112 protein-coding genes, 1 tRNA gene and 3 pseudogenes (1 of these 116 running past the window's edge) are annotated in these 115,343 nt (G+C 48.4%); 40 read left to right on the top strand and 76 right to left on the bottom strand.

The window, feature by feature from the left end; translation table 11 throughout:
• The first annotated feature begins 111 nt into the window (after positions 1-111).
• Positions 112-1,167 (top strand): IS30 family transposase, encoded by a 1,056-nt coding sequence (locus tag DS742_RS03915; protein WP_117415730.1) that lies wholly within the window; start codon positions 112-114, stop codon positions 1,165-1,167.
• Between the two features lie 208 nt (positions 1,168-1,375).
• On the opposite strand, the gene DS742_RS03920 is transcribed toward DS742_RS03915, so the two are convergent.
• Complete coding sequence (locus tag DS742_RS03920; protein ID WP_117415731.1) at positions 1,376-1,708, bottom strand: helix-turn-helix domain-containing protein; 333 nt, start codon at positions 1,706-1,708, stop codon at positions 1,376-1,378.
• A 789-nt stretch (positions 1,709-2,497) separates the two neighbouring features.
• On the bottom strand, positions 2,498-2,812 hold the full coding sequence (locus DS742_RS03925) for a helix-turn-helix domain-containing protein (protein WP_117415732.1): 315 nt from the start codon (positions 2,810-2,812) through the stop codon (positions 2,498-2,500).
• A gap of 578 nt (positions 2,813-3,390) precedes the next feature.
• Here DS742_RS03925 and DS742_RS03930 point away from each other — a divergent pair.
• The 5 genes from DS742_RS03930 (at position 3,391) to DS742_RS03950 (ending at position 9,895) form a co-directional block, all read left to right on the top strand.
• A complete protein-coding gene (locus DS742_RS03930; protein ID WP_117415733.1) occupies positions 3,391-5,175 on the top strand; it encodes a HAMP domain-containing methyl-accepting chemotaxis protein in 1,785 nt (594 codons plus the stop codon).
• Positions 5,176-5,193: 18 nt separating this feature from the next.
• Entirely contained in the window at positions 5,194-5,745 is a 552-nt protein-coding gene (locus DS742_RS03935; RefSeq protein WP_117415734.1) for a chemotaxis protein CheW, read from the top strand.
• 182 nt (positions 5,746-5,927) lie between these two features.
• A complete protein-coding gene (locus tag DS742_RS03940) occupies positions 5,928-7,367 on the top strand; it encodes a GGDEF domain-containing protein (protein WP_117415735.1) in 1,440 nt (479 codons plus the stop codon).
• A gap of 58 nt (positions 7,368-7,425) precedes the next feature.
• Positions 7,426-9,555 carry a bifunctional diguanylate cyclase/phosphohydrolase gene (locus tag DS742_RS03945; protein WP_117415736.1) on the top strand — a complete coding sequence of 710 codons (2,130 nt, stop codon included), beginning with the start codon at positions 7,426-7,428 and terminating at the stop codon, positions 9,553-9,555.
• A gap of 28 nt (positions 9,556-9,583) precedes the next feature.
• Positions 9,584-9,895 carry a hypothetical protein gene (locus DS742_RS03950; RefSeq protein ID WP_117415737.1) on the top strand — a complete coding sequence of 104 codons (312 nt, stop codon included), beginning with the start codon at positions 9,584-9,586 and terminating at the stop codon, positions 9,893-9,895.
• A gap of 95 nt (positions 9,896-9,990) precedes the next feature.
• Here DS742_RS03950 and DS742_RS03955 read toward each other — a convergent pair whose 3' ends face one another.
• From DS742_RS03955 to DS742_RS03975, 5 genes are all read right to left on the bottom strand, one after another.
• Positions 9,991-11,301, bottom strand: coding sequence for an IS3 family transposase (locus tag DS742_RS03955; protein ID WP_117415738.1), 1,311 nt, complete (start codon positions 11,299-11,301; stop codon positions 9,991-9,993).
• 17 nt (positions 11,302-11,318) lie between these two features.
• Positions 11,319-11,765, bottom strand: coding sequence for a hypothetical protein (locus tag DS742_RS03960; RefSeq protein WP_018306616.1), 447 nt, complete (start codon positions 11,763-11,765; stop codon positions 11,319-11,321).
• Between the two features lie 24 nt (positions 11,766-11,789).
• Entirely contained in the window at positions 11,790-13,721 is a 1,932-nt protein-coding gene (locus DS742_RS03965; RefSeq protein ID WP_117415835.1) for an IS3 family transposase, read from the bottom strand.
• 309 nt (positions 13,722-14,030) lie between these two features.
• Positions 14,031-14,297 carry a helix-turn-helix domain-containing protein gene (locus DS742_RS03970; RefSeq protein ID WP_117415739.1) on the bottom strand — a complete coding sequence of 89 codons (267 nt, stop codon included), beginning with the start codon at positions 14,295-14,297 and terminating at the stop codon, positions 14,031-14,033.
• 15 nt (positions 14,298-14,312) lie between these two features.
• Entirely contained in the window at positions 14,313-16,136 is a 1,824-nt protein-coding gene (locus DS742_RS03975) for a VirD4-like conjugal transfer protein, CD1115 family (RefSeq protein WP_117415740.1), read from the bottom strand.
• 82 nt (positions 16,137-16,218) lie between these two features.
• On the opposite strand from DS742_RS03975, the gene DS742_RS03980 reads away from it, so the two are divergent.
• On the top strand, positions 16,219-16,764 hold the full coding sequence (locus tag DS742_RS03980; protein ID WP_117415741.1) for a ClpX C4-type zinc finger protein: 546 nt from the start codon (positions 16,219-16,221) through the stop codon (positions 16,762-16,764).
• Positions 16,765-16,795: 31 nt separating this feature from the next.
• Here DS742_RS03980 and DS742_RS03985 read toward each other — a convergent pair whose 3' ends face one another.
• The 11 genes from DS742_RS03985 to DS742_RS04035 form a co-directional block, all read right to left on the bottom strand.
• The gene (locus DS742_RS03985) at positions 16,796-17,740 is read right to left on the bottom strand and encodes a DUF3991 and toprim domain-containing protein (RefSeq protein WP_117415742.1); all 945 of its coding nucleotides are present in this window, start codon (positions 17,738-17,740) and stop codon (positions 16,796-16,798) included.
• Between the two features lie 148 nt (positions 17,741-17,888).
• Positions 17,889-20,771, bottom strand: coding sequence for a MobP3 family relaxase (gene mobP3, locus DS742_RS03990; RefSeq protein ID WP_117415743.1), 2,883 nt, complete (start codon positions 20,769-20,771; stop codon positions 17,889-17,891).
• A complete protein-coding gene (locus DS742_RS03995) occupies positions 20,771-21,256 on the bottom strand; it encodes a hypothetical protein (protein ID WP_367575493.1) in 486 nt (161 codons plus the stop codon). The genes mobP3 and DS742_RS03995 overlap by 1 nt, the downstream gene beginning before the upstream one ends.
• Before the next feature lie 319 nt (positions 21,257-21,575).
• Positions 21,576-21,848 carry a hypothetical protein gene (locus tag DS742_RS04000; protein WP_240082207.1) on the bottom strand — a complete coding sequence of 91 codons (273 nt, stop codon included), beginning with the start codon at positions 21,846-21,848 and terminating at the stop codon, positions 21,576-21,578.
• Positions 21,845-22,102: a DUF6103 family protein gene (locus DS742_RS04005; protein ID WP_089608640.1), complete on the bottom strand. Its 258-nt coding sequence runs from the start codon at positions 22,100-22,102 to the stop codon at positions 21,845-21,847. Before DS742_RS04005 ends, DS742_RS04000 begins: the two co-directional genes overlap by 4 nt.
• 13 nt (positions 22,103-22,115) lie before the next feature.
• Entirely contained in the window at positions 22,116-22,490 is a 375-nt protein-coding gene (locus tag DS742_RS04010) for a DUF3846 domain-containing protein (protein WP_117415745.1), read from the bottom strand.
• Between the two features lie 23 nt (positions 22,491-22,513).
• Positions 22,514-24,022 carry a peptidoglycan DD-metalloendopeptidase family protein gene (locus DS742_RS04015; RefSeq protein WP_117415746.1) on the bottom strand — a complete coding sequence of 503 codons (1,509 nt, stop codon included), beginning with the start codon at positions 24,020-24,022 and terminating at the stop codon, positions 22,514-22,516.
• A 4-nt stretch (positions 24,023-24,026) separates the two neighbouring features.
• Positions 24,027-24,530, bottom strand: a complete 504-nt coding sequence (locus DS742_RS04020; RefSeq protein WP_117415747.1) for a gamma-glutamylcyclotransferase family protein — start codon at positions 24,528-24,530, stop codon at positions 24,027-24,029.
• A gap of 12 nt (positions 24,531-24,542) precedes the next feature.
• Positions 24,543-25,580 carry an amidoligase family protein gene (locus DS742_RS04025; protein WP_089608644.1) on the bottom strand — a complete coding sequence of 346 codons (1,038 nt, stop codon included), beginning with the start codon at positions 25,578-25,580 and terminating at the stop codon, positions 24,543-24,545.
• Positions 25,581-25,592: 12 nt separating this feature from the next.
• A complete protein-coding gene (locus DS742_RS04030; RefSeq protein ID WP_170313359.1) occupies positions 25,593-26,093 on the bottom strand; it encodes a hypothetical protein in 501 nt (166 codons plus the stop codon).
• Positions 26,093-27,922, bottom strand: a complete 1,830-nt coding sequence (locus tag DS742_RS04035; protein WP_377141484.1) for a VirB4 family type IV secretion system protein — start codon at positions 27,920-27,922, stop codon at positions 26,093-26,095. Before DS742_RS04035 ends, DS742_RS04030 begins: the two co-directional genes overlap by 1 nt.
• Before the next feature lie 144 nt (positions 27,923-28,066).
• On the opposite strand from DS742_RS04035, the gene DS742_RS04040 reads away from it, so the two are divergent.
• Positions 28,067-28,504 (top strand): hypothetical protein, encoded by a 438-nt coding sequence (locus DS742_RS04040; RefSeq protein ID WP_089608645.1) that lies wholly within the window; start codon positions 28,067-28,069, stop codon positions 28,502-28,504.
• Positions 28,505-28,551: 47 nt separating this feature from the next.
• On the opposite strand, the gene DS742_RS04045 is transcribed toward DS742_RS04040, so the two are convergent.
• From DS742_RS04045 to DS742_RS30125, 9 genes and pseudogenes are all read right to left on the bottom strand, one after another.
• Positions 28,552-29,139: a hypothetical protein gene (locus DS742_RS04045; RefSeq protein ID WP_117415748.1), complete on the bottom strand. Its 588-nt coding sequence runs from the start codon at positions 29,137-29,139 to the stop codon at positions 28,552-28,554.
• Between the two features lie 2 nt (positions 29,140-29,141).
• On the bottom strand, positions 29,142-29,399 hold the full coding sequence (locus DS742_RS04050) for a hypothetical protein (protein WP_089608647.1): 258 nt from the start codon (positions 29,397-29,399) through the stop codon (positions 29,142-29,144).
• Positions 29,375-29,569 (bottom strand): annotated as a pseudogene (locus DS742_RS04055) (DNA cytosine methyltransferase); the annotation flags it as partial. The gene DS742_RS04050 and the pseudogene DS742_RS04055, both read right to left, overlap by 25 nt.
• 183 nt (positions 29,570-29,752) lie before the next feature.
• Complete coding sequence (locus DS742_RS04060; protein WP_018213978.1) at positions 29,753-29,962, bottom strand: hypothetical protein; 210 nt, start codon at positions 29,960-29,962, stop codon at positions 29,753-29,755.
• Positions 29,959-30,387 carry a DUF6262 family protein gene (locus DS742_RS04065; protein ID WP_018213979.1) on the bottom strand — a complete coding sequence of 143 codons (429 nt, stop codon included), beginning with the start codon at positions 30,385-30,387 and terminating at the stop codon, positions 29,959-29,961. Before DS742_RS04065 ends, DS742_RS04060 begins: the two co-directional genes overlap by 4 nt.
• Positions 30,371-31,918: a tyrosine-type recombinase/integrase gene (locus DS742_RS04070; protein WP_117415749.1), complete on the bottom strand. Its 1,548-nt coding sequence runs from the start codon at positions 31,916-31,918 to the stop codon at positions 30,371-30,373. Before DS742_RS04070 ends, DS742_RS04065 begins: the two co-directional genes overlap by 17 nt.
• Positions 31,908-33,725 (bottom strand): site-specific integrase, encoded by a 1,818-nt coding sequence (locus tag DS742_RS04075; RefSeq protein ID WP_117415750.1) that lies wholly within the window; start codon positions 33,723-33,725, stop codon positions 31,908-31,910. The genes DS742_RS04070 and DS742_RS04075 overlap by 11 nt, the downstream gene beginning before the upstream one ends.
• On the bottom strand, positions 33,722-34,840 hold the full coding sequence (locus DS742_RS04080; RefSeq protein WP_170313360.1) for a tyrosine-type recombinase/integrase: 1,119 nt from the start codon (positions 34,838-34,840) through the stop codon (positions 33,722-33,724). Before DS742_RS04080 ends, DS742_RS04075 begins: the two co-directional genes overlap by 4 nt.
• 566 nt (positions 34,841-35,406) lie before the next feature.
• Positions 35,407-36,933 (bottom strand): annotated as a pseudogene (locus DS742_RS30125) (DNA cytosine methyltransferase); the annotation flags it as partial.
• A 176-nt stretch (positions 36,934-37,109) separates the two neighbouring features.
• Here DS742_RS30125 and DS742_RS04090 point away from each other — a divergent pair.
• From DS742_RS04090 to DS742_RS04100, 3 genes are read left to right on the top strand one after another with little or no spacing between them, the layout of a single operon-like run.
• On the top strand, positions 37,110-38,723 hold the full coding sequence (locus DS742_RS04090; protein WP_117415753.1) for a tyrosine-type recombinase/integrase: 1,614 nt from the start codon (positions 37,110-37,112) through the stop codon (positions 38,721-38,723).
• A complete protein-coding gene (locus DS742_RS04095) occupies positions 38,720-39,688 on the top strand; it encodes a tyrosine-type recombinase/integrase (RefSeq protein ID WP_117415754.1) in 969 nt (322 codons plus the stop codon). Before DS742_RS04090 ends, DS742_RS04095 begins: the two co-directional genes overlap by 4 nt.
• Positions 39,681-40,706: a tyrosine-type recombinase/integrase gene (locus tag DS742_RS04100; RefSeq protein WP_117415755.1), complete on the top strand. Its 1,026-nt coding sequence runs from the start codon at positions 39,681-39,683 to the stop codon at positions 40,704-40,706. Before DS742_RS04095 ends, DS742_RS04100 begins: the two co-directional genes overlap by 8 nt.
• A gap of 98 nt (positions 40,707-40,804) precedes the next feature.
• Here the strand turns inward: DS742_RS04100 and DS742_RS04105 are convergent.
• The 3 genes and pseudogenes from DS742_RS04105 to DS742_RS04115 form a co-directional block, all read right to left on the bottom strand.
• Positions 40,805-41,017, bottom strand: a pseudogene (locus DS742_RS04105) (DNA cytosine methyltransferase); the annotation flags it as partial.
• A gap of 8 nt (positions 41,018-41,025) precedes the next feature.
• Entirely contained in the window at positions 41,026-41,409 is a 384-nt protein-coding gene (locus tag DS742_RS04110; protein WP_117415757.1) for a DUF7768 domain-containing protein, read from the bottom strand.
• Between the two features lie 19 nt (positions 41,410-41,428).
• The gene (locus DS742_RS04115) at positions 41,429-42,334 is read right to left on the bottom strand and encodes a conjugal transfer protein TrbL family protein (protein ID WP_117415758.1); all 906 of its coding nucleotides are present in this window, start codon (positions 42,332-42,334) and stop codon (positions 41,429-41,431) included.
• Between the two features lie 200 nt (positions 42,335-42,534).
• Here DS742_RS04115 and DS742_RS28700 point away from each other — a divergent pair, with 200 nt between their 5' ends.
• A complete protein-coding gene (locus DS742_RS28700; protein WP_169008498.1) occupies positions 42,535-42,702 on the top strand; it encodes a hypothetical protein in 168 nt (55 codons plus the stop codon).
• A 100-nt stretch (positions 42,703-42,802) separates the two neighbouring features.
• Here DS742_RS28700 and DS742_RS04120 read toward each other — a convergent pair whose 3' ends face one another.
• The 10 genes from DS742_RS04120 to DS742_RS04160 all read right to left on the bottom strand — a co-directional run bounded on the left by DS742_RS04120 (position 42,803) and on the right by DS742_RS04160 (position 51,104).
• Complete coding sequence (locus DS742_RS04120) at positions 42,803-43,225, bottom strand: hypothetical protein (RefSeq protein ID WP_089608650.1); 423 nt, start codon at positions 43,223-43,225, stop codon at positions 42,803-42,805.
• A gap of 18 nt (positions 43,226-43,243) precedes the next feature.
• The gene (locus DS742_RS04125) at positions 43,244-44,251 is read right to left on the bottom strand and encodes a nucleotidyl transferase AbiEii/AbiGii toxin family protein (RefSeq protein WP_117415759.1); all 1,008 of its coding nucleotides are present in this window, start codon (positions 44,249-44,251) and stop codon (positions 43,244-43,246) included.
• On the bottom strand, positions 44,232-44,945 hold the full coding sequence (locus DS742_RS04130; RefSeq protein WP_242996386.1) for a DUF6088 family protein: 714 nt from the start codon (positions 44,943-44,945) through the stop codon (positions 44,232-44,234). Before DS742_RS04130 ends, DS742_RS04125 begins: the two co-directional genes overlap by 20 nt.
• A gap of 100 nt (positions 44,946-45,045) precedes the next feature.
• Positions 45,046-46,650, bottom strand: a complete 1,605-nt coding sequence (locus DS742_RS04135) for a recombinase family protein (RefSeq protein WP_117415760.1) — start codon at positions 46,648-46,650, stop codon at positions 45,046-45,048.
• A 95-nt stretch (positions 46,651-46,745) separates the two neighbouring features.
• The gene (locus DS742_RS28705) at positions 46,746-46,916 is read right to left on the bottom strand and encodes a hypothetical protein (protein WP_170313361.1); all 171 of its coding nucleotides are present in this window, start codon (positions 46,914-46,916) and stop codon (positions 46,746-46,748) included.
• A gap of 61 nt (positions 46,917-46,977) precedes the next feature.
• A complete protein-coding gene (locus DS742_RS04140) occupies positions 46,978-48,279 on the bottom strand; it encodes a relaxase/mobilization nuclease domain-containing protein (protein ID WP_117415761.1) in 1,302 nt (433 codons plus the stop codon).
• The gene (locus tag DS742_RS04145; protein WP_117415762.1) at positions 48,267-48,581 is read right to left on the bottom strand and encodes a MobC family plasmid mobilization relaxosome protein; all 315 of its coding nucleotides are present in this window, start codon (positions 48,579-48,581) and stop codon (positions 48,267-48,269) included. Before DS742_RS04145 ends, DS742_RS04140 begins: the two co-directional genes overlap by 13 nt.
• Positions 48,582-48,943: 362 nt before the next feature.
• A complete protein-coding gene (locus DS742_RS04150) occupies positions 48,944-49,906 on the bottom strand; it encodes an AAA family ATPase (protein ID WP_242996387.1) in 963 nt (320 codons plus the stop codon).
• A 537-nt stretch (positions 49,907-50,443) separates the two neighbouring features.
• Positions 50,444-50,746 carry a DUF6809 family protein gene (locus DS742_RS04155; protein WP_117415763.1) on the bottom strand — a complete coding sequence of 101 codons (303 nt, stop codon included), beginning with the start codon at positions 50,744-50,746 and terminating at the stop codon, positions 50,444-50,446.
• A gap of 58 nt (positions 50,747-50,804) precedes the next feature.
• Complete coding sequence (locus DS742_RS04160; RefSeq protein WP_117415764.1) at positions 50,805-51,104, bottom strand: helix-turn-helix domain-containing protein; 300 nt, start codon at positions 51,102-51,104, stop codon at positions 50,805-50,807.
• A 155-nt stretch (positions 51,105-51,259) separates the two neighbouring features.
• Between DS742_RS04160 and DS742_RS04165 the strand changes: the two genes are divergently transcribed.
• Complete coding sequence (locus DS742_RS04165) at positions 51,260-52,228, top strand: hypothetical protein (protein WP_117415765.1); 969 nt, start codon at positions 51,260-51,262, stop codon at positions 52,226-52,228.
• A 66-nt stretch (positions 52,229-52,294) separates the two neighbouring features.
• Here DS742_RS04165 and DS742_RS04170 read toward each other — a convergent pair whose 3' ends face one another.
• The 28 genes from DS742_RS04170 to DS742_RS04310 all read right to left on the bottom strand — a co-directional run bounded on the left by DS742_RS04170 (position 52,295) and on the right by DS742_RS04310 (position 76,077).
• Positions 52,295-52,630 (bottom strand): DUF3852 domain-containing protein, encoded by a 336-nt coding sequence (locus tag DS742_RS04170; RefSeq protein WP_117415766.1) that lies wholly within the window; start codon positions 52,628-52,630, stop codon positions 52,295-52,297.
• Positions 52,631-52,705: 75 nt separating this feature from the next.
• Positions 52,706-54,391, bottom strand: a complete 1,686-nt coding sequence (locus tag DS742_RS04175; protein ID WP_117415767.1) for a DUF8193 domain-containing protein — start codon at positions 54,389-54,391, stop codon at positions 52,706-52,708.
• A gap of 75 nt (positions 54,392-54,466) precedes the next feature.
• Positions 54,467-55,024, bottom strand: a complete 558-nt coding sequence (locus DS742_RS04180; RefSeq protein ID WP_117415768.1) for a DUF6550 family protein — start codon at positions 55,022-55,024, stop codon at positions 54,467-54,469.
• 109 nt (positions 55,025-55,133) lie between these two features.
• Positions 55,134-55,682, bottom strand: a complete 549-nt coding sequence (locus DS742_RS04185; RefSeq protein WP_089608659.1) for a hypothetical protein — start codon at positions 55,680-55,682, stop codon at positions 55,134-55,136.
• On the bottom strand, positions 55,679-56,077 hold the full coding sequence (locus DS742_RS04190) for a DUF4320 family protein (RefSeq protein WP_367575494.1): 399 nt from the start codon (positions 56,075-56,077) through the stop codon (positions 55,679-55,681). The genes DS742_RS04185 and DS742_RS04190 overlap by 4 nt, the downstream gene beginning before the upstream one ends.
• Complete coding sequence (locus DS742_RS04195; RefSeq protein WP_117415769.1) at positions 56,071-56,727, bottom strand: DUF3848 domain-containing protein; 657 nt, start codon at positions 56,725-56,727, stop codon at positions 56,071-56,073. Before DS742_RS04195 ends, DS742_RS04190 begins: the two co-directional genes overlap by 7 nt.
• 16 nt (positions 56,728-56,743) lie before the next feature.
• Entirely contained in the window at positions 56,744-57,616 is an 873-nt protein-coding gene (locus tag DS742_RS04200; RefSeq protein ID WP_089608661.1) for a type II secretion system F family protein, read from the bottom strand.
• A gap of 10 nt (positions 57,617-57,626) precedes the next feature.
• Positions 57,627-58,556, bottom strand: coding sequence for a type II secretion system F family protein (locus DS742_RS04205; RefSeq protein WP_117415770.1), 930 nt, complete (start codon positions 58,554-58,556; stop codon positions 57,627-57,629).
• The gene (locus DS742_RS04210) at positions 58,553-60,130 is read right to left on the bottom strand and encodes a type II/IV secretion system ATPase subunit (RefSeq protein WP_117415771.1); all 1,578 of its coding nucleotides are present in this window, start codon (positions 60,128-60,130) and stop codon (positions 58,553-58,555) included. Before DS742_RS04210 ends, DS742_RS04205 begins: the two co-directional genes overlap by 4 nt.
• Positions 60,127-60,942 carry a CpaE/TadZ family protein gene (locus DS742_RS04215; protein WP_117415772.1) on the bottom strand — a complete coding sequence of 272 codons (816 nt, stop codon included), beginning with the start codon at positions 60,940-60,942 and terminating at the stop codon, positions 60,127-60,129. The genes DS742_RS04210 and DS742_RS04215 overlap by 4 nt, the downstream gene beginning before the upstream one ends.
• Positions 60,942-61,766, bottom strand: coding sequence for a Flp pilus assembly protein CpaB (gene cpaB / locus DS742_RS04220; protein ID WP_117415773.1), 825 nt, complete (start codon positions 61,764-61,766; stop codon positions 60,942-60,944). Before cpaB ends, DS742_RS04215 begins: the two co-directional genes overlap by 1 nt.
• A gap of 28 nt (positions 61,767-61,794) precedes the next feature.
• A complete protein-coding gene (locus tag DS742_RS29735; RefSeq protein ID WP_278335922.1) occupies positions 61,795-61,929 on the bottom strand; it encodes a hypothetical protein in 135 nt (44 codons plus the stop codon).
• The gene (locus DS742_RS04225) at positions 61,926-62,378 is read right to left on the bottom strand and encodes a prepilin peptidase (RefSeq protein WP_117415774.1); all 453 of its coding nucleotides are present in this window, start codon (positions 62,376-62,378) and stop codon (positions 61,926-61,928) included. Before DS742_RS04225 ends, DS742_RS29735 begins: the two co-directional genes overlap by 4 nt.
• The gene (locus DS742_RS04230; RefSeq protein ID WP_437126106.1) at positions 62,368-62,559 is read right to left on the bottom strand and encodes a DUF6133 family protein; all 192 of its coding nucleotides are present in this window, start codon (positions 62,557-62,559) and stop codon (positions 62,368-62,370) included. Before DS742_RS04230 ends, DS742_RS04225 begins: the two co-directional genes overlap by 11 nt.
• A gap of 362 nt (positions 62,560-62,921) precedes the next feature.
• Entirely contained in the window at positions 62,922-63,770 is an 849-nt protein-coding gene (locus tag DS742_RS04235; protein ID WP_050753489.1) for a zinc-ribbon domain-containing protein, read from the bottom strand.
• Entirely contained in the window at positions 63,763-64,410 is a 648-nt protein-coding gene (locus DS742_RS04240) for a hypothetical protein (RefSeq protein ID WP_117415776.1), read from the bottom strand. Before DS742_RS04240 ends, DS742_RS04235 begins: the two co-directional genes overlap by 8 nt.
• Positions 64,394-65,722, bottom strand: coding sequence for a site-specific integrase (locus DS742_RS04245; RefSeq protein ID WP_036945716.1), 1,329 nt, complete (start codon positions 65,720-65,722; stop codon positions 64,394-64,396). The genes DS742_RS04240 and DS742_RS04245 overlap by 17 nt, the downstream gene beginning before the upstream one ends.
• A 228-nt stretch (positions 65,723-65,950) precedes the next feature.
• Entirely contained in the window at positions 65,951-69,910 is a 3,960-nt protein-coding gene (locus DS742_RS04250) for an S-layer homology domain-containing protein (protein WP_117415778.1), read from the bottom strand.
• Between the two features lie 9 nt (positions 69,911-69,919).
• Entirely contained in the window at positions 69,920-70,276 is a 357-nt protein-coding gene (locus DS742_RS04255; RefSeq protein ID WP_117415779.1) for a SpoVG family protein, read from the bottom strand.
• A gap of 33 nt (positions 70,277-70,309) precedes the next feature.
• On the bottom strand, positions 70,310-70,540 hold the full coding sequence (locus DS742_RS04260) for a DUF6133 family protein (RefSeq protein WP_089608670.1): 231 nt from the start codon (positions 70,538-70,540) through the stop codon (positions 70,310-70,312).
• Between the two features lie 53 nt (positions 70,541-70,593).
• Positions 70,594-71,151 carry a YodL domain-containing protein gene (locus DS742_RS04265; RefSeq protein ID WP_089608671.1) on the bottom strand — a complete coding sequence of 186 codons (558 nt, stop codon included), beginning with the start codon at positions 71,149-71,151 and terminating at the stop codon, positions 70,594-70,596.
• A 41-nt stretch (positions 71,152-71,192) separates the two neighbouring features.
• Positions 71,193-71,732 carry a hypothetical protein gene (locus DS742_RS04270; protein WP_089608672.1) on the bottom strand — a complete coding sequence of 180 codons (540 nt, stop codon included), beginning with the start codon at positions 71,730-71,732 and terminating at the stop codon, positions 71,193-71,195.
• A gap of 66 nt (positions 71,733-71,798) precedes the next feature.
• Positions 71,799-72,629 carry a DNA adenine methylase gene (locus DS742_RS04275; protein ID WP_117415780.1) on the bottom strand — a complete coding sequence of 277 codons (831 nt, stop codon included), beginning with the start codon at positions 72,627-72,629 and terminating at the stop codon, positions 71,799-71,801.
• Positions 72,630-72,637: 8 nt separating this feature from the next.
• Positions 72,638-72,970, bottom strand: a complete 333-nt coding sequence (locus DS742_RS04280) for a hypothetical protein (RefSeq protein ID WP_117415838.1) — start codon at positions 72,968-72,970, stop codon at positions 72,638-72,640.
• A 131-nt stretch (positions 72,971-73,101) separates the two neighbouring features.
• Positions 73,102-73,392: a hypothetical protein gene (locus tag DS742_RS04285; protein ID WP_117415781.1), complete on the bottom strand. Its 291-nt coding sequence runs from the start codon at positions 73,390-73,392 to the stop codon at positions 73,102-73,104.
• Positions 73,393-73,469: 77 nt separating this feature from the next.
• Positions 73,470-74,705: an antirestriction protein ArdA gene (locus DS742_RS04290; RefSeq protein ID WP_117415782.1), complete on the bottom strand. Its 1,236-nt coding sequence runs from the start codon at positions 74,703-74,705 to the stop codon at positions 73,470-73,472.
• A gap of 45 nt (positions 74,706-74,750) precedes the next feature.
• Positions 74,751-75,365 (bottom strand): hypothetical protein, encoded by a 615-nt coding sequence (locus DS742_RS04295; protein ID WP_242996388.1) that lies wholly within the window; start codon positions 75,363-75,365, stop codon positions 74,751-74,753.
• A gap of 626 nt (positions 75,366-75,991) precedes the next feature.
• Positions 75,992-76,077: transfer RNA gene (locus tag DS742_RS04310), tRNA-Ser, on the bottom strand.
• Positions 76,078-76,284: 207 nt separating this feature from the next.
• On the opposite strand from DS742_RS04310, the gene DS742_RS04315 reads away from it, so the two are divergent.
• The 9 genes from DS742_RS04315 (at position 76,285) to DS742_RS04355 (ending at position 86,397) form a co-directional block, all read left to right on the top strand.
• Positions 76,285-76,506: an HPr family phosphocarrier protein gene (locus DS742_RS04315; RefSeq protein ID WP_117415841.1), complete on the top strand. Its 222-nt coding sequence runs from the start codon at positions 76,285-76,287 to the stop codon at positions 76,504-76,506.
• Between the two features lie 175 nt (positions 76,507-76,681).
• Positions 76,682-78,277, top strand: coding sequence for a ClC family H(+)/Cl(-) exchange transporter (locus DS742_RS04320; protein ID WP_117415783.1), 1,596 nt, complete (start codon positions 76,682-76,684; stop codon positions 78,275-78,277).
• 68 nt (positions 78,278-78,345) lie between these two features.
• Positions 78,346-79,077, top strand: a complete 732-nt coding sequence (locus DS742_RS04325; protein WP_117415784.1) for a peptidoglycan recognition protein family protein — start codon at positions 78,346-78,348, stop codon at positions 79,075-79,077.
• Positions 79,078-79,101: 24 nt separating this feature from the next.
• A complete protein-coding gene (locus DS742_RS04330) occupies positions 79,102-79,932 on the top strand; it encodes a response regulator transcription factor (RefSeq protein ID WP_117415785.1) in 831 nt (276 codons plus the stop codon).
• Positions 79,929-81,668 carry a sensor histidine kinase gene (locus DS742_RS04335; RefSeq protein ID WP_117415786.1) on the top strand — a complete coding sequence of 580 codons (1,740 nt, stop codon included), beginning with the start codon at positions 79,929-79,931 and terminating at the stop codon, positions 81,666-81,668. The genes DS742_RS04330 and DS742_RS04335 overlap by 4 nt, the downstream gene beginning before the upstream one ends.
• Before the next feature lie 216 nt (positions 81,669-81,884).
• Positions 81,885-83,246 (top strand): ABC transporter substrate-binding protein, encoded by a 1,362-nt coding sequence (locus tag DS742_RS04340; RefSeq protein WP_117415787.1) that lies wholly within the window; start codon positions 81,885-81,887, stop codon positions 83,244-83,246.
• A gap of 69 nt (positions 83,247-83,315) precedes the next feature.
• Positions 83,316-84,188 (top strand): carbohydrate ABC transporter permease, encoded by an 873-nt coding sequence (locus tag DS742_RS04345; protein ID WP_117415788.1) that lies wholly within the window; start codon positions 83,316-83,318, stop codon positions 84,186-84,188.
• A gap of 65 nt (positions 84,189-84,253) precedes the next feature.
• A complete protein-coding gene (locus tag DS742_RS04350; protein WP_375340375.1) occupies positions 84,254-85,042 on the top strand; it encodes a carbohydrate ABC transporter permease in 789 nt (262 codons plus the stop codon).
• 17 nt (positions 85,043-85,059) lie between these two features.
• The gene (locus tag DS742_RS04355) at positions 85,060-86,397 is read left to right on the top strand and encodes a glycoside hydrolase family 30 protein (RefSeq protein WP_242996389.1); all 1,338 of its coding nucleotides are present in this window, start codon (positions 85,060-85,062) and stop codon (positions 86,395-86,397) included.
• Positions 86,398-86,407: 10 nt separating this feature from the next.
• Here DS742_RS04355 and DS742_RS04360 read toward each other — a convergent pair whose 3' ends face one another.
• Both DS742_RS04360 and DS742_RS04365 read right to left on the bottom strand, forming a co-directional pair.
• On the bottom strand, positions 86,408-86,842 hold the full coding sequence (locus DS742_RS04360; protein WP_117415790.1) for a C-GCAxxG-C-C family protein: 435 nt from the start codon (positions 86,840-86,842) through the stop codon (positions 86,408-86,410).
• 42 nt (positions 86,843-86,884) lie between these two features.
• On the bottom strand, positions 86,885-87,661 hold the full coding sequence (locus tag DS742_RS04365; protein ID WP_117415843.1) for a TMEM164 family acyltransferase: 777 nt from the start codon (positions 87,659-87,661) through the stop codon (positions 86,885-86,887).
• Between the two features lie 181 nt (positions 87,662-87,842).
• On the opposite strand from DS742_RS04365, the gene DS742_RS04370 reads away from it, so the two are divergent.
• The 3 genes from DS742_RS04370 to DS742_RS04380 are packed head-to-tail and all read left to right on the top strand — an operon-like array spanning position 87,843 to position 90,132.
• Entirely contained in the window at positions 87,843-88,682 is an 840-nt protein-coding gene (locus DS742_RS04370) for a basic amino acid ABC transporter substrate-binding protein (protein ID WP_117415791.1), read from the top strand.
• Between the two features lie 18 nt (positions 88,683-88,700).
• Positions 88,701-89,393, top strand: a complete 693-nt coding sequence (locus DS742_RS04375) for an amino acid ABC transporter permease (RefSeq protein ID WP_117415792.1) — start codon at positions 88,701-88,703, stop codon at positions 89,391-89,393.
• A 4-nt stretch (positions 89,394-89,397) separates the two neighbouring features.
• The gene (locus tag DS742_RS04380) at positions 89,398-90,132 is read left to right on the top strand and encodes an amino acid ABC transporter ATP-binding protein (protein WP_117415844.1); all 735 of its coding nucleotides are present in this window, start codon (positions 89,398-89,400) and stop codon (positions 90,130-90,132) included.
• A gap of 247 nt (positions 90,133-90,379) precedes the next feature.
• Here the strand turns inward: DS742_RS04380 and DS742_RS04385 are convergent, their stop codons facing one another.
• Positions 90,380-90,793 (bottom strand): GNAT family N-acetyltransferase, encoded by a 414-nt coding sequence (locus DS742_RS04385; RefSeq protein ID WP_341457602.1) that lies wholly within the window; start codon positions 90,791-90,793, stop codon positions 90,380-90,382.
• 239 nt (positions 90,794-91,032) lie between these two features.
• Here DS742_RS04385 and hemA point away from each other — a divergent pair, with 239 nt between their 5' ends.
• From hemA to ftsH, 7 genes are all read left to right on the top strand, one after another.
• Entirely contained in the window at positions 91,033-92,193 is a 1,161-nt protein-coding gene (hemA, locus tag DS742_RS04390; protein WP_117415793.1) for a glutamyl-tRNA reductase, read from the top strand.
• 2 nt (positions 92,194-92,195) lie between these two features.
• The gene (locus DS742_RS04395) at positions 92,196-92,837 is read left to right on the top strand and encodes a precorrin-2 dehydrogenase/sirohydrochlorin ferrochelatase family protein (RefSeq protein ID WP_117415794.1); all 642 of its coding nucleotides are present in this window, start codon (positions 92,196-92,198) and stop codon (positions 92,835-92,837) included.
• Positions 92,827-93,729 (top strand): hydroxymethylbilane synthase, encoded by a 903-nt coding sequence (gene hemC / locus DS742_RS04400; RefSeq protein ID WP_117415795.1) that lies wholly within the window; start codon positions 92,827-92,829, stop codon positions 93,727-93,729. Before DS742_RS04395 ends, hemC begins: the two co-directional genes overlap by 11 nt.
• Before the next feature lie 14 nt (positions 93,730-93,743).
• A complete protein-coding gene (cobA, locus tag DS742_RS04405; RefSeq protein WP_117415845.1) occupies positions 93,744-95,261 on the top strand; it encodes a uroporphyrinogen-III C-methyltransferase in 1,518 nt (505 codons plus the stop codon).
• 6 nt (positions 95,262-95,267) lie between these two features.
• A complete protein-coding gene (gene hemL / locus DS742_RS04410) occupies positions 95,268-96,542 on the top strand; it encodes a glutamate-1-semialdehyde 2,1-aminomutase (protein ID WP_117415796.1) in 1,275 nt (424 codons plus the stop codon).
• 173 nt (positions 96,543-96,715) lie between these two features.
• Positions 96,716-97,258 carry a flavodoxin family protein BilS gene (gene bilS / locus DS742_RS04415; protein ID WP_117415797.1) on the top strand — a complete coding sequence of 181 codons (543 nt, stop codon included), beginning with the start codon at positions 96,716-96,718 and terminating at the stop codon, positions 97,256-97,258.
• Complete coding sequence (ftsH, locus tag DS742_RS04420) at positions 97,242-99,107, top strand: ATP-dependent zinc metalloprotease FtsH (RefSeq protein ID WP_117415798.1); 1,866 nt, start codon at positions 97,242-97,244, stop codon at positions 99,105-99,107. Before bilS ends, ftsH begins: the two co-directional genes overlap by 17 nt.
• A gap of 108 nt (positions 99,108-99,215) precedes the next feature.
• Here ftsH and DS742_RS04425 read toward each other — a convergent pair whose 3' ends face one another.
• The 4 genes from DS742_RS04425 to DS742_RS04440 all read right to left on the bottom strand — a co-directional run bounded on the left by DS742_RS04425 (position 99,216) and on the right by DS742_RS04440 (position 104,238).
• Positions 99,216-101,810, bottom strand: a complete 2,595-nt coding sequence (locus DS742_RS04425) for an ABC transporter permease (protein WP_117415799.1) — start codon at positions 101,808-101,810, stop codon at positions 99,216-99,218.
• The gene (locus DS742_RS04430) at positions 101,807-102,493 is read right to left on the bottom strand and encodes an ABC transporter ATP-binding protein (RefSeq protein WP_117415800.1); all 687 of its coding nucleotides are present in this window, start codon (positions 102,491-102,493) and stop codon (positions 101,807-101,809) included. The genes DS742_RS04425 and DS742_RS04430 overlap by 4 nt, the downstream gene beginning before the upstream one ends.
• Before the next feature lie 82 nt (positions 102,494-102,575).
• On the bottom strand, positions 102,576-103,565 hold the full coding sequence (locus DS742_RS04435; RefSeq protein WP_117415801.1) for a sensor histidine kinase: 990 nt from the start codon (positions 103,563-103,565) through the stop codon (positions 102,576-102,578).
• Positions 103,552-104,238, bottom strand: a complete 687-nt coding sequence (locus DS742_RS04440; protein WP_117415802.1) for a response regulator — start codon at positions 104,236-104,238, stop codon at positions 103,552-103,554. The genes DS742_RS04435 and DS742_RS04440 overlap by 14 nt, the downstream gene beginning before the upstream one ends.
• Before the next feature lie 166 nt (positions 104,239-104,404).
• On the opposite strand from DS742_RS04440, the gene DS742_RS04445 reads away from it, so the two are divergent.
• Together DS742_RS04445 and DS742_RS04450 are read left to right on the top strand one after the other, a co-directional pair.
• Positions 104,405-105,022 (top strand): RNA polymerase sigma factor, encoded by a 618-nt coding sequence (locus tag DS742_RS04445; RefSeq protein WP_117415803.1) that lies wholly within the window; start codon positions 104,405-104,407, stop codon positions 105,020-105,022.
• A complete protein-coding gene (locus tag DS742_RS04450; RefSeq protein WP_117415804.1) occupies positions 105,015-105,788 on the top strand; it encodes a hypothetical protein in 774 nt (257 codons plus the stop codon). Before DS742_RS04445 ends, DS742_RS04450 begins: the two co-directional genes overlap by 8 nt.
• On the opposite strand, the gene DS742_RS04455 is transcribed toward DS742_RS04450, so the two are convergent.
• Entirely contained in the window at positions 105,789-106,736 is a 948-nt protein-coding gene (locus DS742_RS04455; protein ID WP_117415805.1) for a helix-turn-helix domain-containing protein, read from the bottom strand.
• A 285-nt stretch (positions 106,737-107,021) separates the two neighbouring features.
• Here DS742_RS04455 and DS742_RS04460 point away from each other — a divergent pair, with 285 nt between their 5' ends.
• The 6 genes from DS742_RS04460 to DS742_RS04485 all read left to right on the top strand — a co-directional run.
• Positions 107,022-107,978, top strand: a complete 957-nt coding sequence (locus DS742_RS04460; RefSeq protein WP_117415806.1) for an ABC transporter permease — start codon at positions 107,022-107,024, stop codon at positions 107,976-107,978.
• 10 nt (positions 107,979-107,988) lie between these two features.
• Positions 107,989-108,885, top strand: a complete 897-nt coding sequence (locus DS742_RS04465; RefSeq protein WP_117415807.1) for a carbohydrate ABC transporter permease — start codon at positions 107,989-107,991, stop codon at positions 108,883-108,885.
• Between the two features lie 33 nt (positions 108,886-108,918).
• A complete protein-coding gene (locus DS742_RS04470) occupies positions 108,919-110,592 on the top strand; it encodes an extracellular solute-binding protein (RefSeq protein WP_117415808.1) in 1,674 nt (557 codons plus the stop codon).
• 84 nt (positions 110,593-110,676) lie between these two features.
• Complete coding sequence (locus tag DS742_RS04475; protein WP_117415809.1) at positions 110,677-111,912, top strand: rhamnogalacturonan acetylesterase; 1,236 nt, start codon at positions 110,677-110,679, stop codon at positions 111,910-111,912.
• Entirely contained in the window at positions 111,909-114,065 is a 2,157-nt protein-coding gene (gnpA, locus tag DS742_RS04480; RefSeq protein WP_117415810.1) for a 1,3-beta-galactosyl-N-acetylhexosamine phosphorylase, read from the top strand. The genes DS742_RS04475 and gnpA overlap by 4 nt, the downstream gene beginning before the upstream one ends.
• Before the next feature lie 143 nt (positions 114,066-114,208).
• Positions 114,209-115,343, top strand: partial view of a methyl-accepting chemotaxis protein gene (locus DS742_RS04485; RefSeq protein ID WP_170313362.1) — the 5' portion only. 1,025 nt of this gene lie beyond the right edge of the window; 1,135 of the gene's 2,160 nt are visible here — the first part of the coding sequence; it begins with the start codon at positions 114,209-114,211; the stop codon falls past the right edge of the window.

A 115,343-nucleotide genomic window follows, 5' to 3' on the forward strand; every position in this document is an offset into this window, starting at 1 on the left:
GGTCGGTTGTAAAATGAAGTTGGACACTTGAACAGAAAAATCCACAGTGATTTTCCTACATGGTAGAATGGAGTTATCACACACTCAAACTGCCAGAGGAGGACAATCACTATGGACTGCCCAGATTATATCACAGTGGAGCCAGAACGCAAGCCGGGACAGCATTTACAGCGAGAAGATAGAGGCGCAATTGAGCGGCTGCGCCGCCTTGGCTACTCAAATCGTGCAATCGCCAGAGAGCTTAACTGCTCACCAAGCACTGTAGGAAACGAGCTGCGTCGGGGCACACCGCCCCGCAAGAGCAACAAAGGCCGAGTGCCGGGCTATTCCGCAAAGCGAGGACAGGCGGTGTACAGGTCAAACAGGAGCCGGTGCCATAAGCCCCATAAGGTGGATAGCTGCACTGCTTTCATCGACTGGGTCGTGCAGCGGGTCAGAGAGCATCGCTGGTCTTTGGATGCCTGCGTGGGTTATGCAAGGCTTCACATGTTATTCAAGGAAAATGAGATGATGAGCACTAAGACTCTCTACAACGAACTGTGGGCTGGAGGCTTGTCATTATCTCTGTTTGAGGTGCCGGATGCCCTGAAACGCCGTAACACCAGAGGAAAGAGCCGAATCAACAAGCGTCCCAAGGGTCGTAGTATTGAGGAACGTCCCGATGAGGTCACTGCCCGTACTGTGCCGGGTCACTGGGAAGCCGATACTGTCGTTGGCCTACGAAACGGCAAAGAAGCGGTTGTATTTACTCTCGTTGAAAGAGTGACTGACAACTACATTGCCATGCAGATTGCCGGAAAGACCAGCGAGGATGTACAAGCCGCTATGCAGGCGCTTCACGCCGAGTTTGGCGACCATTTCAGCAGTGTTTTCAAAACCATCACTGCCGATAACGGCTCAGAGTTTGAGAACTTCGCTCAGACTGAACAGTGGGGCACAATGATTTACTTTACACATCCGTATTCGTCATGGGAGCGCCCTGTAAACGAGCGCCACAATGGCCTGCTGCGGGACTTCATTCCCAAGGGAACCTCCATTGAAAAGTTCTCCCCGGCGCAGGTCCTGACCTTTGCTGACGAGCTAAATGGGCGCCCACGCAGGCGGCTTGGATACCAGACACCGGAGGAGCTTTTTGATGCTTTCTTGGACGGCGTCTACGCTGCATGAACCCTCGCTACCATTCTACCGGGGGTGTCCAACTTGCACTTGCAATTTACGATCAGTTTTCTTTTTTCAGTTGGTGTCATACCTATCCCTCTTTAATGTAACTTATAATTTTTATATGTATCATTATAAGTTACACTTTGCGTAAAATCAAGTTGAAGAAAGCACAAAAAGAGCCTCCTTTCGGAGACTCTCATTGACTAACTTAAAATTATTCCTTTTCGGTAATATGGCGAATCAATACTTCTATCATTTCATTGACCATATCAACTTGATCCGGTTCCAGATGCTTTAGCTGTTTGCCGAGTTGCTCCACGCTGTCAGGTATCACTGGATGTTCCAGGAGATCCCCTAAGAGATAATCAGCAGAAGTTCCAAGCACATTGCATATCTTCAGAAAAAGAGAAAAGCTGGGCAGGCTGCCACCGCTTTCAATTCTGCGGATATGCACGGCGTTTACTCCGCACAGCTCCGAAAGCTGCTCAGAAGTTAACCCCTTGCTTTTACGCAATTGGTTTATTCTCTTTCCCAATGCCTGCCGCATTCTATTCTCACCTCTCTTTGTAACATTAAATTTTTATTTGTATATTTATAGTTTACAGAAGTAGCATTTCCATAAATAGCGCTTTGAATGTTACTGAAAAACATATAAAGATACATTTTAAACTGGTTCCAAAGTCAAGGACAGTTTTCTGACAGCTATATCAACGAAAACGAAAACCCATATTTATATTCTAACAAAACGAAAACACAGCATGGTCGGCGCATTTGCGCCGACCATGCTGTGTTTATAGGTAGGATATCCCTGATTTTAATAAATATGCTGCAATAAATTACTTTATTAGTCGGCAGGTTCACGTGCTTCTTTGCTGACGTCACTCATACGCCGATTTCTTTTATTAAAAAAGTTCGCGCATATCGTAAATGTATGCAAGCTCCGGATATCTGCTCCAGTTTTGTCCGTTACTCAGTTCTGTGGTTTGGCCGGTGCCGACAGCAGATAGAGCTCTATTTTTTTGCTTTCTCAAGTACTTCCTTTAAATGAGATACCCGTAGAATGGCGGTTTTCTCAGAGCGTGTCCATTTAGCTATTTCGCGCTTAAAATACGTTGATCCCTTGCTACAACCATTGCAGTGCTTTTCCTGACTTTCTGTGCGTTTTCTCGCTTCCTTGCATTAGCGGCTCTTAATTTTCTGTTTTTCTCCGCTGCTGCACTGTGCCGTGCTGTTACCAAGGCTCCGATCGGCATAAGCTCTGTGGCGTTGATTCCATAGACCCTCGTCTATGCCGGGCGTGAATCAGTTCAAGCAGATCTCTTGCTTTATGGATCTACTATTTACCTTCCTTGAGCCTATCAATCAAGCCAATTAGGGTGAGCATGTCTTTGTCCGATAAGGTGCGCATGCCATCAAGCGCCTTTTGTATTAAAATAGGTTCCCCTTCTCCTTCGTCAAAAAAAGCTTTCGGTGTTACGCTTAGATATTCGCAGATGTAGAGGAATTCCTCGATGGAAGGCTTCGAGCGACCGGCGGCAATATTTTGCACATAACTTCTGCTATGCCCCAGATCAAGGCTCATTTGATATTCGGACACACCCTTTTTCAGGCGCAACTCGGTTATCCTATGCCGAATAAAGTCGTAATCCATAAATTTCACCTCGCTATCTGTGCAAATTCAATTCTATACTTTTGACAGCATGAATTCGCACACCACGGGTGTCTATATATGTTGATATATGCCGCTTACGGTGTTATAATTAGAGAAGCAATACTATTGAGGGCAGTTATTATGAATAAATCTAGGCTTAAAGTCACACGACACCTACTTAAAAGAACGTTTAAGCAAGATAGCAAAAGTATCAACTATGTGTACTGATGTGGCTCCCATATTGAGCGGTTAGTGCCGGCCCGCAGATTAAATGTGCTCGTGCGATTTGCCCAAAAGTGTGGAATATCGTTCAAGGGAGAGATAGTGCCTTACATCGCTGCAGCTACAGAACAGGTTAAATCAAGGTGATGGAGGATAAGTATCTCAAAAATAGCGGAAACACATATTAACTTTTGTCGAAATCAGTCGATATATAAGATATAGGGAGTACCCTAACACCACGACAAGATACGACCTCTGGAAAATTGAGTTTTAACAAAATAATGGATAGGGGGAATCAAAATCACTTTCATTTGTCTTGCATAATAAAATCAATATAATTACTTGGAGGGAAAATTGTGAAAAACCTGTCTATCAGCAAGAAACTTATTGTTGGCTTCGGCGCCATTCTGGTCATGCTCCTGATTGCCATTGGAGTGGCCATTTTCAGCATCAGCAACATCAATGGACAAATCCAGTCTTATGCAAAATATACATTGCCCAACAGCACAAGCATTTGGATTCTTCGGCGCAATGATGTATCCATTCAGCGAGATATATCCAGAGCCTTGAATGAAACAGACAGCCAGAAAATCGCAGAATTGTTCGCAACAGCGCAAACGGATTGCGATGCGCGTATGAGTGAGCTTGATAAATATGCTGCCAACCAGAGGGATACCAGCCGAGACGCACATATAGCAGAACTGCGGGAGTTGTGGGCAGAATCTGGCAAGATAAGATTACAAATAGCTGAGCTCATGAAAAACCCCACGGAAGCCAATGTCCAGCAAGCAAGAAAAATGCTTGACAATAACTATTTGCCGATCGCGGATCAGGCAACAGAAATTTTAGTCGAATTTACTAAAACGGCAGACGAACGCGCCGTACGCCAGGAGCAGGACGCTGAGGCTTCGGTTCGGTTTGCCTTGATTTCACTGATCGTGTGCGCAATTGTGTCCGTTGTGCTTTCCGTACTGTTGGCGGGGATTATTCGCAAATCCATCCTTGCCCCGGTCAATGAAATTGTAGGCGCTTATGGTGAAATATCCAAAGGCAATATGAAAACTGCAATCAATTATCAAAGCCGCGACGAGCTGGGGCAGATGGCTGCGCTTATTCAAAAAACCAATGCGATGCAAAGCACAATTGTCGGAGATGTCATTGACAAATTTACAAAAATATCCCATGGCGATTTGCGGCTTCGTGTGGATTTGGATTATCCGGGAGATTATGCGGTTCTTAAGCAGACTATAGAAGACACAGTATCTACCCTCAACAATACCATGCTGCAGATCAACTCAGCCGCCGAGCAGGTAGCGACAGGCTCCGACCAGGTATCCAGCGGAGCACAGGCCCTGGCAGCCGGCTCCACAGAGCAGGCTGCATCTGTGGAAGAGCTTGCTGCCTCTGTGGATACCATTGCAAAACAGGCGGAAGAAAACTTGACAGAAGTTGCCACTGCCGCCAAGGCGGTTGATCAGACAGGGGCAAGAGTTACCGATGGGAATGAGCATATGAACCATCTGGAACAGGCGATGACAGAGATCAGTTCTACCTCCAACCAGATCGCTAGCATTACAAAGGTGATTGAGGATATTGCTTTCCAGACCAATATTCTTGCGCTTAACGCCGCTATTGAAGCGGCACGGGCCGGCAACGCCGGAAAGGGCTTTGCCGTCGTTGCGGATGAGGTTCGCAATCTTGCCGCGAAATCGGCCGAGGCCGCCAAGCAGACCAGTGAGCTGATACAGTCCTCCGTTACAGCCGTGGAAAAAGGCGCTGAGATTACCCAGCAAACAACCAAAATCCTTCGTGATGTCGGCACAGGCGCAGCCGAAGTAACCGGTAGCTTCAGAAAGATTGAACAGTCTATCACAGAACAGACCGTTGCCATCGAGCAAATCAAGGACGGACTTTCCCAGATTTCCTCCGTTGTGCAGACCAACGCTGCCACCGCTGAAGAAAACTCCGCCACCAGTGAAGAAATGTCTGCCCAGGCGGTCACCCTGCGGGAAGAGGTTGGTAAGTTTAAGCTGGCCGATAAATCCGCTAAATCTGCATCGGGGTTGCCCCTTCTCTCCGCAAGCGAACGGAATCTTGAAAATCGCTTGCCTGAATCTGCATTCAGCTTGGGGAAATATTAAGCGAGGAGGATAGAATATATGGAACTACAAGATAAACTTTATATAGACGAGCGGTTAGATGAATCCCATATGCGCTATCTCACCTTCCTCACGGATCAGCAACTGTTCGGTCTGCCTATTACGGAAGTTGTTCAGATTACGCAGATGCAGGAGATTATACCGCTGCCAGAGCAGTCACATTATGTAAAGGGGATCATCAATCTGCGGGGGCAGATTGTTCCTGTCATTGATGTGCGCCTGCGCTTTGGAAAAGAAGCAGTGGCCCCCACCGAACGAACCTGCATCATCATCGCTCATGTGCAGGGAAGCGACTTCGGCCTGCTTGTCGATGAGGTGGATGAAGTTGTTGATATTGAGGCGGAGCAGATTTCTACACCGCCAAAAATAGGAGCGGATTCGAATACGGTAAATGATTACCTTACCGGAATCGCCCAACTAAAGAAGTGTGAGAACCAAAAGGATCGAGTGGTGCTTCTCCTTCATGCGGGGAAAATCCTCGGAGAAGGTGAGGTCGCCTCTCTTTCACAGAGTGCGGAGGATTTGAGAGCCGCAAGCATGGACAGGCTTTAAGCTGCAAATAACCTGCCCTTTATCATTGAGATACCGCAAGAATGGAGATTGACATTGATTCCATAAAACAGGGTATACCGATGGTGAAATGATTCTATTCATGTGCCGTGCAGAGCGATGCTTCTTCTGCACGGCACATCTGCAAATATTCCTATTTTGGAAGGGTATTCGGAGGAAATAACATGGACGTAGGCTTTCGTGAAAAAAAGAGAATAGAACGCCACATCTATTCTGTACAGGGATTTATTAAGTGGGTGATTCTAACGCTTACCGCATTGGTAGCCGTTTCTTCGGTTGTCCTTTTTCTTCTTCTCTATCTGCCGCTGAAAACAGAGTTGGAAAAAAGCCTGATGGATAACTTTGAGCAGGTTTCCTTTATCCGCTACGCTTCCCTTCAAAACCACATGGATCGCGACTTGGAGGGTGCAAGGAGTTTATCCAGCAGAACCGTGATACAGAATGCCATCCTCGAATATAGAAATGGCGATATGGATATGGATGAGCTGATGGCAGCTACCCAATTACGGTATGAGGACGGTGCAAAGGCCCTTGAATACCTAATCCGTGCCGAGCGTTTTGTGGATGGTACGATCATTGCCAGTTATATCTCTGAAGAGTATAAAGAGCATTCCTGTACGACGGACGATAGACTTGTAAAAAACAATGAAATATCCACCGCACTATGCTTGGTGGAGGATCATTCGTATTTTGTGGTACTGTCCCCTCTTCTTTCAGAGGGGCAGGTGCTCGGCTACGACAAGCTTATTTTTGACCTGAGCGGCCAGATTCATACGCTTCACACCGATACAATCAAGACAGAGCTTATTGCCCAAGATGAATTTGCGGGATTGATTTCGGGTGCGACCTTAATGCGTCGCAGCGATACTGCCTCTCTTTTCTGCAAGGAGGGCTTTTACCATCAGGCATTTCATATGCAGGACAACACCCACTTTGTTTCCAAGCAAAGCGAAGCTTCTTTATTAGACCCCGTTCGGCGGTTGAGCCAGCAGACCCTGCTGGTGGGAATCGGTATTCTGCTTAGCTTTACAGCGGCAGTCTACTTTTTAGTGATTCAATATGCAAAAGATGAGCTGAAGGACAGCCACTGTACCGCAATGGATGCCATGTCTGAAGCCAATACCGATCCCCTTACAAAAGCGGGATCCCGAAGGTTTGGAGAAGAATTTCTCTCAACAGCGTTTGAAGTCTTTCAAAAGGGCGAAACATCCCCTGCCGTTTTACTGTTCGATATTGACTCTCTCAAACAGGTCAATGATACATATGGCCATTCTGTAGGGGATTTGGTCATCCGTTCGGTTGCTGGGGCCGTTCAGATGAGCGTTCGCAGCGGAGATGTGCTGTTGCGCTGGGGCGGAGACGAGTTTATTGGAGTCTTTGCCGGGCTAAGCAAAGAAAATGCCATGCCCTTCGCCAAAAAGCTGCTGAATGCCGTGTCTGACCTGCAAATTGAAACCGGTTCGAAAGCAATAAAACCGACAATATCCATAGGAATATCCTTCTTCCATACGGATGATCGAAATTTTATTGATGCGGTTAACAGGGCGGACCGTGCCATGTATCAATCAAAGGCCGAGGGCAAAAACAGAGTGCATGAGCTATAGATGTTGGATTGCCATCAAGGCTTTAGTTAATTGACCTCTTAAAGAAGGGGGATAGGTCATGAAACAGAAAAAAACATCGGGAATTTCATCCCAAAAAATGAAAGCACGTATAATCATCCCCATAATCTCCATGCTTCTAATTGCGGTTATACTAGCTGGGCTTTATCTGCGCTTTTCTTGGAACCGGTATCACCAAATGGCTGAATCAGAGGCCTTGCAGATGGCGCAATCCGTAGAATCGCTTTTGCATGCTGAGCATATAGAAACATTGATATTTGATGATTCTACACAGGCAATATCTGATGCCAGCTTAGTAGAGCAATCACTGGTGCGGCTGGTTGAGGCTACGGATTCGATCTATTATGCCTATATTCTAAAACAGCAACACGGGAATATCGTTGTCATTGCGGATTCCTCCGCTGCCGACTCCGGTACATTTAGCCCGATGATACGTAGCTGTGAAGAGACATCTGAAATCAATCGTCTGATCTTTGAAACTGGTCGAAGCATGGTAACAGAATCCATCTCTGCTCCCTGCGGCGATTGGATCAGGACGCTTGTTCCGATTTTCGGCACAGAGAATAACAACGTAATCGCTGCCCTTGGGCTGAGCTATTCTGCTTCAGAATGGCAAACAAACTTGCGGACGAAGATGATTCCTGATATCGCAGTCGTTACCTGTCTGGCAGTAATTATTTTGGTATTAGCTAATCTATTTCGCAAGAACTTGGAGTTTAAAGAAGCGGAGAAATCCCGGCAGGAAAGTGAATGCAGCAAGGAAGTGTTTTTCTCTCATCTACCTGGCATGGCTTACCGGTGTAAATACGACCAAAACTGGACCATGGATTATGTATCGGAGGGTTGCTATGCACTGACCGGTTACCCCGCAGGGGGGCTTATTGCGAACCGCGAGCTTTCTTATAATGAGATTATTCTGCCTGAATATCGTAGCATTGTTCAATCTGAATGGGAAAGAGTATTAGTTAAGCATGAGCGTTATCATGGTGAATATGAAATTATCACGAAAACCGGCGAACGAAAGTGGGTCATGGAACTTGGTCAAGGCATTTACAATGCTGAAGGTAATGTAGAAGCACTCGAGGGCCTTGTGCTGGATATCTCTGACCGAAAAAAGAAAGAACATCAGATTGCCTACCTGCGCGAACACGATTTCTTGACCGGTCTTTTTAATCGCAATTATTTAGAACAAGAAAAAAAGCGCCTCGATCAGTCTGAATATTTGCCGCTATCGATTCTTATATGTGATATTGATGGGTTACGGGTGATTAACGATACCTACGGCCATGAAGAAGGTGATCAGCTGATTATAAAAACAGCCAAGCTGATCCAAGGATGCCTGCACAACGACTATGTATTAGGCCATACAGGCGGTGGTGAATTTGTTCTGCTTTTACCATATACAGATAGTCATAAGGCCCACCAAGTAAAAATTGATATCGAAAATACAATTGCAAATTACAATAGGGCCCAAAAGGATGCGCTTTATGCAATCAGTGTCTCCATTGGGCACAGCACAAAAGACACCGTAGAGCAGCCTATTCAAGATATAACAAAGGCTGCGGAAGAATACCTAAACCGGCGCAAATTGCTGAACCAAAACAGCTCACACTCAGCCATTGTCTCTTCTATTATGGCAACATTGTATGCAAAAAGCCAAGAGACTGAAAAGCATGGACAAAGATTGGGAATGATTTGCCAGATCATCGGAGAACAACTGGGCCTAACTCCAAATGAGTTAGGTGACTTACAGTTATTGTCCAAGCTCCATGATATTGGTAAGATTGGTATTGATGATCGCATTCTCAACAAGCCGGGTAAGTTGAGTGAAGAAGAATGGCAGCTCATGAAGCAGCACCCTGAAATAGGGCGCAAAATTGCCATGTCTACGCCACAGCTGGAGCATATTGCCGAGTATATCTTATGCCATCATGAGCGCTGGGACGGGGCAGGCTACCCCATGGGGTTAAAGGGGCAAGAGATTCCGGTTCTTTCGCGTATTCTCTCCATAGCTGATGCCTTTGACGCCATGACTGAAGATAGGGTATATCGCAAGGCCATGACCTATGAAGCGGCAATACGAGAAATTGAGCGGAATGCCGGCACGCAATTTGACCCGGAAATCACAAGGCTGTTTGTAGCGCAAATGGCAACGTATCACACAGTGTGAAAAAGCTAATGGGGGATCGCAAGTCATCATGAAGAAGAAAGCAGAAGTATTTTACAAAAGGGCATTCATGCTTGTCCTTGCAGTCTACCTTTTTGTGGCCTTTGCCATGCCTGCAAAGGCGGGGGGTATTGCTTTCTCCCAGGAAGAAAAAGAGTACTTGGCTGAAGCAAAGATTCTAAAGGCAGTTTCCATTGACGGTGCGGCGCCACTTCACTACCTGTGCATAGCATTCCTTCAGAAAAAAGAACCGAAGGCTATCATTACTTTTTACCCTGCGGAGATGCACGCATTTACCCTATGCCCTTCGGATAAACATTCAGTCAACCCCTGCCTTTTTTAGATTGACAATTTTAGATTTACCGCAATAAAATCCGCAAAGACGTCGGAAGGTTCACGCATCCCTTTGCGGGCGGACACTTGCGGGCAGATTTTTTATTAGAAAAGCTCCCGCATATCATAAATATAGGCAAGCTCCGGGTATTTGCTCCAGCTTTGCCCACAACTCAACTCTTTAAGAAGCTTAGCTGGTGCCGACAGCAGGTAGTTTTGTGCTTGCTTTACCTTTTCAAGCACTTCCTTCAGATGTATAACCTGTAGCATGGCGGTTTTCTTGGAACGTGTCCACTTTGATATTTCACGCTGCAAAACACGCTGATCCCTTGCTACAACCATGGTGGGATTTTTCATGATTTCCTGCGCTGCTTCCTTTTTACGTGCATGAGAAGCTCTTGCTTTTTTGTTTTTCGCTGTGGCTGCATTAAGCCGTGCCGTTACTAATGCTCCAATCGGCATAAGCTCCGTTGCTTTAATTCCGTAATAGTTGTCCATGGGATAAATCCCGGTGGTGATGTATGCGTAGTATTCGGACGGTGTCAGTCCTGCAAGGGCATATTGATAGTGCTCGTTATTGTAGGCATCTATGTAGCCAGAAACCATGCGTTTGGCAGTCTCCGAATCTGGGCAGAGCGCAATCAGATCAAGCATTTCGCATTTCATTCGACCGAAGAATGATTCCATGGGTGCGTTATCCTGCGAGTTTCCCCTGCCGGAAACAGACTGAACAAACCCATCGTCTGTCAGTAGTGCCTGAAAAGTAGTAGACAGATATTGAGAACCTTGATCACTATGGATCACGCATTGGGCGCCATGTAATTCTTTGCCATGCTGCTCCATCATGGCATTGTAAGCATTCTTTACAAGCTCTACTGTCATATGGGTGTCAATATCGTGCCCAAGAATTTCTTTGGTGTAAGCATCTCTAAAGGCGCAAAGATAGATGGGTGTGCGAGCAAAACCATAGTAGAGATAGGTAATATCGGTCAAGATGACCTTTCGAGAACCGACGTAAAAGTTTTGATTTACCCTATTTTCCGGAGAGGCATACTCGTGATCATGGGTTGCCTGATGCTTGTAGGCATCCTTTTTTGGTTTGTTTGCCGCAAGGTTCATTTCTTTCATGAGCGTCCGGCAACGCTTCACGCTGATGCTGATATTGAAATCCCGCCACATATAGGTCTGAAAAGTCCGCTTTCCCGGGACAAAGCCCAATTTTCTCACGATTTGCCGAAACTTCTCTTTTAATTCATTTCGGCTTTCCTGTTTTGCCACGCGGGAACCCTTCGTATCTTTCTGACGTTCAATCCATGAATAGTAGCCGGAACGTGACACGCCAAACATACACAGGCACTGCGTAGTGGACAAGCCGTCCTTTTTCCCAGCTTGCCGACCAATAAAAGCGTCTGCCATTTGAAATCTGTCTGCATTTACGTTTTCGGATTCGATGATATAGTCATGTCCGCCAATGCGGATTGGAGTTTTTTTTGAGCAGAAACCAGCTCCTCTAAATAGAAGTTTCTTGCCTTTAAGTAAGCCAATTCTTCCAATGGAGACATAGCTCCCATGGCCTCTCTGGGTACGGAGCCATCGTAGCTGGAAGGGTTTACGGTAAACAGCCGTTCCTCACGAGCCATCTGCATCGCACGTTTTCCCGCTGAATTGGCTCGATCCTCTCCAAGGACAGCGGTGGAAAAGCCGAGACTGTTATATGCCGCCACGTAGGTCATGTGTTCCTCGGATATTTTTTTATACATGGCCACGTAAAAATCCTTTGTGTAGATCATATCGCGGCCTCTAAAGTCCTTCAAGAATGGATTGTCCAGAAATGGTCTAATCTCATCTGAAGGCTGTTTTCTTATCTGATTTTGTTTCATAACAGCAGCCTCCCATCGCTTTTCTCATACGCCTAAGCTCTTTGCTCGTTCAATCGCCAGTTTTGCGGCTTTCACTTTCATCCGCTGATATTTTTCTTCCTCACACAACAGATATTCACCAAAGTCATTCTCTGTCATATTCAGGAGATACTGCTCATATTCGACCGGTGTCATGCGATTTCTATCCCACATACGCCTCTCGTAGTTATAGTAATCTGCATACCCGGCAACCAATGCTTTCAGTTCATCAAGATCCCTGCACCTTGAGTAATTGCACTCATCTTTGAAATGCCCGAAAAACGACTCTTGCGGAGCGTTGTCCTGACAGTTTCCACGCTTAGACATGGACTGCTCAAACCCTTGATCGCTGACCTCTTGCTGGAAGGTGCCAGACAGATAGACCACACCTTGATCGGAATGATAGATGCCTCCGTTGCAGCACGGATGTGCATCCGATTGCCGGAGTGTTTCAAGGGCAAGCTGCAAATCATTGTGTTCGCTGACAAGGAAAGCAATCAGCCTGCCGGTAACGGGGTCAAGCAGTGCAGATCCGTATGCTCTGCATCCGTCACCGTAAGTCAGATAGGTGACGTCTGTCAACCTCACCTCGTTCGGTCTGTGGAGGCGAAATCTACGTCCAAGAAGATTTGGTTTTACATTTTTTCGGAGTGCTGCTCCACCCATACGATTTGAGGAATCCGATTTCCGAATGGATGATGTGATCCCATATTCCTTCATGATGCGGCGTATCTTTTTTAGTCCCAAGTGCTGCCCCGTGAGAGTGGGCAGCATCATATAAATCTGTCTTGATCCCTTGGCGAAGCCTTTGTATTCCATCACCCTTCGAATAAGCTGGGCATCTTGCGCATCCTTTTCATTTCGTTTGATGACCGCTTGACCATAGTTCCCATTTTTCAAGATCGCATAGTATGATGCGCGAGAAATGCCAAGCAATGACAGAATATATTTCACCGTATATTTTCGCCCGGGATCTGCCATAAGTTCTTGAAGCCACAAGCAAAGAGCCTTTCTTTGAAACACATTCAAAGCAGGGACGATGTCGCCAATTCGAAGAAATCCTTTTTCCGCAATACCATCCAGTGCATTTATTCTGCTGCGGAGAATCTCTCGTGTAGGAATCACCTCCGGGACATCAGCACCGTCTGTCTTAACCCATTGGCTTAAAATTCGGCTGATACGGTATCGCTCCGTCGCAGAAAATATGCTTGGCTCAATGTCAAATACACGGAAAATATCGTCAATCGGCAGAGAGGAAATCGGCGCTGCCGCCTCAAAAAACGCAGCCTGCAGCGTTATCTTCTCACGAGTAGCCGTTTGAATATAGGGGTGATTTGTGTACTGCTTCACGGTTGCGGCATCGTAACCCGAATTGCGGCCTTTTTTCATGCTGCGGCCAGTATCTCTACCTGAGGAACGCTCAAATTTTTCCTTTAGACAATAAATTTTGTGGTAGCCTACATCCGCCGGAGCTATTCCATGTGCAAGCAAACCATCCTCTATGGACTGTTTTGGATAGTTTCGATATAGCTCCGCCTCAAAGTCCGGGTGCAGGATTAGCCGATTGACATCCCAAATGAATTTCCCGCTTTCAAGCAGTTCCTCCGAGGTTTTCGTGGGCATATTCATTGTTTTAGACCAATTTGCCTGTGTTTCGGGCGATGCCTTGGAATACTTCGGGCGTCCCCCTCGCTTAAAAACAGACCCTACCGATTGGGTAAAATTCTGCCCGAGCTGCTGCGTGTCAAAACCGTTAATTTCCAGCATTCTTCGGACGGTTGACCTTTCAGGCTTTAAAACCCATTCCTCATAGACCTGCTGCCTAAACTCAATTGTCAGCGATAGACGGTTTTCCAAAACCTCTAACACATTCGGATTTTTGCGCAGTGCTTCCATTTCTTCTTCTGAATATTTTTTGGCACCACATTTTTTTGCCATGTTCTTCACCCATAGGCTCTGCTCATATTTTGCATGATTCTTTTGGCATTTGTCAACCCTGTGTCCATTGCTTTTGCATCGTTGGCAGAATAATGTCTATTTTTCCTGCTTCGCTGTCAACCAGCAGTCTATTTCTCATGCCTTTTTGTCAGAGCATTGTCCTTTCTATGGGTACCATTTTATTCTTCTTCCTCTGTAATAAATACTCTTAGAGTGAGAGGTTCTGGTGGGTCCATCATGAACCGCACCTGGGTTCGGCGGAAAGGCAGAAATCCCCCTTGGCGGAAAGTCCGTTTTGCCGCAGCTCGGCTATTTTTTCAAAATCAGCCGGTTGCTGGTATTGCTGCCGTTCTCTCGATAGCGGGATTCCTTTTCAATCAGTCCCGCCTTTACCAAATCATGCAAGGCACGCTTGACAGTGCTGCGGGAAAGCTGTAAGTCAGAAGCGATGGTCTTGACTGCGGGCCAGCAGTCTGAGTCCTTTCCTGCACGGTCACGGAGGTAAATATAAACAGCCCTCGCCCGATGGGGCAGCTCATCGGGCGAAGCAGAATAAATGTGGTTAAAATAGCTCATGGATTATCAGCTCCTTTACGTTCTGACATGGCTGCGTCGTTTTAGTGGCTCTGTGGGAGGTTCTACCACAGGTGTGTGGAGTGCGCCAGTACCGGTGGGCGGCTCCAATATCTCCCCGGTTTCCTCATCCACCATCAGGTAGGACATGTGCTTGCGGACGATATTTTCCTCCAGAGTCTGCTTGTCGGCATAGACAACCTTCCGGTTCGCCTTTTCCGCCACGGTATAGGGCTTTCCGAAACGGATGCCCCAATCCAGAAACAGCCGCAGCTTTGTCCGCATGGGATGGGTGCCGGTTTTCATGACGACAAAGCTGCCCTTGGGAATGGACTTCAGTTCATCCGGCGTCATGAGAGGACGCTCCATCATCTGTAAGGACTGGCTGGGATCATTCTTTCCACGGCTGATACTGCCGCTCATGACGGTACGGCTGCCCAGCGCCTTGGAGAGTACCTCTGCGGTCTGGCTGTTGGGTGCGAAGCCACCGAAGATGGTGTCCTGGCAGTTGTCCACGATAATTTCCGCACCCTCCTTGCCGTAATTCTTTTCAAGCTGACCGAAGGACTGGATAATGGGGATCATGGAAAGACGGCGGGAGCGGCTGGCTGAAAAAATCAGCTCCAGCGATTCGATGGCAGGCAGCGTACCCAGCTCGTCACAGTAAAACATGACCCGGTTTTTCAGCTTGCCGCCGTTTTCATCCGCCACAGCGAGGATTTCCCGGTAGAGCTGCTGGATCATCAAACTGACCATGAAATATTTGGTCAAATCTTCTTCGGGCAAAACAATAAACAGCGCGGATTTTTCATTGCAAAATTTCTCCGCATCGATGGCTGTTTCAAAGCAGAGTATCTGCTCCATTTCACTGTCCAAAAAGGAATTAAGTCTGGAGAGCACCGTGGAGAGTACCGACGCCATGGCCTGCTCTGCGGAGTTGAGAGCAGCTCCCGCAAACCAGCGGGCCTTGTGGTCGGGCGGCAGCTTTTCCATGAGGAGCTGAAACTGGCTTTTCCCCTTTACCTTGCTGGGAGCCAGCAAATCCTGCACCAACTTGAACACGCTGATGATATGGCGGCAGTCCACCTTTTTCCCATCCACCTTGGTGGGCGGCAGATATTCCGCAATCAGCAGAATGATGGAGGACAGAAGCCCCTCGGCGGCATCATAGAAAAACTGATTTTGTCCGTAGTTTTCGCCGCTGGCGTTGATGATGGTCTTGGAAATAATCTTTGCGTATTTCTCCGCCTTGGCCTTTGCCACAAGGTTGTTTTCGTCGGCAAGGTAAGTGTCCATGTAGGTGTTGACCAACTGGAGCATATTGTTGCCGTCGGAACGGGTGGGATTTCGAAGGTCGATAACCGCCACATGATAGCCATAGTGGTCGCGGGCAATGGCGCCGTAGTTGCGGTAGAGGTCCCCCTTGGTATCGGTGGTCAGAAAGCTCATGCCGGAAGCGCAGGCATATTCCAGATTTGGGTACAGGAAAAAGGCTGTTTTACCCACGCCGGATGCGCCGATCATGAGACAGTGGACGTCGTCGGTATCCACCAGCGCCGTGACCTTATTTTTCGCTCCTGTGCTGCCGAGAATGATGCCCTGTTCCGAAACAGCGGGGAGGTTTTGTCCCTTCCGCCACAGCTCCGGCTGAAAGGGGATATGCTTGTAGATGCTTTTGATTTCCTGCTTGGTGGCAAAGCGCGCCGTTCCATGCTGACCGTCGCCCACTGTGCGGGATTTGATCCCATTGAGAGTATAATAGTGCGCCAAAAGAGAAAGGCCGCCGATGACAAGAAACATCACGGCGGCCGCTGCGAATAAGATGTAAACCTGGGATTGCATAGGGAAAACTCCTTTCTTCAGAACCAATTAGGTGGTAAAATAAATCCATAAAAACCATGTTTATCGATAAAGGGGACATATAATGGACAAGGAATTATTACTGCTTGACAGCAAATTGGATTATCATCTGTTTCTCTATAAACAGCTCACGGCGCAGCTATCCTCCATTCAAAAATGTGCGGCTCAAGGCAGCATTGAAAGCTATGAGTCAATGCTGGCGGATGAAACGCTTCGGGATGCGCTGCTTCTGAAATTTATTCTTTTCCAGCGCACCATTAAAAAGGTTGGATTCTCAACAATGGCAAGCCGCTACAAGATGCGGTTGGAAAAATTTCCGTGGCTGGAAGCGGAATACTTTGACCAGAACTGCGTGGTGCATTATGATTGCGTGTGGTCGCTTCTGCAGGACATAAGGCCGCTGAAACGACAAATAGAGCGTATCAAAAAATACGATGACACCCGGTATGAAGAGCATGGCGAGGATATTCACTGCAGCTTCTGCGGCAAGGGTCAGCAGGAGGTGGAACGCATCATTGTTGGTACCCATGAAGCAATCTGCAATGAGTGCGTCGGGCTCTGCTCCGAGATACTGGAGGAAGTAACAGAAGAGGAAAAAGGTAAAAAATAATGTCAGGCAGGGCTCATACCCTGCCTGATTGCTATGCCATCCGCATTTCAAAGCCACTCTGTCTTTGCTGTGTCGCTTCCGTTAAATCGTCATTCCAGTCCTTTCCCTGGGAAATCAGCCGCTGAGAGGGATATCCTTTTTCCGCAAGCTGTTGTTGCAGCCGTTCGCTGGCCTTGTTCCCGGCTTTATCATTATCCAAGCATAGCGAGACTTGCCGGAGCTGCGGATACTGTTCCAGCATCCACACCATCGCCTGACCGCCCACGCCACAGAGGGACACATAGCTGTGCCGCTGCCAATCCTGCGGATGCAGGGTGATAAACGACAGCAGATCCACCGGCGCTTCAAACACATACAGATGCTCACTTTCGCCAAACCAGTGAAAGCTGTGGCGGGGATCGCAGCCGTCCACATTTCCTTTGTACGCCTGCCCCAAGGTGTAAATTCCACGCTTGTGAGCGTGGCGGGCAACGCCGTTTTCATCCAATCCCACAAACACCGCATTGTGGTATTCCTTTGTCCCATCCTGAGATTTTTCGCAGCTTTCATAGAGGAGCTTCTGCTTTGCAAAGAAGCTGACCACCTCTCGGCCGATGTGCCGGGTTTTCACCAGATAGGCATACACACGCCGCATATCCGTATGGGCCGGTGGGAGCGCAAAGGGCTTTTTCAGTTCCTGCTTCTTTTGTGAGGCGGGCCGGTAGACCTCGCCCTGCTCACCGCCCAGCAGCAGGGTCACGGCTTCGGGGTAAGAGCAGCCGTAGAACTTTCTTACAAAATCAATGGCATAGCCGCCGCTCTCTGCGGAATGATCGTACCACTCATTTCCCCGGACGGTGATGCTGTGGTCGGAGGCCAGCCGCTTATCCCGGCCGCTGGGCAGGAGCTTTTCGCCGCGCCGCTGGAGAAAGTCCGCCAAATTCACATTGTTGGCGCGGTATTTCTGTTCATCTGTAAAATGTACATACACACCCATAGAGCACCTCCTATTGATGGCGATTGCCGATTCGATGAAAAAATGCCGCCCTTTTTACAGGACGGCATGGCTTCGGGTACATATTTTTTAAGATGGGCATCCGCCTGGTTTTCTTTTTCTGCTTTTTCATGGTGTTCCTCCCATCATTTTAGAGTGACATGGTCTGTTCGTGGTCGTCCCGCGCATGACCCTGCGCCTGCTTCTTCTCCCGGAGCCTGCGCAGGAGCTTGCGGTCGGCGCGCTGTCCGGGCGGTTTCAGAGGCGGAGCATTGTCTGCAAACACACGGCTCATGTGATGCAGGAGCCGCGTGCCCGCCAGCAGGACGGAGGGGTCTTTGAACTCGTCCATATGGTCAAGGAAAAACTGCGCGTAAAGATTGCCCTGCGCCGCCGATAGGGTAAACCAACGGACGGCAGATTCTTTATTCCTCGGAATATCTTTTCCCATGAGATACAGCTTGCCAAGAGTGTACTGCGCATATTGATTACCCTGTTCAGCGGCGGCCGTCAGGAATTGCAGGGCAGCCGGAATGTCCTTTTGCACATCTTCTCCCATGAGGTAAACCTTGCCCAGCCGGTACTGTGCGAATTGGTTGCCCTGACCGGCAGACCGTTTCAGGTATCCCAGCGCCTTGGGCACATCCTTCGGAACATCCTCCCCCTTGAGATAAAGAACGCCGAGGACATATTCGGCAAACTGATTCTTCCGCTCTGCGGCAAAGGTCAGCCAGCGGATAGCCGCTTCCACATCCTTGAGGACGCCCTCACCGCCAAGATACAGCTTGCCGAGCCGGTATGCGGCAAAGTCGTTGTCCTGCTCTGCCGACAGGGTATAGAGCCGTGCTGCCTCGGCTGTGTTCTGCGCAACGTGCTGCCCCTTTTCATAGAGCTTGCCGAGAAAATATGCGGCATAGGGATTTTCAGCCTCCACTGCCTGCCTGAGATAGCCGAGAGCTTTTTCTACCTCTGGTGTAGATGCTGTTTCATCGGAAAGAATGAGCTTTGCGAGCTGGTAGCAGGCGAAGGGATTTCCCACCGTCGCCGCCTTTTTAAAGTATTCCTTGGCGTTGGCTTCATCCTTTTCTGTGCCGACGCTGTTTAAGAGCATCCAGCCCAGTCGGTACTGGAGCTTATCGTCGTGCCCTTTTTCCTCCAGAAAGACAAAGCCGAGAAAGGCTTCCTTGAAACGCCGGTCAGCTTCCACACTGTTTTTTTCGCAACCGATGCCGTCCCGCAGCATTTTACCAAGCTCAAAGTTGGCATAGGGAAAGCTTTGGTCTGCCGAACGGGTGTAGAGGTCAAAGGCGGTTTCATGATTCTGCTCCACACCCTTGCCGTGGTAGTACAGGCCGCCGAGGGAATACTGCGCATATTTGTACTTCTCGTTTGCAGAAAGAGTGAGCCAGTCCGCCGCTTGTAAATAGTCCTGCTCTGTGCCAAGCCCTGCGGCGACCATTTTGCCGATGCGGTACTCGGTGTACTTCCAAGGCTTTTCTTCCTCGGCAGCATGAAACACCGCAAGGGCTTTTTCGTACCAGCCATAGGCTGCATCGGCGTTCGCTTCGCACCCAAGCCCGTCGGCGGTCATACGACCAAGATCATAGAGTGCCAGGGGATTCTCTTTATCTGCTTCTGCGAGGAAAAGTTCACGGGCTTTTTCAAAATCCTGCGGGATTCCGGCAGCCTCATCGCCATGCAGATGTTGCTTTGCCAGCTTGTATTCCTCCGTCCACCATGAGGTGGGGGCTTTCTTCCCACTGCTGAAGGACTGAGCGGGCGGCGGTTCGGAAGCATCCTCCGGTTCGGCGGGTGTGCTATCCGGGGCAGACTCCACGGCGGGTGTATCGTCATCCGGGGTGGCGTCCGGCAGAGCGGTTTCCACAGAGACCGGTTCTTCAAAGGTCATGGCACCGCTGCCAAGATTCAGGGCTTCCTGAATGACCCTATTGCGGATGAGCTTGAAATCCTCACAGCGGGAAAGGGGCGGCGGCTCGGAGGGTGTTTCGGTGTAAACGGATTCGATCCTGCCCCTGACCTCCCACCACAGGCGGTAGGCTTCGGCAATGCGGCTGTCCTTGGCAAGCTCATCCACAATTTCGTCCACCACATTTTTTAGATCAGCTTTCAGATAGCCATACTGCTTTTTGCCGCCAACCGTTTGCAGACGCTCCGCCAGATGGATAAGGAGCTGCTCCATGCGCTCACTGACCAAAACGCCGCCCTTCATCTGGCAAATCAGCTCTCCCATGGCTTCGGCGGCCTGTTCCTTTAGCTCCTCCCGCCGCTGAGTCTTTTCTCCGTAAAGCGGAATCAGCTCCTGACGGAAAATCTCATTTGCCAGAGAAGACTTCATTTTGCGGATACCCTGTTTGGTAAGGTAGCCCTCCCTTGGATCGGTACTGTAGCAGACCATGTGAACATGCGGATGGTGCGATTCATTGTGAAACGCCGCATACCATTTCAGATGGTCGGGGTGGATTTTCAGGCTTTCGGCCAGCTCCATCGCCTTGGAGGAAAGCAGGGCTTTCCATGCACGGGCACTGTCATAGCCCAGCCGTGCGGCGTCCTCCCGGCGCAGGGAAATAATCGGCGTCCACACATTTCCGGTGTGGGCGGCCACTTCCTCCGCAACCTGTGACAAGACCAGCGGCGCGTTCCCGGCTGTAAACAAACCGTGGGTATCAAACTTTTCTACGCGGGGACGGTTTGCAATGTAGTCCAGATATTTTTCCCGCCCGCTGATTTGATCAAGGTTCTGTTCCAGCGCAATGGAAATAAACTCCGAGGCATTTCCCCGGTTGGGATTCTCACAGTAATCCTCGTATTCAAATAAATCCTTGGTATCAGGAAACTCCCGAAGTATCTGCACAATGAGCGCCTGCTGATTTTGGGTAGAATGCCAGAGCCGGTGGACACTCTCCATTTTTTCCACACCGTCACGGGTGGCAATGTATTTGACGAGGTTATTTAAATGGGCGGAGGTCTTTTCCCCGCCCTTGAGATAGGGGCACTTGAGAATGATTCGCGCCATTATTCTTCAGCCTCGATGCCGTTCTGGAAATCCACCGCATCGTCCAGACGGATTTTGCCCTTGGTCTTTTTCACCTCGGCAACGCACCGGCCGCGAAGCCGGTGCAGTTCCTCATCGGTAACCTCCAGCGTAGTTGCCAGCAGATGCATCATCATACTGATTTCCACCGAGAGGCGAAACAGATTGCTTGCCACCCGGTTTTCAGTTTTCTGCAGAGTTCCCTCCATGGAGGAAAGCAGGGCCTTGGAAAGATAGGAGGAGGTGTCCTCCGTTCCAAGGTAGCCCATGTAAAAGCAGAGCGCCTTTTCTATAAACTCGCTGCGGCTCTTACAGTTATCTTGTATCAGCCAGCCGTCCAACCGTTCCATGGTTTCGGGATACAGCCAGACCGCCGTTCGTTCCTTGTTGTTTTTCATGGTAAAACCTCCATTTTTGTGAGTGTTCACCTGTGAGGTGACCGTACAAAATCCTTTGCTCTTCTGCATTTTTGCAGATTCCGACCACCCTGACCGTGCCAAATCCCCAATCCGACCACCTCATGGCAAGGTGCGAAAAACGCCCAGCACTGCTGGGCGAAGTGGACGGCGGGAGGGCGCTTGCGACCACCCGCCTTTATCCCGCTCTTTTTTCGACCGAGGGGACCTGCCGGATTCGGGAGCCGGTGCGCCTTTCCAAACGCCCGGCACAAAGCCTTTACGTTGCCGTTTGGGGCGGGATGGGTTATGGATGCCACATCCGTCCTGAAAACGGCACACGGGGGCGAACAGGGGGCAACGCTGGGGGATACGTGCAGTGGGCGGTATGCTACTTCATCTCCATGCCAGAATGACCTTGGATAGGCTCGGATTGGCAAAGTTCTGTTTCTCTGAGGCTGAAAGAGGAAAGCGAATAGAATTCCCGGTCAAACTCACCCAAGCCGTGCCGTTTCAGAAATTCATCATTGCTGGCATTGATGCCGAGATCCTCTTTGCCGTATGCGTCAGTACAGGCGTATATTTCCTCTATGCTGCCGTCCTCCATGCGGAGAAACATTCCGGCCTTAATCTCATTGCTGTGCTTATCAAAATACTGCATCATTGCTCCTCCTGCCTCGGCTCTGCTGTTTGCCTGATTTTTTCTTTCTGCTTTTTGGGTGAAGCCTCCGCCGGAGCTTCACCCTCTATGCCCTCGTCAATGTATTCCCGGACGGAAGACGGAACATATTTTTCATAGAGCTTCTGCAGGGAATCACAAAGCTCTTTCGTGAGATCCGCGTCCTTCTTTTCCATGTAGCGTTTTACCGCACGGAGCTTTTCGCCGTCCATTTGTATGGTAATGCTTTCTTTTTTCATAATGGGAGCCCTCCTAATACTCAAATCCGATAAAGGTGAAGCCGGGTTCAAGCTCCGGCTCCTGCCCGGTGAATTCTGGAATGTCAGCAAAGAGCTGGCTGTATTCCGCGATCTTGCTCTTGCCGAGCGAGGTAAAGTTGCCGTCATGGGCGGTGTCGCAGACAAAAAACGGGCCGCAGATAATGTCCGCACCCAGCCTTCTGTTGGGTAGCATTCCGTTTATCTTGCCTTCCTCATTGCAGACGGCAACGCAGCCGTTTGGAAAGCCGATGCATTCAATCAGCCCTCCAACCTCCGCCTGCAGGCTGGCAAGGTCATTTTGGATTTCCTTGACTTGGGGCGCCTGCCCCGGCTCAATTTTGAGTACCTTAATCCTGTTTTCACGCATAAAATCATTCCTTCTTTCTCTTTTTACGGCAGATAATTTCTCGGATTCTGCTTCACGCCATTCACCCGCACCTCGAAGTGCAGATGGTTTCCGGTGCTGCGCCCGGTGGAGCCCACCTTGGCAACGGTTTCCCCGGCTTTCACCGTCTGCCCCTCACGGACAAGAATCCCCGAGCAGTGACCATATAAAGTCACCAGCCCGCCGCCGTGGTCAATGGTTAGATAGTAGCCGTAGCCGGTGCTGCCATAGACAACGGTTTTCACCGTTCCCGCCTTGGCCGCACGGATGGAGGTTCCTTTCGATGCGCCGAGGTCAATGCCGGAATGTCCCGCCCATTCCCCGGTGAGCGGGTCCGTCCTGCCGCCGAATTCGGAGGTCACCATGGAACGCCAGCTCTTTCCAAGAGGGGAAATAAGACCGGAGCTGGAGGTTTCCGGTGCGTCGGCATAGGGTCTTGTGTACAGCACCTGCTTGCCGGAATCGAATAAATCCCGGTAGACAACCTCCCCTCTGGAGGAGGACGCGTCCACCACCTTGCCGTCCCCGGCATAGATTCCAACGTGGGTAATGTTCATGAAGCGGCCGTTGGGCTTGTGGCTCCAGAACACCAAATCGCCGGGAGCAAGACCAGATTTGGGAATCGTCAGCCCGTTGTCTACGCAATATTTTCCCTGCGCCGCAGCCGTGCCGGGCAGATTTACGCCCAGCTTTTTGTACACCCACTGCACAAGATAGCTGCAGTCGGTGTAGCTGCCCTGTCCGCGCAGCTCCTGGGAATAGGGGTCGCCAAGGCGGGAAAGCCCCAGCCGGACAGCCTCTGCGCCCCTTTCTCCGACAGGCAAATCAGAATAAAAGCCGTCTATCTGATCCGGCGCCCAGTCCTCCCACAACCCGGAGCCGTCCCCCTCCATGGGTGCGCCGGTGCCGTACCGGGCACGGTAATAAATTTCGTTGGCGTTGGCCTGATCCTCATAGGTGATGGCTCTGCCAAGCAGTGCGCGGATGTTGTTGTAGACGGTGGGCAGAGAATCAATGGAAACGGCTACGGTGTAGGTTTCTTCCGAGGTGGTGCCGTCGCCGTTGTCCACGGTGCGGGTGCGTTCTTCATAGGTCACAAAGCAGTCCACATATTTACGATGCTCCAGCCGGGAGGGGGACGCTGCGCCGAAGAACAGAGAATAAAAAATTGCCTTGACGCGGTCATCGTCAAGGCTGTCGCCGCCCTCCATCTCTGCGTTCACGCTGGCAATAGCGCCGTCTATGAGGGTGAAGCTTTGGCGCATATCCCCGATGTATTCCCGGTACTCCGCAGGCATACTCGCTGGAATCACACCGCCGTGAAAGCACAGCTCCACAGCTGTGTTGTTGTGGTTGGTGGTGCCGGAGAGCAAGGAACAGACCAGCACGATGACTAAAATCAGCGGGGACAGGACGGCAGCGATTACCCATCCGATGGTCTTTCGGAGGCGTTCATCAGAGAGCGCGGCAGCGGCGGCCTTGGCAACCGCTGTAATGGTTGCGGGATCTGCCATGCCGTCACCACCATTTCATTTCACCAAAGCCGAATAGACTCTGCTGTTCCGGCTCCGGCTCACTCTCCATGAGCTGCTCGGTATAGTCCACCGCCTGCTCCAGAACAGCGGGATCAAACCCCGCGGTTTTGTAGCCCTCACGGATGGTGTTGTAGTAATAGTCCGATGGGTACCCCAAGCGATGCCCCGGCGTCATGACATAGACCATGGCGGACACCATTTGTCCGTCCAGCGGCAGCTCCATCATTTCCTTGTCATAGAACCGGGGAAAGCCCTCGTAAACATCCAGCGCCGCCTCGTCCTTCGGCGTGATTTTCCATAGCAGAACAGGGACGGAGGAGCCCTCGCAGGGTTCGATGGTAGCAACGGCTCCGCTTCGGCCGCCCCGGAACACAAGAGCATAATTCTTGATTTCGGATGCCCCCACCACCTTGGCGGATGGGCAGCGATGCGCCATCTGCGGCAGATTGAGATTGCTGCCGTAGGCGATATACAGTTTATTTTTCATATGATCTCCCTTCTACATGGACATAGTAAAAGCGGGGGACTGATCGTCCTCCGCTTCCATAATGGGTTCTGGCACCGCTTCTTCCGGCGGGGTCTGCGCCTGGGAGCGCTCCGCCTCCCGCTTTTGCCGCAGCCGTTCTTTTTGTCTTTGGGCTTGTGCCGGGTCTTTCCACGCAATACAGCCCTCCAGATGATCCAGCAGATGCTTACGGGCGGTTTTGAACTCATCCCCGATCATGCCGAGACGTAAAAGCCAGACACGAAAGGTGTATTTTTCATTGCTGGATTGGGTTTTGGTAGGGCTTGCCGACCGCTGGTTGAGCGCCTGCGCGGTCATGGCAAGGCAGAACTGGATGTATGCCTTGATTTTCCCGGCGTGCAGCTCTCCGTTGAACGCCCGGAACTCCACCGTGCCCTTCTGGAACACACTGTGCAGATTCAGGCAGTGGTAGCGGCTGTCGTGATAATGCTCCCGGCTGCCGTCCCTGCCGTTGTACCAGAGGCTTTTCAGCCGGTCGAGGGTGGCGGGCTTCTGCCGGTTGAGCCGCTCTAAAAAAGCGGGGTCAATCTTTCGGCAGTAGTGGCTTTCCCGCCCCCGCGAAACCTTCAGCGCCTTGTAGATCATATCCTCCTTGGCCGCCATGATGTTGACCAGATTGCGGAGATGCGGCGCGTCAAAGGGCGCGGCGTTGATGTGAATATGGATGCCGCAGGAGGAATTCACAAACGCCCCGGCCTCCCGGAGCTTACGGATCAGCTCCTGCACTGTTTCAATATCCTTATACTGACAGATGGGGCTAACCAGCTCCACGCTGTAGTTCCGGTCGGCGCTGACCTTTCTGCGCCCTTCCTTCCGCTGGCAGTCCAGACTGCCGTCGCTCATGACCTTCCATTTGCGGCCGGTGGTATCCCTTGCAAAATAGGCGTCATAGAAGCTGCCCTCATATTCTTTTGTGGTGCCGAAATATTCGGCAATCACCTCGGCGGCGCGGCTTCTGGTAAGCCCGGTCATTTCAATTTCGATTCCAAAATCCTGACCCTGTAGTTCCATTTCACCACCGCCTTACCACATCCTGTGCTGCAGGGTCAGGTCTTTTTCCTGAGCCAGCCCCGCCAGCTCCGCCGCGGAATTGATGAATCCGCACAGCCGCTCCCTGCGCCATGTATCAATGAGATACCGTCCGCATTCCTCGTTGAGCGCATTGATTTTCAATACCGTATCCCGCACACACTCTGAAACGGCGGCGGGATCGCCCTGCGCTTCCATCAGATCGTCAATATAATCATCCAGAATCCGGCCCATGAGAGATACATCCTCCGGGGTATAGTGGTAGCTCCCGGCGTAGGGATCGGGGTATTCCTTGCCGTCCATGCAGCTGCGGAGCTGCTCCAAAATGGCGGGGCGCTCGTCGCAGTCCGCTTTCTGGTACTTCTCCATAAACGCTAAAAGATCCGCCTCCCGGTTGGGGGTGTAGCGGATAAAGGACAGCATATCTTCGAGGAGTCCCGATTTGTTTTCTTTCTGCTGTTGCAGTCTGTTCATGATTTTTTCTCCCTTCTTCATTATCTGCCGCCCGCCGTTCCGAACAATTTCTCCTTATACGCCGGAGCGTGGACCGCAAGGTTGTACCGCTCAATGCCGCATTTGTAAAGGCACACGCCCCGCTGGGGAAAGCGGATGAGGTTATATTCGGATTCCTCCAGCTGGAGGGAGTCGATATAGAACCGCTTGTCAATATTGCCTGCGTTAAACAGAAACGCATGAGACGGAATGGAAAACAGGGGCTTTGTCAGCTCCCGGATATGCTCAATGTTGAAGTCCTCCAAGTTCTGCGACGAAAGGATGACCGCCGATTCCTTCTTACGCACACGCTTCATGAAATTGCGGATATATTCAATAGCCGTCAGGTTGGTGAGGAACAGGTACAGCTCGTCAATGGCGGCAGCGGTGTTGCCCTCGGTCAGCAGCTTGTCGCTCATAAAGGACAGCACGTTAAACAGCAGGGCGTTCTTCACGTTCCGGCTGGCCTGCAAGAGTCCCTTGACGCCGAACACAATGAAGCGGTCGGAGGTCACGTTGGTGTGACCGTTGAAGAACTGACTCTCCGCGCCCATGCACATGGAGTGGAGCCCCAGCAGGATTTCCTGCAAAAGCTCCGGCGGGTAGAGCTGATATTTGGTCTTGTCATAGCCCTTGTACTCGGCTTCAATCAGGGCATACAGGTCGGACAAAATGGGATAGTCCGTGGTGCCAAGGCTCCTGAAATCGGTGCGGTCGCTGATGCCGAATTGTTCGTACAGCTTGCCCAGCATGATTTCAATGGCGTCAATGTGGCGGTCTGAAAAATCTTTGTAGCATCGGAAGAAATCCTTGAGAAAGCTGATGTGCTGACTGAGCTTGGTGGACTGGCGGAATGCCTGGGGCGCGTCGGTATCCTCCGGGCTGCCGCCCTCGTCCCATGTTTTCGGCTCCAGCGGATTAATCCGGTACCGGCCCGACATAAGGTCAATGAAACAGCCGCCGAGGTTTTCTGCCAGCTCCACATATTCGTGCTCGGGGTCCAGGCACAGAACGGACTTGCCTGATTCGAGGATATTGCAGAGAATGAGCTTGAGAAGATAGCTCTTGCCCTGACCGGAGTTCCCCAAAATCAGCACATTGGCATTTGTTTTGTCATCGTCGCGTTTGTCAAAATCCGCGATGATATTCGAGCCGAATTTGTCCCTGCCGAGGTAAAATCCATGAGGATCGGTCTTGCCGCTGTAGTTGAAGGGATAAAGGTTTGCCACGGAGCTTGCGGGCAGCACCCGTTCAAACTGGCTGGCGAACACATTCCATCCGGCGGGGCCTACGGCGAGAAAGCCCTCCCGCTGGCGCAGCATGAGCCGATCCACATTGAGCTTACTGCGCACCAGCTCGGTGAGGACGTCGGTCTGGAGGAGCTTCAGCGCATCGGAGTCGTGAGCGGTCAGCTCAAGAAACACAGCGCAGTGCAGGAGCGGCTCCCGGTTGCGGTGCATGGAGGACACCAGCGTGACAACATCCTGCAAATTGCTCTCGGCGGTGACCGTCTGCTGGAGGTCGTTGGTGCTGCTTTTATCCATGCGGTTTTTGTTGGCGGCGTTGTGGATGATTTTCTTTTCCTCGGCCGCCGTTACCTGTCTGGTGTAGATGCGCAGGGTCACGCCGTCCTTTTCTCCAAGGTGGCGTAGGATGGCCTGTTCCTCTGTGGTGGTGGGGTATTCCCGCAGCACCCACACACAGCGGTAGGTGTTGCCGCAGAGGAAGTGATCAGTATTGAATTTGATGATGCCCGGTGCGATCATGTCAAGGAAATCCTTGATTTTTACATCTTCCTGTGGCGGAGATTGAGGACTTCTTTTTCTTGCCATCGGCATTTCTTCCTTTCTGATTTTGATTTTGAATATAGGAAAAGCCGCCACATTAGTGACGGCTTGAAGTAAAATGGTTCACTTTGATAAAGATGTGAGGTATAATTATTTTCTAAACCCTGTATTCAATTAAGGAGAAAATATATGATTGATAATTTTCAGATGACCTTTCATCACATAGGCAAACCTGTTCCGTTAGAAAACATTAAAGATAATAAGGATACGAAGTACAGTCCTCTGTTCGACATGTACTCGTTGGATATGAAAAATGATTTGTCCCTTCCAATAGAGTTACATGCTTTCGGTGAAAATTCCTCACTTGATGTTAGAATCCAAAAAGAACCTCACGTTGCTTTTAAGGTGAATGATATTGAGTCTGCCTTGGATGGGAAAGAAATCGTCATGCCGCTTTATCAGCCTTTTGCCGGGTATCGCTGCGCCATGGTTATCATTAACAAGCAGCTGATCGAGTTAATCGAAACGACATTATCTGAAAGTGAAATTTGGGGAGACGGAATATTTAAGGACAGTATTCTTTATCCCAAAGGGAAACACGTTTTAGATGAATCTGCGGAAAAGTGATTTGCGGAAAGCCGGGGGTGCATACTTCCGGCTTTCCGTTTATCTGTTCACTCATTCAAAATAACCCAGCGTTCCCCATCGTAATCCTCATACACCTCGGTCGTGACATTCTGCTCATAATAGACACCCAGCAGACGCTTGATGTCCGATTCACCCGCCTTGCGCACCGTGAAGCCCTGATCCTTGAGGCTCTTTTCGATGCGGGAAAGGTATGGCTGAACATCGCTTTCTTTTTCATTCCGAAGCCGTATAATGATTAAAAATTCCCGCGCCGTTGCCATCTGCACCTGCATATGGTCAAGGGCTGTCTGATCCTGTGCCAGCAGCTTTCGGATGACGGGGTTCTGCTCGGCGTCCATTCTGGCTTTCAGGTAGCTTTTGTTGTCCTCAAAATTTTCCCGGCTGTTCAGGCACAGCATTTCAATATCCGAGATGCCTTTCAGCACATTCATAAGGGCATAAATCCTTGCTCCGATGCTGGAATCGGACAGGACACTGATATTGGTAGGCTTGATCATAAAAAATACCAGCTCGCCGTGGGGAGTCACAAGGCTGTGGCCGGTGATGCCCTCGATGTCCATGAGCTGGCGGGTGGAGGCTTTTTCTCTGGCCTCCTGCTTCTTTTTCCGGTTCATATTCACGCCCTCCATTCATAGGTCTGCTGCTTTCCAAAAAAGAAAGCGGCGGCGTAGCGGATAAAATCAAGGATGCTCACATCCTCGAAGCGGATGGATAAAAAGGCATAGACCGCCGTCACGACAATGGGTGGCAGCCAGCCGAGCCGTGAGAGTGCGAACACTGAAATCAGGCAGCCGATGCCGATGATTCCGATGTCACGCAGCTCCCACAGCCACAGGGTTGCCTTGGATTTTAGGTTGTCGGGGTAGATGTACATGGGGGCGATTCCTCCTGTTCTTCATCAATTTTTCGCAAAAAATAGGCGATACCGCGGAGGACAAAGCTCACACAGGGTATCGCCACACTATTTCCAAGAGCCTTATATCTGGCGCTGTCGGATGCGCCGGGAATCAGCGTCCAGCCGTCGGGAAAGCCTTGGAGCCGTTCATTTTGTTTAGTTTTTGTGGTGTACACGATAGAATCGCCTCCTGATTATCATGGCTTTGAATCGTGTACATACACGATTCAAAAAATATTGGTCGAAAAACCGTTTTGTGATGTTTGGTGATAAAAAATACAGCACAGGCCGAGGCCATATGCTGTATTCAATGCTGCGGAGATATGGAAATGTCATTTCAGAAAATCAGGCAGTTTTGGCGGTGGTGCCGGATTGTCGCGCACAATTTTTCTAATCTGCTCAGCAATATCCTGCTCAGACCATTCATGCCCATCTCCCGGTTCGGTGCCAAACCGTTCAAGAATAATAGCCTCCTGCTCTTTGGTAAACAAAATGTGCGCGGATTTTTCCCAAGCCCTCAGCTTTTTCCTGTTCAATATCATTTTCGCTCACCCCCTCCTTGAAGCCGCATTCCACGCTGCATAAGGGAATGAAGTTCCCCCCGCAGCAGCTCACATTCAGAACGCAATTCCTGTACAGTTTCACGCAATTGAATATTTGCAGACTTAAGATCGCTTTCCCGGCGCTTGGATTTCTCCAATTGCAGGAGTAGCTTCGCATATTGACTCTCCAGCGTCCCTTCGGATACAGTCTTTGCAGGGATATGGAAGAGTTCCTCATCCATCAAGGCTTTCACGTGCGGCTTGCTGAATACCGAACGTGAAAGCCCCGTCCGTTCGCATAAGCGTTTTATGGTAACCGGACACCCTTCCGCCTTCAGCTCCTGTATCGTGCTTTTAACAGCGGATATCGTTTGTTCACGCTGCTTTTGCTGTAGATTGAGCAGGGAATCAGGAATTTTTCTCATCGCCAGTTACCTCCAGATATGTTTTCATTTTGTTTACAACCTCCTGATATAGAACAGCATTTGCAGCGGCATTTTTTTGAATGATAGGAAAGGCTTTGAACCGCACCGCTTTTATGCGCCAGGCTTCGGCCTGTTCCTCAAAGAACGGAATCTGCTCGATTTCAGGAATAAAATAGCGGCAGTTCAAGCAAGCCTGCATATCGCATTTACATCCGGTAATATCACTGCATATGCCGCCGCGCACCCTGTGGGCACGCAGGTTTTCCAGCAGCCTGGCCTCCGTCTGCGGGTTCATGCTCAGGATTCTCCCATGAAACATAACCGGAGATGACTCGTCAGACTCCCCCAAAACAAGCCTCTGCTTTTCCGTAAGAACCTCCGGACGCAGGTCGAGATGGTTGTATGATTTGAGAATCATCTGGTCGTTCTTGTGGCCTGTCATGTGGGCGATCTGCTCTATGGTAAAGCCTTCTGCCAGCCGGTCTGTAATGCCGTTGTGTCTGAGCATGTGGCTTTTCAGAACATATAGGGTTCCGTTTTCATCACGGACATCATACATTTCGCAGTATCGTTTGAAGAACACGTTGATATGGTTAGGGGTAGCTGTCAGGACATTGTGCTTCCGGACAACTGTTTCGGCCCATTTTCCGTATCTGTACCAGGCTTTCTTGTAGGCCAGCAGCAGTCCCCGCTGATTTTCCGGCAGATAAGGCGATAGGGCACGCTGCGCTTCCTGCTGCTCATGTAAAAGGTCTATCAGATATTTCCCAATCCCCTCATACTCAATGTGGAGGCTGCGCATCTCTGCCAGGTTGTAGCCGCCGTTTTGCTTCCATGAGGGGAGGAACAGAATAAAATGCCCGTCAAACTGCTTGACGCAGTCCGGCTCCATTGCGCAGACCTCGCTGACCCGCGTGGGAAAAAGCCTCATAATCCAATACGCGACCCGAATATGAAGCTGTATTTCCGGCATTAGAAATAACCGGTCAAGCTGGCGTTCAACAAAAGGAGGAATCAGCTTTTCGTCATAGTGTAAAGGCTGAACGAATGGGTTTCCGGCGAAATGATTGTATAGCTTCCGGCCTTCCCATCCCTGCATGACATCAAAAAAGTTCTTGATGACTTGCCATATGCCGTTTTTTACCTGTTCCTTTGTACAATTCCCATCCAGATATGCTTTAAATCCAGCGACAAAGGACGGCGTGCAACAATACAGAGCATCTTCTTCACCCTGCAATTCTAGAAACTGCAGGAACCATATCAGCCGGATCACGTGCTGCCGGGCTGATGATACTCGCATGCCTCCAAGCAGTTTCAGCACAATGAAGTATTTGGCTGCTTCCTTAAATTGTTCCGGGACATTCACAAAGTGGAGCACACAGGATCTGTCAGCCGGATGCTTTTTGAGCCTGTCGCAGTGCCATATGTCGTCACCAAAGCAATCGCTGCCTGAAATACTGGCAACAAAGGCGCGGTATTCCACTTTACGATCTTCCTGAAAGTTTTCCTGCACCGCAGCATTACTTGGCATACAAACCACCTCCAAAAGCTGCCTCGATTTTTGTCACGGTATCCGAGTAGGAATCAAGCAGCGCTTTTTCCTGCTGATACTGCCGGTATGACTGGTAATCCGCAATCCCCATCTCCCGGTAGGACTCAACAAGCCCGTCCACGAGCTTGCGCTGGGAATCCCGCAGGGCTATCCAGTACTGTAGATACGGTTTGCCTGTACAAAGATTTTTGCAGTTTACACAGCTTAGCGTACGGCTGCGCTCCCGGCATTCTCCATCGGCAAAAACGCGCATACAGAATCCCAATTCAACCCTGCGCTGTTCAAGGCGGAAGTCCACAAACAAGAGCCGCCGCTGTTCTTCGCTGAATTGATCAAGCTGCTCGTTGTTAAGCAGAAGATCAAATTTTTCTCTAAAAAAGGAAGTGTTCATTTCAGCAAGCCGCTTCTTTCGAACCTCGGCGTAATACTTCATTGAGGTTTTGCGTGAGAGATGGCTCAGCCAGTAGGCAAGCTCCGTCATGGATGCTCCGCTTTCGACCAGCATGACGGCAATGGTTTTTCGGAACTGCCTTGTGGTCAGCTTCCAGAGGTGGTCATTTTCATCAGTAATGCAGTGCTTCGCAATCAGCCTGTTTACCGCATCGCAAAACCCGTCACCGCAGGGAAGCGAAGGACGCTGGCTCCCATTTTTCACAATGAAGATATACGGCTCACCATATTCCTCCCGCAGGCTTTGGGTTCTCTTAATCTGACGGGTGATTTCTCTTGACAGAAAAGCAGGGATCAGCATTTCACAGGTATCGCCGATGCCGCGCTTGCGCCGGGCGCTTAATGTTTTGTGCGGCACATAGCGCAGGAGCATCAGCCCCTCAAAACGTGATGGTGCCAGACAGTCCTCTTTCAGCAGTACGACTTCCGACAATCTCAGCCCGGTATTGATAAAAATGCTGTATAGAACCCGGTGTGTATCGCTTAACTCGTGACTATGCTTTTCAATCGCCGCCGCTACTGGGTCGGGGATTATCTCAGTATTTCTGGACATGTTGTCCAGATTGAAAAAGCGGTACTTTGCAAATGGATTCCCCGTCGGTATCGGTGTCCGGAGGCTCGGATCACGCATGTCTCCGCAAAGGTAGTCTATGATTTGGCCGCAGGCACGCATGGTGTTGGCAACGGACTTGACGGACAGTCTGCCGCCGTGCTTGGATAAGCAGTCGTTTTCCAGATAGTTGTAGAGTTGACGGGCATCCACATCGGATATATCCGCGAAATAGTGGATGCCTGGGTTATTGCTGCTGAGGAAATTGACTCCCTTGATTACTGCAGCAAGAACCGGGGTCCGATAGTCGCTACGGCCTTGAAGGTACCACAGCATAAAGTATTTCAGTTCCAAGCGCAGCGAGACGCAATGGATCTTGCTGAAATCGTAGCTGTTGCTCCTCAAATTGGGTCCGGTTAGATAAAACAGCTGCCATATATCGTTATGGACACTCAATTGTTGGCGGTTTTCCCTCCTGAAAAGTGATTTTTGCTTCTCAAACTCGATGTCAGCAATTGTTTTAACTACATCAGCGATGGGTGTCCCATAAAACCTGCTTGCCTGCTTTTTGTCTGTAAATGCGGCCTGGAGCAGCTTAAAACTCGTAACGTTCTCGCGCCTGACAGTAAATTCTGCTGCTTTCTCCTGAAAGTATGCCGTGAGCAAATTTGGCGGGGCATTTTCCATAGCCCGGATCATTTCCGATACTCCGACAGAATCCAGTACCGGCTGTAGGCTGCTTCTAGAGCACAGTGATTCTTCCAATGCTGTAAATGAGGAGTTCATCTTTGCCCCTCCTTTGCCTTTTGAAGCTTATCAAACACCGCCTTGGCGATAATCGGATTGTTGTAATTGCGGTATGGCTCGATAGAATCCAGGCTCTTCCAGCCAAAGTGCTCCGAAATCATCGCATCGGAAATGTTGTTCTCCGGATGCGCCGCCTGATGCTCCAGAAATTGCATGACTTTCGTGCTGCGTCCGCTGTGGGTACGGATTTTTTTGCTGTCAAGACCCGCCCGTGCCGCACACTTTTTCAAAATCTCCCAGTAATTGCGGTATGCAAGGGGAGTACCCTGGCTGCACCCGGCTTTCAGATTGATAAAGATAGTCTGACTGAGCAGGCCGGATTGTGTTTCCGCCTGGGACCTCTCTGTCAAAAGATAGCGGTCCAGCACATCACGTGTTGATTGCGGAAGAAAGACAGTGCGGTGCTTGAAATCTCCCGAAGATGCGTCCGGTTTACCTTTTGACCGGCTCGGACTGATACGGCCAGCTTGAGAATCATAATCTTCAAGCTGCATGCTTAGTACTTCGTCTATCCTGAAGCCTTCCAGCGTGACCAAAAATATAGCCAGATCGCGTAATGTCAGAAAACAGGAGCAGATGGTCACCACTTCATCATCCGTATACCATTTGATGTACTCCCGTTTCGCGGTCAGCCTTAACATGTGTCGGTCAATAATGTATTTGTACTCATAAGAACTGATCTGGCCATAGAGAAACGATTTTTGGGCCCTCTTCGCATTGTCCATTGTCTGAAACTCAACATGATGCATACCGGTCTGTTCGAGCCATTTGTAGAATTCGGTGATGACAGTGACATACTTGCTGAGGGTGCTGTATGACAATGGGGCCCGCAGCCGAATAACGCCTCCGTCCTCATAGCTCCTACCCATAAGCCGCATTAAAAATGCCATAACATCATCTGTTACGGCATCCTCAAACGATATTCCCTGCCCATGCAGAAAGTTAAGATATACACAAAGCTTGTGTGCGTACTCCTTTCCGGTGCTGATCTTTCGAATGCTCTTCAAGTCCAGCCATTCATTGATCTGGTAAAACGGGATGCCGTGCCTTGTGATCAGCCATAGTTCCCTTTCACCACCTGACGGTGCTGGCATCAGTGCGCGCATCACCTTGAAAACTCGTTGTTCTTTTTCCATACGAACCTCCTATACGATGTACAATAAAATTCCTGCAGAGTACCCTACAGGTACAGATATTGTAACACGCTTATAGAAGGCTGTAGTAACATGGCTTTACATCGTCTTTCTATCGTGTAATTAACTACCGTGTATAGTTCCTAAATAAACCGTTCACATTCCAAAGGTGTCAGCCTGCGAATCAGGTTACGCCTTTCGACAATGCATTTATTCTGACTGACATACTGGCTGCCGATGCCTTTCTCATCCCCACGGCAAAGCGCGCCCACCACCTCTTGGTATGGCTCACACACTGCGTGGCGGTCGGAGGTCGTAATGGTGTAGCTGATGTCCGGCTTACAGCCGAGACCGTTGCCGCCGTTTTCCGGCTCCCGGTCAATGGTGTTCCCCGCAATGCAGATGGTTTCCTGCAAAATAGCAATGCCGCCTTGGTTTTTGCTGGGGTCGGGGTTTGTCGTGTCAATGGTTCTGGCAACGTCCGTTTCCCGGCATCCCGAATGGGGATTGGCTGATTTCATGCTGTTGGATTCCTTTGAATCAAGGGAAAATGCAACGGGGTTCCCCACCAGCGGAACATTGTTTCCTCCGGTTCCCATCCGGGCGGACATGGTGGGCGCCACAGCATGCGGGCCGGTGTAGCGGCTGTCGATGCCGTGATTTTCAAACAGCACCGGCTGGTTATTGCCACTCATACCGGCACTTGCCGTGATAGTCGGACAAATGCCCTCACCAATTTCAGCGCCGCCCTGCTGGGTTGCCATGACCAGCGGCTGGTGTCCATGCTCTTGGGCACGGAGCGTACCGGTGATATCCTCGGTGGAGTGCATCTGGCTGCCGCCCTGATCGTTGAGGCACAGAACTGATGGCGCAGTGCCCGTTTTAATGGTAGGGGAATACTCAGCCTGATAGCCGATTCCTCTGGCTTCGGCACTGGCATTGCCGCAGAAGCCTGCAGTAAGCACACAGGGATAGCCCTGTCCGGCCTGCCCGCCACCGCCGGTTAGCGAGGTGTGTGTTTCGGGAGTCAGAAAACAATCTCCATCCCCCTTGCTGACAACCCCTGCCGCAAACAACAGCCCTGCCGGGTTTCTGCCACCGCCGCCGTCCGCACCGGCAAGAGTAGGAGCCACACCCTCCGGCGTGAACACACGGCTTTGCTGGGTGTCCCAGCTGTTCATGCAATTGGGCTGAGATACCAGCGGAGGATGCCCTCCCATACCGGCGCGCAGTGTAGACGAAACATCCTCGGTGACATCCATCCGTTCGCCGCCCTGATCGTTTAAGCAGAACAGCGGCTGTGCCACAAAGGTCTGCTGCTTCATCCCCGGCTGGGCCTGTATCGCTCCTGCAACATCGTGCAAATCCCGTACCTCATCACGCTGATTTGCGGCAAAGGCTATCGCTGTTTTTTCTTCTGTCTGGATATATCCGTGCCCGCCGCCTTCGCCGCCGTAGAGGGCGGGCCATGTCCCAGTTTCTTCAAAAATGCGGCGGCTTTGGACATCCCATGGTGTCAGGCAAGCCCCGCCTGTATCATCAGTGCGTCCCTGAGCTGGGGCGGCAGTTCCTTGCCTCTGGCCTCCGCTCTGCGCAATATTCCCAAACAGGCCGTCTTGCTTAAATAGTATTTCGGGTGCGGTCGTACCTCCAAAATCTGCGACAAGGAAGATGCGACGGCGACGCTGGGCGACTCCCCAGAATTGAGCGTCCATGACTCTCCAAGCCAAGCTGAATTCATCTCCCAAAAGGGCAGCCCCAGCAGATTCCCAGCGCCCGGACTCAGGTCGAGGCACATCACAGGCACTGTACTTAATGCGGACGATCTCTTCAATGACCGCCCTGAAGTCCTCGCCGTCTGCGGAGCTGAAAGCTCCGGGGACGTTCTCCCAAACGAGGTATCGAGGTCGAACAAGGTGAGCTGGTACGTTTCGCTGCTCATCGGCTTTTCTCATCTCCTTTGCAATTCGGGTCTGCTCCATAAACAGGCCGGAACGCTCACCCGCCAAGCCCCGGCGCTGGCCAGCGACCGATAAATCAGTGTTATTCCGAATTCGGGATAATCAAGATTATGCCGAGAAAATAGTTATCCCGAAGTTTAAGCCGTTGCCCTTGTAAATAAAGGGGTTGTGGTCAAAAACTTCGGGATAATAGAATTGTGTCCATTGTTTAATTGCATAATAGAAAAGGCAGGTTTCATCTGACTATCTGAAAATGCGAGGTAAAACAAATGGACACATTTAATTTGAAAGTGGCCGCCGAGCAGTCTCTAAGGCTACTGGAGAGGAGCGGCGCAAGCGCAAAAACAGTTAAAGGGTATCGAGTTACAGGTTTTGGTGCAATTATTCGCCATTTCACCCGACAGGGTGTTATGGATGTGAACGCCGAAATGCTCGACACTTTTGTGCTGGAGCAGCGCGAACATTTTGAACAGGGTGAGTTTTCCGAATGGAAATGGCGGCTGGTCCGACGTGGGAGTGAATTACTCAAACACTTTGCACAGACCGGTACAGCGGAGTTGACCGGGCTCCGCCCCTGGAATCCTATTTTGAGAAAACCGCGCCAAAGTGTTGAACTGGACATGCCAACACCTGAACAACTGGCCGACCCCGACGATCTTTTCGCACTGAGTTGGCGAGTAAGGCAAGAGCTTCTCAAAGCGGGGCTGACGAAACGGACAGTGCGGCATTATACGGTCGAAGGAATGACAGTCATCTTGCGCAGGCACACAGAGCAAGGACTGGCACACTATTCTGAATCACTGTCATCCGACATAGTGGCGGAAATACGAAGCAAATATGAGCAAGGTCTTACCTCACGGGTTTCATACCAGAACCTGCGCAAAGCGAGTTACCTTCTGGCTGAAATGTACCGAACCGGGGGCATTACTTTCTGCAAGATTCCAGATTGGGGGCAGCGCGAACCGACTCCCGAATTTTCAGCCTTGCTTCTCCATTTCTGTGACAATGCTAACCGTACCGGCATACTTGCGGGCAGCACGGTCAAGACGGCTCGAAGCGCCATACGCACCTTTTTCTTTGAACTGGAAGCGCGTGGCAGGATATCCTTTGACGGCATCACTTTGGCAGAGGTCAGCGACACCATAACCCATATGGCAACCCGATATACTGGCGGTCTGCACTCGGCCATCTTTTCCGTGCGGATATTTCTCCTGCATTTGTATGAAAACAATTTCACACCGGAGAACCTCAGCCTTGCGGTTCCTGAGATGGTCGCACGCAGAACTGTATTCCGAGAGGGTTTTACCGGCGACGAAACAGCGTGCCTGCTGGATGAACCAGATTTAGCAACGGCTGTCGGTAAGCGTGATTACGCTATGATGCTTTTGTCCGCCCAAACCGGTCTGCGTGCCTGTGATGTTGTAAATCTCAAACGGGAGGACATTGACTGGCGGGCCCGGGAGATTCGCATTGTTCAGCAGAAAACGAGAAAGCCTCTGAGCCTGCCTCTTGAACCTGAAAGCGGCAACGCAATTGCAGACTATCTGCTCCATGCCCGCCCGGAAAGTGATTTGCCGTATATTTTCCTGTGTCACACCGGCGCTCTGCGCCCCATTAACAACCGCAGCGCCAGCGCCCTTGTGACAAAGTACCTGCACCGCGCAAAAATTGCTTCAGATATTCCCCACCGGGGGTTCCACAGCTTCCGACGGGCGTTTGGAACCCGGTTGCTGCAAAGCGAGATACCGCTTGAATTGCTTCGACAACTTTTGGGGCATTCAAAGATTGATTCGGTGAAACCGTATCTCTCCGTAGATGAGCAAGGCCTGAAAACCTGCGCTCTGGGGCTTGTGCCTTGCGAGAAGGTTGGTGATTTTGCATGACATACACGTTTGAAAGCCTTTTTGACAAGCGTCTGTGCGGGTTTGTACAGCAAAAGAATGCCGTCGGATTTCCGTATAACGAATCGTTACGACTGCTGCGCGATTTCGACCGGTTCTGCCTTGACCGGTTTCCCTCTGAAACCGCTTTGACTAAAGAGATATGCTTGGCTTGGGCTGTCCGAAAGGATACGGAGGGCAACAACACCTTTCGCAATCGCTTAATGCCGGTCAGGGAATTTGCTCGTTACCTAAACCGTTGCGGGGAACTGGCCTTTGTGCTCCATCCCAATTTCGCAAAGAAAGGTCAGCGGCACATCCCACACATTTACAGCGAGGAAGAAATCGCTGAACTATGGGATGTTTTAGACCATCTGCGGCCGCGCAAGGGCTATCCTATCCGCCATTTTGTTCTTCCAACGCTTGTCCGGCTATTGTATTGCTGTGGCCTGCGCCCCTGCGAGGCTCGAAAACTTCGGACTGCCGATGTGGATTTGGAAAAGGGACGCTTGGAGATTATGGAGAGTAAGGGTCACAAAAGCCGCATTGTGATGATGGCGGATGATGTTGTTGAAATATGCAGGCGATATGATGAAATTGTTTCACGGCTTATGCCGGGACGTGAGCTGTTCTTTCCCAATTCCGATGGAAATCTGTATACCAAAGAGTGGCTGGAAAAGACATTTCGCATTGCTAAAGCCAAAGCAGGAATCGGAGCATCCGGTGAGCATTCCCCCAGACTTTATGACTTCCGGCACACATTCGCAACGCACCGTCTGTACCAGTGGATGCGTGATGGCAAGGACGTAACCGCCATGCTGCCGTATCTAAGCGCGTATATGGGCCACGCGCAGTTAAGCGACACATATTACTATATCCACTTGGTTCCGGGCCTGTTTGAAAAAATGACGGGGTTCGATTATTCAGCGTCAGAACATCTTTTGCCGGAGGTGGAGTGCGATGAATGATTTTTTTAATACCATCAGAAGTTTTCTGTTGGAGTATCTGCCCAACCAAAGATGCTTTAGCGAAAACACGATTCGATCCTACCGCCAGGCACTGAATCTTCTCATTCTGTATTTGCGAACGGAACAAAGGTTATCCATTAAGCAAATACGATTTGATGCCATGAACAGAGAAATGATTTTGAATTTTCTTGATTGGCTGGAAAATGACCGGCACTGCGGCGTCAATACCCGCAACCAACGGCTTATGGTATTGCGCTCATTTTTTGATTACGCCGGGGAGCTCGACTGCACGCAGATTGCATTAAGCGTAACCGTCCAGAATATTCCGATTAAAACGCCGCAAAGCAAGGTGGTAGAGTATCTGTCGGAAACAGCGTTGGAGGTTTTACTGAAACAGCCAGATCCGACAAAACGAACCGGGTTGCGCAACCTGTTTTTTATGGTACTGATGTATGATACAGCCGCGCGTTGCGGTGAACTTTTGGACATGAAGGTTCGTGATCTGTGCATTAAGGTTCAGCATCCCATTGCCTATTTGCACGGCAAAGGCAGCAAGACCCGCACGGTACCTTTGCTTGCCGGAACAGTTCAGCATTGTGAGCGATATTTGCGCACATTCCACTCGGATGAAGCAACAAACAGCGAAAAACCTTTATTTTACACCGTTATTCATGGAATACAGCAGGCAATGTCTGCAGATACGGTTGCATTGTTTCTCAAAAAATACGGTAATTTAGCTTACCGTGCCTGCCCGGAGGTCCCGCCGCATATCCATGCGCATATGCTCAGGCATACCAGAGCAATGCACCTGTACCACCAAGGAATGCCGATGATGCTGCTTTCTGAATATCTCGGTCATGCCAGTGAGGAAACAACCAAAGTATATGCTTACGCAGATACCGAAATGAAGCGCGCGGCGATTAACAAAGCTGATATTGTTCGAGGTAACGCTCCGCCACCCGTGCCGGTCTGGGCTGACGATGAGGACATGATTCTCAAATTATCTGGCTTAATCTAATGAAATATCCAATATTGTTATCCCGAAGTTTTTGACCACAACCCTTTTATTTACAAGGGCAACGGCTTAAACTTCGGGATAACTATTTTCTCGGCATAATCTTGGCAGGGTGAGCCGCCACAAATGACATCCACAGGCGGCAGTTTCGCTCCGTCCAGCTTTGTGATATCCCCGACATGGAGCATTTCGGGGAATCGGATTTTCGTTACTTCGATGGGAAAGGCTTCGATTTCACTGGCCCATACGGGCGTGACGCCGTTGCGGACGGCGGCAAGGGGAAAGCCTCCGATCCCATCGAAGAGGCTCCCCATCGTCATCATCAGGCCATCCTCATCGCCTGCTGGGGAGCTTCAGCCGGTTCAATGCCTTTAGCTCTGCCAATAGCAAAGCCGTTTTCCAGCTCCATCACCCGGCGAACCGGAATGCCGAGCCTGACCGCTTCCTCGATTTCAAGGTGCATTCCGAAGGAAATACGGTCGCCATAGCACCACAGCTCGTCGCAGCGGGGCAACATGGCAAGTCCCATATCCAGACCCGCCTGGCGCTCCTGCGGCTTGGAATCATCAAGGAGCTGCGGGTATAACAGATGGGGCGCAAAAAAAGCGTGCCCCTCGCTCATCACATGGCGGCACGCTTTCCTGGCAAATTCGGTATTCTGTTCGATGTCCCCGGCATAAGGGGACGCCACATAGATTAGTTTCATAGGCTTTTTCCTTTCTGTGCTATTTTGGCGCAACCGCCTGTACGATGGTGCGGGTGGTGTTGACGGCCGCCTGTGCGGTATACACGGCGCTCATCACATTGGCCTTTGTGCTGGTGTCCAGCCCGAAGGCTCCGGCAATTCGCGGCACTTCTCCGGCGGCCAGCATCAGACCAAGCCCCAGCAAAGCATGGGTTCGCAGCACCATAAGCCCTGCCGCGAGGATGGTCGCCTGTAAAAACGTGGTCAGGCACAGGCCGATAATCTGCTTGCACCACTGGGTAAAGCCGTCGATGTAGCCGCGGGGAACGGAAAACATATACAGGCTGCCCACGGCGATCTGGATCAGCAAAATACCGCCGCGCTTCAGGTTGGCAAAGAACACTTTAATGACCGCGTAGCCCATCATGATAATCATAAAGAGCAGCAAGATCGGGCTTGTAATGACAGACAGTCCGCCGAACACGCCAGAGTCCATGGCGCCAACCATATCCGCTGAGCTGCCAAGCTCGGAAATGATGTGCCCGGCAAGGTCGCCGAAGCTGGTCCCGTAGCCGGTGATGCCCGCTGTGAGGCTGCTCTGGAGATTCACCGAGAGCTTGAACAGCTCCACCGGCACGGTGGTAAAAAGGGACACCGCCATAAAGCCCTTGATGGCGTTTAAGGCGGTGTCCTTCACGCTGCCCCGCCCGTGCTGGTATTCGATGCCGGTTTCAAACGCCGACACCACCAGCCCGGTTCCGTACAGCGCCCAAGCCAGATAGGAAAAAAACAGGACGATGGACTGTACCCAGCTCATCTCAAACAGCTCCACGCCCATGTTTCCCATCTGTGCAAAGAAGTCGGCCAGAAAGCCGACCACCTGTCCGTAGAGCCATTCGATGATCTGATCCATGACGGTTCCAAGGACAAAGTCCCAGATAAACATTGGATTCTCACCCCTTTCTGTGGAAATAAAAAAGGCACACCATAGCAATGCCTGCGGTGTGCCAACATATCTGTCTGAACAAATTTCGGGCAGGGCGCAAAGATTTAGAAGACTTCAAAAACGACTTGACAATCTGCTCGTTCAGAGCTTCAATACCACACAACGGTGGCCGCCGAAATAAGGAAAAGGAGGTCAATTGCGTGGCAGATTACAAAAAAATGTATGATTCGCTGTTCAACGATGTGACGGATGCCATTTCGCTGCTTCAGCGTGCGCAGCAAAAGACGGAGGAGCTTTTCATCTCCGGCAATGACGGCGTTATTGTGGAGCTCAAAAGAGATTCCGAGCCTGACGGCAGCGATAAATAGCGAAATTCGTTTACAAACAGCAAGGAGAGCGGTTCTGCCGCTCTCCTTGTTTTGCTGCCACAAACGCCTTTTGGGGGAAATAAAAAAGCGCACCATGGGTTCATTCACAGTGCGCCTTGGAGCATAATTCCGATTGGTTTTTCAGCTCGCTCATCCTGACGGGGTCTATATAGTGGGTGGCATAGGCTTTTTCAATGTCCTCGCCGCCGCTTTTGGAAAACCGGAGCTTCTTTGCGTGAGGGCGGTTTTTCAGTCCCCACTGCTTATAAAAGGTCCACGAAGCCTTGAGATTGTTTTTCGCGGCATAGCTTCGGATTTCCCGCATGATAAGGGACAGTTTGGAGAGGTTCACTTTGCAGACACGCTCCAAATAATCCACCTTGCCGAAGCGCCACTGCTCATAATCCTCTTTGGATAGGATGTCTAAATCCATCAGCACCTGCACGGGGACAGCTATGCCGCTCTTTTGCAGCTGCTGATACATGGAGTTATGGATTTTCCCTTTCATATCATTGCTGTTCACCGCATCACCTCCTGCGCATTACAGCATTTTCTGCTGGGTTTGCCCACCGGGAGCCTGCGTCCTTTCAAGCCCCTCATCCAACTGGAGCAGGGTTTGATTCAAGGCTGCCATGCTTTCGGATAACCGTACCGGTGAAAGAATATCCCGCTGCGAAAACACATAAATCTTCTGCATTTTTGAAAAGGCCGCCGCCAGCTCGTCATCTGTGCCAACCGCATCAAACAGTGTGAATTCGGAAAACGGCTTTTCCGACAGATCACTTCCGATCCGCTCCCTTTCTTCTTTCCGCTTATAGGCGAGCATGGCTGTGAGCTCTTCCGGCGCTGAGAGCAGGGTGCGGATTCTTTCCTGTTCCATCATAATAGCAAGGTCATAAAGGTGCTTTGCGGTATCAAACAGCATACGCCGCTGGTAATAAAACTCCGCAGCCAGTATTTTATCCGCGAAGATCCGTTCCAGTTTGATGGTCTGCACAGAAAAGGGCTTTACGCCATAAGCCGATTCGAGAATTTGCCGCTGCTCACCGGTTGCCTCCGAATAAAGCAGCGGTGAAACTTCAAGAGCTTCCACCGGTTCACTGATGGTGAAGGAGGTTGCTTCCACTTTGACATAGCCAAAACGCTGCAGTGAGTCAGCGGAATCCACCGCAGTCACAGGTACATATTCATATACGCTGGTGATGCTGCCCCTCTGATTGCTTTCTCTGGCTTTATCGGTTGTCCTTGAAAGAGTATGATAGCCGTTTGCCGATGTTTCCAGCCGCTTTTTTCCCTGACTTTTTGAACAGTCTTGAACCGCAACCGTCAGATCAATATCTTCCGAAAAGCGTTTCATGCGGCCGATGGATTTATACAGGGCGGTTCCGCCTTTGAAGTATGCGGGAAGGAAATTCTGCTTTTTGGACAGTTCCCATAACAGCAGCGTCAGATAATAATCCTTTTCGACAATGTCACTTCGGATGCCTGTTCTGCGGCTGACGTCCGAGAGCAGGGCTTCAAATGCGTCTTTATCCTGATGTAAGTTCATCGTTCACCTCCATGAGTAAGTCAATAAGGGGCAGGATCACCTTTGCCGGGTAATGTTTACGTGCGGTAAACAGCAGGGCAAGACCGTCAAGCTCCTGTTGCTTTGCGTAGCCTGCCAGCAGCAGCTCCGGCCTCTGTGCATCTATGTGCGCATCGGCAAGCGCCATTGTCAAATCGATGAACTGGAGATATTTCCAGTTGTCCTCCGTTACCGGCACAGCAGGCTTCTTGAGTTTAATATGGCAATCCTTCGGCAGCTTTGCACCATAGCGGTTTGTGGTGATTTCCATGTCGCGGGGAATCAAGGTAGTCAGTCCCAGCTTATTCATCAGGAATGCGCCCGATTCGTATCCGATTTTTACACCGCCTTGCTCCGTCAGGGTTTTCTTCATCACCTGTTCCGTGCTGGGCGTAACCCTCCCGAACACGGTCTGCTTCACCTGGCAATAGATACCTTTTTGCAGCCTTTCGATTTCGCCCTTGTCCGCCATCCGCTTCAGCTTCACATTGGTCAGGGCCTTGGCCTGCTCATAGGGCAAGTCAAAGGTTCCCGCCAGCTGTGCCGCTATATTTTCTGTTTGGATGGCTGCTTCGTAGGGAATATTTTTAACGGTTTCTGCAATGTGTTCTCCATATCCAATCTGCTCCATGTGCTTCACCTCCCGGTTGAGTGATATTATATTGCTTGTTTTCATTTGTTATTTTTTCCATTATAATATCACTTTATGCACCGGAAGTCAATCTGTCCCTGCTTACATCCCCAAAATCGTCCAGTCAATCCTTGCAAAAGGGCGGTCAATCAATCCGCCCCACAAGATTGTAGATAATGGTGATTTCTTGCCGTTCTACTCCATCCACCATGGATTTTTGCCCGACCACAATTTTCTCCACCAGCTTGATGAGCAGTTCACGGTCAAGCCTTTCGATGTCTTTTGAACCTTGGATAAGAGAAACCCACTCACGGATGTCATGCTCGACTTCCTGTGAGTGGGTTAATTGGTCGGCAAGCTCTGCCGCCAGTATTGACTTTTCCTGTTGCTCCTTTTTGTACTTATCCATCATATCCAAGACCATCTCACGAGGGATATCTCCAAGCACCATTTCCTCATACAGCTTAGAGATAAGACGCTCCAGCTCGGACAATCTATGGCGAAGGCTTTGCAGTTTTTTCTCCATAGCTTTCTGTTCAGTGGTGGTATCGGCTTGCTTTTTCCGCTTTATTTCAGCGATGACAGCATCTTGGTCAAGGCTTATCATCTGTGCCTTTTCGCGAATGTCACCGAGGATTAAGTCAGAGAATATACTCTCCAAAGTCCTGTGGGGAGAGCAGATTGCTTTGCCACCTTGGGAGTAGCCACAGCAGATATATGCGTGGTGGTTGTTCCTGTGACCGTCCTTTCGGGTGTTGCTGTCCCTTACAAATTTCATGCTCCTGCCACAATCACCACATTTCAGTAAGCCAGAGAACAGACTGATTTCACCATCTTTGTTGCTTTTGCCAACTGTTCCTCTGTCACCAAGCTTTCGGGCAGTTTCCCATAGCACGAGGGATACTATCGGCTCATGGGTGCCCTCAGCTCTGACCCATTCTTCTTCGGGACGATTGACTTGGGTTTTGTTTTTGTAGGAGATTGTGCCTTTTCGCATCTGTACTATGTTGCCAATGTATGCCTCGTTTTTCAGGATTTCCCTCACCACCACATCACTCCAAGACCTTAATCCTTTCTTTGGATTGGGCTTGCCGATGCTGTTGTAGTAGTACTCTCGTGGCGGTATAATCTTTTCATCATTCAGTTGGGTGGCAATGGTGCGGTAGCCCATGCCGGTGGCTCTCATCTCAAATATTCTGCGAACGATGGGTGCTGCGTATTCGTCGATGAGCAGTGGCGGTTGCCTTTGCTCATTCTTGATGTATCCGTACGGAGCATAGGCACCCATGAAAAATCCATTTTTTGCTCTTGCTATTTTTGCCGATTTTACCTTTTTGCTTTGGTCACGACTGTACCACTCATTTACCAAATTCTTAAAAGGCATCAGCTCATTCTCTTTTTCGAGGGTATCAATGCCGTCATTGATTGCAATAAATCTGCACCCTAATGTGGGGAATAGGTAGTCGGTGTACTCTCCGATTTGAATATAATTTCTGCCGAAGCGTGAGAGGTCTTTTACCACCACGCAGTTGATTCTGCCGTTACGCACATCATCTATCATCCGCTGAAACTGGGGGCGGTCGAAGTTCGTGCCTGTCAGTCCGTCATCAATGTAGATATCTACCAGCACCCAGCCTTTCTTGGTGATGTAATCGGTGACGATTGAACGTTGATTTTCAATGCTTAAACTCTCGCCATCTCGCTCGTCATCACGGGATAGCCTGAGGTATGCTCCTACTTGATAAGTCATTCTTTTAATCCTCCATTCCGTTGATTGCCAAGGTTATCCTTGACTATAGCACACACATTACCACAAGCATTTTCAAATAGCTATCACCAAAAGCACTAACTATTTGCGGTGGCAAGCGCCTTATTAACCACCCATTCTCGCAGTATTTCTTCCAAGGTGTGCTGACCATTGAACACAGAATTGACTGCATAAATGGTCTTTCCAATTTGAACCTCTCGGCTCACGGTTAAAGGCTTATGGTTGGTTTGATTATTCATCTCTTTCATAGGCTGTCCTTTCTCCCTGTGTCGGGGTTAAAAATAGCACCAAACATTTCTACTCGGTGCATCACATTTTCATTTCAAAATCGTATCCGCTGTGGTCATCCTGCTTTTGACCAACGCCTTTTTTATGCTCCTTGACCGCAGGTCTTGTGGTGCTGTCCCTTACAGGAACAGGCTGACTAAGAGATTCCACAGACCTACCAAGGCTGATAATATCACTGCCAAGGGCAGCAAGCTGATTAGTATCCAAAGCCAAACCGCCCACTCTATTCTCGGCAATTTCAGCTTGGGCAGAGAAAAACGCTTCTCTTTCTTCCTCCCAGCCTGTGATAAGGTCTGCTGTATCTGTGACAGGCTCTTGCTTAATTTCTCCAAGTCTGACTGTGTCGGCAGGCTGCTCATTTGCGTTTTGAGGCTGTGGCTCTGCTGCTGCAAGGCTTTCATCTGCTCCTGGATGGTGAGCAAAATCTCGAACAGTTCGTCCAAGTCCTGCTGTGTCAGAGGACAGGGATTGTGTATCGGCTGTGGTAATGGCTCGTTCGTTGGTTGTGGTTTGTTCCGCTGTTTGAGTTCTTCCAGTGATAATTTCCTGTCGGATTCGTAGCTCAAGCTCCATCCTCTCCTTTAAATATTTTGATTCGTGCAAGCGGTCATCTCGGCAGTTCATCCCCTTGGGTGTGGTGTAGGTGATGCTTTTTCGGGTATCCGTCCACTTCACACCATACCCCTCAAACTCCATCAGCTCGATAAATTCGTCCTTGCTGCCTGCGTGTTTCATGCACTCATCGATGGTATTCATCAGCCGCATTTTCCAGCTTTCACCCTTGGCTGCTGCATGGTATTCTGCAACACTCATGGACTTGGTACGGTCGTATTTTGGTTTCGGCTGGCATATTTCAAATCCATATTCCATGCAAAGCCTGTCATTTAACTGCCGTATGGGTTCTATCTCCGGGGTGCTGATGTGAAACTTTCTGCCGGAGTCAAAGGCAACCGAGTTGATAATAAAGTGAGAATGAATGTGGTCACGGTCGGTGTGGGTGCAGATTAACACCTCGTAATCCTTGAAATGCTCCGCCAGTTTAACTGCCATTTCGTGTGCAATCTTGGGTGAGACATCCTCACCCTTTGGGAAGGACTGCACCATGTGGTAGTACATACGACCGCTGTCTTTGCCGTGCAACAGCTTGGTATTAATAAATTCGTGGTAGACCGTTTCGGGGGAACAGTTTAGTCCCGACACCAAACGCTCTCCCTCAAACAGTGTCTTTTCGGTTTTCATGGCATAGTTCATCACCGCAGACATACTGGCTCGTGACTGCTTTTTCTTGAACTTTGCAAAGCTGACAATGGCTATGCTGACCACCTCCTACGCTCTAAGATTTCTTTAAGCTGCTGATTGATTGTGACCATTTCCTCCTGCACACCTGTGAGATTGACAGCCGAAATTCTACCGCTGTGGGCAAGCACAGCAATCTGATTGAGGTTTCTGCCCACAGCTTTCAGCTCCTTGAGCACCTGGGCAAGGTTGGTGATAATGACAATTTCCTTGCCAAGACAGGTAGCGGTGACATAGTCGGTGAGTGTCCTGTTTGCTTGCTGTGCCTTGCGGTGGATTTTCTCCAAATCCTCGTCTGAGATTCTGAGGTTAAGTCTTGCGTTTTTCATGGTATTCCTCGCTTTCTTGGTGAGATGGATTCGTTCTAAAGGGGTGCGGGTTCACCCGCCCAGCAGCATCGGCGTGTAGCCGAATGCGATGCTGGCTCTCTCCGAGGAGAGAAAGTGTAAGCGGTAATTTTGCGGTTAAATGGATAACCGGCAGAGAAGAAAAAATGCACCCTGTCGGGTGCTTGAAATGGGTCGGCTGTGGGTGCGTGTTTCGGCTCAAAAACCGCCCACAACGGCTTTGTTGGCAGTGGGTGGGGTAGTTACTCCCATCGCCGTTACAATCGGCACACTGGGGCAACAGTGCGGTATATCTTCAGAGAAACAAGGGGGCAAGGGTGCAGTGTCCTTAGAGTCTTACCCTCTTACCCCCTTGGCAGTGATGAGTACCATTTATCGCCCTTTCGGAATGATTTCACTCCAATATTTTGTTTGGCTATTTTCAGTGTACGGTTGGAAATATCCAGTTCCTTGGCTTGGCTTGTAATTTCTTCGGAGAGCATTTCGCCCTCAGAAAGCAAATCCTTTAACAGCTTTTCAGCTTGCGCCGTTTTGCTGAGTAACGAGCCGTTTCCGCAGAGTAGTTCATCCACTGTGGTTTCGCAATAGCCTTTCCAGTGAAATCCTGTGTCGGGGTCAAGCTCAAAGGCAATGGATTTTCCCTCGGGAGCAAGGTTGCTTTTATCGTGAGCAACAATTCTCAGTGTCGGTTCATCTTTTACTCTACCGACCACAAGAACACTTCTCACTGCTGCCCGAATATCAATTGAGCCTAAACCTCTGTATGCAGATTTTGCACCGCCCATTTTATTCATGTGTCCAATTAAAATTACTGCACAGCCAGTGCGTTCTGCAAGGAGGGCAAGCCTTTTCATAATTGGTCTGATTTCATTTGCCCGATGCATATCTACATTGCCACCGAGGTAGGCTTGAATAGGGTCAAGCACAATCACCTTGGCATCGGTTTTCTTGATAGCCTGCTCCAGTCGTTCATCGGAGAGGGTCAGCTCCACCTCGTTTTCATCAATGACAAGCACCCTTTCGCAGTCAGCACCAACAGACAAAAGACGAGGCTTGATGGTGTCGGCAAGACCATCTTCAGCTGTTTGGTAAATCACATTGATTGGCTCTGTTCCATTTTCTTCTTCTGGCAATGGTTTGCCTTGGGTGAGCAGAGCAATGAGAGCAAGCACAAATGTGGTCTTGCCCTCGCCGGGGTCACCTTGGACAACGGTGATTTTTCCATAGGGAATATAGGGATACCAAACCCATTTGATGTCCTCTACCTCCACTTGGCTCATTTGAATAAGCTTCAGTTCTTTTTTCAATGTTGCATCATCCTTTCAATTTTTAAATTTGTGTTTTGTCGTTCTTCCTAAAGACAGTTCCAGACCGAATTTCTCTCCATCGTTGTCGTTGCTCGCTCTGTCGAGGTCGTGGCAATCGTATCATTCTTTAGACGATCATGAAATTTTCAAGGTACGGTTTTTTTATAGGTAAATAACCCCTCACTGTGTAGGCGGTGAGAAAGCGATTTTGACAACCATATTTGAGAAAAGGTTTTAGTCCCTCACTACTAAGCCGAAAAAATGAGGGGGTTGAGCGGTAAAATATAAAAATTATTTATCTCCTCATCTGCATCCACACTCAGAGACAATTTTTCAACCTTATTTAAAAAAGCTCCGAACATTTTGTTCAGTATCGGATTTGTAGCCCTTTGTGTGGTTGCTTGTGAGTGGTTGGTCGATTGGAATGTTCCTGTCGGCTGCGTGGGGCGCATATATGCAAAAAGCACCGACCTATCGAAAAAAGGTCAGTGCTTTGAGGCATCGTATTAAGTTCAGAGAATAAAAAATGACGAACAGCTAACCGATTATCGGTTTAAACTGTTCGCCATCTTTTTCAAATATTTCGAGTATCATTCTTGCTCCCATGCGGAAGCCATCTGTAAATCGTTCCTCGCCGCTGATGTAGTTTAGCTCGCCTTGTGCTGATATGAAATCCTGCAAAAGTTTCTGTTGTTCTTCATCAAGTTGCGCCATCAACTTTTCTTCAAGGCTGCTGATTCGGCACATTGCCTTTTGATAGTCACTGCCTTGTACAACCGATTTTTCCACTGGATTTATGTTGCCGTGGTACAGCTCACTCAGTATTTTTTCTTTCTGCATTTATGATCACCTCGCTTTCAAGTACAACACAGTACCACAAGCAAAGTAAAATAGCTACCTAAATATCTTCGTCTTCTATATCCTCAGTTGAAAAATAATTAAGTAGTGAATAAATAATTTTTAATTGTTCGTCGTTTAAACTTTTAACATCAATATAGTGTTTATTTGAAACCCCTAACAAGTAGTCCGTGGGCACTTTAAATATATTTGCAAGTTCAATAATATATTGCATGGAAGGTGCTGATATTCCCATCTCCCATGCGTTGACACTTGAACGTGTAATGTTTAATTTTTTAGCAAGCTGTGTCTGGGTAATCCCTGTTTGTTCACGAAGTAATTTTATAGTTTCTGCAATCATTTATGCACCCCCTCTTATCTACACAATGATACAGTATCCATAACGATAATAAATTATCATCAATGATATTTTTAACTTACATATATCATTGACATTTTTACCAATTGAATGTAAAATAATACTAAATGTTTTGTTGAAATGAGGGGGATTTTAATATGGAAACTAAAATTAAGTGGTACAAGAAAGGATGGGTACTCTGGGCATTGCTAATTTTTGTGCCCTATATTGGTGTTCCTTTTATGTGGATAACCAAGAAGGACTTTACTGTCAAGAAAAAAGCCATCCTGTCAATAGTGTTTGCTCTTTGGTTTATTATGGTTATTGGTATGGGTAGTTCAAATTCAGATACACCGAATGCGAATGAGTCCACCCCATCATCTTCTGTATCTGAGAGCAATAAAGATAATTCAGAGAACGAGAAAGATGCAAGCGATACATCAAGCACTCCTGAAAAAGAAGACTTGCCAGATATTCCGCTTGCAGATGATTTTGAGAAAGCTATTTGGAAAGTTGTAGATTCAAACGATGCAAAGCTTGTGTCTATTGAAACAATAGATGTTGAAGGTTCTGAAGAAACATCCATTATTGCTTCAGTGTCATGCAAAAATGATGAGGTTGTTGTAGATGCAATCCTTGACGCTGTCAAATCAATAGTCGTTGAAAGCGATAGAAATGATGGTGTAATTTTTACTTTTGGGGATATTGATGATGGTGATAATGCGTCTCTTCTTTTAATGGCTGGTGTCTATAACGATGGAACTATTGAAAAATCTATGGTAAGTATTGATTTTAATAGCACAAGAAACAAATGGATTAGAGATCAATTTAGTGCTTGGGATGGCTCTCATAGAAAGCTAAAAGATTTAATTGTTAAAAATCTTAATGACGAAAAATCCTATGACCATATTGAAACGACTTATATTGATGTGAACAGTGAAGAACGAATGAATAGTGTAAATAAAATACTTTCCGATGCTGGATATTCACAGCGAGTAGAAATGGATGACTTATTTATCTCTACTCAGTTCTCTGCCAAAAATGCTTTTGGTGGCACAGTTAAAAATACTGCATATGGTATTGCAAGCTATTCCAATCAGACTGTCACTCTAATTGGAATTGAATAACTTCTAATTTCAAGGGGCAACCTCGCCATTATCGGCTTGGTTGCCCTTTTTCTATTCTCACCATCCTTATGCGAGTATCTGCCAGATATAGGTCGGCGCCGTTAGAGTGAACACCAAGCAGGCGAACAGAATTGCGGGCGCCGCCCACTCAAACTGTCCGTGTTTCCTATAGTCGAAGTAAGCCATCCCCAATTTTGCGAAGAAAAACACCGCCAGAATCAGGTCGATTGCCGGAAACACCACCTTGTTGACCACGGTTTTAATCTGTCCGGAGGCGTCGTTCCACGTTTCCTCGATTGCTCCTGCCACATCGCCGTTTGCCGCAAAAGCGGTTGTGCAAAACAGCAGGCTTACCATGAGAACAAGCGAGAGCGCCAGTGTGATTTTTTTGTATTTTTTCATAAAGACCACCTTTCCGCATTGAGAAACAAGGCCGCAGGATTGCTCCCGCCGCCTTATTCTTTTTCTGTGTTATTGCTAAGGCCTTTTAGGGCCAACATGCCAATCCTGCCACAAATTGCCCTTTATGGTCAGGCTGTCGGTCAGATTCGCGGACAGCATCCCATCCGGCGTCCACGCATCTATGAGCCATGTATTGACGGTATAGGCACCGTCCGGCATCCAGATCGGGCTGAAATGAGTGCGGTTTTTGTAGGTGGAATACGGATTTTTCTGAAACTCGAACCGCCCCGTACCCATTCGCTCCAACAGCCGCCAATAGGTTTCGTAGCCAAATTCGGGGAAATAGCTGACCGCATTCTGCGGCTGGGTAACCGCCGAGCTTTGGTTGGAACTGACACTCCCGGTGACGGTCTGGTTGATGCCGTACCCGGATTTCATTACCGTTCCGCTGGCGGTGGGGTTTTTGCTGTCGCACTGGATGCTCATGTCAGCAGTCAGGCTGGCGCTGTAGCGATCCAGATCAAATTCCCACCATCCATGGTCACACCAGTATCCGTCCTCATCATCCCCATGCCATACCCAATATTCCTGCCACCACGGGCGCCAGACACTCCAGCTTGCCGTGCTTTTCACCGCCCTACTTGGGACAGAAGCACGGGAGAAGCTGTCGTTGCGGTCATCCGCTACAGGATTAGGCGGCGGGTTCTTATTAAGGTCAACGATTTTCACGTTGAGGGTCGTTTTCGCTGTGCTGCCGGGGCCGGACACTGTAACCTGAACAGTCATATTCTGCTCGGTATCGGGAGTTCTCCATTTCACCCACGCAAGCTGGCTGTCGCCGTCGGGGTAGTAAACATTGCCCACGCTGTAGGTCTGGCTTCCGATATTGAAGCTGACGCGGGTGGGGTTGTCCGGGTCGGACTGTCCGCCGCTGATTCGCACCGCCGTGATGACGTCGGTGTTGACCCGGTACTCGTAATCGTAAGCTTCAATCTGCGGCGTCTCCGGCTTTTCTTCAAAACGGACGATGCCAAGCCCAAGGCTGGACTTGATATCCGCGTTGGTCGCGGCGCTGGTCTTGCTGCCTCCCCACGCGGGATAGCCGAGATCACTTACCTCCAAAAACATGGCGAGGGGCAGATTCTTGTGGGTGAGAGATACCATACGCCGTCTTAACAGACCGCTGGTCTGCTCATCATAGAGTGCTGCTTCGGTGGCGGTGGTAGCAAACATATTGCCCTCAAATTTATAAAAGGCAAAGGGTTCAAGGAGCAACTTATACTCACCGCCAATCAGAACATCGTAATCCATGCCTGTATGATTTGCGATGAGCTGCACCAAAAACTCAGAGCAAAAGTATTTTTTGAGCGCATCAATGTTATTGCTCCCATTGGTACTAATGACTTTCGGAATGGCTTGAGGTGGTTTTATGGTGGTATAGCCACCTTGGACAGCTTGCAAATTTCTGCCGTTGTTGTACTGTATTTTGCTGACCTTACCGAAATGATAAATTGAAGATGACGGAGATTTATTGCTCAAATCAATAGGTGTAGTAACAACCGCATGGTCGCTCGCACGCACCACCGTTACACGCACACCTTCGTTGCCGCCGCTCCACGAATTGGCGCTGGTTCCGCTTCCCATTCCGCCGCCTCCGCCGTCAATGTTTCCGCTGCCACCGGTGTCGGCAAGCGCAGTCATCGGGCAGAGCAAGCAAAAAATAAGGAACAGCGGCAGGGCTCTCAAAAGTAGTTTATTCATTTTGCCCTCCTGTTTTTTGCAAAATAAAAGCACGGTATCTTTCAACCGTGCTTAAAGTCCTATTCATTGAGGAGGTCAGTCCATAGTCCCGACCTGCTTGTTAATGTCACCATCGCTTTTTCCCTCAATCACTTGATTCTCGCCCAAGTTAGGCACATTATCAAAGCCGGGAATGCTGTTTCCGCCACTGCTGGATTTAGAGGAGGATTCCTGCTTCGGTGTTTCCTTGGGTTGTTCCACCTTGTCATGGTCGACAGCCATTGGAGGCTCGGTGACCTTTTCGCCGTTGGGCTTCTGCGTAGAGTCTTGGAGCTGTTCCTCGGTATATTCGGGCTTGCTCACATCGCCCTGAATGGTCTGCTCGGTACCGCTGGAAACCGCACCGTTGTCGGTGCTCACCGGCTGCGTGGTATCGGGCGGGGTGACCACTACATCTTTTTCTTTCTCTGTGCTGTCCGGCTCGGACGGGTCTACCGTCACATCGCTTACCTCAGAGCTTTGGGACGGTAGGGGCGCATCCACCGGCTTGGGTGTCTGGAACCGCTGTCCGATCAGCACCACCAGCACAGCGCAGAGGGCGAGTCCACCGGCGACGGCCAGCCACTTTTTCATTTTGGGGTTCATATTTTTCATAAGAGCATCCTCCTATTTACCATATTTTGATAAGTCTCTTGTTATTTCACACCCTACCACGAAGTTTTCAAAAAGTCTATCTATATTATAGAAAACTTTTTTATAACAGTCAAAACCTTGGTGTGTATCCAGCGCTGGTCTTGACCTTGATGGTCATGGGCGGCAGCAGCTGTCCGCCAAAGGATACGGGAACCTCCAGCAGGATGGTGCTGTCCGCCTCAAAGCGGGCGGAGGCTTGTTCACCCGATGCAAATGGCGCGTTTCGGATGTCCACATCCAGATTCCAGACTTTAAACTCCAGCTTGCCGTTCGGGGTGCGCTTTTCATGATAGCCGCTGCTATAGGAAAGTCCAAGGATGTCGTCCAGCCGGTCATAAATATCGCCGTAATCGAGGCTTTCCTCGAAATCTCCGGCATAGGGCTGATACGCGCCCGAATAGCCCTCCCGCACACCGTGGTACACGTCATCGTAATTCTCCACCACCATGGAAATGACAGCTGCCTGCACTGCATCCCGAACACCCTGCGCTATGATCATCAGCCGGAAATATTCAGAAATGCCGGTGAAGATGATGACCAGCGACAGGGTGATTGCGATGATCAACGGAAAGCCCGCGCCGCCTTTTCCCCGTAGGATTTGCTTGATTTTATCCGTCATTTCCAGTAGACCTCGCTCTTTCCCGACGCGTCCGCCCGCAGCGTAATGGGGAACGAGCCGAAGCCGCCAAACAGTCCGATGTTGGTCTGGTAGGTGACCGTTACCGTGACTTCCTCGTTCAGCTGGATTCTGCCGGTTTCAGACCACTCTACGCTGGGAGAAAGCCCGGTCTTTTCCCGTAGAAGCTGCTCACGGCGGCTGGTTTCGCCGCCCACCTGTCCGGCAATTTCCGCCTCCCGGATGAGCTCTGTGGCAAAGGTGTCCAGCTGCTGCTTTTGGATATAGACGGGGAAGACCTTCACGGCAAGGGCAATGACCAGCATGGCGCACAGTACCAGCACCGCCACATCAAGATAGCCCTCGCCGCGCTTGTTTCTCAGAAGTTTTCTCAGCACATGGTCACCCCCTGCTCAAAGGGTCCCTGCTCCAGCCTTGGTTCCGGGTTGTGGTCACTTAAGATACGCCACGCACCCTTGCTGAAATCGGCGGTGCAGATTTCCTGCTCCAGCAGTTCCTCCGCCGGAATATCTCTGGCAAATTCAGAGCTGCCGGGATTTCCTTTCACGCTGTGGCCTGTCAGCAGAAGCTGTGCGGTTTCCGGCGTCAGGTACACATACCCGCCGGGCGTCATCATGTCAAACGATGCGTTCGGGTGCGCTACAATAAATTTCCGCAGGGTGATTCTCACTTCCTCCGCGGAAACGGGCGCATATTCCGGGTCAAGGGTATATTCTGATTCCGATTCGCCCTTGTCCCACAGCGTCCAGAGCGCATGGGTGAGCTCCTCGCTGAAATCAACGTTCTGTTCGGATATCCACTGATCCGTTACTACCTCCAGCGGGTTTTCGAAGCGGAGCAGATACTCCATATATTCGGCGGAATAGCTGCCTTCGGCCAGCTCTTTATACACAAACTGCGCAGCGGCAATTTCACTTGCCAGCTCCACCAGCTCGGAGGCCGGTTTTTGCCGCCACTCCTTTTGATACCGCGCCATTCCGTTGTCCAGCTTTTTGCGCAGAAGCGTCATCATTTCCTGTTCCGTCATTTAGTTCGCACCTCCCTTAGAACATCCCGGAAAGGGATGTGATGATTTCATAGACAATAACCGCCATATAGGTCATGAGAAAGCACATGAGCATGGCAAAGGAAAACACCCGGATTTTCGGCGGGATCTTCATGGCCTGCGCTTTCAGCCGCTGAAGCTCCAGCTGCTTCATGTCGTGGGCCAGCATCTGAAAATACATCCCGCCGTCGTCCCCGCGCAGTACGCCGATCAGCCCTCTGGTAATATCCGAGAGCATGGGCGAATTGAACCTCGCCTCAAAGCGGGTCAACGCCGCCTCGTAGCTGGAGGAGCGCATATCCGCCGTGAGGATGTCAAGCTCCGCGGCGAAGTCCTCGCCTGCGTTTTTCTTGAAATTCTCCAGCATGGACAGCACGTCACGGCTGGCCTTCAGCTCCTGGGTGATGGTAGCCACAAAGCGCGGCAGCTCCTGTTCGATTTTCCCCCGCTTGGCGGAAAGCGCCTCATCCGCCTTACGGATTTCCTTGAAATAGACCAGTATGGCAGTAAACAGTACAATGGGTGCCAGCAGCGGCAGAACAATCAGGCAGGGAATGATACACAGCCCGATAGCCGCCGCCTTGACAATAGCCGTTGCCGTGAACAGCTCCGGCGAGTCGGAAAGCCCTGCCGCCGACAGCACATTTGCCATCCGGGTTTTCTTGTATGCATCCATGCGGAGATACCGGGAGAGCCCGACGGCGGCGTTTCGCAGCAGGGCATCGGTGGTTTTGGGCTTTGACTTGGCCTGCTTTCCTGCCGACAGCATCGCCTTTTGGGTGGCGAGAGTGGGCAGATGCAGCAGATCGGCGGCAAGGAAAAAGAGTCCTGTCGATAGGAGGACTCCGAATAAAAACAGATAGATTGTCATGGGCTCCTCCTTATCTTCGATATTCAATGGGCTGGGTGAGCTTGATCACAAACGCCGTGGAAATGAAAATCACGGCGGCGCAGATGGTCAGCACCACCTGTCCCAGCGGGGTGTGCATCAGGGTGTGATACCAGTCCTGATTCAAGAAATACAGAAGAGGGATATTTCCGATGACGAGGATCACCATAACGATGAATTCCTTTCTCGGCTCAAACACCATGTTTTCCAGCTCACCGTTGACCACCCGCATATCACTGAGCTTACTGACGATGGGCGTCAAAGTGGTTTTCAGGCTGCGGTCATGCTGGCAGGCAATGAGAGCATCGCACCACTCATGGAACACTGCGTTGTCAATTCTCGTTTTCACATCATGGAGTGCCGCCGTCACATCGGGGTCCACCAGCCGGACGCGGGACACAAAGCTCTGAAATACCGACAGCACCGGCGGGTTCAGGTACGGGAGGTTTTCCTCCACCGCCGTCAGAATATCCTCGTTTCGAAGATAGGCCGTGGTGATAATGGAAAGCGCCGTTTCCAGCTCCGCCGCAATGTCCTTTTTGAAGTGGCTGGCCGTGAGCTTCACCCACCAGAACGGCAGGAGCATACAGCCTGCCGCCATGACAGGAACCAAAAAAAAGTTTGAGAGCATGACAGCTACCGACGCACCCACGGCAAAGAACAGCAGGGACAATGCGCAGAGCATGGGAAAGCGCGCCGACCGGCCGGTGACCTTGAGGATAGACTGCACATCGGCAATTTCCCGGCGCAGATAGGACTTCTTTTTCCTGTGGGTGGTTTCATTGATTTCATCCCGGAGGGCTTTGGGCTGATCGGTCAGCCTGCCGAAAATGGCGGTTGTAAATGCCATAGGGGTCAGCCCAAGCAAAATGAAAGAGCCTGCGATCATGCCGATGCAGGCGATTAAAAGTATTGTTGTCATGCGGTTTGCGCCTCCTTTCTCCGCAAACTCTCAATGACCGCCTGCGGCATGCCGTTTTCCAGCAACCGCTTGGCAAGGCTGTCCGAGATGGTGTTGACCTGCGCATGGTGTCCCTCAATAATGAATTTTCCGTCCTCCATGCGGTTTTCGGTAATGACATACTGAAACAGCGGACGGAAACGCCTTGTGCCGTCGGGCAGGATTTCGCACTCCTGAATCTCCATCATGCGGCGCTGCTTGTTTTCCAGCTGCTTGCAGAACACCACAATGGGATAGGCTTCGGTGACATAGTCCATGAGGGTCGCATCGGACATATCCACGGCGCGCTTACACAGAGACACCATGCGGCGATAGGTGGCCTCGCAGGAATTGGAGTGGATGGTGGTCAGCACCGCCACGCCGGTTCGGGCGGCCTCCTGCGCGGCATTTGCTTCTGCACCGCGCATCTCGCCCACCACAATGATGTCCGGGTTAAAACGGAGGGCATAATCTAAAAGGTTGGTCTGGTCGATGCGCTGGCGGTCGTTATCGCTGTCACGGGTCAAGGTGTGGATGACCGAATTGACCACTTTCCCATCCTTTTCCCGCACCAGAGCCAATTCACGGGAGCCGTTCTCGATGGTATAGATGCGCTTGTTATCCGGTACGGTGGTCAGTACCCAGCCTGCCACGGTGGTTTTGCCGGAGCTGGTGGCTCCCGCTACGCAGACCGAAATCCCGTAGCGGATGCAAAGGGATAAAAAGTCCAGCATTGGGTCTGTCGCCGTACCGCTTCGGACAAAATCCTCTTTTTTCATACTCTGAGGGTTGACGATACGAATGGAAGCCGCCACGCCCACATCCTCGTCCACAATGGGGCTTTTGAGGACGGCAATTCGGATGTTTTTGCTGAGATGCCCCAGCACGATGGGACTGGCGTTATCCAGCACCATGCCGCTGATGTGCAGCATCCTGCGGATGACATTCACGGCGTGCTGGGGACTTTCAAAGCGTTCCTCCAGCTTAACCGTGCGGCCGTCGGAATACTGCACCTCAATGTCCCGCCACGAATTGATGTCGATTTCCTCAATGCCGGTTCCGAAGATGTATTTGGTCAGAAAGCCAAACTCCGCCATTTCGGTGTAGAGGGCGTCCGCCAGCCTGCCGCCGCTCATGCCATTAACAGAAATGCGGTTGTCCTGCAGGAATTTCTGGATATACCGCTTCATCTGCGCCTTGGCGTCCTCGCCGCCTGCGGTGAGGAGGGTGCTGTAATGCTCGGAGATGTACGCCTGTACCTCGGCAAGCACGGATGAGAAGTCTTTTCCCTCCGTTTCCGGGGTAAAGAACAGGCCATGCGCACGCAGCGCGCGGTTGTCACGCAACGGTGCGGCTTCCTGCGCATCCGGCGGATTCAAAACATCTACATCAGGACCGAACTGCAAGTTTGCAAATCTCTCCGTCGTGGGTTCGGAGGTATTTACAGCTTTGGTGATCAGCTCCGGTTCTGTGGATAGCGGCTGACTGCCGTTTTTTTCTATGCGTGCTGCCTTATTCTGAAATGCCGATGCGCTTCGCTTTTTGCCTAAGCTCATATTCCAAACACCTCCCTTGTAATTTTTTCGATTTCCTTGCGGAAGGGGCGGCTGTCCTTCAGGGACAAATCCGCCAGCAGATTTCCCACCAGATACTGTTCCTCCAGCTCCGGAGAATGGGTCAGGGTAAAGGCCACCGAGCCCAGCGCCTGCCCAATCTGCTCCCCGGCCTGCCGGGGCTTTACATTGCAGGCAACCTTGTACTGCTTCTCTGCGTCCCACTTGGAATCCCGGAGCAGCGGGAGCTGGCTGGAGAGATAGCTCACGGATTTCAGATCGGCATTTGCAAGGCGCAGAACACTGTCGGCCTCCATAAGCACCACGGCGGAGAGAATATCGTTGGCGATATAGCTGCCGCAGTCCGCCACCACAAAGGGAGCTATTTTCCGCAGATTGTCCAGAAGCTCCTGCGCCTGGGTCTGCTCATAGGGCGGGTAGGTGTACTCGTTCTCTCCCTTTTTCATGCCGAGGATGGTGAGATATTTGTGCTTTTTCAGCGTCACCAGATTGTGCTTGATGAGCGGCTCCGTCACATGAGCCGCCGCAAGAATACTGCCCAGCGAATGCTCACCCTCCAGTTCGGAGGGCGGGCAGATGCAAGGCAGCATGGGTGCGGTCATATCGCAGAGCAGCAGCACCACGTTTTTCTTCCGGTCGGCAAGGTACTTTGCAATTTTTACCGCTACAGTGGTTTTTCCGCTGCCGGGGGAGCCCCAAACCGCAAGGATGCCATCCTGCGGCTCCTGCTGCGGCAAGGCATCCTCCTTTGGGGCTTGGCGGGTGAAGATGCCCTTTTTCTTAAAATTCAGCATCACTGCACCCCGCTTTCCGCAGGAGCTTCGGATGCAGTGCTTTCCTCCGGTTCCTGAGACTTAGAAGCGCTGTCCGGCTCCGCGGGATACAGCGCCGCGATGACCTTGTCCTGTGCTTCGATAAACTTGGCGCTGTTGGCAGGCGTACCGCGGTAAACGAGGGACAGATGGAGCTTGCCGTCTGCTTCCAGTTCTGCCAGCGTCTTGCTCTGCTCCGGGGACACCAGCAGGGTCACGGTTGCAGGAAGTTCTCGTTCATCAGACGCCGAAGGCGAATTGGGTCCGGCGTCACGCTGGTTGGCGTCGTAGCCGCTGCCCGCGGTGACGGCGATAACCTCCACATATTTCAGCTCGGCGGGAATCACGGTGGAGCCCTGCTTTTTGTAGTCCGGTGCAATCACCGACACGATATCGCCGCTCTGGAGCTTGCCGGACAGTCCGTTCGCAAAGCTCTTGATAGTGACCGATATGGCCTGCTTGGTGCCGTCCAGATTGTAAAGGTAGGTATTTTCCGCAGCCGGGGTATCGGACAGCTTGGTGTTTAGGATATAGTCCCCGACGGAAAGGTCGGCTGTGGCATATTTGCCCACGACGGATTCGCTCTGGCGCAGGACATTGTCGGGCAGACCAAAGCCGCCCACCTCCACGGTCTGCACCATCTCTCTGGTGACTTCCTCGCCTGCCTTGATTTCCTTTACGACACGGACAATTTCGGTTTTCTGACTAACGGACTGGTTAAACAGCGGCGTCACACCGAAGCAGATCAGCAGGGACAAAAGGATGCAGATCACGCCGACAACCGTGCGGTTTTTGAAAAGGCTCATAGATTTTCCTCCTTGATCTCTTTATGATTTAGATGCTGGCGGAGCTGTATTTACGGGATTTCACCGCTTTCACAGCCTTGGGAATGAGCGCAGCTGCCAGCGAAACAGCAGCAATACCGGCAATGATGATGGTCTTTTTTTTGGTGATATGGATTCTTTTCATAGGATGTTTCCTCCAATTTTTAAAATGGTTACGGCAAGAAAGCCGAGGGACAAAAACGGCGCCATAGGCAGAGATGCCTGCGACGCCTTCTGCGGCTCCAGCTTGCGGAGCCGTCTAACCAGTTGGTTGATGAGATAAAAAAAGAGGGATGCCGTCAGTCCGAGCAGCAGCCCGGACGTGCATCCTCCAAAGCCCAGCACCATGCCTGCGGCGGCGGTGAGCTTGATGTCCCCGCCGCCAATACCCTCCGGCTTGCACAGGGCGGCAATCAGCAGGGGCAGTGCGGCAAGAACGCCCCAAAGCCTGACGGGGCTGAAATCCATCAGCCCCGTCAGTGCAATGAAAAGACAAATGCTGTCCGGGATGATCCGTTTGCGGAGATCCCACACAGAAGCCGCCAGCAGCAGACATAAAAAAAGCACCGCCTGTGCGATGCTATCAGCCTGCATAATTGAACATTTCCTTAATGCGCTGCACAAGAGTGGGCAGTACCGTTTCTCCGAACAGAGCATACAGCCCCGCAAGGAGCAGAGCGCCCAAGACCACGGCAATCAGGATTTTGATGGCGGTGTCAATGTAGCCGTCCCCGCGGCTCCCGGAAAGGATGCGGCAGGTTCTGGCGGCGGTCATGACCGCCTTGCTTTTCAGCTTGCAAATGAGATGCTTCATGGATGTTCCCCCTTATTCAAAGTGGTGAAACTAAAATTTAATCTACAAAATGTTCCTTACCTGAAAGTGTTGGATTTACAGGGTGAAATGGTTTTGTAGGCGAGATATTGAGAATCTACAAAACCCATCTAATCTACAAATGAAAGTGAGCCACCACCATAGGGTATGGCAGCAGCTCATAGAGGATAGTTTTGTAGATTTTAACTCCCTATTCTCCATAAAGATGGTCAGGGGGAATCCCTGTAGGGTAACGCCATTTATTCATTTCAATTTGTCTCCTTTCGTCGGTTTGAATAGACCGGCCCGTAAACCAGTGGCTAAAATCATCTGACACACTTGGGCTTGTACTGGACCTTCCCAACACAGTATGGACAGCCTCGTCCGCCCACTCGTCCTGCTACATCCGAACGCCACGAATGACCGGCAGAGCATTTCCACCAGACTCTTTTGTTTGAGCCGGGAGTTACAGTCGTTGGTGGAATCCTGTTTTTTTCACAGTCCCATTCATTGGCAATTTCGGGGTACAGTGTTTCCAGATCGTTAAAACCTACCAAGACTTTTTGACCGGAGCAGTAGGGACAGCCTCTGCCGGCAGTCCTGTTAAAAATAATCGCTCTCCATGAATGCCCCAGCGAACATCTCCACCATGCCTTCTTGTTGGATTTAATGCCCATTTGGGATGGGAGGCAGGAATTTTTATCATAATCCCATTCTCTTGCGAGTTGGGGACTCAGCGTTTCGAGATCATTTACCCCCGTAATTATCTTTTGCCCCGAGCAATAGGGGCAAGAAAATCCTTCATTCCTGCTGAAAATTCTCGCTTCCCAAGAATGCCCGGCAGAGCATTTCCACCATGCTTTTTTGTTTGACTTCGAAGCTACCTGCGATGGAGGCAGTGTATTTTTTTCAAAATCCCATTCACTGGCTAACGCAGGATTCAGAGTTTGCAGATCATTTGTACCGGTCAGAACCTTTTTTCCAACACAATACGGACAGCAATCTCCGTAGGTTCTGTTGAAAATCATAGCTTCCCAAGAATGGCCTTGAATACATTTCCACCATACTTTCACATGAGAGTATTCTGTAAAACATTCAGGACCCCGCACATTTTTCTCAAAATCCCATTGCTGCATCAAAGCGGCGTTCTCAGACAGCTTTTTTCTTTTACTCATCACACAGCTCCCACATTTTTGAGAGCAGTCGTTCTTCCTCAGACTGCATGGATATATCCTTAGAAACGGCTTCGTGCAGAGATTGGGGAGCACCCAACTCGGTCATATCCCTCAAAGCGGCATCTGTAACCTTCGTTTCTCCGCTGCCTTTCAAAGACTTTTCCTGCACCAGAATCTCGTTCGCAACGTCCGGATAGAGATAGGTGCGAAGCATTTTACGAAGATATCGGTTTTCAACAATCAGCCTGTTGTTCCGCTGAGAAAGCTCCATATTTTCGGCTGTCAGTTTTTCCTGCGAAAGAACAGATTTGATGTAGTCCGCAAACAGATTTCCTGTTTTGGGGACCAAAGAGTGGAGCCGATCCGTCAGTAAAATAAGTTTTTCATCGTTTCCTGCGCCATACGAGCGAATCCACAGGGCAAGGCCGGGTTCAAGCTTTTGTAGATCGGTTCTGGAAACGGATAAAGTCTCATCAAGCTTTGCATGCTCTAAAGTGGACACTCCAAAGAATGCGTTTTCCTTCAAAAACATGAAAAGTTCCTTTTTGCATTTTCCTTTCTGCAATGAAAAGTGTTTGTTTCCTGCGGATATCTCTTGAATCCAATCAAAGAAATCAACAGTCTCAGTCGTTTTTGCCATAGCGCAAACCTCCCTCGCTCATCAGAAAGTTTGCAAACAATTCGTTCGCAGCCGAGAGTTCTTTTACAAGATCCCCCTTGTTTTGCAGATAAACCAATGCGCTGTCAGGAGAGGAGTCACCGCGCCAGTATTGCAACCCGGCAATATCCTCGCCCATTAGGACTAACTGCACTGAGAACCAATGCCTTAAAGCGTGAGGGCCAAGGGGGTTTTCGTATAGCAGCTGCCCGTATAGACGGCACTCCGGGTCGCTATGGTTGAGCAGGGCTGTCCTGACGTGCTCCGCAATCAAGCAGCGGAACCTATTCTGATAGCTGGAGTAGGTCATGGCCATACCATTGCGGTCAATAAACATCGGGCAATATTCGGTTTCATGCCCGTTCCAAGAGCGCCTTTTATGGAATTCATATACCTGGCAGAAGGCTGTCAGGAACGCCGGATACACGCGCTGGCGCCGTTTTTTCTTAATTCCTCCGCATCGGATACCGTCGCTCCTTAGCATGTATTCTGTGCTTAGATCGATCTCAACCTTTTTCACAACACCGCTGACGATTGTAATGGAAAGGCCGCTTCCCAAGGGACTGCATTCCTGACGTACATTGCACACTTCCCCTGGGCGTAAACCCGCAAAGGCTTGCAGGCAAATCGCGAATGCAATTTCGGGCGTATATCGAAAGGCACTGCTTATGATGACCTGAAGCACCTTCGTCGGTATGTCTCGGAAGATAACCTTCTCTGAGAAGGCTCCCCTGACTTGAAAGTTCGGAATATACTTTCTTTGAATTCTTCCGCGCTTTGATAATGAGGTTTTTTCAGAGTAAAGATCGCTTGCCGAAAGCTCCATATATCCACCGTATTTCAGGCTTAGTTTTCTGAAAAAGCCTGTCACGACGGCTACGCACCGGTTAACGGTTTGCTTATCTCGATAGGTCCCATTTGCCTGTTTTCCTAATGCGTAGTCTTGAAAAAATGCTTCCAGCATCTCCTTTTTTATGCCGAATATATGCTCTACCCCAAAAGTTTCGTACTGCTCGATCAGGATGTAGTTCAACACGGAACAGATATGATGCAGCTTCTTTCTGCCGTCACTGGTTATGGGGATACACACACCTTGCGTATAGGCGTCGATATAATTGTGCAGCGAAGTAAAATGGACGATCACATCATACTGGTTTTTGATTACAACAAAGCATCTGGAATACGCCTTGCCATCCTCCAGCGGCAGTCGGTGTTCATAGATAGCATAGTGATAAGAGTCCCTCCATTCGCGCGTTCTGCGGCTGCTCGCAGCTTCAAATTTGTAAATTGACATAACGATTTCCTCCATATTTTGTATTTGAAAAGATAACTTTCCAAACCAAATTATACAGGTTCGTATGTCAACTGAAAAACAGTCAAATGGGATTCCTTCTGTCAGTGCATCGCCTGACAGAAGGAATCCTTTAATGCTGTGAAACTTGGAAATCTACAAAACTGATCGCATTTTTTAAATCAAGGTACTTGGTGTTTTGTAGATTTTTTCGACAAAACTACGTCATTTTCAATCCGTGTTCCAGTAATACGTCACCGAGTAGGTGATGTTGGATTTGTTGTACATGCACGAGTGGTTGGTGTAATAATAGAACTCCAGTTGCGTGTATACGCCTGCGCCGAGGGTGCGGGTAAAAGTGATGCCGTTGGAGGTGGTGCCGTAGTCCAGCTGATCCCACTGGCCGGTCAGCCTGTTGTAGCCGCGCACTCTGCCGAAATCCGAGCCGCTGTGCCCGATGACAGGCGGTACCGTAAAGGTATATTCCGTGATGGTGGCGCCCTCAATGCCGTTTTCCATGATGACGGAATCAGGGCCGGTGAGGGTCATGCCACCGCCGCCGTTGGAGTCCGCCACAAAGAACACGATAGCAGCCCAGGGCGATTCAGCCCCTGCGGAATCCACCGCTTTGACACGGACTACGTTCTTTCCGCGGGGATAGGTCTGTGTTTCGGAATTTCTGCCCTCCCAAATCAGGGTGACGGAATCGCCGTCCGGGTCGGAGCTGGCGGCCGTAATCGTGACCGGCGTTCCCGGCGCCACGCTGTTGCCGTTCGGCGTTCGGGTAATCACCGGCGCTGTCGGCGCAGAGTTTGCCACAGTAAAGGTCTTGGAAACCCAATCGGAATACAACCCGGTTGCGTCCTTGGCGCGAACACGAACTGTGTGCGATCCAACGGCATAGTAATTGTCTGACGCCCTGTTTTCCCATTCCAGTGTGGTGGCGTCGCCATCGGCATCGGCGGCTGTGGCGGTAATATTCACAAAGAATTTGCCGTTTTTCGCTGTGCGGGTGGGGGCTGCGGTCAGGGTTACCGTTGGTGCGGAGCTGGTAATGGTAAAGGTCTTTTCCGTCCATGGGGAATACGCCCCGGCAATATCCTTTGCGCGGACTTTTATGGTATGGGTGCCGGTCGAATAGTAACCGCCTGATGCCTTGTTATCCCATTCCAGTGTGGTGGCGTCGCCATCCGCATCCGCTGCCTTGGCGCTGATATTGACAAGAAATTTGCCGTCTTTCACCGTGCGGGTCGGTTCGGCGGTCAGGGTCACGGTGGGTGCGGCATTGGTCACGGTGAAGGTCTTTTCTACCCATGGGGAATATACCCCCGCGATATCCTTTGCCCGGACACGGATAGTGTGGGTGCCCACGGCATAGTAGCTGTCGGATGCGGTATCCGCATACTCCAAGGTTAACGCATCCCCATCGGGGTCTGTGGCACTGGCGGTGACGTTTACAAGGAACATACCGTCCTTGGCGGTACGGGTGGGAACCGCTTCTACCACAGGAGCATTCGGCGCCGTGTTGGTGACCGTGATGTTCTCCGAATGGGTGGTGACTCGTCCTTCGCTGTCGTTAACAGAGGCGGTCAGGGTAAATGTGCCGGTATCACGGATGGCGATTTTCCCGCCGTCATTGCCGAGGGTTCCCTGATACTGTGCGGGATTGCCGTCCTTTTCCAGTGTCCAAGCTACGGTATAGCAACCAAGATACTGAACATTCTTTGCGGCAACCTCAAACTCCGTGCCGTAGTGAACGGTCTGCGGCATGATAAATGCGTACTGCACTACCGGCAGGATGCGGATGCTTTCGCTGTGGGAATAGCTGCGTTTCAGGTAATCGGTCATGGTAGCGGTGAGAATATATTCGCCGTCATTCTTGAAGGTGATTTTGCCGCCCTGCGCGTTGAGTCCGCCGCTGAAAGCCTCCGAGAGCGGAAGGCTCTTTCCGTCCTTTGTCACGGACCACTCCACCGGCAGCACCTGATTGTTGCCGTGGGTTCTGAGGTCGAGGACGGTATCGGTATAGGCAAATTCGGGGAGGTCAAAACCGAGGGTCAGCACAGGCAGAACCTCGCATTTGTCATGGCTTTCGTACAGGAATACACGGCCGGTTTCATCGGTGACTCTGGCTGCCAGCTCATAGACACCGGCCCGTTTGAAGCGGATGGTCCCGCCGCCGTTTGTGAGTGTTCCGTCCACATAGGTCGGCCAGTCCTGAAACCCGAAGGTGTTGTCCACCAGCCATTCAACGGTGAGGCCGTCCAGATCGGCGGTTTCGATTTTGACTGTGATATCCGTATCGGTGTGGACATACTCCGGCAGACTGTAGCGGACGGCAGGCACAGGATACACCTTGAAGCTCTGCTCGTAGCGGTAGGTTCTGCCGCCGTCATCGGTGAATTCCGCTTTCAGAACATAGCTGCCCTTGGCATGAAACCGCATCTTGCCGCCGCTGTTGCCCAGCGTACCCTCGGTGACACCTGTGAGGGATACTTCTTTTCCATCATGGAGCAGCGTCCATTTTGCGGTATGGCTGCCGATTTCCCCGAAGACCGCCTCCACGGTGACGGCGCTGTCGGTGTGGAAGATTTCCGGCAGATAGAAGCCCGCGGAGCCTACCGGGTAGACGGTGATATTGACGGTATCCGAAAACACTCTGCCGGTGGCGTCGGTGACAGAGGCGGTCAGCGCATACACACCTTTTTCCTTGAAACGGATGCTGCCGTCCGAGAGCGCACCTTCAATAAAGGAGCCGGTTTGGGCAGGCTCGCCGTTCCGGGTCAGGGAGTAGGTTGCTGCAAGCCCCTCCGCTTCTTTTGTTTCTGTCTTGAGCGCCACGGTTTTATCCGTATGGGAAACGGCTGGGAGTGTCAGCTTGACTTCCGCTATCGGGTAGACATTTATGCTGTCCTGTGCGGTGATAACTTTGCCCAACTCGTCTGTAATAGAGGCGGTCAGTTTGTAGACGCCTTTTTCTTTAAACAGCACCGTGCCTCCTATGGAATCCAGCGCTCCGCTGAGAGCCGTTTCCATATCCAGGGCAGCGCCGTCCTTTTCAAGGGACCACACCACCGCATTGGAACCGAGATTTTCGGTCGTCAGCTCCACCGCTACGGATTTGTCGGTATGGGTGGTTTCCGGCAGCGTGAACGCCGCCGTCACCACTGGGTAGATGCTGATGGTCTGCTCATGGGTCACCGTGACGCCCCGGCTGTTTTTTGCCGTGGCAATCAGGGTAATGCTGCCGGTCTGTGTGAATTTCACTTTGCCGCCGTTTTTATCAAGGGTACCGTCTGTCAGCCCGGAAAGCTCCACGGGCAGGCCGTTTTTCAGGGCGGACCATGTCACACCGCTCACAGAACGGCTTTCCGGCTTGATCTCAATTTCATCGGCGGTATAGGCAGTTTTCGGCAAGGTGAAGCTGAACTGCGGGGCGGGAACATAAGAGCTGCCGCCACCGGAACCGCCGCTGGAGCTGCCTCCGCCAGAGGGCTTATCCTCCGGCTTGGCAGGAGTCGTCGGCTTGGGCGGTTCTTCCTTCTTGATCTGCTCTTTGGCCTTTTCTGTATCCACCAGCATTTCAAAGGCTTCGGCGCGGGTGGCCTCGCCGTCCGGTTTGACCGTACCGTCCGGGTAGCCGTCTACAATGCCGTATTCCTTGCCGGTGCAGATACTGGATTTATCCGCCTCGGAGAGTGTGCCGTCATCGGAAAAGCCGGTGACGCAGGGGCAGGAGGCGTCATGTTCCCCCTTACCGATGGCCCGCACCAGCATACGGATCATTTCCATACGGGAAATGGGCTGATCCGGTTGAAATTCTATGCCGAAATCGTCCTTTTGGATGATTCCAGCGATGATGAGCGCTTCAATATCCTGCTCCGACCAGTGTCCGGCAATGTCGGTGAAGCGAATGGTAACCTCGCTTTCCTCCGGTTCCGGCAGCTCCATGGTTCTGGAAACCAGCGCGGCAAATTCCCCTCTGGTGATGATGTCATCCGGGTGCGCCAGCCCGTCTGGATAACCGCTGATGACGCCTTTTTCCGTGAGAATCTGAATGGCTTCCTCCGCCCAATGCCCCTTGGCATCCTCAAAATACCGGTTTACCGCATAAGCGCTGCCTGCCAGCAGGGAAAGCACAAGGCAAACGGCGAGGACGAGACCCAGCGGCTTTTTCATTTTCTTCTTCATAGGCACCTCCTATATTCCGCCCATGACAGGCTGGCCTTGCTCCTGCTGGGCGGGGGATTCCTGTTTCTGCGCGGCGGTCTGTCCCTGAGTCAGCGCCTGCTGGTAAGCGCCGAGGACAGCCTTGTCGAATTCCGCTTTGGCCTCTTTGGTGCAGGGAAAGCAGATATCCTTGTACTCGCCGTTTCCGGCTCTGTAGCTTGGCATGGAGATAAACAGCCCCTTGGAGCCCTCCATGATTTTGATGCCCCGCACGGCGAAATCGCCGTAGACATTGACCGAGGCGGTGGCCTTGCAGCTGCCCTCCGGACGGATGGAGTGGATTTTCACATCGTACTTGGGGGCGGATGGTGTCGTATTGTTAGGCATGATCTTTCCTCCTTCTCAAAATGTCCGGCATCTTTAACCGGCGTAATTGAACATCTCTTTAATGCGCTGCACAAGGGTTGGCAGCACCGTTTCCCCGAACAGGGCATACAGCCCCGCAAGGAGCAAAGCGCCCAAAACAACGGCAATCAGAATTTTGATCGCGGTGTCAATGTAGCCCTCCCCGGCGTTCCCCGTGAGGATGGAGCGACTTTTGGCAGCTGCCGTGCCGATTTTTTTCTTAAGCTTGCAAAATAGATTCTTCATTTTTTTCCTCCGTTCTAATGATGAGGGCATGAAAAAAGACAGCCGACGGCTGCCTACATACGCATACCCATGGTTTGGGTTTGCTCCGGTTCCCCGAAGCTGATTTTCTGAAATCCAAAGCGGTCGCAGTAGTGAAATTCGCTGCCCTCTGCGTCATACAGCTCCACCACATCGGACATGGACAGGGAGTGTCCGTCATAACCGGGCGGATGATTCACATTGCATCTTGTGTAGATGGCTTCGAGATCGTTGGTATCCAGCTGGCCGTCATAGGCAACGCGGTAATGCTCCGGGGACGGCTCCCCGAACTGCCGCACCGTTTCCTCATAGGAGATAAACTTCATATACACGTCCGTATCCGGCTTCAATTGCCAGATGCGGACATTTTTGAGCGGAGCGGCGGCTTCAGCCATGCCGCCCATCCGTTCCCCCGCGGCAAGGCGCTCCATCACGCCGTCCGTCCACTGCGGGGTCAGGCTGCGGCTTTTGAGCCATGTGGTCAGCTCGTCGTTTCGGAAGATGCTGTCCACCACCGCCTTTTCTTTTTCTGTATATCCGGCCGGGTTTCCGTAGTAGGAAATGAGGCCGTTTTTCAGGGTGATTCCCGGCATATGCTCACCTCCCGGATCGTGTGTTGGGAATCCAAGACCGATTATTTGCCGTAGACGATTTCCTCCAGCATAATCAGCTCATCCAGCTCCGCGAGGCACACGCCGCTTTGGGCCAGCACCGTAAGAATACCTGCCGGCACATCGGTAATGTCCTGCTGGACATCCGCCTCTACCACCGTGATTTCGCCGCTGTCCTCGTCCGTATAGGCTTCCAGCTTGGCGTCCGCGGGGATGCCCGATTCCTCCAGTAGATAGCCGGGGATGCGGATGCTTTGGCTTTCATCCAGCAGATCATGGCAGAGAGAGCACCCTGCCACCCATTCGGCGGGGCAGCCCTCCCCGCATTCATCGCCGCAGTTGCTGCAAAGGCCGCAGGCGGAGGCGAGAACGACGGTCAAATCCGAGGCGAGGGCGCTGAGACTATGGATGGCGTTCGCCACCTCCAAGGCCGTCATTTTGTCCTTCAGAAACACAAGGGCGTTCTGTCCGGCATGAAGCTCCAGCGTATCCTTGTCGGTAAAGCCGGATTGCTCACAGGCGTCGGCAGGGAGACCGATTTGGGGCATTTGATTCTTTTTCATGAATGAGTTCCTCCTATAAAAGATTGGGTTTGAGATTTATGCAATGCTGTGCTAAGGGCGTTTTGCCTATTCCATGAAGCCTCCTTCTCCAAACAGATTCAGCTGTGACGGAGCGTTTTTCTCGCGCTCATGCAGATCATAGTTGGCAATGAGGATTTCGGGGAACTGCGCTCCGTTGTCGTACCGCTGCTTGATATTGTTAATGCGGGTAAAGGCTTCCGTCTGGATGCCCGGTGCTTCATAGAGGCTGCGGATAAATTCACAGTCGTTGTAGGACAGCAGAAATTTGCCGTCGATCCGCAGCAGCACATCCCGCAGACGGATATGGTCTTTTTCCGTGAAACCGTCCTCGCCCACGTTTTTGTAATAGCTTTCGGTTTCAAAATACGGCGGGTCGCAGTAGAAAAAGCTCACGGGGCGGTCATACTGCCCGATGAGCTTCTCGAAATCCTTGTTTTCGATGACGACCTTGGAAAGCCGACGGTGTGCTTGCTCTATGAGGGGAAAGTTGCTGCGGATGTCGTGGGGCTGGCTGCCGTAGCTGGTCAGCCCCGACGCATAGCTGTAGCGGATGAGCTGGTAAAACCACGCCGCCCTTTGCACATCCGATGCGGGAGAATCACGAGCGAGGGCGTTTTTCACAAGCTCGAAATCCGCGCGGGAATTGAGACAATAGGCAAGGGCCGCCATCAGCTCCTGCGGTTTTTCCCGCACGCAGCGGTAGAGGTTGACCAGCAGGCCGTTGAAGTCATTGTAGACCTCAAAATCGTTGCCGGGCTGCTTATGGAACAGCACCCAGCCGCCTCCGCCGAATACCTCAATGTACCGCTCATAATAGAGGGGAAACAGGGTGACGATCAGCTCCCGTAAAGATTTCTTGCCGCCGATCCAGGACATGAAGCTGTTCAGAAGTCATCACCTCCTTCCAGCGGCAGGCGCAGTTGGGTATCGTCAAAGGCCGCAAGGGAGCGGCGCAGGCCGGTAATGGCGGCGCTGATTCCGCTGATGCGGTTTCTCATATGCCGGATGGTCATGCGCACCTCGGCTTCGGTTTTCGCATAAAAGTACCCGTTCTGGTCGCTGGCAATGGGAACACCCTCCCGGCGCAGGGCATTGACCTGATCCCGCAGCTCCTTGTCTGAAACGCCGAAGCTGCGTTCCAGCTCTTTGCTTATGACGGCGTTTTCTGCGCCGTGGTGATACCGGCGCAGATGCTCTGCAAGCTGTTCTTTCTGCATGGGTCCTCCTTTCCGGCCGTTTCCCCGGAAAGAAAGGCAAAAAGGGCGCAAAAAAACAGGGCCGCCTCCTGTTGGGGAAACGGCCCTGTGTTGATGTTGGGTCTAAAAAAGCACAGGCATCTCTGCTTGCGCTATTGGATTACGCCAAGCTCTCTTAACACTGCTACGCAGTCCTTGGCGCCCTGAATGTACAGATGCTTCTGAAACGTTACCTCCAAATCCGAATTTTGACTCAGATAATACTCAATTCTGTCTTTTATACCTTGACTGATTTCAAAGCTGTTCTGGATGCTGTCACTGAGTGACATTAATTCCTGCACCAGTTTCTCCGACTGAGGGTCTGATTCACGCAGGGCAGCATACGATAGCTGAAATCGTTCCGCAAGCGCCATATCCAGTAAATCCAAGAGCTTTTCGTCCAACTGCCTCACCTCCTTCAGCACAACACAATGCCACAGCTTCATTGGAATAGCTATACCAAATGCCAACAAAATTTCGCTTATTTCATTTCCATCCCAAAGCTCTGGCTGGGACGGTTCAGGCATTGCTCCACCGTCATGCCGTTCTGCGGCTCCAGCATTCCATAGGATGTTTCAGCAACGCCGCGCTGTTCCAAAAGATATCGCCCGTAGCCTTCCAGATCGCAGAATTTGTTCAGCCCATAATCGCTTCCCACAGACAGCATCCGTTGGATTTCCTTTTTCGCATACTCTGCGGGAGAATCAGACAAAAGCTTGAATTCCTCTGTCATGGATGCAAGGTCAAGGGCTTCCTCCAGAGAAAGATCGCCGGGTGCTTCCTCCAGCATCGCCTTGTAGGTCGGCAGGCGGTTTTCCATTTCAAGCTGCCGGAGCTGCTCTGCCAGCTCATTCACCAGACCGTAGCAGTCGCCCTCCGAGGCATACAGGGCGTCATTTATTTTTTCGGTGAGGCTTGGCGCCATGCAGTCCTCCGCAGAGAATGCACATTCCTCCGGGGAAGCCACTCCGACAGCATCAACCGCCTGCAAAAGCGTCGCATCCCCGGCAGGGAGCTTCAGGTAGACAGCCGCTTCACTGTCCTGTGCAGGGCCGTTAAAATATCCCTTGGTTACACGGAGAAGCACAGTGTAATCCGGCTTTTCAAGGGAAACCGCATCGCCGCTGTGGTAGTCCGCTGCAATCTCACCGTTCTGCACCACATAGCCATGAGGCGTGAATACGCCACCCTCGCCCTCACGCATCTCTCTGCCAATTTTACCAAAGTCCAAATATGCGTAGACTTCATCCGATACCTTTTCCAGTGCCGGTACAAAGTCATTATCCGCATAAAATTTACCGAGGGACGAATCGTCGTGGGCTTCATAGGCGATCTGGCAGTGCTCGGTGCTGTGTGTCATGTTGATGAGCCGCTCCACCGGAATGGGAGCGTACTGAGTCTGAACGGCATCCATCATCACCATGCCCTCAAAGCAGTCCAGTTCCCATGCACTCAGGGAAGACAGCCGCTGTGCGAGGTGGTTCAGTTCATGAAGATTGATATCGGGCTGGATAAATTGCGGCAGATAGTCCAGCTGGCAGCTTAAAACCTCCGCAGAATAAACGGTGTCCCCGGCGGTTCCCGCTCTTTCCAACGCATCCGCCAGCTCATAGGGTGTGGCGGGGAGTGCGATTTCTGCCGACGGATTTATACCGGAAGGGTTCCACCGGCTGAGTTCTACTGAAAAATTTTTTTCTTCTCTGGCGTTAACGCTCATCTTGATACCTCCGTTTGATTGATCACTGCAATGCACATCCGGCGGTTACACGAAAACCGCTCCGTCGCACCACTTTTTCATGGCGTTGTACAGCAGCAGTACCTTGGTTTGATCCGATACCTCCTGCCATTCAGCCGGTTTGAACTGCCGGAGCCCGTATTGCCGTTCCCCTTCAAAATATGCGAGGATGCCGATGTGGGCGGGAACTTCCCCAGCGATTCTGGCGGCAAGGGCTTTCGGCACACAGTAGTAATTTTCGTTCCCATGAAAGTTATGGCCGTTCCTGCTTTTGAAATCCTGATAGGTGATTTTGACTTCAAAACAGGTGACCATCATCCCAATGCGCCAATTATGGCACCGCAGGACACAGCCCCGGCATTTCTGCGCATTTTGCTCTGTGCTGCCGTCCCGAAAGCATTTTCCGGGTTCATGTCTATGCTCCGTCAGGTATGGTTCCTTTTTGGAAAACCGCTCCGCATCCAGAAGCCTGCAGAGATATTCCTCATTCTCGTAATAGTCCTCAAACCGAATGCTGTCTACGATCCCTGACGGCGTCCATACCTCATCCGCCCACCGGAGGGTTCGCTTTTCGGTATGCAGCTTTGGACGGTAGTGATGGGTCAGCGCCTTAATCCGTTTTGTTAATTCGGTTTCCATCATTCATCTCGTTTTTCCTGCGTTTTGCAATTTTTTGCATATCGGTTCTGAGGCAATCTCCCTCCGAGCTATAGCAGAAGAAACCGTGGGATGGGTACGGGCAGCTGCCGCAGCTTTGGAATGGACCGCGTGGCCGTTCGGCCGGTGGTATTCTGCCTACAGTGGAGAGAGTGTTTGAATCGTAGCAGGCGGTTTGTTTATTTCTTTTATAGCGTACCAACATGGCTACTCCTTTCCAGAAAACAAAAAAAGCCGGAAAATAAAGTGCGTTTCCGCACTCCAATTCTCCGGCTTTCCGATGCTTTCATTTTTAATGTGATTTTGGTGTATATATAAAAAAGGGCGCTAACTTTATCGGCTTTCAATCAGCCTTAAAAATCAGCGCCCTTTTTGGTTTCAGCTCATTCCTTTGATTGTATTTTGAGTGGCGCCCTTTTTCATTTTCTCTGTGCGAAAAAGGGCGCCACTCATGAATGTTCTTACTTGTAGGTTTGAGTCCTGTCTGAGTGAAGCTTTTACCCTAATAAATCTACGAGAAAAGGGCTTCCACTTTTCATCGTGGAAGCCCTCGAAAGGCTTGGATTTACTGGCTTTGTAAGCAATAAATCTTTTTTGCCTTTTGTTTTTGACGGAAGCGGTGGGATTCGAACCCACGTGCCCTTGCGGACAACCGCATTTCGAGTGCGGCTCGTTATGACCACTTCGATACGCTTCCACTTGAAAACACAACGATACAATTATACACGATAATTCAATATTTGGGTAGTCTTTTCCTTTAAAAAAAATACACTTTTCCCGTATAACCCTTCACGCAGTGGAAATAATAGGATTAAATAGCTAAAATGCACATGATTAAGATAAAAAGCCAGATTAATTTGGTGAAAATCATGAATAAAGCGGTAGAAGAAAGATGGTGTCTCAAGTGAGAAAGATCAAGCATACATTTACCACGGTAGAGGAGCTGGTGGCATTTGTAGTGAAGGCGGAGCGGTGCAGTTTTGAAATAAAAGTCATTTCCAACCATCTGGTGATAGACGGAAAATCACTGATGGGAGTCATGATTATCGGAATCGGAAAACAGGTGGAGATCATCTGTTATAATGAAGCATTCTCCCCGGAGCAGTTATTGGATTATGCAGCCTGAACAGAATAAAGCAAAATAGAAACAGACCGTTTTTTTTCTTGAAGGGGCAGGAGAACAGACCGGTCTGTTTTGTGATAAGCTGGATTTTACCTTGCAATCAAAAGTATCAGGAGCTATAATTTTATATTGTGTGCAGGTTAACAATGAAAAATTATAATTTACAGGAGGATGAGTGATGCAGAACGAAGGTCATACGGTAAAGAAAACGATTAACCGTTACCGAAGTTTTCGTTATGAATTGATACTTGAAGGGATTTTAACAGGAGCCATAGCCGGTTCTGTAGTGGTGTTATTCCGTTATTTGCTCAGTGATGGAGATAAGCTGCTTAAATGGGTGTTCAATGTTGTAAAGGGGAAACCGCTATTCATTGCCATCTGGTTTCTCGTTCTTACAGCCGGTGCCTTTTTTGTGGCATTACTGCTTAAATGGGAATCTTTCATCTCAGGAAGCGGAATTCCCCAGGTTGAAGGGGAGATGATGGGAGAGCTGGATCCCTGCTGGTGGAAAACCCTTGCTGCCAAGCTGGCTGGCGGACTCATATCTCTTGGCTTTGGTCTTTCACTGGGAAGGGAAGGCCCGAGTATTCAGCTTGGTGCCATGACAGCCAAAGGAATTTCCAGGATTTCAAAAAGGTCAAAGACAGAGGAGAAGCTTTTGATCACGTGCGGTGCCAGCGCAGGCTTGTCCGCAGCCTTTAATGCGCCCATTGCCGGTGTTTTATTCTCTCTGGAAGAAATACATAAACATTTTTCACCGGAAATTCTTCTATCCACCATGGCATCCTCCATCACTGCGGATTTCGTTTCCCGGAATGTATTCGGTTTAAAGCCGGTGTTTGATCTTCAGATTACACAAATGATCCCCTTAAACTGCTATGGATATGTTATCGCCTTCGGTATCATTATCGGAGCAATGGGGGTGGTGTATAATTCAACTCTTTCAAAAACCCAGGATCTGTATCAGAAAATTCCAAATCAGTTTGTACGTTTAATGATACCGTTTTTATTGGCCGGAGTTTTCGGCCTGTATTATCCGGCAGTACTGGGCGGAGGCCATTCGCTGGTAGAGGTACTGACCTCAGGAGAGATGATGCTTGGAGCGCTGTGTCTTTTACTGATTTTAAAATTTGCCTTTTCTCTCTTAAGTTTCGGGTCAGGTGCACCGGGCGGAATTTTTCTGCCGCTCCTGGTACTTGGCGCAGTAATAGGCAGTATCTATTGCAGTGCAGTGGGAATAATGACAGATTCCCTTCAGGGTCTTCTTGGAAATTTCATCATACTGGGAATGGCAGGGTATTTCTCCGCCATTGTGAGAGCACCCATCACCGGTATCATTCTAATCAGCGAAATGACTGGAAGCTTTACCCATTTACTTGCTCTCTCCCTTGTTTCCCTGATCGCTTATGTAATTCCGGATATGGTACGGTGCGCTCCTGTTTATGATCAGCTGCTTCACCGGCTTTTACGAAAATTAAGTCCTGACAGAGAAACTTCCCTTACCGGGGAAAAAGTGCTGGTAGAAGGGATGATTTTTCACGGAAGCGAGGCGGAGGGAAAGAAGGTTTGTGAAATCCAGTGGCCGCGGACCTGTCTTCTTATTTCTCTTTTGCGGGGAGAAGCTGAGTTCGTTCCAAGAGGGGAAACAAAGTTTCTGGCAGGAGATAAAATGGTCATTCTCTGTGATGAGTCAGCTCAGGGTAAGCTGCATGAAGTCCTGCAAAATGTGTGCGAGACCGTGAAGATGGAATCGGTAATCCGGATACATTCCTGACATTTTTATTGACTTTTTCTTTGGGAAAGACGTAAACTGGTAGAAAAGGCAGATCAGGAGCTTTAACCATGAATAATCAGACAAAAGATAGAATGGATGAACTGGAACGCCGGCGCAGGTCAAGACAACGCCGGCATAAGCAAAAGAAAAAGAAGAAAAAAAGAGCATTCTTATACATATTCCTGCGGTTTGTCATATGGACCGGATTATTGGCCTGTATTTTTTGGGGATTAATTTTTCTTTTTAGAAGAAACTATGTGGATATCAGGTCCATCACCATGCCGGATTACGTCCGGCAGGACTTCCTTGAATTTAATCCTTATTCAAGGCCGGGAACCAGGATGAAACGGATTAACGGAATTGTGATTCATTATGTTGCCAATCCCGGTACAACTGCCAAACAAAACCGGGATTATTTTGCCAGCTTAAAGGATCAGAAAGGAGAAAAAAAGATTTCTGCAAGCAGTCATTTTATCATCGGTCTGGAAGGGGAGATTCTTCAGGAAATCCCTATCTACGAGGTGGCCTATGCAACCTCAAAGGAGAAAAATAAGGATACGGTTTCCATAGAATGCTGTCATCCCGATGAAACCGGTAAATTTAATGACCAGACTTACGCTTCTTTAGTGAAGTTTACCGCTCTTTTGTGCAACGAACTGGGATTGACGGAAAAGGATGTTATCCGGCATTATGATGCCACCGGCAAGGATTGCCCCAGATATTTTGTGGCCCATGAAGATGCGTGGAAGCAGTTCTTGCAAGATGTAAAAGCAGAGAGAAAGGGTATCAAAGGGGAGTAAAACTACAGGCAATGGGGGATTGCAATGTACCGATTATTGATTGTTGATGATGAAGCCATTATCAGACAGGGACTTGGTATGCTTCCCTGGAAGGAAAATGAGATTGAGGTTGTTGGGATTTTAAAAGACGGTATTGAGGCGGAAGAGTGGATCGACAGTCAGGAGATCGATATTTTACTTACTGACATCCGGATGCCGGGGTTATCCGGAATCGAGCTGGCAAAACGTACGCTGCAGAATTATCCGGACGCAAAAGTCATTCTTTTAACGGGATACGGTGAATTTGAATATGCAAGGGAAGCCATATCACTTGGGGTATCTGACTATATCTTAAAGCCATCCACACCGGACGAAATTATGGCTTGTGTAAAGAATGCATGTGAGAAATTTAATCAGGAAAAAAAGACGAAAATAAAGCTGGAGGAGCTGGAATCAAAAATCCAGGGATATTCTGCTCTTGTTAAGCCTGCAGAAGAGATTCTGGAAGCAGAGGATGAGCGGATCGGGAAAATCATTAAATATATCTATGAAAATTATGACAGAGAGTTAAGCTTATCCGTTCTTTCCGAAGAATTTCATTTTACCACTGTTTACATGAGCCACTATATAAAAAAAGAAACAGGATATACGTTTCTTGAGATTCTCACTTCCGTGAGAATGTATTATGCCGCAAAATATCTTACGGAGACGAAGCTGAAAAACGGAGAGATCTGCAGTAAAATCGGTATTTCAGATGAACGGTATTTCGGACAGATATTCAAGAAAAATTATGGAATGACACCGTATGAATACCGGAAATCAGGCAGCCATGCAGTCAATCCCTTTCAGAAATTTACGGAGACAGCCCAGTTATGAAAAGATGGTATCGCAGACAAAATTTCCACAGTAAGCTGATGTTTCTTTTTCTCACTCTGATTCTCGTTCCTGTTATTTTTCTCTCGTATATGGAATTTTCCTATGCAAGAAGAATTCTGGCTGATAAAACCAATGATTACTTAAAAAATCTTGCATCAGTCACACTTTCAAAAATTGAAAGCACAGTGGCAGCGATTGAAAATGTTGCTTTTTATATCAACGGAAATGATACCATACAAAGTTCTTTGAAGTCAGAACAGGAGATGGCAGACGACAGACTGGCTTATTACCGTCTCCACAGCAATATACGGGAAATCCTTTCTTCCTATGCCCTGCTGCGGCAGGAGATTAACGCTATCAGCATCCGGTCTGATTCAGACAGAGAGTATACCTATACGAAAATACGCAGCGGGACTCCCCTGGATATCAGGGAATATATCCGTGATGAGAATCAGTACTGGGAAGTAAAAAACGGGCATATTGTGCTGATGAAAAAGCTGTATGGATTTCCTTCTAAAAAGTCGCTGGGATATGTTGCCCTGGATGTTAATGAGAAAAGTTTATATGATATTATTTCTGATATCGATCTGTCCCAGGCAGGCAACGTTTTTCTCGTCAATGAGGAAGGGCGCATTCTGGCTGCCAGCTCCAAGGAGCTTTCGGGAGAAGTGTTAAAAGAACCGTATATTAACTGCTTTGGGGAGAAGGAAGCATTCTACCGGGATGTAAAAATCGGAGATCAGAATTACAGCATTTACAACAGCGCCCCTATCTCAAATGGCTGGCACATGATGCTTGCCATACCAAGAGACTACTACCTGCGGGACGTGACAAAACTAAAGAACATCGTCATACTGGTCACCGTTATAACGGCCTGTTTGGCAGCTTTCATCTCTGCCCTGGTATCCAGAAACATGACAAAACCTCTTCGGGAACTGACAAAGGCCATGGAGAATTTTGGTCAGGGAGATTTCAATATAAACTGCCAGGTAAATTCCGAAGATGAGATCGGGCGGCTGAGCCATACCTTTAATCAGATGGTAAACGATATGAACAGTCTGGTCAGTACGGTCTATGAGCAGAAGGTAATGAAACAGGAAGCCCAGATGAAATCTCTGCAGATGCAGATTAATCCTCATTTTCTTTATAATACCCTGGACACCATTAACTGGATGGCGCGAATACGCCACGCAGATGATATCGGGGATATGGTGGCAGCCCTGGGCAATATGATGCGTTATTCACTGGAAAAGAAGTCATTTGTCCGCATTCGGGAAGAGGTTAAGAATTTAGAGGACTATCTGGCGATTCAGAATTACCGTTACCAGGATAAGATGGAGGCAGTCATTAAAATTGACGAAAGCCTGATGGATCTTTCTATCCCCCGCCTTTTAATACAGCCCATTCTGGAAAATGCCATCGTACATGGAATTGAAGAAAAGCTGGACAAAGGAAATATTGTTATTGCAGCCTGGCTGGAGGGTGACGATTTGTATATCCAGGTGGAAGATGACGGTGTGGGCATGACGGAAGAAGCCATTTCCCAGATCCTGTCAGAGGATTACTCCATGAAAAAGAGAGGTCATACTTCCATTGGAGTTGTCAATGTCAATCGCAGAATCCAGATGATATACGGTCAGGATTATGGTCTTCTCATACAAAGTGTATTGGGAGCCGGAACCAGAATGACGATACACATTCCGGCTGTTATAAAAGAGCAAAATGAAATAAAGTAAAGATGAATTATGTCCGGCCGGTACGAAAAATGCCCGCCGGACTTTTTTAATCAATGTGATTAATATTTTAAACATTTTCATTAAATTAGTGTGTATAAACCAAAACAATAAATTGTTATAATTATGAACAGAAATCAGCGCTGATGGGGAATGAAAAGTAATAATGGCAACTATTAAGGTATTTTGCCGCTTTATGGTGGCAGATTGGAGAGGGCTATGAAAAAAAGACAAATCGGAATGTTGTTATGCGCGGCGGCAGCTGCCATTGCTTTAACAGGCTGCGGCAGTGGTAAAACCAAAACAGAGGACACCAGGGCAGGTCAGGAAAGCAGTAAAGAAACCGGCAAGGAAAGCAGCCAGGCTGCAGCAGGCGGCGATGTGGTAATCAAAGTATTTTCCAACTTACCAGACCGTACCAGCGGTCAGGGACTCATTGAGCAGATGCTGTTTGACCAGTACATGGAGAAAAATCCCAATGTAAAAATCCAGGTGGAAGCGCTGGATGACGAAAGCTATAAAACCAAATTCAAAGCGTATGCTTCCGGTTCTGATATGCCGGATTTAGTAAATGCATGGGGGCAGCCGTCATTTCTTGATGAAGTAATTGATGCCGGACTTCTGGCAGAATTAAATCCTGCAGATTATAAGGATTATGGATTTATCCAAGGTGCCTTGGACGGATTCAGCAAGGATGGAAAATTATATGGACTTGCAAGAAATACTGATGTAATGGCGTTTTATTATAACAAGTCCATGTTTGAAAAATATGGAGTAAAGGTTCCTGAGACCTATGATGATTTACTGGCAGCTGTCAACACTTTCAAGACAGCAGGCGTGATTCCGGTATCCATGGATGGTTCCGATAAATGGCCTCTTTCCATCTATATCAACGCTTTGTACCAGCAGTATAACGGCAGCACATCTTCCAAGGAAATCAGAGAGGCAGTAAAGACGGGGGATTATTCCAACGAAGCATGGACAAAGTCTCTGGATCAGCTGAAAAAATCCATTGATGCAGGCATTTTCCAGACCGGATTTGAGACAACCGATTATGCCACCAGCATGAATTTATTCACCAATGGCCAGGCTGCCATGTATTACATGGGAAGCTGGGAAATGTCCATGGCAACCAATGAAAATATTCCGGAAGAGATCAGAAATAACATCGGCGTATTCAATATGCCGGCAGTAGAAGGCGGAAAAGGCACAAAAACCGATCTTACGGCATGGAATGGCGGCGGTCATGCAGTGACAGCCAATTCCAAGGTGAAGGCGGAAGCCATCAAGCTGTTAAATTATATGTACCAGCCTGAAAACTGGTCCAAGCTTTGCTGGGAAAAGGGAGTATGTATGTCAGCCCAGAATTTCTCACAGTATTTAACAGGCAAAGAAACCGCGCTGCAGCTGGAGTTTGTAGACAAGGTAAATCACGCAACAAGCATTTCCGGAGTTACCTTTAATGATCTGGGAACCAACCAGTATAAAACAGTCAGTGAGGATGCCTCTGTTGAATTTGCAATCGGTCAGCTTACAGCAAAGGATTTTACGGATAAACTGGCAGGTGCAATGAAGAAATAGAACTTAGATTTTCACATAAGGGGGCTGCAGCAACAGCTCCCTTTGTCTTACAAAAAGTGAGGAAAAAATATGCATAAATTATACAGCAATAAGAAAGTCATCTTTTCCTTGATGGCTCCCGGGCTCTTTGTATTTACAGCTGCCATCCTGGCGCCCATTCTTTTAAGTGTGTATTATGGTTTTACTGACTACTCAGGAATCGGGAAAAGCAGTTTCATCGGACTGGAAAACTACAAAACCCTGTTTCAGGATTCCGTATTCTGGACAGCGCTCCGAAATTCCCTGTTTTTAGCTATCGGCTTCATCTGTATCCAGCATCCGCTTGCCATGCTGACTGCCATTAAGTTAGATAAACTTCAGGGAAAGGCAGAAGGACTGTTTCGCTGTATTTTCTTTATCCCTAATGTAATTTCTGTTGCAGTGATCGCGTACCTGTGGAAATTTATCTATAATCCCAACTTCGGTCTGGTGGCAAAGGTGTTAAAGAACTTAGGATTTACGGGTCAGCTCAATCTCTTAGGCTCCGGCAATGCAATCTGGTCAGTTCTGGTGGTCTTAATCTGGCACGGGTTTGGCTGGGGAATGCTGATTTATTATACAGGCGTTAAAAATATAGATCCGGTTATGTATGAAGCAGCCTCCATTGACGGGGCAAATGGAAGGGACATTTTCTTTCATATAACTCTGCCTTTAATGAAGCCGGTCATTCAGGTGAATGTGACCATGGCGGTAATTGCAGCTTTAAAACAGATGGAGACCGTATATTTACTCACAGCAGGAGGTCCCGGCAACGAAACCCAGTTTATGGCAAGCTACTTATACAAACAGGCGTTTCAGTCATATAAATACGGTTACGGCAATTCCATCAGTGTGATGTTTATTCTGATCTGCCTGATATCTACTGTTGCATTAAACCGTATATTTGCAGAGAGAGGGGAATAGAACATATGGAAAAATCAGCGATAGCAACCAGAAATAATCCGGGAAGAGTGCTGACCATTGCTGTCATGACGATCATAGCCGGAATACAGATGTTTCCGTTAATCTGGCTGATTGACTTTTCTCTTTGCAACAGCAATGAACTGTTTACAAATGGAATACTGGTATGGCCGAAAAAGATCCAGTGGGTGAATTATTTCCTCGCATTTACAAATGGGAATTTTCTGCATTATTTAAAAAACAGCCTGTTAATTAATACTCTTGCGGTGGTTCTTGTTCTGATCATCTCTATCATGGCGGCATTTGCCTGCAGCAGAATGGAATGGAAACTAAAACAGGCTGCCTCCATTCTTATGGTTATGGGTATGATGATCCCGGTTCATGCAACCCTGCTTCCCAATTACGTGATTTACGACAAGCTGGGCATTACAGATACCATATGGGCTCTGCTCATTCCTTACGTGGCATTTTCCCTGCCACAGGGCTTTTTCCTCACTACCAGCTTTATGAGCTCGATTCCAAAGGAATTAGAGGAGGCCGCTTTGATTGACGGGTGTGGAATTTACCGCATCCTGACCATCATTATTTTTCCGCTTATGAAATCCTCAATCGTTACAGTTTCAATTATGACCTATTTAAACAACTGGAATGAATTTATGCTGGCAATTACCTATTTAAGCAGTAAGAAATGGAAGACGCTTCCCTTTGCTATTCTTGAGTTTACAGGGCAGTATTCCTCTAACTATGCAGTTCAGTTTGCAGTAATGGCATTGTCTGCAGCGCCTGCTTTAATCATTTACATTATTTTGAATAAGCATATTACAAAAGGGGTAGCACTTGGAGCAGTCAAGGGCTGAGAAAAGGAGGTATCGCATTGAACATACGTCAGTATCTGACTTTCGGAGATTCAAAGCTTTTCAGGGAAGAAACGGAGGGTGAATTCCTTCCTGATGACGGAACGGAAAATGAGGTTATTAATCTTTATCCTCACATGCGTTATCAGACAATGGAAGGGTTTGGAGGCGCATTTACCGATGCAGCAGGATTTGTATTTTCAAAAATGAGCAATGAGCAGCAGGATGAGCTGCTTCGAATGTATTTTTCACCAGAGCAGATGAATTACCGCATGGTCCGTATTCCCATAGACAGCTGTGATTTTTCTACCCATATGTACACAGCAGATGATGATAAAGAGGATACGGAATTTCTCAATTTCAGCTTTCAGGATGTGGAAGCGTATCTGCTGCCTCTTTTGGACAGGGCAGAAGCATACTGTAAACGGAAACTGCCGATTATGCTTTCCCCCTGGTCTCCTCCCGCTTATATGAAAACCAATCATAACCGGAAAGAAGGCGGAAACTTAAAGAAAGAATATTACAGCCTCTGGGCCAGATATTTATGCCGTTATATCAAGGAGTATACGGACAGAGGTTATCACATTCAGAGGCTTTCCATACAAAATGAACCCAAAGCGGTACAGCCGTGGGACTCCTGTGTTTACTCTGCCGGGGATGAACAGACTTTTATCAGAGACTTTCTGGTGCCTGAGATGAAAAAAAATAATTTAAGCCATATAGAATTGTTTATATGGGATCACAATAAAGAACGGGCCTTTGAACGGGCCTGTGACGTGATGAGTGACCAGACGGAAGAACTGGTTGCAGGCGTGGCGTTTCACTGGTACAGCGGAGATCATTTTGATGCCCTGTCGCTGATTTTGGAAAAATTCCCGGATAAAAAGCTGATCTTATCAGAAAGCTGCCTGGAGTTTTCCAGGTTCGGTAAGGATGACCAGACCGTCAATGCCGGAAGGCTGGCTCATGATATGATTGGTAATTTAAATCACGGAATGAGCGGATTTTACGACTGGAACATTCTGCTTGACGAAAAAGGGGGGCCCAATCATACCGGAAATTACTGTGACGCCCCATTCCTTTATCATGGAGAGACTAAAAAACTGGAAGAGAGGTTTGTTCTCCGGTATTACTGGCATTTTACCCATTTTATTCAGCCTGGAGCAGTGAGAATTGCCGCTACCTGCTATACATCTTTCCTTGATGTGACGGCATGGGAAAACCCGGATCATTCCATTGCCGTAATCATTCTAAACAGAAGCAGCAGTGATCTGCCCTATGTCCTTCGAATATCAGGGAGGCTGGTAAAATTTACGGCTAAAGCCTCTTCCATTATAACTGCAGTAATAAAAGAATAGAAGAATCGGATTAAGTTTCCGATTCTTCATTAAATAATGTCTGTTCGATTATAATGACCGCATCAGCGATACAATCATTGCAGGGACGAAGAACTTTGCCGGTTTCAACCCCTTTTAAATCTTTACAAACAACACTCCCATTCTGTTCTTTAAATCTTGCCAGACATGCTCTGGAGGCCTCATAAGAAGCTCTCTTGGAGTTCGGTTTATCAAGCTGTGCTGTGCTGTTTTTTAAGCCGGATAAAACGGCAGCAGCACCGATGGCACCGCATGTCCCCTCCATTCCTCCCATTCCAAGTCCCATGCCTTCCGTGAAACGGAACATGGTTGCTTCTTCCACACCGGTTTTGTCGCAGAATACGCAGGAAACAGCCTGTGCACAATTATAACCGTCTGTGTGTTTTTCCAGAGCCTTCTTTGCTCTGTCAGTAATTGGTTCTGACATGTGTCATTCCTCCTGATGAATTATAAAAAATAATTTTCCCGGTCACGAACTCTGCCGGGAAGAAAAAAGATGAAATTTTCCAAAGATAACATGAAAGATAAATCCTCCCAGGCAGGTTACTGTCAGATAGAGGGTATTCCCTATGGAAATTCCATATTTTATGGCGATATCATGAAAGACAATCTGTGCAGATGGATAATAGGGTGAGATATAAAACATATCCGCCTGACCCAAAGGTTTTGCAGTCCGGTTAATCACCGATGCTACAATACAACAGATAAAAAATAAAGGCAGTGTCCTTACAAATCCTCTCAAGGTGGTATCAGAACAGCGGGAAAAGGCAATTACCAGACCGATATAAATCAGCAGCAGGTGCCAGATCAGTCCGTGAAGAGTCAGTACCCAGTAAGGATGAAATAATCCTGACGGTTCAGCCAGTGCCATAATTCCTCCAAGAAGGTTAAAATCCTGCATAAAAGTATAGAGCACCGTCTTTTTTCCCGCAGAAGGCACAAATGGCAGCACCAGACAGAAATACATAGGAAGGCTGCACAGCTGAAATGGGAAATACCACCAGTTGTAAGTCTGGTCATTCACCACATAATATAAGAATAACTGTTTATAGCATTCCGAGGCTGCAAGTACAATGCCGCAGAGAAATAAAAGTCCGGGTATCTGGTTGTTCTTAATTTTTCTTGTGGTGTAATAGGACAGAAAAACTACGAAAATGAGCCCTGCAGAGACAAAAAAAAGGTGAAAAAACGAGTAGGGGGCAGGCGGAGTCATAGGCCATGCCGTTTTTATAAGGATATCCTTCATATCGGTTCCCTTTCTTCCCTGATTATCAATCAGGTATATTATAATGGATGGCAAAAAAACATGCAAGGCAATTGAACAATCTTCCTTCTAAGTACTTGATTAATTCCGAAAATGCTATATAATGTATAACTGATACTTATTTTATAATTATGCAGATTTGTGTATAAGAGGAGGAATCATTATGAAGAAAAATAAAATTGCAGTAGCAGTAGCATTATGTATGGCAGCAGTATTAACTGCATGCGGCGGGACAGCAAAAACAGAGACGACAAAAGCAGCAGGAGCTGAGACAACTAAAGCAGGAGCTGAAACAACAAAAGCTGGAGCCGAGACAACAAAAGCAGCAGAAAGCTCAGCAGCAGGCGGTAAGCTGGTTATGGTAACCAACGCAGAGTTCCCTCCTTACGAATATCATGATAATAATGATATCGTAGGTATTGATGCAGACATTGCAAAAGCCATTGCTGATAAGATGGGCATGGAACTGGAGATTCAGGATATGGCATTTGATTCCCTGATTCCTGCTGTTCAGTCCGGCAAAGCAGATTTTACTGCAGCTGGTATGACTGTAAACGAAGACCGTAAGAAAAACGTGGACTTTACTGATACCTATGCACAGGCAGCCCAGGTTATTATTGTAAAAGAAGGCAGTGAGATCAAGGCTCCGGCAGATTTAGACGGAAAGAAGATCGGCGTTCAGACCGGAACAACCGGAGATATATATGCAGGTGACATTAAGGATGCCAATATCCAGCGTTTTAACAAGGGAATGGAAGCAGTTATGGCTCTCACCCAGGGAAAAGTGGATGCGGTTGTAATTGACCGTGAACCAGCAAAAGTATTTGTAAAAGAGAATGCAGGCTTAAAGATTCTTGATGAAGCATTTACAGAAGAAGAATATGCAATTGCTGTTAAAAAAGGAAATACTGAACTGTTAGAGAAGATGAATGCTGCAATCAAGGAATTAAAAGATTCCGGCGAACTTCAGAAGATTGTGGATAAATACATCACAGCAGAATAAGAATAAAGGAAGAGTGCCATGTGGGAAAAGCTAAGAGATGATTTCTATCAGAATTTTATCGTAGACGACCGTTGGAAATACATTACCGATGGATTGCAGAATACGCTGAAAATTACGTTTTTTGCAGTCTTAATCGGAATATTGCTGGGATTTTTAGTTGCAGTGATCCGGTCTACTTATGAAAATACACATAAGCTGAAGGTACTGAACTGGATCTGCGGGGTTTATCTTACGGTAATCCGCGGAACACCGGTAGTAGTTCAGCTCATGATCATGTATTTTGTGATCTTTTCCTTTCATGATCCGGGACAGGTATTTACTGCGGTTGTAGCATTCGGAATCAACTCCGGTGCCTACGTGGCTGAAATCTTCCGAAGCGGTATCAGCAGCATTGAAAAGGGGCAGTTTGAAGCAGGAAGGAGTCTGGGCTTTAACTATGCCCAGACCATGTGGTTTATTATCATGCCCCAGGCATTTAAAAATGTAGTTCCGACTCTGGCCAATGAGTTTATCGTGTTGTTGAAGGAAACCTCGGTTGCAGGTTACATAGGGCTGCAGGATTTGACGAAAGGCGGAGATATCATTAAGAGCCGCACCTATTCTGCGTTTATGCCTCTGATCGCAGTGGCTGTCATTTATCTGGTTATGGTTATGGTGTTTTCACAGCTGGTAAAGGTACTGGAGAGGAGGCTGCAGAGAAGTGAGCATTGATAACATGGAAAAACCTCTGATTCAGGTACAGAATCTGGGAAAAAAATTCGGTGAGATGGAAGTATTAAAAGACATTTCCGTTGATATTTACAAGGGAGATGTGGTTTGTGTCATCGGACCCTCCGGTTCGGGAAAAAGCACATTTTTACGCTGCTTAAACAGGCTGGAAGAGCCCAGTGGCGGTCATATTCTTTTTGAAGGCGCGGATATCGTGGACAAGAAAACCGATATTGACAAGCACCGCCAGAAAATGGGTATGGTTTTCCAGCAGTTTAACTTATTCCCTCATATGACAATTTTAAAGAATTTAACTATTGCACCGGTAAAATTGCAGGGAAAAAGTGAAAAAGAAGCAAAAGAACAGGCCATAAAGCTTCTTAATAAGGTAGGTCTGGCAGACCGGGCGGATGCATATCCCAATCAGCTTTCCGGCGGGCAAAAGCAAAGAATTGCCATAGTCCGTGCTTTGTGTATGAATCCGGATGTTATGCTGTTCGATGAACCGACTTCTGCACTTGACCCCGAGATGGTTGGAGAAGTGTTAACCGTTATGCGGGAACTGGCGGAAGAAAAGATGACCATGGTAGTGGTTACTCATGAGATGGGATTTGCCAGAGAGGTGGCAACCAGAGTCATGTTTATGGATGGCGGATATTTTCTGGAGGAGAACGAACCTGGAGAATTTTTTGCAAATCCAAAGAATGACAGACTGAAGCTGTTTTTAAGCAAGGTGCTTTAAAAGAATAATATGAAAAACCGGGGATCCTGTTACGTGATAGGAAGTTCCGGTTTTTCTGATTTTTTATAGTATATAAAATTCAATTTAAGATTAAAAAGGAATATGTTACCATAGAAATATGGAACATTCGCGTTACAGGGTGGCTTCGCTATCTCTTTAACAGGTCAACCCCTTGTGGGCGGCTGTTCCTTTTCTATGTTCACTGTATCACGACTATTTTAACAAGACTGACTTTAGTCAATTTCGCTCACAAAAGTTTTGCCATATAATATTCATCAACTGCTCTGCCATCTACAATCATGGAACGTTCTTTCTTCCCTTCAATGATAAATCCCATTTTTTCATACAAATGGCGCGCCTGTTCATTCTCAGCCATGACGGTCAGTTCCAGTCTTGTTATTCCATTTTCTCTTGCCCATTGTTCCATTTTCTGAAAAAGCATTGCTCCATATCCATGTCCTCTGTAGTCTTTTAAAATTCCAATGACCAGATAGGCACTGTGGCGGATTCTCCGCGGTTCTCCTCTGGAGGCTGAAAGAAAACCGGCCAAACCGCTCTCATTTTCCAGCAGAAGAAAAAGGGACCCGGATCTTTCCCATTGTTCGATTCTATTCTTCATATCATCAGCCGTTGCTGTCCGTTCTCCGGGTTCATACATCATAAAACTGGTTTACGTATCCAGCTGCTTTAACATTTTTATCAGCAGATCAGCATCTTCTGGTCTTACCGTCCTTATCTTCATATGCATGTTCTCCTATTCAAAAGTATTTCTCTTATTATACATGGCATCTGAAAAAATGCAATTGGAGTTTTAACACTCCATTGCCCTGTGTATGGGGTTGTGGTAGAATAGGAACGTGGTTTTAATTACAAGGTTAAGAGAAGAAAGCTGGAAAGAACATGTATTGTATGAGTGTGAGCCATAAAAAAGCTCCGGTGAATATCAGAGAAAAGTTTGCCTTCAGTACGAAAGAAAAGGCTGAATTAATAGACAGACTATTGAATAAGGATTCTATAACAGGTGTAGTTGTGCTTTGTACCTGCAACCGCAGTGAGATCTATGTTTCAGGGTCAAAATATGCCATTGGTGAGCTCCAGCGGGAGGCTGCCGGTTTAAAGGGAGTGCGCCTGGGAGAGTTAATGAAGTATTTAAATGTATATAATGAAGAGAGTGCCATCCGTCATTTGTTTAAGGTTGCCTGTGGATTTGATTCCATGGTTTTAGGGGAAGATGAGATACTGGGACAGGTAAGAGAAGCGTATCAGTATTCCAAAGAAAATGGGGCTGCAGATTATGAGCTGAATGTGTTATTTCAAAAAGCGATGGCTGCAGCAAAACGGATTAAAACGGATACCAGACTTTCCAGAACCCCTCTTTCTATAGCAACACTTGTTGCGAATGAAGTATTTCATTTAAACAGGGAGGGAGAGTACAAAGATGTAATGGTCATCGGCATGACCGGGAAGATGGGCAGCACCATAACCAAGAATCTGTTATGCAAGCCTGGAATCCGGGTGACGGGAACCGTGAGAACCCATTCCTCAGACCTGCTGCTGAAAGTGGATAGCGACCGGATCCGGGAAGTGGATTACAAAGAACGTTACAAACATATGGATGATATGGATGTGGTGATCAGCGCAACGTTAGGGCCTCACTATACTGTGACCAGAGAAGAACTGGACAAATGGATCAAGCCAGGAAAAGATCGGCTTTTTATTGATGTAGCGGTTCCGGTTGATATGGACCCTGAGATCAGGGATATTCCCGGACTCACTTTATATGACATTGATTATTTTGAAACATTATCTAAGAACAATACAGAAATCAAGCTGAAAGAGCTGGATTGTGCCAGGGAGATTATGGAAGAAGAACTGGATGGAGCGTTAAAGGAAGTTTTGTTCCACCCTTACATTTCTCAGATGGAAGAATTAAAAGAGGCATTGTCCGGAAAGAGGCTTGATACCCTTTTATACCGCATTCGGGATCATGTTACCAGCGAAGAGTTAAAGGTGGTGCTTCGGACTTTAGATGGTTTAAAGGACTGGTTGAGGGAGGAGTGACAATGGCTTATTTTCCGTTTTTTGTAGAGCTTGAAGGGAAAAAGTGCCTGATTGCAGGCGGTGGAATGGTGGCTTACAGAAAGGCACTTGTGTTAAAAGACTTCGGGCCGGAAATTACCGTAGTTGCCGTGGAGATGATTCCTGAGATGGAACAGCTTGCTTCCCGGTGTGAGAAATCCATGACTCTTATTAAGCGTGGATTTGAAGACCGGGATATACAGGAGGCGGATTTTGTGATTGCCGCAACGTCAGATGAAGAACTGAACAGACACATATCTGTTATTTGCAGGCGCCGGAAGATTCCTGTGAATGTGGTGGATGTACAGGAAGAATGCAGTTTTATTTTTCCGGCTTTGATTAAGGAGGAGGATATTGTAGTGGGGATATCTACGGGAGGCAGTTCTCCTACCATTGCCCAATACTTAAAAAAAAGGTTTCAAGAGGCAATTCCCTCAGGATTTGGAATGCTCGCCAGCCAGCTTGGCACGTACCGGGAGCTGGTAAAGGAAAAGGTACCCTCCCTTGCGGTCAGAACTGAGATTTTTAAGACCATGGTAAAAGAGGGAATCAGACAGGGCGGAGTATTTACCAGAGAGCAGGCCATAGAACTGATAGAAAGGAAACTTGGGGAACATGAACAGTGATATCATACGCATAGGAACCAGAAAAAGTGCACTTGCCGTAGCCCAGACCCAGCTGGTTGCGGATGCTTTGATAAGAGTTTCTCCGGGGATTACAGCCCAGCTGGTGAAAAAGCAGACAGAAGGAGACCGGATACTCAATAAGCCGCTTTTGGAGTTTGGCGGAAAAGGGGTGTTTGTAACAGAGTTTGAAGATGCGCTCCTGCAGGGAGAGATTGATTTGGCTGTCCACAGCGCAAAGGATCTTCCCATGGATTTAAAGGAAGGCCTGAAAATTGTGGCTGTTCCTGAGCGTGAGGATCCGAGAGATGTGCTGATTACCTTAAAAGGCAGTGATTTCAATAAAAAAGATACGATTATCATTGGTACTTCCAGTTTACGCAGAAGGATTCAGATCGAAGAGATCGGAAGCTCCTTATGGAAGGGGATTCCGGTCCGGTGTGAGAATTTAAGAGGCAATGTACAGACACGTTTAAAGCGGCTTTTGGAAGGTGATTTTGATGGAATCATCCTTGCAGCAGCAGGATTAAACCGCCTGGGTATTCAGTCAGACCCGGCCTTTCATTACCATTATTTTGACTGTGAGACCATGATTCCGGCTGGAGGTCAGGGAATTCTGGCTGTAGAAGGAAGAGCGGGGATGGAGACCTGGCCCGGAATTTCGGCAATTGAGAATAAGGATGCCAGATTATGCCTGACCCTGGAGCGGAAGATATTGAAGCTTTTAAATGCAGGCTGTCATGAACCGGTGGGAGTTTATTCACGTATAAAAGAAGGACAGATCGAGGTCTTTGGAATCAGCAGGAGAGAGGACCAGGTGAAAAAAATCCATCTTCGGGGAAAAACAGAGGAACTGGACAGTCTGGCAGAACAGGCTGCAAAGAGACTTAATTGAAAATGGAGGATGTCATGAAGAGAAATGGAGTGGTATACTTAGTCGGTGCGGGACCAGGTGATCCGGGCCTCATTACCCAAAAAGGATTAAACCGGCTTGGAAGCTGTGATGCGCTGGTTTATGACTCCCTTGCTTCGGATTATTTCCTCGATGAGGTGCCGGACCATTGCAGAAAGATTTATGTGGGGAAGCGGGCAGGGGCCCATTCCATGAAACAGGAGGAGATTAACCGCCTCTTAGTGGAACTGGCAGAGGAAGGCTTAAACGTGGTCCGTTTAAAAGGAGGAGATCCTTTTGTATTTGGACGGGGAGGAGAGGAGATTCTGGCACTTTCGGAAGCGGGAATCCCCTTTGAGGTGGTTCCCGGTGTGACCTCAGCGGTGGCAGCGCTTTCCATGGCCGGGATTCCCGTGACACACAGAGCGGTGAGCCGAAGCTTTCATGTAATGACAGGTCATACGCTTTCTGATAATGGGACGCTTCCTCCTGATTTTGATTCCTTTGCAAAGCTTTCCGGAACTCTGGTATTTTTAATGGGTCTTTCCAATCTTTCTCTGATTGTTAATGGACTTATAAAAAATGGAAAGCCAGAAGACACACCGGCAGCAGTGATTGAAAACGGAACTCTTCCGGAACAGAGAACGGTGAGGGGGACTCTTGCAGATATTGAAAACAGGGCAGAACAGGCAGAAATAAAAAGTCCTGCAATTATTGTGGCGGGAGATGTGGCAGCCCTGGATTTTTCCTCTACGTTAAGTCTGCCGCTAAAGGGCTGCCGGATCGGCATTACCGGAACAGAATCGTTTGCAGGAAGGCTTCGCCGGGAACTTTTAAAATATGGAGGAATGACTGACAATGTATTAACGTTATCCACTCAGTCCCACCGGTCCGGTGAGGCGATGAAGGAAGCATATAAAAGTCTTAAGTCCTATTCCTGGCTGGTATTTACCAGTGCCAATGCAGTGAGAGAATTTTTTACCGGGCTTTTTGAAGGCGGTTATGACTTGCGTTTACTGGGAACCATAAGGTTTGCGGCAATTGGGAAAGGAACAGCAGATGAACTGCTTAAAACCGGCTTTCATGCCGATTATATCCCTGACTGCTATCAGGTAAAGGATCTTGCAGAAGGATTAAAATCCCTGCTTACAAAAGAGGACCGGCTGCTTATTCCAAGGTCTGCAGGCGGATCGCCGGAACTTAACCGGGTACTTGATGAAGCCGGGGTGTTTTATGATGATATTGTGCTTTATGATGTGGCGTTAAAAAAAAGTGAGCAGGAGAGTATGGAAAAGGTATTGGCTCCCCTTCATTATTTAACATTTGCAAGTGCTTCGGGTGTGGATGCATTTTTCCAGGGAGCAAGAGAGAAAGTCCTTCCCTCTCTAGCTTCTTTAAAGGTGGTCTGCATCGGGGATATCACTGCAAAGGCACTTTGCCGGTATGGAAGAGAGGCAGATTTAATTGCACCGGTATACAGTATTTCAGGGCTGACAGAAGTCATCTGTCAGGACTGGTGCAGGGAAAAGGAGTAAATGACGATGAACACTGAAGAGTCAAAAAAACTATTTAAAGAGTCCGGAAACTGTTTTCCAGGCGGGGTCAACAGCCCTGTGAGAGCCTTTGGCTCCGTAGGAGGAACTCCCGTTTTTATTAAAAAAGCAGAAGGATCCCATATCTTTGATGAAGATGGAAATGAATACATTGATTATGTGAATTCCTGGGGGCCCTGTATTCTGGGACATGCATATAAGCCTGTGGTAGAAGCAGTCAGGGAGGCCTGCCTTTCCGGCTTATCCTATGGTGCACCTACGAGAAGAGAGCTGGAACTTGGAAAGCTGATTACAGAATGCATCCCCTCCATGGAAATGATGAGAATGGTCAGCTCCGGAACGGAAGCTGTGATGAGCGCCATTCGCGCAGCAAGGGGTTTTACGGGAAGAGATAAGATCATTAAATTTAAGGGCTGCTATCACGGACATTCCGATGGCCTTTTGGTAAAGGCAGGTTCCGGAGCCCTCACAGGCAGCGCACCGGACAGCGCCGGTGTGCCTGCATCCTATACGAAACACACGCTGTTAGCCGGTTACAATCAGGAAGATACAGTGGAAGAGCTGTTTTTTCAGTATCCCGGGGAGATCGCAGCGGTTGTGGTGGAGCCTGTTGCAGCGAATATGGGACTGGTGGCTCCAAAACCGGGTTTCCTTGAATTTTTAAGAGATATCACAACCAGGTATGGAGCTCTGTTAATCTTTGATGAAGTGATCACAGGTTTTCGTATGGCTCTTGGCGGAGCTCAGGAATATTATAAGGTAAAACCAGATCTGACCACTCTTGGTAAAATTGCGGGAGGCGGCATGCCCATGGGGGTTTACGGCGGACGTAAGGAAATCATGGAAGTTGTTTCGCCTCTTGGAAAGGTATATCAGGCAGGAACGCTGTCCGGAAACCCCATTGCAACTGCAGCAGGAATTGCAACTGTGAAAGCCCTGATGGAACGGCCGGATCTCTATTCCTCTCTGGAGAAAAAAGCGGATACACTGGTGCAGACTTTGAAAGAGGTACTTCCAAAGGCACAGGTTAACCAGGCAGGTTCCTTATTCAGCGTATTTTTTGCGGAACACCCGGTGGTGGATTATGAATCGGCTTTAAAATCGGATACACGGATGTATGCAAAGTATTTTCATTATCTCCTTGAGCATGGAATATACACAGCGCCTTCTCAGTTTGAGATTCTGTTTTTATCGGCCGCTCATACTCAGGAAGATTTAGACGAGACTAAGAGAATTATGAAAGAAGCGGCGGTAAATTTATAACCAGAAATGCATAGAGGATGTTGCAGAAATTTATCTGTATCATCCTCTTTTTTTATTGTTATAAAAGAAGAAGTATAAATTCTAAAAGTTACATAAATTGTATTAACATTTAGCGGAATCTATTGATAAATACAAGGTTTTGGTATATTTTATTGATAGAGGAGGCGAAATATATGGACTATTTAGTTGTGTATACAAGTAAAACCGGAAACACTCAGAAGGTAGCCATGAAGATTTTTGAAGCGCTTCCGGGAAAATCGAAGGATATTGTTAATCTGGAGGAGTACCATGGAGAAGAAGCAGATACGTATTTTGTAGGATTCTGGAACAACAGGGGAATTTGTACAACAGAAGTGATTGATTTCCTCTCCGACCTCCATGACAAAAAGATTGCTTTGTTTGGTACCTGCGGAATATTTGAAAATAAAGAATATTTAAAGCAGGTGGAAAAGCAGGTTTCTGTTTTTCTGCCGGAAGATAATGAATACCTGGGATGCTTTTTATGCGGAGGTAAGATGGGGCCTAAAGTGCTGGAGAAGTGCAGACAGATGCGGGCACAGCATGATACACCCCAGATCAGGGAGATGATAGCAGCCTATGAAGATGCCATGCTCCATCCCAATAAAGAAGATTTAGATCAGGCATGTGTGTTTACGGAATCGGTATTAAACCGGATTCAAAAGAAAAAGGAGGAGCGCGATGGGATTAAAAGATGATGGGAATTCCGGAAAGAACCATAAGAAACCATTTATTTATTATTACATGATTGTATTGGTTTTGATGATTTTATTCAATGCCATGGCTGTGCCGTGGCTTCAGTCGAAAGCAGTGACTGAGGTACCCTACAGCACATTCTTGGAGATGGTGGACCAGGGAAAGGTTCAGGCAGTTGCCAAAACGGATACGGAGATTCAGTTTAAATCCGATACAGGAAAAAAGGACTGGGACGGTAAACCGGTCTACACCGTTTACAAGACGGGAATCTGGCCTGATGAAACACTGACAGAAAGGCTCATTGCCCACAACGTGCAGTTTGAAAAGACCATTGTACAGCAGATGTCTCCCCTGATTTCCATTCTTTTAACCTGGATTGTTCCCATACTGATTTTTGTATTTCTGGGTAACTTTTTATCCGGTCAGATGCAAAAGAGGATGGGCGGAAATACCATGTCATTTGGTAAATCCAATCCGAAAATTTATGCGGAATCTGAAACCGGAAAAAATTTCACTGATGTAGCCGGTCAGGAAGAAGCAAAGGAAGCATTAAAGGAGATCGTGGATTTCCTTCATAATCCCGGTAAATATGCTTCCATCGGAGCCTCGCTTCCAAAAGGAGCCCTGCTTGTGGGACCTCCCGGAACAGGTAAAACCCTTCTTGCCAAAGCAGTGGCAGGAGAAGCTCATGTTCCGTTTTTCTCCATATCCGGTTCGGAATTTGTAGAGATGTTTGTAGGTATGGGGGCTGCGAAAGTCCGGGATTTATTTAAACAGGCCAATGATAAAGCTCCCTGCATCGTATTTATTGATGAGATTGATACCATTGGAAAGAAGCGTGACGGCGGCGGATTTTCCGGCAATGACGAGCGGGAACAGACTCTTAATCAGCTTCTGGCTGAGATGGATGGATTTGACGGCAAAAAAGGAGTAGTGATTCTGGCTGCTACCAACCGGCCGGATTCCTTAGACAAAGCTCTTTTGCGCCCCGGCCGTTTTGACCGCCGGATACCCGTGGAACTGCCGGATTTAAACGGGCGCGAAGCCATTTTAAAAGTACATGGAAGAAATGTAAAGCTTTCCGATGATGTGGATTTCCACGGAATTGCCCTTGCAACCTCAGGCGCAAGCGGAGCGGAGCTGGCAAATATAATTAATGAAGCTGCATTGAGAGCCGTCCGCATGGGCAGGAAAACAGTGACTCAGACTGATCTGGAAGAAAGTGTGGAAGTGGTCATCGCCGGATATCAGAAAAAGGACGCTTCTGTCAATGTGGAAGAAAAGAAGATCATTGCATACCACGAAGTGGGGCATGCGCTGGTTGCAGCTTCCCAGACACAATCCGCACCAGTTCATAAAATTACCATTATACCCAGAACCTCTGGAGCACTTGGATATACCATGCAGGTTGATGAAGAAGAACGCCATCTTCTGACCAAGGAAGCGGCGCTCAATAAGATTGCCACATTTACCGGCGGAAGGGCAGCAGAGGAACTGATTTTTCAGACCGTTACCAGCGGTGCATCAAACGATATTGAGCAGGCCACAAGAATCGCAAGGGCCATGGTTACCCGTTACGGCATGACCGATGAATTTGATATGGTCGCGCTTGAGACAGTGACCAATCAGTATCTGGGCGGAGACACTTCCCTTGCCTGTTCCCCTGATACCGCAAAGCGGATTGATGAAGCGGTGATAGGAATTGTGCGGCAGCAGCACCAGAAGGCTTATGAGATTTTAAAGAACAATTTGAACAAGCTTCATGAAATCGCGGAGTATCTGTTAGAAAGAGAGACCATAACCGGAGAAGAGTTTATGGAGATTTTTAAGAAAGAAGCGGTAAAGGGCTGACGCCCCATGACTGCTCCTGTTTAACAAAATAAAAAGAAGAATCAGAGACATATCACATCTGATTCTTCTTTTTTTCCGCTGCTGGCTGAGAGGTCTGATTAAAATCAATTAAGTTATATCATCCCTAAGTGCGTCAATGATATCTTCTTTTTTTATCTTGCGGGTGGCATACAGCATTGTAATAAATACAAGAAAGAGTACGCCGGACACACTGACTGCCATACTGCCCCAGGGGAATAGAAATTCGAAATGATCTATCTGTTCTGCACAGGCCAGTCCTTTGTAAATCAGCCATGAAATGATTCCCGCTAATGGGAGTCCGAACAGCAGCGTCCTCATGCCATAAAAGATGCACTCGAAGTTCATCATCCGGTTAAAAGCGGGGTCCGGCATTCCAATTGAGCGGAGCATAGCCAGCTCTTTTCTGCGCAGCCTGATATTGGTGGAGATCGTGTTAAATACATTGGCGGCTGCAATCAATGAAATCATGATGACGAAAACATAAGTAAACACATTAATTACAAAGGACAAACTGTGATATTGTTCCAGCATCTCATACACATTGTGCAGAGTATATGCAGATGTTATACCCATGCCCTGAATCATCGTTTCCATTTCTGCTGCTGACTGGTCTGGGTTCGCAGACCGGAAGGACAGGCCTGCATTAGCCTGAAGATTCCGGGTTTGAAACTGATCTTTCATTGAATAGGGCGCTATCATCATAAACACGCATGGATTCTGCCTGGCTGTGAAAGATTGCTTTGGGGGCGGATCTACCGGATAGGTATCTACGAATGTAATGTTCATATTTTGGCCCGGTGTCATTGCTTGCCTGTCATTGGATTCGGGTGCGATGCTGCAATGAATGGAAGGTTCGGCAAATAGATCAAACACTTCCGATGGTGCCTGTTTTTGATCAACCCGTTGTTTGGCAACGGCAATCGTTTTCTCGCCTGTTCCTGTATATTCTTCTGGCGGCAGGCCCAATTCTCTGATGAATTTGAGATATTCACTGTCAGGAATAAACTGGAGGTCCATTGGCAGGTGAACTGTTTCATTAGCTGCTGTATCACCCGCGTATTCCCGGTAACGAGTTGAAAGATTCCCGGCATTTACTGTACATGAATACGGGAAAATCTCCTGATACGAGCTGTCATAGACTCCATCAGCAGTTTTCAGTTTGTTATAAAGAGAAAACAGCTCGCTGTCATCCATGTCCTCAGTGGAAAAAAGGATATCATAGTCTATATTTATGACATACAGTTGTGAAAGCCGTTTTAATGCAGATCCAAAAGAATTTCCCGAAACAAACAGAACCACGCTTAAGACAAGGGACAGAACAATGCTGCGGTATCGCTTCTTGTTTCTCTTAAAATTCTTAAGGGCGAGAGTTCCCTCCAAACCATAAAAACGTTGGGGGAATTTTGACGTCTTTACGGTTTTTGATTCGGCTTTAATCTCGTTGGTCTGGCGGATGCTTTCTATTACTGGAGTGTTTGCAGCCTTTCTGGCCGGTATGTAGGCCGAAATTAAAATGGTTGCCAGACTGACCGCCGCCGCTGCTGCAATGGCAGAGAATGATACCGACAGGGTTAAAGGTACGGTGCTGTAGAGTATGTTTTTAAATTTCCCTGCAACAATGGGAAGCAGAAGTCCCACACTGCCTATACCGGTTATTACACCGATGGGTATGCCGATGCCGCCAATGCAAAGTCCTTCAAACAAAACAGAATTTCGCAGCTGCTTTGCAGTAGCGCCTACTGACGATAGAATTCCGAACTGGCGTATGCGTTCATTCATGGAGATGTTAAACGAATTATAAATCAGAAAAATGGAACCTGTCATTATGATTGCAACTAAAATCCCGCCAATCGTGTACAGAAACGTGTTAAACAGATTGTTGTCCGAAATGCCCATGAAACGCAGTACGTAATCATTAAGTATGAAAGCAGGTGATCCGGCAGTGCGCCCCGCGTAAGCCCTGACCTGATGCGGTTTTTTCAATGTGACAAACAGGCTGTAGCTGTCTGCCTGGTCTTTGCTGTCCGATTTCGTTATCAGAGTGTATCCCGGTGCAGAATGTTCTTCAAACCCAGGTCTTTCACAGATTCCCACAACCTTGTAGGTTTTTTCTGTCTTTGGCACAAACGCTTCTTTCACAGATCCGGATATTTCCCCGGGCTGACAGGGATTGTGCTGGCCAAGACTTCTGTTTCCGTCAGTACGGTTTCCGACTAAAAGGGAAAGTGTATCGCCCACCCTGAACCGGACACCGCCTTTTGCTGCAACGTGAGACGGGATGAGAATTTCACCGCTGTTTTCAGGAAGCCTGCCGGAAATCAGTTTTATGGGAAGGGTATGAAAGGCATCCTCGCCGAATCCGGCAATAAAGAGATAGGGTTTTTCGGGGCTTTTTGCTCCGTCTAGCACGGCATAGCCGATATTTTCAATCGCTGCTGTGCTTGTAACCCCTTTATCGTGGGCCCGTTCCCGGATGAAAGAGGAATCTACATCCATAAACTCAACATGCCATCCCCCGTACTTTACGATAGAACCCCTTACAAGAAAATTTAACAGGGAAGTGCCAAAGGCCGCGACTCCCGTAATCATGGCGGCAGATAAAATAACCCCGATTATCGTGACAATTGTTCTGGTCCGGTTTTTTTTCATGCTCTGTAAAGTGACTTTGTTAAAAATATTCATGACCGCACCAGCCTCTCATCCCGCGTGACTCTGCCGTCAGATATGCCGATTATGCGGTCTGCCTGCAGGGCGATATTTTCATCATGAGTGACGAGAATAAGGGTCTGCCCATATTTTTTATTGCTTTCTTTCAGCAGTCTGATAATTTCATGCCCATTTCGGCTGTCAAGACTGCCGGTGGGTTCGTCGGCAAGCATAACAGCCGGAGCGTTCATTAAAGCGCGTCCGATGGAAACGCGCTGCTGCTGGCCGCCGGAAAGCTGGTTGGGTAAGTGGGTTTTCCGGTCCTCAAGTCCCAGCATGATAAGCAGATCATTCAGCCGCTCCTCGTTGACTGCCCGCTTGTCCATCAGGACAGGAAGGGTGATGTTTTCCACCACATTGAGAGTGGGGATGAGGTTATGAAACTGGTATATCAGTCCGACCTGCCGTCTGCGGAAGACAGCCAGTTTATCATTGTTTTGGGCGTATATATCCTGACCATCTAAGTATACCTTTCCGCTTGTGGGCACATCTACGCCTCCAATGATGTGAAGCAATGTGGATTTGCCTGAGCCGGAGGAACCGATGATAGCAGTGATACCACCTCTTTCGATTGTAAGAGAAACATGGTCAAGTGCGGTAACCTGGTTTTCGCCTTTTCCGTAGACCTTGCACAGATTTTCGATTTTTAAGAACTCCATTATGTAAGTCTCCTTTCTCATGGTTTACCCATATAATAGATCTTTTCACTTACATCCTGGTGACTTTTTAGTGAGAGATTCGTCACTTTGGGAAACGTATGGTAAAAACAGCCCCTCCCTCGGGATGGTTTTTGGCGGTAATCGTACCTCCATGGCCTGTTATTATCCTCTTACAGAGAGACAGTCCAATCCCGTATCCGGATGTGTCTGCTTTTTTTCCACGGTAAAACCGGTCAAACAGGCAGGGCAGATCTTCTTTTTTAAAACCTGTACCGTTGTCATGGATGGTAATCCCGGTAAACAGCGGGGTGTCCGTACAGATAATTTGAAGCCGTCCCATTCCGCCGGTACTTTCTATACAATTTTTCAAAATGTTCTGCAATGCCTCCGAAAGCCAGTTTTGATCGCCCTCAATAAACAGCCCTTCCGGAACCTCGATTTGCAGATCCATATTGTGAAGATCCATTTGGATGAGAAATGGGCGGAGTGCACATTGGATTAAGCTGTTTACCTCTGTCTGCTCCCTCTTAAACTCCACAATGCCTGCGTCAAAGCGGGATAATTTTAACAGAGTGGTAATGAGCCAGTCCATTCGCTCAAGCAATTCTTCCATTTCCCGTAAAAGTGCCTTCTTCTGGATTCCCTCCGGACTGTCTGCCAGTAATGACACAATGAGGTTTACAGATGTGAGCGGGGTTTTAAGCTGGTGGGCTATGTCAGCCAGTGAATCTGCAAGATGTATCTTTTCTTTTTTTAGCGCTTCATTCTGCTCCCGGATACGCAGCGTCATTTTTGCTATCTCGCTGTGCAGTATGGAAAGCTCGCCCTCGTCTGATTCACCGATATAGAGATGATCTGCATTATGAAGTACAAGGTCAATTTGGGCTGAAATCAGAGCAAGGCTTTTATAACGGGCTCTGGTAAATGCAAAAAATGCTGTTCCAAAGGCAATAGAAGAAGAGGCGGCAAGGATTCCCGCCGCCGTATTGATTGCAAATCCAAGAATAACTGTGATTGCTGCCATGAAGGAGAACAAAATGGCAAACTGACGAAACTCTTTATTCCGAAGCATGGCCGCCCCCCAACCGATACCCGGTCCCACGGACGGTCACAATGATCCTTGGGCTTGCAGGGTTGTCCTCTATCTTCAGCCGCAGCCGTTTGATATATACCGTCAGTGTATTGTCATTGACATACTCGCCTGCTGCGTCCCACAATTCGTCAAGCAGCATTCCCCTTGTAATAATCTGTTTTGGGTTGTTTAGAAAAACCAGCAAAAGACGGTATTCCAATGGGGAAAGAAAAACTTCACAGCCGTTCTTTTTCACCATACCGCTTGCTGTATCCACATGAAGCCCGCAAATCTCAAAATCCGACCTGGTACGACCGCTTTTTCGAAGGGAGGTTCTGATACGTGCTATTAATTCCCGGGGACGGAAAGGCTTTGTAATATAGTCATCTGCACCCATATTTAACCCGGTAACCACACTGGCTTCATCTCCGGACGCCGTCAGAAAGATGACCGGAATATCCTGGGTTTCTTTCAACTCTGAACAAACAATAAATCCATTTCCATCAGGCAGAGAAATATCAATGAGTGCCAGGTCAGATTTATTCCCGCCTAATAAGGAAAGAGCCTCCCCCTGGGAAGAGGTGTGGGTGACTGTAAAGCCTTCCGAGCTAAGCAAAAGCATAAGGTTTTTAGCGATTGCCTTATCGTCTTCAACTAAAAATATACGCGGCATTCGTCTATCCTCCGATTTTTCATTTTTTATATCATTACGCCCTATTATATTTCTTTTGACCGGCAGATACAAGCCGAAGTATAATTTAGTCATGAAAAAATGAACCGTTCAGGAATTGAATGACTCTAAGTATATAGATGCATCTAAAAAAGGAAAGGAAAAGGTTATGAACGAAGAAAAGAAGGCTTTGGTGGAACGCATGCTTGGCGGAAGCGAAGCTGCATTTGATGAGTTATACCGTTCCTGTTCCGGTAAGCTATACCGTATGGCGTATTTTATCACTGGCAACCGGTCTGACAGTGAGGACATCCTGCAGGAGACCTTTGTAAAATGCTTTCTTCACAGAGATAAATTAAGAGAACCGGAACGATTTGAACCATGGCTCTATCAGATTCTGGTGAGAACTGCCTGGCGGGCTGAGAAAAGGAAGAAGGGCAGGTTGGAGCTCTCGTTTGAAGGTATTCTGGATCAGGAGGAAGATCAGTTAAGAGCAGAGTGGATTCAGGAAGATGAAAGGGAGAAAGGACCGCTGGGAGCGGTTTTGAAGGCTGAAACTGCCGCACAGATCCGTGCTGCGCTCAAAAGACTTGATGTAAAATACCGTACTGTGATTCTTTTGTATTACTACAATGAGTTAAGTACAAAGGAAATCGCCAGGGTAACCGGAACGATGGAGGGTACAGTGAAATCCCGCCTGTTTAAGGCAAGGAAACTGTTAAAGAGTCTTCTGGAAGCTGATAACATCACGGAAGGGGAAAAGGAAAGGGGGATTTGCCATGGCTAGAACCTCGGAGAACGATTTTAAACGCTTCATAAAAGCAGAACTGGATTTAATAACCCCGGATATGGACGAAGAACGGCGGCTTCTGGAAATCCATAAAAAATTAAGCAAAAGGAGTAATTGTATGAAATTTAGAAGAAATAAATTGACGGCAGCATTTACGGCAATGGTTATCATTACAGTATTAGGAACGGTTACTGCAGTTGCAGCAGGTAAAATCACAAGCTTTGTAAGTGGAACTGATAAAAATGTAAATACCTTAACGGAATTACGGGAATTATCAAAAGATCAGATGAAAGCATCTCCAAAGTTTCCCGACAAATTCACAAATGGCATGGCATTTGTGAAAGGCAATATTTCTCATGTAAAGGGAATGGATGAAGATAATAATCAGGTCATTACCTATTCAGAAGCATACGCTGATTATGGTGAGAATTCTCAGGTAGTACTGTCCTGCCATGTGCACCAGGATACAATTTCCGCAGAAAACCAGCCTGGTCAGAAAGAGGTTTATCAGGGTGTTGAATTAAATTCCGCTGAAATGCAGTATGTTTTCCTGCCGGAGGGGCAAGAGCCTTCTGAGGAAGATAAGAAACTTCAGGAAGAAGGAAAAATGATGATCAGCTATGGATCCGATCAGGAAGAACGCAAGATGCTCAAATCAGTAAACTGGTCAGAGAATGGAATTGATTATCTGCTGTTTACATTTGAAAATGTTGAATTGAATTCTATGACCTCCATGGCAAAGGAAGTCATAGATATGAAATAATCATTTTTTCTTTAAAACCTCCGCATACATCCAGCCATTGTATTTAAACAGAGACTGGTCCTTCAGGATAGACATCTGTTTTCGCCAGTCTCTGGGAGTCTCTCCCATTATGGCAAGAAAATGCCGGTTAAAGCTTGAGATGGAGTGGAACCCCACCCGCTCGGAAATGTTTAAAACGGATTCTTCCGTCATGCGGAGTAAATCCGCTGCTTTTCTGATGCGGGTGGTATTTAAGTATTCTAAGGGGCTGTTTCCCATGATAGAAGAAAACAGCCTTCTGAAATGGGCGGGACTTAAGCTGCATAAGGCAGCAAGCTGCTCCATGGGAAAGTCTTCCATATAATGATACCGGATAAATTCCAGAGCCGGTGCAATGACCAGCGCATTTTCAGGCGTCTGGTCATTTTTCTTATGGTTTAAGGAAGCGGCTCTCATAAGATTGGCTGCCAGTGCCAGAAAGAGCCCGCGGACAGCAAGTTCATAACCAGGTTCTTTCTTTTTCAGTTCTTCTATTATTTCGGTGACAATGGAATAAATGACCGGATATTTTGTTTTTCCCATAATCAGGCTTAAATGATGTTCCAGAAAGGAGAAGAGTTCTACATTGTGAAGATCTGTACCAGAAAAGAATGGGTGGAGAAGCTCGCCCATATCCACGAATAAATAAGACCATTTGCTGTTGGTTCCAGGTGCGCTGTATGTGGTGTGGGGAATATCACAGGATACGGCAGTGACGTCTCCGGCATAAAAGGGATAAGTGGTATCTTCAAATTTAATCGTTCCGCTGTCCGTCTCGCATACTCCGATCTCCAGGCAGTTATGGATATGGAGGCGCCCCGATGGAACATCGGAGATTCTCCAATGATCTCCAGTCAGAAGAAGAACGGGAAAGTGAGCTGGTAAATCATAATCTCTGAATTCAATAACAGTCTTTTTCTTTTTGGACATATGTTCCTGATACCTCCTTATTACACTTCTATAATTATACATGATATCTAATTCTTATTTCAATCAATAATAGATTAATAATTGCTTGCATAATTAAAAAGAAAGCCATAAAACAATAAAATTCGCAGGATTGCTCGAATTATGAGGGAAAAATCCTGTGACTTTTCCATGCTCCGTAATAATAAATGATTGAAACTGCACAGTTTGCAGGTTGATTTGATTGGAAACTGAATTGTGCATTTTTTATAATATTGTTATGGATAATCGGGGAGATGGGAGGATATTATGGTTAAATCTGAAATAAGGGCAGGTCGCAGTCAAAGAAAACAGAAAAACAGGAACCGGTTTCTTCGTTATTTACAGCGGGACTGGCAGCTTTATGTACTCATGGTTCTTCCCATGCTTTTTATACTGATCTTTAAATTCCTGCCATACAGCGGACTGTCCATTGCATTTAAGGATTATAAGGTGGCTAAGGGGTATACCGGAAGTGACTGGGTGGGATTTTCCATATTTCAAAAGGTTTTTGGCAAGAGGGATTTTGGTCAGGCAGTAACCAATACTCTGCTGTTAAACATCCTGGACCTGGTTTTTGGTTTCCCAATGCCGGTCATTTTAGCTCTGATCCTCAATGAAATCAAAAACAGGTATTTTAAAAGTGTTATGCAGACACTTTTATACTTACCTCATTTTTTATCCTGGGTCATTATCGGAGGAATCGGTTATTCCCTTTTTTCTGTCAGCAGCGGTGTGGTGAATGTTCTGATTAATAATGCCGGTCACAGTCCGGTTCCATTTCTTCAGGAGAATACCTGGTGGCTGATCAGTTATGTGCTCATTGGAGTCTGGCAGTCCATGGGCTGGGGAACCATTATTTATCTGGCTGCGATTACAGGCGTGAATTCTGAGCTTTATGAGGCAGCAAGAGTGGATGGTGCCGGAAGGCTGAAACAGTGTATTCATGTAACACTTCCGTGTATACGGAGTACCATCGTAACACTGCTGATCATGAATCTGGGAAAGCTGATGGGAGGTTCTTTTGAACGGGTGTACGCCCTGGCCAATGCCAAGGCAACAGAATTTACCACTACCATTCCGGTTTTAGTCTACCGCTGGGGAATTGAAAGCGGAAAATTCAGCGAAGCGACCGCACTGGGGCTGTTCCAGTCCGTGATCGGTCTGGCTCTTGTGGTCGGAGCTGATCTCATAGCCAAAAAGCTGGGTGAAGATGGTCTTATATAAGGAGGGAAAGATGATGAGCAAAAATCAGACCAGAGTGAGAAGAAGGGATTTTGTGACTGACTTATTTTTTCATGTTCTGCTCCTTGTGATATCCATGACTTGTTTGCTTCCGTTTATTCACATATTTGCCAAGTCCGTCAGCAGGGAAGCCTATGTCATAGCAAATAAGATCTTTCTGCTTCCAAAAGGAATTAACTTTGAAGCATACAGAAAAGTCTTGCAGGATGCATCCATTGTAAGATCCCTGTATGTATCCATAATTGTTACTGTTTCCTTCACAGCGATCGGAACGTTTCTTACCATAAGCGCTGCCTATGCCTTAAGCCGGGTTCAGCTCAAAGGCAGAAAAATCATGACTTTTTTAATCATGTTTACCATGTATTTCACTGCCGGTACCATACCGGATTACTTACTGATGAACAATCTGCATATGCTGGATACCTGGTGGTGTATGATTCTGCCTTTGTCCTTTGCAGCCTATAATTTTCTGATTATGAAAAATAATTTCAAGGCTTCCATTCCAGACAGCCTGATTGAGTCCGCTTTAATTGACGGTGCCAGTCATTTTAAGATATTAAGTTATATTGTGGTGCCGCTTTCCAAACCCATTATAGCAACGATTTCTCTGTTTTATGCTGTCGGGCGCTGGAATGCCTATTCCGATGCACTGTTTTACATCAAGCAGCGGGTGGATTTAAGACCGCTGCAGCTGAAGCTTTATTATCTGGTGGTAGCCGCCAGCGAATCCTTTAAGGCAGAGGGAGGGAATGCGGCAGGCCAGATCACAAATCCGGAGGTCTTAAAAGCTTCCTGCATTATTTTTGCAACATTGCCCATTATCTGCATTTATCCCTTCATACAGAGATATTTTGTGCAGGGAACCATGATAGGTGCGGTAAAAGGCTGATGATATTGAAATGAAAAGAGAAGGAGGATATTCATGAGAAAAAGGATGAGTTGGAAAAGGGCAGCAGCGTGGGGGACTGCTTTTGCAATGGCAGCAGGGCTGATGTCCGGATGCAGCGCAAAAAAGGAGGCATCTGCTCCTACTGAAGAAAGTAAGAAAGAAGAAACCAGTCAGGCAGCAGAAACCGGAACAAAAGCAGAGGGGAAAAGTTACACGGATTATTCCAAAGGTTTTCCTGAGAAAGTAACCATTAAGATACCTGTGTATGACAGAGGCTTTGAAGGCTGGGATCCGGTGAATAATTATTACACCCGCTGGATTCAAAAGGAATTTGGCGATAAATACAATGTGACCGTCCAGTATGTGGCAATCAACAGGCAGAATGAGATTGCTGATTACATGCAGATGATTGCAGCCGGCAATGCACCTGATATCATTTTCCATTATGACATGCCTCAGGCGGTGAACTACAATTCTGAGGGCGCCATGCAGGAGCTTGATCTTGATGAAATAAAGCATTATGCACCGGATTATTATAAGAAAGCGGAGAAAATCATAAATCAATACGGAAAACTGGATGGAAAGAACACGTTCTTTTTTGCACAGCGAAATCCCATCTATTATAACTGGGTGACTCTCATCCGCCAGGACTGGCTGGATAAAGTAGGAAAAGAGAAACCGGCCACAAGAGAGGAGCTTCAGGAGGCGGCAAGAGCATGGAAGGAAGCAGGGCTTGGCAAGCTGGGAGCGCAGATTGTAAATAAAAGCTATACCTATGAGTATCCCTTTATCGGAGCTTCACCGGATAAAAAAGATTTAAACCTTTATCTGGATCTCAATGCAGCACCTCTTACCTGGAGTGCCACAAAAGCTTACTTAAAAACCATGAACCAGGAATTCAATGAAGGAATTCTTGACCCGGAATTTTATTTAAATGCAGATGATGCTGCATGGAAAGCTGATTTTGTTGCCGGAAATGTGGGCACCTATTCCTTTTATATCTCCGCAAACACAGATGTAATAAACAGCTTAAAGGCGAATGACCCTAAGGCCGAGGTCTCTGTTTTAAGTCCCACTGCACAGTCACCAAAAGATAGTCACCCATATTACTATAAATACCCGCCCTATGGAATGGTCATGGGAATTAACTCAAAGACAGATGAAAAGCAAAGAGCGGCAGTCTGGATGTTTTTAAACTGGATGTCACAGCCTGAGAATCTGTTCTATTTACAAAACGGAGCGGAGGGAGTTAATTATACTCTTGATTCCGACAAAATTGCAGTGCCTGTCAAGGATTTCAAAGGAGAATCCAAACTGTCCAATAATAATAACAAAGATTACTGGTGTCTGGTTACGGAAATGGCTGATTACGGTGACGATGAAAAAAATTTAAAGGCCAATATCAGGACTCTGGCTCCAGCCGGATATGAGGATCTGGTTAAACAATCCTATGATTATACAAAAGAAGTGGAGCAGTACGGACTGGTCAGCCCCATTTTCACCAGGAGTGTTGAGGCAACCGGAGAGTATTCCGCAGATTTAACAGCCATGTGGCAGGAGTTTTATGTGGATATGATCACCTGCAAACCAGAGGAACTGGATGCGAAGTATGAGAAATATTGTAAGGAATATTTAGACAACGGATATCAGGAGATTCTGGATGAAAAACAGAAACTGATTGATTCCGGAGATTTTATTGCTCAATAAGAACATGGGGCTGCTGCAGATCTGGCATCAGCCCTTTCTTAAAGGCGGGTTATTCATTCTAATACAGAAAAAAGGGAGTAGTTCATGACAGAATATGTTTTTTATCATACAGAGGCTGTGAAGGAAAAGAAAATTGATGTAAAACCTTCCCGGTATTATGAATCCGGCGGAGGCTTTGGCTTTTTCAAGGAGAAGTCTCTTAAGTCGTCCCATTCGTGCAGCCTGCCGGAACTGAATACCGGCTTTATTCCCAGTCCGGAGTTTCAGCAGGAGATAGCAATAAGACAGGATGAGTACGGCTGTTATGTGGATTCTAAGTCCATGTTCATTCCCTTATCCTTTCAGGCTGATACAGGGGACCAGGGAAATTACCTCATGACCATTACTCTTTTTGCAAAGGAAGAAGAGAAAGAGGTTCTTTTATTTGTCGGAAGGAGGCAGCTGGTCTGGAGGGGCAGTTTAAGGGCAAAGGAAGAATGGAGCGGATCTTTTCCGGTCTCCATCAGCGATTTTATCCCAAGAGGGGAGACCGGGCGTTTTCGGGATGAGGCGGTTAAAGTAACAGTAATCAGCCGCTCGGTCCGCTTAAAAACGCTTAATATTGAGAAATGGAAAGGGAAAACTTTGTATCTTGCCGGGGATTCTACCGTGACGGATCAGAATGCCCAATATCCTTATAATCCTGCAGAGAGCTATGGGGGCTGGGGTCAGATGCTTCCTGTCTTTTTAAACGGTAATTATGCAGTTTCCAATCATGCCCATTCCGGTCTGACCACAGAAAGCTTCCGGTCAGAGGGGCATTATGAAATTCTCATGGAACAAATCAGTGACGGAGATGTCTGTTTGTTTCAGTTTGGCCATAATGACCAGAAAGTTGATCACTTAAAAGCAGAGGGAGGTTACCGGAATAACCTGATTCAGTATATTTTAGAAATAAGGGAAAAAGGAGCCATTCCAGTATTGGTCACACCACTGGCCAGAAACAGCTGGCTGGAAAATGGTAAAACATATAATGATCTTTTAAAAGAATATGCGTGGGAGGTTATGAAACTTTCAGAGAGCATGGGGGTTCCTGCGGTGGATCTGCATGAAACGAGTATGGAGCTTTTAAAGGAGCATGGACTTAAGGAGTCCGGGCGCTGGTTTTACCCCTCTGATTATACTCATACCAATGATTATGGCGCATGGAAGATGGCTGGCTTTGTATGGAAGGGCCTGGCCGATGCCGGTGTGATATCACCGGACAGGAAAGAGGCTCCTGAATGGGAACCTCCAAAAGAGAGTGTCCGGTTATCAATAGATAAAGGAGAACATTTATGAGAGAGACAGAAAAAGGAAGTTTTACCCTTCCAGGAGAATCCGGCTATGAGGAACTGACCCTTCAGCTTGCCAGACGCTGGGGAGCAGATATGATACGAGACAGTGACGGAACCGTACTGTCTGATGAGCTGACAAATGCGGGATACGGAATTTATTCCACCATCTGTCTGATCAGAGACCACAATGAATGGGCGAAAGCCCATCCGGAGCAGCTTCAGCAGACATTTTTGGTTACAGAACCCAGAACAGGAACAGAGGGACACTTAAGTATCCCTTTGATGGAAGACTTTTATAAGGACCAGTTCCGTGTCAATGAAAGCCCCGAATCCATAAAATACTGGCAGGTGTATGACCGTACGTCCAATCAGGAGATATCCCCTGCCTCCTGGAGCTATGATTCCAAAACGCAGTCAGTAGCAATTATGGAGATCTGCCCCTTTCATGAGTATACTGTGAATTTTCTGGCATACCGGATATGGGAAGAGATTTCCATGTATAATCATGTCACCAATCACTGGGAAAAGGAGCATTTAATGCCTCTGGATCCAAGGCATGAGGAGACGAGAAGTTATTTATACAGCTGGCTTAAGACATGGTGCGGGGAGCATCCTGCTACAACTGTTGTGCGTTTCACTTCTCTTTTTTACAATTTTACATGGATGTGGGGAAGCAGTGAACGAAAACGGAATCTGTTCAGTGACTGGGGCTCTTATGATTTTACTGTAAGTCCGGCAGCGCTTAAAGAGTTTGAAGAGGAATATGGCTACTGCCTTGTTTCCGAGGATTTTATTAACCAGGGGAAGTTTCACGTAACTCACATGCCGCCAGGCAGACGCCAGCTGGATTATATGGCATTTATAAACCGTTTTGTGGTGGATTATGGAAAACAGCTGGTAGAACTGGTTCACAGTTTTGGCAAAAAGGCCAGCGTATTTTACGATGACAGCTGGATTGGTCTGGAGCCGTATCACAGCAGCTTTAACGAGATTGGTTTCGATGGAATTATTAAATGTGTGTTTTCCGGCTATGAGGCCCGGCTTTGTGCAGGTGTGCCTGTAAAAACCCATGAATTAAGACTTCATCCCTATCTGTTTCCGGTGGGGTTAAACGGAACCCCTACATTTGCTCCGGGAGGAAACCCGACAAAGGATGCGCTGGAATACTGGAACAGAGTCCGGCGTGCAATTCTCCGCCAGAAGATTGACCGGATCGGTCTTGGCGGTTATCTCCACCTGGTAGAGAAGTATCCGGATTTTTGCAGCTGTATAGAAAATATTGCCGGTGAATTCCGTCAGATTAAGGAACTGCATGAAAAAGGCGGGGTATATACACTTCCCATAAAGGCAGCGGTTGTCCATGCATGGGGAAAGTTAAGATCATGGACCCTATCCGGACATTTTCATGAAACGTATATGCATGATCTGATTCATATAAACGAAGCTTTATCCGGGCTTCCTGTGCAGGTAGAGTTTTTGAATTTTGAAGATATTAAAAACGGGGCTTTAAATCATGTGGATGTTCTCATAAATGCAGGCGCGTCAGGTACTGCCTGGAGCGGAGGAGATGGCTGGAAAGACGATGGGATTTTAGAAGAAACGGTCCGTTTTGTCCACAGGGGAGGGTGTTTCATAGGAGTTAATGAACCCTCTGCTGCAGACGGCTATCATACTTTTTTCCGTATGGCACAGGTGCTGGGAATCGACCAGGATACTGGTTCTAAAGTATGCCATGGGCGCATGGAATATAAGAAAGAATCCATACCTGGGGTGATCCCGGAGGGAGCCTGTATAAAAGGGAAAAAAGGGCTATACTTAACAGACCGGAAAACCTCTGTTCTGGCTGAGGAAGACCAGGTGCCGGCCATCACTTATCATGAATTTGGAGCAGGAGCCGGAATTTATTTAAGCAGCTTTCAGTTTTCTTGTGCCAATACAAGAATGCTGATGAATCTCATGCTTTACAGCAGAAAAATGAGCCTGAAACAGAACTATTTAACGGATAATCCGGAAACGGAATGTGCGTGGTATCCGGATTGCCGGACACTTGTAATTATTAATAACAGCGAAAATCCACAGACTGCCGCCATAGAAACGGATTCTTCCATGGTGAGAGCTGAACTTGCCCCCTACGAAACCGTGTTTAAAAAAATATAATGCCGTAAAAACCAGATGAAACAACAGGTAAAAAAATAATTGGTGAATTGTTATGAAAAATAACAAAAAAACATTACAATTGTTGTATAAATATGGTATAATTTGGTAGACATACAGACATGCTGCGGAAGGGGGACTACGCGATGATGTGGAAGCGATTAGGAAAGTTTAAAAAAATAAGGTTAAAGAACAGGGGAAAATTCACCCGTCTTTCAACCAGAATTGCATGCATGGCGGGGATCATGCTGGTGGTAGTATTTGGTATATTGATTGGTATTACATCCAGAATGACAAAACGTGCGATGCAGCAGTCGGCTTTCGGGGAACTAAAAACGCTTGCATCAGAAAATGGTAAAGATATTCAGCAGATTTTTGACACGGCACAGCAGGTGTCCAACCGGATCACTTATTATCTGGAAAATTCATCTGAAAACAGAAAACAGATGCTGGATCTTAGAATCAAGGCGGGTAATACGGCGGAGCCGTTTTATAAAAGCCGGATATCCGACAAGGTAACACTGGATACCAATGGTATGAGAATCGAGGATTATATGATTTCAACCATTCGGGCTTCTGTTATGTATTCAGAGGACATTAAGGGGATCAGTATTTTGTTCGAGCAGTATGGTTTAAGCTCTGCAGCCAGAAGCTACGGCATTTACTCCAGCCAGGATGGAACAGTTACTAGCTGCGGCAACTATGAAGATTACTCCGCAAAAGATTACTATCAGAAAGCCCTTGAGACAGGAGCGCGGGTCATTACAGAGCCCTATGAGTCAAATGGTGAGATGATCATTACCATGGCAGTGCCGGTCATTGTCAATTCCAGAACACTCTGCGTGGTTTCTGTTGATGTGGGACTGGACCGGTTCAGCCAGGTAAAAACTGCAGCGTCTTATCCCAGTATGTTTACTTTTATTCTTAATGATGCCGGAACCATCATATCAGAGAGTACGGGAAAAGGACTTGCCGGAACCAATGTTTCTGATTCCGTAAGCTCCCAGTCCTGCAAGGCTGGGATAAAAGCCGGTACTGCAGCTGGAGAGGCATTTCATGTAATTGATGGGAACGGAAAGGGGGAAGTGTATTACTTTTTTGAGCCGATTCAGCTAAATGGTTCTGTCTGGTATTCGGTTACTGCAGTGAATGCCGGCGATATGAACCGGGAAGCGGAACGAATGGCCACTCTGATGACAGTCATATCAGTAGCAGCCATGATCATGATCCTGTTTATGATCACTGTGGTTATTAAAAAGCAGTTAAAACCATTACATAAAT

The sequence above is a fragment of the Lacrimispora amygdalina genome (assembly GCF_003432035.1).
In the GTDB taxonomy this organism is placed as follows: Bacteria; Bacillota; Clostridia; order Lachnospirales; family Lachnospiraceae; genus Lacrimispora; species Lacrimispora amygdalina.

Excerpts from the sequence above, each read along its gene's own strand:
- DS742_RS04030 (WP_170313359.1), bottom strand. The coding sequence starts at position 26,093 with ATGAAGAAGGGAGAAAAAATCATGAACAGACTGCAACAGCAGAAAGAA.
- DS742_RS04060 (WP_018213978.1), bottom strand. The coding sequence starts at position 29,962 with ATGATATTGAACAGGAAAAAGCTGAGGGCTTGGGAAAAATCCGCGCAC.
- DS742_RS04385 (WP_341457602.1), bottom strand. The coding sequence starts at position 90,793 with ATGATGTATGAACCCGGAGAACGGACAGCAACGGCTGATGATATGAAG.
- DS742_RS03970 (WP_117415739.1), bottom strand. The coding sequence starts at position 14,297 with ATGAGCTATTTTAACCACATTTATTCTGCTTCGCCCGATGAGCTGCCC.
- bilS (WP_117415797.1), top strand. The coding sequence starts at position 96,716 with ATGGACTATTTAGTTGTGTATACAAGTAAAACCGGAAACACTCAGAAG.
- DS742_RS04255 (WP_117415779.1), bottom strand. The coding sequence starts at position 70,276 with ATGCCTAACAATACGACACCATCCGCCCCCAAGTACGATGTGAAAATC.
- DS742_RS04375 (WP_117415792.1), top strand. The coding sequence starts at position 88,701 with ATGTGGGAAAAGCTAAGAGATGATTTCTATCAGAATTTTATCGTAGAC.
- DS742_RS04245 (WP_036945716.1), bottom strand. The coding sequence starts at position 65,722 with ATGTCAATTTACAAATTTGAAGCTGCGAGCAGCCGCAGAACGCGCGAA.
- gnpA (WP_117415810.1), top strand. The coding sequence starts at position 111,909 with ATGAGAGAGACAGAAAAAGGAAGTTTTACCCTTCCAGGAGAATCCGGC.
- DS742_RS04330 (WP_117415785.1), top strand. The coding sequence starts at position 79,102 with ATGTACCGATTATTGATTGTTGATGATGAAGCCATTATCAGACAGGGA.
- DS742_RS04365 (WP_117415843.1), bottom strand. The coding sequence starts at position 87,661 with ATGAAGGATATCCTTATAAAAACGGCATGGCCTATGACTCCGCCTGCC.
- DS742_RS04035 (WP_377141484.1), bottom strand. The coding sequence starts at position 27,922 with ATGGCAAGAAAAAGAAGTCCTCAATCTCCGCCACAGGAAGATGTAAAA.
- DS742_RS03960 (WP_018306616.1), bottom strand. The coding sequence starts at position 11,765 with ATGAAACAAAATCAGATAAGAAAACAGCCTTCAGATGAGATTAGACCA.
- DS742_RS04175 (WP_117415767.1), bottom strand. The coding sequence starts at position 54,391 with ATGAATAAACTACTTTTGAGAGCCCTGCCGCTGTTCCTTATTTTTTGC.
- DS742_RS04090 (WP_117415753.1), top strand. The coding sequence starts at position 37,110 with ATGGACACATTTAATTTGAAAGTGGCCGCCGAGCAGTCTCTAAGGCTA.
- DS742_RS04205 (WP_117415770.1), bottom strand. The coding sequence starts at position 58,556 with ATGACAACAATACTTTTAATCGCCTGCATCGGCATGATCGCAGGCTCT.
- DS742_RS04170 (WP_117415766.1), bottom strand. The coding sequence starts at position 52,630 with ATGAAAAAATACAAAAAAATCACACTGGCGCTCTCGCTTGTTCTCATG.
- DS742_RS04445 (WP_117415803.1), top strand. The coding sequence starts at position 104,405 with ATGAACGAAGAAAAGAAGGCTTTGGTGGAACGCATGCTTGGCGGAAGC.
- DS742_RS03920 (WP_117415731.1), bottom strand. The coding sequence starts at position 1,708 with ATGCGGCAGGCATTGGGAAAGAGAATAAACCAATTGCGTAAAAGCAAG.
- DS742_RS04325 (WP_117415784.1), top strand. The coding sequence starts at position 78,346 with ATGAATAATCAGACAAAAGATAGAATGGATGAACTGGAACGCCGGCGC.
- DS742_RS03955 (WP_117415738.1), bottom strand. The coding sequence starts at position 11,301 with ATGGCAGACGCTTTTATTGGTCGGCAAGCTGGGAAAAAGGACGGCTTG.
- DS742_RS04425 (WP_117415799.1), bottom strand. The coding sequence starts at position 101,810 with ATGAATATTTTTAACAAAGTCACTTTACAGAGCATGAAAAAAAACCGG.
- DS742_RS03945 (WP_117415736.1), top strand. The coding sequence starts at position 7,426 with ATGAAACAGAAAAAAACATCGGGAATTTCATCCCAAAAAATGAAAGCA.
- DS742_RS04215 (WP_117415772.1), bottom strand. The coding sequence starts at position 60,942 with ATGCTGAATTTTAAGAAAAAGGGCATCTTCACCCGCCAAGCCCCAAAG.
- DS742_RS03985 (WP_117415742.1), bottom strand. The coding sequence starts at position 17,740 with ATGGGTGTGTATGTACATTTTACAGATGAACAGAAATACCGCGCCAAC.
- DS742_RS04430 (WP_117415800.1), bottom strand. The coding sequence starts at position 102,493 with ATGGAGTTCTTAAAAATCGAAAATCTGTGCAAGGTCTACGGAAAAGGC.
- DS742_RS04340 (WP_117415787.1), top strand. The coding sequence starts at position 81,885 with ATGAAAAAAAGACAAATCGGAATGTTGTTATGCGCGGCGGCAGCTGCC.
- DS742_RS04240 (WP_117415776.1), bottom strand. The coding sequence starts at position 64,410 with ATGGCAAAAACGACTGAGACTGTTGATTTCTTTGATTGGATTCAAGAG.
- DS742_RS04025 (WP_089608644.1), bottom strand. The coding sequence starts at position 25,580 with ATGGAACTACAGGGTCAGGATTTTGGAATCGAAATTGAAATGACCGGG.
- DS742_RS03965 (WP_117415835.1), bottom strand. The coding sequence starts at position 13,721 with ATGGCAAAAAAATGTGGTGCCAAAAAATATTCAGAAGAAGAAATGGAA.
- DS742_RS29735 (WP_278335922.1), bottom strand. The coding sequence starts at position 61,929 with ATGAAAAGAATCCATATCACCAAAAAAAAGACCATCATCATTGCCGGT.
- DS742_RS04395 (WP_117415794.1), top strand. The coding sequence starts at position 92,196 with ATGGCTTATTTTCCGTTTTTTGTAGAGCTTGAAGGGAAAAAGTGCCTG.
- DS742_RS03925 (WP_117415732.1), bottom strand. The coding sequence starts at position 2,812 with ATGGATTACGACTTTATTCGGCATAGGATAACCGAGTTGCGCCTGAAA.
- DS742_RS04200 (WP_089608661.1), bottom strand. The coding sequence starts at position 57,616 with ATGACAATCTATCTGTTTTTATTCGGAGTCCTCCTATCGACAGGACTC.
- DS742_RS04250 (WP_117415778.1), bottom strand. The coding sequence starts at position 69,910 with ATGAAGAAGAAAATGAAAAAGCCGCTGGGTCTCGTCCTCGCCGTTTGC.
- hemA (WP_117415793.1), top strand. The coding sequence starts at position 91,033 with ATGTATTGTATGAGTGTGAGCCATAAAAAAGCTCCGGTGAATATCAGA.
- DS742_RS04045 (WP_117415748.1), bottom strand. The coding sequence starts at position 29,139 with ATGAACCGGAAAAAGAAGCAGGAGGCCAGAGAAAAAGCCTCCACCCGC.
- mobP3 (WP_117415743.1), bottom strand. The coding sequence starts at position 20,771 with ATGGCGCGAATCATTCTCAAGTGCCCCTATCTCAAGGGCGGGGAAAAG.
- DS742_RS04470 (WP_117415808.1), top strand. The coding sequence starts at position 108,919 with ATGAGAAAAAGGATGAGTTGGAAAAGGGCAGCAGCGTGGGGGACTGCT.
- hemL (WP_117415796.1), top strand. The coding sequence starts at position 95,268 with ATGAACACTGAAGAGTCAAAAAAACTATTTAAAGAGTCCGGAAACTGT.
- DS742_RS04125 (WP_117415759.1), bottom strand. The coding sequence starts at position 44,251 with ATGAACTTACATCAGGATAAAGACGCATTTGAAGCCCTGCTCTCGGAC.
- DS742_RS04185 (WP_089608659.1), bottom strand. The coding sequence starts at position 55,682 with ATGACGGATAAAATCAAGCAAATCCTACGGGGAAAAGGCGGCGCGGGC.
- DS742_RS04155 (WP_117415763.1), bottom strand. The coding sequence starts at position 50,746 with ATGCAGAAAGAAAAAATACTGAGTGAGCTGTACCACGGCAACATAAAT.
- DS742_RS04050 (WP_089608647.1), bottom strand. The coding sequence starts at position 29,399 with ATGTACATCTACCCCGACAACCTAAAATCCAAGGCAACCCTGTGGCTG.
- DS742_RS04260 (WP_089608670.1), bottom strand. The coding sequence starts at position 70,540 with ATGAAGAATCTATTTTGCAAGCTTAAGAAAAAAATCGGCACGGCAGCT.
- DS742_RS04160 (WP_117415764.1), bottom strand. The coding sequence starts at position 51,104 with ATGATTGCAGAAACTATAAAATTACTTCGTGAACAAACAGGGATTACC.
- DS742_RS04465 (WP_117415807.1), top strand. The coding sequence starts at position 107,989 with ATGATGAGCAAAAATCAGACCAGAGTGAGAAGAAGGGATTTTGTGACT.
- DS742_RS04370 (WP_117415791.1), top strand. The coding sequence starts at position 87,843 with ATGAAGAAAAATAAAATTGCAGTAGCAGTAGCATTATGTATGGCAGCA.
- DS742_RS04275 (WP_117415780.1), bottom strand. The coding sequence starts at position 72,629 with ATGTCCTGGATCGGCGGCAAGAAATCTTTACGGGAGCTGATCGTCACC.
- DS742_RS28705 (WP_170313361.1), bottom strand. The coding sequence starts at position 46,916 with ATGAAAGAGATGAATAATCAAACCAACCATAAGCCTTTAACCGTGAGC.
- cpaB (WP_117415773.1), bottom strand. The coding sequence starts at position 61,766 with ATGAGCCTTTTCAAAAACCGCACGGTTGTCGGCGTGATCTGCATCCTT.
- DS742_RS04115 (WP_117415758.1), bottom strand. The coding sequence starts at position 42,334 with ATGTTTATCTGGGACTTTGTCCTTGGAACCGTCATGGATCAGATCATC.
- DS742_RS04345 (WP_117415788.1), top strand. The coding sequence starts at position 83,316 with ATGCATAAATTATACAGCAATAAGAAAGTCATCTTTTCCTTGATGGCT.
- DS742_RS03940 (WP_117415735.1), top strand. The coding sequence starts at position 5,928 with ATGGACGTAGGCTTTCGTGAAAAAAAGAGAATAGAACGCCACATCTAT.
- DS742_RS03935 (WP_117415734.1), top strand. The coding sequence starts at position 5,194 with ATGGAACTACAAGATAAACTTTATATAGACGAGCGGTTAGATGAATCC.
- DS742_RS04435 (WP_117415801.1), bottom strand. The coding sequence starts at position 103,565 with ATGCTTCGGAATAAAGAGTTTCGTCAGTTTGCCATTTTGTTCTCCTTC.
- DS742_RS04230 (WP_437126106.1), bottom strand. The coding sequence starts at position 62,559 with ATGACCGCCGCCAGAACCTGCCGCATCCTTTCCGGGAGCCGCGGGGAC.
- DS742_RS04210 (WP_117415771.1), bottom strand. The coding sequence starts at position 60,130 with ATGAGCTTAGGCAAAAAGCGAAGCGCATCGGCATTTCAGAATAAGGCA.
- DS742_RS03950 (WP_117415737.1), top strand. The coding sequence starts at position 9,584 with ATGAAGAAGAAAGCAGAAGTATTTTACAAAAGGGCATTCATGCTTGTC.
- DS742_RS04295 (WP_242996388.1), bottom strand. The coding sequence starts at position 75,365 with ATGATGGAAACCGAATTAACAAAACGGATTAAGGCGCTGACCCATCAC.
- DS742_RS03980 (WP_117415741.1), top strand. The coding sequence starts at position 16,219 with ATGGACAAGGAATTATTACTGCTTGACAGCAAATTGGATTATCATCTG.
- DS742_RS03915 (WP_117415730.1), top strand. The coding sequence starts at position 112 with ATGGACTGCCCAGATTATATCACAGTGGAGCCAGAACGCAAGCCGGGA.
- DS742_RS04075 (WP_117415750.1), bottom strand. The coding sequence starts at position 33,725 with ATGAACTCCTCATTTACAGCATTGGAAGAATCACTGTGCTCTAGAAGC.
- DS742_RS04005 (WP_089608640.1), bottom strand. The coding sequence starts at position 22,102 with ATGAAAAAAGAAAGCATTACCATACAAATGGACGGCGAAAAGCTCCGT.
- DS742_RS04290 (WP_117415782.1), bottom strand. The coding sequence starts at position 74,705 with ATGAGCGTTAACGCCAGAGAAGAAAAAAATTTTTCAGTAGAACTCAGC.
- DS742_RS04100 (WP_117415755.1), top strand. The coding sequence starts at position 39,681 with ATGAATGATTTTTTTAATACCATCAGAAGTTTTCTGTTGGAGTATCTG.
- DS742_RS04135 (WP_117415760.1), bottom strand. The coding sequence starts at position 46,650 with ATGACTTATCAAGTAGGAGCATACCTCAGGCTATCCCGTGATGACGAG.
- DS742_RS04460 (WP_117415806.1), top strand. The coding sequence starts at position 107,022 with ATGGTTAAATCTGAAATAAGGGCAGGTCGCAGTCAAAGAAAACAGAAA.
- DS742_RS04110 (WP_117415757.1), bottom strand. The coding sequence starts at position 41,409 with ATGAAACTAATCTATGTGGCGTCCCCTTATGCCGGGGACATCGAACAG.
- DS742_RS04320 (WP_117415783.1), top strand. The coding sequence starts at position 76,682 with ATGCAGAACGAAGGTCATACGGTAAAGAAAACGATTAACCGTTACCGA.
- DS742_RS04225 (WP_117415774.1), bottom strand. The coding sequence starts at position 62,378 with ATGCAGGCTGATAGCATCGCACAGGCGGTGCTTTTTTTATGTCTGCTG.
- DS742_RS04180 (WP_117415768.1), bottom strand. The coding sequence starts at position 55,024 with ATGAAAAATATGAACCCCAAAATGAAAAAGTGGCTGGCCGTCGCCGGT.
- DS742_RS04020 (WP_117415747.1), bottom strand. The coding sequence starts at position 24,530 with ATGAAAAATAAACTGTATATCGCCTACGGCAGCAATCTCAATCTGCCG.
- DS742_RS03975 (WP_117415740.1), bottom strand. The coding sequence starts at position 16,136 with ATGCAATCCCAGGTTTACATCTTATTCGCAGCGGCCGCCGTGATGTTT.
- DS742_RS04360 (WP_117415790.1), bottom strand. The coding sequence starts at position 86,842 with ATGTCAGAACCAATTACTGACAGAGCAAAGAAGGCTCTGGAAAAACAC.
- DS742_RS04475 (WP_117415809.1), top strand. The coding sequence starts at position 110,677 with ATGACAGAATATGTTTTTTATCATACAGAGGCTGTGAAGGAAAAGAAA.
- DS742_RS04440 (WP_117415802.1), bottom strand. The coding sequence starts at position 104,238 with ATGCCGCGTATATTTTTAGTTGAAGACGATAAGGCAATCGCTAAAAAC.
- DS742_RS03995 (WP_367575493.1), bottom strand. The coding sequence starts at position 21,256 with ATGCAGAAGAGCAAAGGATTTTGTACGGTCACCTCACAGGTGAACACT.
- DS742_RS04145 (WP_117415762.1), bottom strand. The coding sequence starts at position 48,581 with ATGAAAAACGCAAGACTTAACCTCAGAATCTCAGACGAGGATTTGGAG.
- DS742_RS04040 (WP_089608645.1), top strand. The coding sequence starts at position 28,067 with ATGATTGATAATTTTCAGATGACCTTTCATCACATAGGCAAACCTGTT.
- DS742_RS04265 (WP_089608671.1), bottom strand. The coding sequence starts at position 71,151 with ATGCCGGGAATCACCCTGAAAAACGGCCTCATTTCCTACTACGGAAAC.
- DS742_RS04280 (WP_117415838.1), bottom strand. The coding sequence starts at position 72,970 with ATGCAGAAAGAACAGCTTGCAGAGCATCTGCGCCGGTATCACCACGGC.
- DS742_RS04130 (WP_242996386.1), bottom strand. The coding sequence starts at position 44,945 with ATGAAAACAAGCAATATAATATCACTCAACCGGGAGGTGAAGCACATG.
- DS742_RS04165 (WP_117415765.1), top strand. The coding sequence starts at position 51,260 with ATGGAAACTAAAATTAAGTGGTACAAGAAAGGATGGGTACTCTGGGCA.
- DS742_RS04000 (WP_240082207.1), bottom strand. The coding sequence starts at position 21,848 with ATGATGCAGTATTTTGATAAGCACAGCAATGAGATTAAGGCCGGAATG.
- DS742_RS04335 (WP_117415786.1), top strand. The coding sequence starts at position 79,929 with ATGAAAAGATGGTATCGCAGACAAAATTTCCACAGTAAGCTGATGTTT.
- DS742_RS04010 (WP_117415745.1), bottom strand. The coding sequence starts at position 22,490 with ATGCGTGAAAACAGGATTAAGGTACTCAAAATTGAGCCGGGGCAGGCG.
- DS742_RS04065 (WP_018213979.1), bottom strand. The coding sequence starts at position 30,387 with ATGAGAAAAATTCCTGATTCCCTGCTCAATCTACAGCAAAAGCAGCGT.
- DS742_RS04380 (WP_117415844.1), top strand. The coding sequence starts at position 89,398 with ATGGAAAAACCTCTGATTCAGGTACAGAATCTGGGAAAAAAATTCGGT.
- DS742_RS04450 (WP_117415804.1), top strand. The coding sequence starts at position 105,015 with ATGGCTAGAACCTCGGAGAACGATTTTAAACGCTTCATAAAAGCAGAA.
- DS742_RS04350 (WP_375340375.1), top strand. The coding sequence starts at position 84,254 with ATGACGATCATAGCCGGAATACAGATGTTTCCGTTAATCTGGCTGATT.
- DS742_RS04080 (WP_170313360.1), bottom strand. The coding sequence starts at position 34,840 with ATGCCAGCACCGTCAGGTGGTGAAAGGGAACTATGGCTGATCACAAGG.
- ftsH (WP_117415798.1), top strand. The coding sequence starts at position 97,242 with ATGGGATTAAAAGATGATGGGAATTCCGGAAAGAACCATAAGAAACCA.
- hemC (WP_117415795.1), top strand. The coding sequence starts at position 92,827 with ATGAACAGTGATATCATACGCATAGGAACCAGAAAAAGTGCACTTGCC.
- DS742_RS04235 (WP_050753489.1), bottom strand. The coding sequence starts at position 63,770 with ATGAGTAAAAGAAAAAAGCTGTCTGAGAACGCCGCTTTGATGCAGCAA.
- DS742_RS04070 (WP_117415749.1), bottom strand. The coding sequence starts at position 31,918 with ATGCCAAGTAATGCTGCGGTGCAGGAAAACTTTCAGGAAGATCGTAAA.
- DS742_RS04270 (WP_089608672.1), bottom strand. The coding sequence starts at position 71,732 with ATGAAAAAGAATCAAATGCCCCAAATCGGTCTCCCTGCCGACGCCTGT.
- DS742_RS04095 (WP_117415754.1), top strand. The coding sequence starts at position 38,720 with ATGACATACACGTTTGAAAGCCTTTTTGACAAGCGTCTGTGCGGGTTT.
- DS742_RS04015 (WP_117415746.1), bottom strand. The coding sequence starts at position 24,022 with ATGGCAGATCCCGCAACCATTACAGCGGTTGCCAAGGCCGCCGCTGCC.
- DS742_RS04455 (WP_117415805.1), bottom strand. The coding sequence starts at position 106,736 with ATGTCCAAAAAGAAAAAGACTGTTATTGAATTCAGAGATTATGATTTA.
- cobA (WP_117415845.1), top strand. The coding sequence starts at position 93,744 with ATGAAGAGAAATGGAGTGGTATACTTAGTCGGTGCGGGACCAGGTGAT.
- DS742_RS04195 (WP_117415769.1), bottom strand. The coding sequence starts at position 56,727 with ATGACGGAACAGGAAATGATGACGCTTCTGCGCAAAAAGCTGGACAAC.